General features: G+C 58.4%; 105 protein-coding genes, 2 tRNA genes, 2 rRNA genes, 3 pseudogenes and 1 riboswitch (2 of these 113 running past the window's edge). Of the genes and pseudogenes, 63 read left to right on the top strand and 49 right to left on the bottom strand.

Annotation, left to right across the window (positions count from 1 at the left end):
• On the top strand, positions 1-748 hold the 3' end of the coding sequence (locus tag ACP8KU_RS05365) for an ABC-F family ATP-binding cassette domain-containing protein (RefSeq protein WP_284610212.1). The gene continues 884 nt to the left of window position 1, outside the view; 748 of the gene's 1,632 nt are visible here — the last part of the coding sequence; the start codon falls outside the window, past its left edge; it ends in the stop codon at positions 746-748.
• 5 nt (positions 749-753) lie between these two features.
• A complete protein-coding gene (locus ACP8KU_RS05370) occupies positions 754-2,082 on the top strand; it encodes a DUF2254 domain-containing protein (protein ID WP_484484112.1) in 1,329 nt (442 codons plus the stop codon).
• Between the two features lie 61 nt (positions 2,083-2,143).
• Here the strand turns inward: ACP8KU_RS05370 and ACP8KU_RS05375 are convergent, their stop codons facing one another.
• Both ACP8KU_RS05375 and ACP8KU_RS05380 read right to left on the bottom strand, forming a co-directional pair.
• Complete coding sequence (locus tag ACP8KU_RS05375; protein ID WP_023017471.1) at positions 2,144-3,508, bottom strand: PFL family protein; 1,365 nt, start codon at positions 3,506-3,508, stop codon at positions 2,144-2,146.
• A gap of 1 nt (position 3,509) precedes the next feature.
• Positions 3,510-3,779, bottom strand: a complete 270-nt coding sequence (locus ACP8KU_RS05380; protein ID WP_034654051.1) for an ACT domain-containing protein — start codon at positions 3,777-3,779, stop codon at positions 3,510-3,512.
• A 115-nt stretch (positions 3,780-3,894) separates the two neighbouring features.
• On the opposite strand from ACP8KU_RS05380, the gene ACP8KU_RS05385 reads away from it, so the two are divergent.
• The 5 genes from ACP8KU_RS05385 to ACP8KU_RS05405 all read left to right on the top strand — a co-directional run bounded on the left by ACP8KU_RS05385 (position 3,895) and on the right by ACP8KU_RS05405 (position 8,264).
• Entirely contained in the window at positions 3,895-4,563 is a 669-nt protein-coding gene (locus ACP8KU_RS05385) for an SDR family oxidoreductase (RefSeq protein ID WP_023017472.1), read from the top strand.
• A gap of 18 nt (positions 4,564-4,581) precedes the next feature.
• Positions 4,582-5,559, top strand: coding sequence for a nucleoside hydrolase (locus ACP8KU_RS05390; protein ID WP_023017473.1), 978 nt, complete (start codon positions 4,582-4,584; stop codon positions 5,557-5,559).
• 121 nt (positions 5,560-5,680) lie between these two features.
• Entirely contained in the window at positions 5,681-6,427 is a 747-nt protein-coding gene (locus tag ACP8KU_RS05395) for an ECF transporter S component (RefSeq protein WP_005283022.1), read from the top strand.
• Positions 6,427-7,119, top strand: coding sequence for an energy-coupling factor transporter transmembrane component T family protein (locus ACP8KU_RS05400; protein WP_284901927.1), 693 nt, complete (start codon positions 6,427-6,429; stop codon positions 7,117-7,119). The genes ACP8KU_RS05395 and ACP8KU_RS05400 overlap by 1 nt, the downstream gene beginning before the upstream one ends.
• On the top strand, positions 7,110-8,264 hold the full coding sequence (locus tag ACP8KU_RS05405; RefSeq protein ID WP_237800835.1) for an ATP-binding cassette domain-containing protein: 1,155 nt from the start codon (positions 7,110-7,112) through the stop codon (positions 8,262-8,264). Before ACP8KU_RS05400 ends, ACP8KU_RS05405 begins: the two co-directional genes overlap by 10 nt.
• A 205-nt stretch (positions 8,265-8,469) precedes the next feature.
• Here ACP8KU_RS05405 and ACP8KU_RS05410 read toward each other — a convergent pair.
• The 3 genes and pseudogenes from ACP8KU_RS05410 to can all read right to left on the bottom strand — a co-directional run.
• Positions 8,470-8,607: pseudogene (locus tag ACP8KU_RS05410) on the bottom strand (IS110 family transposase); the annotation flags it as partial.
• An 80-nt stretch (positions 8,608-8,687) separates the two neighbouring features.
• A complete protein-coding gene (locus tag ACP8KU_RS05415) occupies positions 8,688-9,263 on the bottom strand; it encodes a TetR/AcrR family transcriptional regulator (protein WP_005279159.1) in 576 nt (191 codons plus the stop codon).
• Positions 9,264-9,457: 194 nt separating this feature from the next.
• Positions 9,458-12,274 carry an aconitate hydratase gene (gene can, locus ACP8KU_RS05420; protein WP_023017477.1) on the bottom strand — a complete coding sequence of 939 codons (2,817 nt, stop codon included), beginning with the start codon at positions 12,272-12,274 and terminating at the stop codon, positions 9,458-9,460.
• 374 nt (positions 12,275-12,648) lie between these two features.
• Between can and ACP8KU_RS05425 the strand changes: the two genes are divergently transcribed.
• The 3 genes from ACP8KU_RS05425 (at position 12,649) to ACP8KU_RS05435 (ending at position 17,263) form a co-directional block, all read left to right on the top strand.
• On the top strand, positions 12,649-13,122 hold the full coding sequence (locus ACP8KU_RS05425) for an Rv1476 family membrane protein (RefSeq protein WP_284901926.1): 474 nt from the start codon (positions 12,649-12,651) through the stop codon (positions 13,120-13,122).
• Positions 13,123-14,801: 1,679 nt separating this feature from the next.
• Positions 14,802-16,157, top strand: a complete 1,356-nt coding sequence (locus ACP8KU_RS05430; protein WP_484484113.1) for an NlpC/P60 family protein — start codon at positions 14,802-14,804, stop codon at positions 16,155-16,157.
• Between the two features lie 32 nt (positions 16,158-16,189).
• Positions 16,190-17,263 (top strand): ferrochelatase, encoded by a 1,074-nt coding sequence (locus ACP8KU_RS05435; protein WP_484484114.1) that lies wholly within the window; start codon positions 16,190-16,192, stop codon positions 17,261-17,263.
• A gap of 19 nt (positions 17,264-17,282) precedes the next feature.
• Here the strand turns inward: ACP8KU_RS05435 and ACP8KU_RS05440 are convergent, their stop codons facing one another.
• Positions 17,283-18,056 carry a hypothetical protein gene (locus ACP8KU_RS05440; RefSeq protein ID WP_484484115.1) on the bottom strand — a complete coding sequence of 258 codons (774 nt, stop codon included), beginning with the start codon at positions 18,054-18,056 and terminating at the stop codon, positions 17,283-17,285.
• 33 nt (positions 18,057-18,089) lie between these two features.
• On the opposite strand from ACP8KU_RS05440, the gene ACP8KU_RS05445 reads away from it, so the two are divergent.
• Complete coding sequence (locus ACP8KU_RS05445; protein WP_484484116.1) at positions 18,090-18,929, top strand: DUF3097 domain-containing protein; 840 nt, start codon at positions 18,090-18,092, stop codon at positions 18,927-18,929.
• A gap of 26 nt (positions 18,930-18,955) precedes the next feature.
• On the opposite strand, the gene ACP8KU_RS05450 is transcribed toward ACP8KU_RS05445, so the two are convergent.
• The 3 genes from ACP8KU_RS05450 to ACP8KU_RS05460 form a co-directional block, all read right to left on the bottom strand.
• Complete coding sequence (locus tag ACP8KU_RS05450) at positions 18,956-19,528, bottom strand: hypothetical protein (protein ID WP_005282991.1); 573 nt, start codon at positions 19,526-19,528, stop codon at positions 18,956-18,958.
• Positions 19,529-19,557: 29 nt separating this feature from the next.
• Entirely contained in the window at positions 19,558-20,298 is a 741-nt protein-coding gene (locus ACP8KU_RS05455) for a TVP38/TMEM64 family protein (protein ID WP_278724014.1), read from the bottom strand.
• A 102-nt stretch (positions 20,299-20,400) separates the two neighbouring features.
• Positions 20,401-20,486, bottom strand: a tRNA-Leu gene (locus tag ACP8KU_RS05460).
• Between the two features lie 238 nt (positions 20,487-20,724).
• On the opposite strand from ACP8KU_RS05460, the gene ACP8KU_RS05465 reads away from it, so the two are divergent.
• Both ACP8KU_RS05465 and ACP8KU_RS05470 read left to right on the top strand, forming a co-directional pair.
• Positions 20,725-21,264, top strand: a complete 540-nt coding sequence (locus ACP8KU_RS05465) for a YbhB/YbcL family Raf kinase inhibitor-like protein (protein ID WP_023028824.1) — start codon at positions 20,725-20,727, stop codon at positions 21,262-21,264.
• Complete coding sequence (locus ACP8KU_RS05470) at positions 21,264-21,656, top strand: hypothetical protein (RefSeq protein ID WP_284643262.1); 393 nt, start codon at positions 21,264-21,266, stop codon at positions 21,654-21,656. Before ACP8KU_RS05465 ends, ACP8KU_RS05470 begins: the two co-directional genes overlap by 1 nt.
• 64 nt (positions 21,657-21,720) lie before the next feature.
• On the opposite strand, the gene ACP8KU_RS05475 is transcribed toward ACP8KU_RS05470, so the two are convergent.
• Positions 21,721-22,836 carry a quinone-dependent dihydroorotate dehydrogenase gene (locus ACP8KU_RS05475; protein ID WP_337886842.1) on the bottom strand — a complete coding sequence of 372 codons (1,116 nt, stop codon included), beginning with the start codon at positions 22,834-22,836 and terminating at the stop codon, positions 21,721-21,723.
• Positions 22,837-22,839: 3 nt separating this feature from the next.
• The gene (locus ACP8KU_RS05480; RefSeq protein ID WP_337886841.1) at positions 22,840-23,892 is read right to left on the bottom strand and encodes an NHL repeat-containing protein; all 1,053 of its coding nucleotides are present in this window, start codon (positions 23,890-23,892) and stop codon (positions 22,840-22,842) included.
• Between the two features lie 66 nt (positions 23,893-23,958).
• On the opposite strand from ACP8KU_RS05480, the gene ACP8KU_RS05485 reads away from it, so the two are divergent.
• The 9 genes from ACP8KU_RS05485 (at position 23,959) to ACP8KU_RS05525 (ending at position 33,652) form a co-directional block, all read left to right on the top strand.
• Positions 23,959-24,813, top strand: a complete 855-nt coding sequence (locus ACP8KU_RS05485) for an undecaprenyl-diphosphate phosphatase (protein ID WP_005279182.1) — start codon at positions 23,959-23,961, stop codon at positions 24,811-24,813.
• A 33-nt stretch (positions 24,814-24,846) separates the two neighbouring features.
• The gene (mshC, locus tag ACP8KU_RS05490; protein ID WP_484484117.1) at positions 24,847-26,085 is read left to right on the top strand and encodes a cysteine--1-D-myo-inosityl 2-amino-2-deoxy-alpha-D-glucopyranoside ligase; all 1,239 of its coding nucleotides are present in this window, start codon (positions 24,847-24,849) and stop codon (positions 26,083-26,085) included.
• A gap of 24 nt (positions 26,086-26,109) precedes the next feature.
• Positions 26,110-26,493: a hypothetical protein gene (locus ACP8KU_RS05495; protein WP_005279186.1), complete on the top strand. Its 384-nt coding sequence runs from the start codon at positions 26,110-26,112 to the stop codon at positions 26,491-26,493.
• Positions 26,494-26,615: 122 nt separating this feature from the next.
• Positions 26,616-27,338, top strand: a complete 723-nt coding sequence (locus ACP8KU_RS05500; RefSeq protein ID WP_484484118.1) for an HAD family hydrolase — start codon at positions 26,616-26,618, stop codon at positions 27,336-27,338.
• Positions 27,339-27,381: 43 nt separating this feature from the next.
• Positions 27,382-27,645, top strand: coding sequence for a phosphoribosyl-ATP diphosphatase (locus tag ACP8KU_RS05505; protein WP_284643266.1), 264 nt, complete (start codon positions 27,382-27,384; stop codon positions 27,643-27,645).
• 42 nt (positions 27,646-27,687) lie between these two features.
• Complete coding sequence (hisG, locus tag ACP8KU_RS05510; RefSeq protein ID WP_005279189.1) at positions 27,688-28,533, top strand: ATP phosphoribosyltransferase; 846 nt, start codon at positions 27,688-27,690, stop codon at positions 28,531-28,533.
• Between the two features lie 111 nt (positions 28,534-28,644).
• A complete protein-coding gene (aspA, locus tag ACP8KU_RS05515) occupies positions 28,645-30,204 on the top strand; it encodes an aspartate ammonia-lyase (RefSeq protein WP_484484119.1) in 1,560 nt (519 codons plus the stop codon).
• A 325-nt stretch (positions 30,205-30,529) separates the two neighbouring features.
• Positions 30,530-31,837, top strand: a complete 1,308-nt coding sequence (locus ACP8KU_RS05520) for an anaerobic C4-dicarboxylate transporter (protein ID WP_005279191.1) — start codon at positions 30,530-30,532, stop codon at positions 31,835-31,837.
• Positions 31,838-31,984: 147 nt separating this feature from the next.
• Positions 31,985-33,652 (top strand): formate--tetrahydrofolate ligase, encoded by a 1,668-nt coding sequence (locus tag ACP8KU_RS05525; RefSeq protein ID WP_484484120.1) that lies wholly within the window; start codon positions 31,985-31,987, stop codon positions 33,650-33,652.
• Positions 33,653-33,658: 6 nt separating this feature from the next.
• On the opposite strand, the gene ACP8KU_RS05530 is transcribed toward ACP8KU_RS05525, so the two are convergent.
• A complete protein-coding gene (locus ACP8KU_RS05530; protein ID WP_023030737.1) occupies positions 33,659-34,498 on the bottom strand; it encodes a RecB family exonuclease in 840 nt (279 codons plus the stop codon).
• A 46-nt stretch (positions 34,499-34,544) separates the two neighbouring features.
• Here ACP8KU_RS05530 and ACP8KU_RS05535 point away from each other — a divergent pair, with 46 nt between their 5' ends.
• From ACP8KU_RS05535 to ACP8KU_RS05595, 13 genes are all read left to right on the top strand, one after another.
• Positions 34,545-35,798, top strand: a complete 1,254-nt coding sequence (locus ACP8KU_RS05535; protein WP_484484121.1) for a M18 family aminopeptidase — start codon at positions 34,545-34,547, stop codon at positions 35,796-35,798.
• A 28-nt stretch (positions 35,799-35,826) separates the two neighbouring features.
• Complete coding sequence (locus tag ACP8KU_RS05540; RefSeq protein WP_005282956.1) at positions 35,827-36,663, top strand: tRNA (adenine-N1)-methyltransferase; 837 nt, start codon at positions 35,827-35,829, stop codon at positions 36,661-36,663.
• A gap of 82 nt (positions 36,664-36,745) precedes the next feature.
• Entirely contained in the window at positions 36,746-38,326 is a 1,581-nt protein-coding gene (arc, locus tag ACP8KU_RS05545) for a proteasome ATPase (protein ID WP_484484122.1), read from the top strand.
• On the top strand, positions 38,311-39,855 hold the full coding sequence (gene dop / locus ACP8KU_RS05550) for a depupylase/deamidase Dop (protein WP_484484123.1): 1,545 nt from the start codon (positions 38,311-38,313) through the stop codon (positions 39,853-39,855). Before arc ends, dop begins: the two co-directional genes overlap by 16 nt.
• A 31-nt stretch (positions 39,856-39,886) precedes the next feature.
• Positions 39,887-40,078 (top strand): ubiquitin-like protein Pup, encoded by a 192-nt coding sequence (locus ACP8KU_RS05555; protein WP_005279201.1) that lies wholly within the window; start codon positions 39,887-39,889, stop codon positions 40,076-40,078.
• A gap of 38 nt (positions 40,079-40,116) precedes the next feature.
• Positions 40,117-41,496 (top strand): Pup--protein ligase, encoded by a 1,380-nt coding sequence (gene pafA, locus ACP8KU_RS05560; RefSeq protein ID WP_484484156.1) that lies wholly within the window; start codon positions 40,117-40,119, stop codon positions 41,494-41,496.
• 35 nt (positions 41,497-41,531) lie between these two features.
• Entirely contained in the window at positions 41,532-42,518 is a 987-nt protein-coding gene (locus tag ACP8KU_RS05565; protein ID WP_237800803.1) for a helix-turn-helix transcriptional regulator, read from the top strand.
• 4 nt (positions 42,519-42,522) lie between these two features.
• Positions 42,523-43,476 (top strand): helix-turn-helix transcriptional regulator, encoded by a 954-nt coding sequence (locus ACP8KU_RS05570; RefSeq protein WP_023017499.1) that lies wholly within the window; start codon positions 42,523-42,525, stop codon positions 43,474-43,476.
• 114 nt (positions 43,477-43,590) lie between these two features.
• Complete coding sequence (gene tatA, locus ACP8KU_RS05575; protein WP_005279210.1) at positions 43,591-43,860, top strand: Sec-independent protein translocase subunit TatA; 270 nt, start codon at positions 43,591-43,593, stop codon at positions 43,858-43,860.
• 124 nt (positions 43,861-43,984) lie between these two features.
• The gene (tatC, locus tag ACP8KU_RS05580; RefSeq protein ID WP_369707511.1) at positions 43,985-45,094 is read left to right on the top strand and encodes a twin-arginine translocase subunit TatC; all 1,110 of its coding nucleotides are present in this window, start codon (positions 43,985-43,987) and stop codon (positions 45,092-45,094) included.
• Positions 45,095-45,115: 21 nt separating this feature from the next.
• Positions 45,116-47,932 (top strand): DEAD/DEAH box helicase, encoded by a 2,817-nt coding sequence (locus ACP8KU_RS05585; RefSeq protein ID WP_484484124.1) that lies wholly within the window; start codon positions 45,116-45,118, stop codon positions 47,930-47,932.
• A 34-nt stretch (positions 47,933-47,966) separates the two neighbouring features.
• Positions 47,967-49,088, top strand: a complete 1,122-nt coding sequence (locus ACP8KU_RS05590; protein WP_023017502.1) for a M24 family metallopeptidase — start codon at positions 47,967-47,969, stop codon at positions 49,086-49,088.
• Positions 49,089-49,835, top strand: a complete 747-nt coding sequence (locus ACP8KU_RS05595) for an SDR family oxidoreductase (RefSeq protein WP_023028812.1) — start codon at positions 49,089-49,091, stop codon at positions 49,833-49,835.
• Here the strand turns inward: ACP8KU_RS05595 and ACP8KU_RS05600 are convergent.
• Positions 49,832-50,644, bottom strand: a complete 813-nt coding sequence (locus ACP8KU_RS05600) for a precorrin-3B synthase (RefSeq protein ID WP_284610978.1) — start codon at positions 50,642-50,644, stop codon at positions 49,832-49,834. The genes ACP8KU_RS05595 and ACP8KU_RS05600 overlap by 4 nt on opposite strands.
• A gap of 64 nt (positions 50,645-50,708) precedes the next feature.
• Here ACP8KU_RS05600 and ACP8KU_RS05605 point away from each other — a divergent pair, with 64 nt between their 5' ends.
• From ACP8KU_RS05605 to ACP8KU_RS05615, 3 genes are read left to right on the top strand one after another with little or no spacing between them, the layout of a single operon-like run.
• Positions 50,709-51,311 carry an FxsA family protein gene (locus tag ACP8KU_RS05605; protein WP_023028810.1) on the top strand — a complete coding sequence of 201 codons (603 nt, stop codon included), beginning with the start codon at positions 50,709-50,711 and terminating at the stop codon, positions 51,309-51,311.
• The gene (gene lnt, locus ACP8KU_RS05610) at positions 51,312-52,829 is read left to right on the top strand and encodes an apolipoprotein N-acyltransferase (protein WP_023028809.1); all 1,518 of its coding nucleotides are present in this window, start codon (positions 51,312-51,314) and stop codon (positions 52,827-52,829) included.
• A gap of 14 nt (positions 52,830-52,843) precedes the next feature.
• A complete protein-coding gene (locus ACP8KU_RS05615; RefSeq protein WP_484484125.1) occupies positions 52,844-53,743 on the top strand; it encodes a polyprenol monophosphomannose synthase in 900 nt (299 codons plus the stop codon).
• 78 nt (positions 53,744-53,821) lie between these two features.
• Here ACP8KU_RS05615 and ACP8KU_RS05620 read toward each other — a convergent pair whose 3' ends face one another.
• Positions 53,822-54,199 (bottom strand): RNA polymerase-binding protein RbpA, encoded by a 378-nt coding sequence (locus tag ACP8KU_RS05620; RefSeq protein WP_005279221.1) that lies wholly within the window; start codon positions 54,197-54,199, stop codon positions 53,822-53,824.
• Positions 54,200-54,326: 127 nt separating this feature from the next.
• Here ACP8KU_RS05620 and ACP8KU_RS05625 point away from each other — a divergent pair, with 127 nt between their 5' ends.
• From ACP8KU_RS05625 to ACP8KU_RS05640, 4 genes are all read left to right on the top strand, one after another.
• A complete protein-coding gene (locus ACP8KU_RS05625; RefSeq protein ID WP_081443662.1) occupies positions 54,327-54,668 on the top strand; it encodes a hypothetical protein in 342 nt (113 codons plus the stop codon).
• Between the two features lie 3 nt (positions 54,669-54,671).
• Entirely contained in the window at positions 54,672-55,373 is a 702-nt protein-coding gene (locus ACP8KU_RS05630; protein WP_484484126.1) for a YceI family protein, read from the top strand.
• 3 nt (positions 55,374-55,376) lie between these two features.
• Positions 55,377-55,541 (top strand): hypothetical protein, encoded by a 165-nt coding sequence (locus ACP8KU_RS05635; RefSeq protein ID WP_023030753.1) that lies wholly within the window; start codon positions 55,377-55,379, stop codon positions 55,539-55,541.
• 634 nt (positions 55,542-56,175) lie between these two features.
• Entirely contained in the window at positions 56,176-57,081 is a 906-nt protein-coding gene (locus ACP8KU_RS05640) for a Dyp-type peroxidase (protein WP_023028805.1), read from the top strand.
• 15 nt (positions 57,082-57,096) lie between these two features.
• Here the strand turns inward: ACP8KU_RS05640 and ACP8KU_RS05645 are convergent, their stop codons facing one another.
• The gene (locus tag ACP8KU_RS05645) at positions 57,097-58,410 is read right to left on the bottom strand and encodes a class I SAM-dependent methyltransferase (RefSeq protein WP_484484127.1); all 1,314 of its coding nucleotides are present in this window, start codon (positions 58,408-58,410) and stop codon (positions 57,097-57,099) included.
• Between the two features lie 204 nt (positions 58,411-58,614).
• Between ACP8KU_RS05645 and ACP8KU_RS05650 the strand changes: the two genes are divergently transcribed.
• The 4 genes from ACP8KU_RS05650 to ACP8KU_RS05665 all read left to right on the top strand — a co-directional run bounded on the left by ACP8KU_RS05650 (position 58,615) and on the right by ACP8KU_RS05665 (position 63,133).
• Entirely contained in the window at positions 58,615-59,967 is a 1,353-nt protein-coding gene (locus ACP8KU_RS05650; RefSeq protein ID WP_023030756.1) for an NAD(P)/FAD-dependent oxidoreductase, read from the top strand.
• A gap of 104 nt (positions 59,968-60,071) precedes the next feature.
• A riboswitch (TPP riboswitch) is annotated at positions 60,072-60,167 on the top strand.
• On the top strand, positions 60,155-60,979 hold the full coding sequence (thiM, locus tag ACP8KU_RS05655) for a hydroxyethylthiazole kinase (RefSeq protein WP_484484128.1): 825 nt from the start codon (positions 60,155-60,157) through the stop codon (positions 60,977-60,979). Its footprint overlaps the riboswitch before it by 13 nt.
• Positions 60,976-61,605, top strand: coding sequence for a thiamine phosphate synthase (thiE, locus tag ACP8KU_RS05660; RefSeq protein WP_484484129.1), 630 nt, complete (start codon positions 60,976-60,978; stop codon positions 61,603-61,605). Before thiM ends, thiE begins: the two co-directional genes overlap by 4 nt.
• Positions 61,598-63,133 carry a bifunctional hydroxymethylpyrimidine kinase/phosphomethylpyrimidine kinase gene (locus ACP8KU_RS05665; protein WP_484484130.1) on the top strand — a complete coding sequence of 512 codons (1,536 nt, stop codon included), beginning with the start codon at positions 61,598-61,600 and terminating at the stop codon, positions 63,131-63,133. The genes thiE and ACP8KU_RS05665 overlap by 8 nt, the downstream gene beginning before the upstream one ends.
• A gap of 4 nt (positions 63,134-63,137) precedes the next feature.
• Here ACP8KU_RS05665 and ACP8KU_RS05670 read toward each other — a convergent pair whose 3' ends face one another.
• Positions 63,138-63,740, bottom strand: coding sequence for a class I SAM-dependent methyltransferase (locus tag ACP8KU_RS05670; protein WP_484484131.1), 603 nt, complete (start codon positions 63,738-63,740; stop codon positions 63,138-63,140).
• 116 nt (positions 63,741-63,856) lie between these two features.
• On the opposite strand from ACP8KU_RS05670, the gene corA reads away from it, so the two are divergent.
• Entirely contained in the window at positions 63,857-64,930 is a 1,074-nt protein-coding gene (gene corA, locus ACP8KU_RS05675; protein WP_005279244.1) for a magnesium/cobalt transporter CorA, read from the top strand.
• Here the strand turns inward: corA and ACP8KU_RS05680 are convergent.
• Positions 64,927-65,382, bottom strand: coding sequence for a PaaI family thioesterase (locus ACP8KU_RS05680; RefSeq protein ID WP_284622880.1), 456 nt, complete (start codon positions 65,380-65,382; stop codon positions 64,927-64,929). The genes corA and ACP8KU_RS05680 overlap by 4 nt on opposite strands.
• Before the next feature lie 59 nt (positions 65,383-65,441).
• Between ACP8KU_RS05680 and gndA the strand changes: the two genes are divergently transcribed.
• Entirely contained in the window at positions 65,442-66,893 is a 1,452-nt protein-coding gene (gndA, locus tag ACP8KU_RS05685; protein WP_484484132.1) for an NADP-dependent phosphogluconate dehydrogenase, read from the top strand.
• Positions 66,894-66,955: 62 nt separating this feature from the next.
• Here the strand turns inward: gndA and ACP8KU_RS05690 are convergent, their stop codons facing one another.
• Positions 66,956-68,485 carry an SLC13 family permease gene (locus tag ACP8KU_RS05690; protein WP_023017520.1) on the bottom strand — a complete coding sequence of 510 codons (1,530 nt, stop codon included), beginning with the start codon at positions 68,483-68,485 and terminating at the stop codon, positions 66,956-66,958.
• Between the two features lie 227 nt (positions 68,486-68,712).
• Here ACP8KU_RS05690 and ACP8KU_RS05695 point away from each other — a divergent pair, with 227 nt between their 5' ends.
• The 3 genes from ACP8KU_RS05695 to ACP8KU_RS05705 all read left to right on the top strand — a co-directional run bounded on the left by ACP8KU_RS05695 (position 68,713) and on the right by ACP8KU_RS05705 (position 71,780).
• Positions 68,713-70,020, top strand: a complete 1,308-nt coding sequence (locus ACP8KU_RS05695; protein WP_484484133.1) for a DEAD/DEAH box helicase — start codon at positions 68,713-68,715, stop codon at positions 70,018-70,020.
• A 67-nt stretch (positions 70,021-70,087) separates the two neighbouring features.
• Positions 70,088-70,900: a 3-methyladenine DNA glycosylase gene (locus ACP8KU_RS05700; protein WP_484484157.1), complete on the top strand. Its 813-nt coding sequence runs from the start codon at positions 70,088-70,090 to the stop codon at positions 70,898-70,900.
• A gap of 49 nt (positions 70,901-70,949) precedes the next feature.
• Positions 70,950-71,780, top strand: a complete 831-nt coding sequence (locus ACP8KU_RS05705; protein ID WP_023028795.1) for a vWA domain-containing protein — start codon at positions 70,950-70,952, stop codon at positions 71,778-71,780.
• A gap of 62 nt (positions 71,781-71,842) precedes the next feature.
• Here ACP8KU_RS05705 and ACP8KU_RS05710 read toward each other — a convergent pair whose 3' ends face one another.
• The 5 genes from ACP8KU_RS05710 to secA2 form a co-directional block, all read right to left on the bottom strand.
• Positions 71,843-72,406 (bottom strand): MerR family transcriptional regulator, encoded by a 564-nt coding sequence (locus ACP8KU_RS05710; protein ID WP_484484134.1) that lies wholly within the window; start codon positions 72,404-72,406, stop codon positions 71,843-71,845.
• A gap of 146 nt (positions 72,407-72,552) precedes the next feature.
• Positions 72,553-73,146, bottom strand: a complete 594-nt coding sequence (locus ACP8KU_RS05715; RefSeq protein ID WP_005282879.1) for a bifunctional nuclease family protein — start codon at positions 73,144-73,146, stop codon at positions 72,553-72,555.
• 38 nt (positions 73,147-73,184) lie between these two features.
• Entirely contained in the window at positions 73,185-73,931 is a 747-nt protein-coding gene (gene ftsR, locus ACP8KU_RS05720) for a transcriptional regulator FtsR (RefSeq protein WP_023017530.1), read from the bottom strand.
• A gap of 100 nt (positions 73,932-74,031) precedes the next feature.
• A complete protein-coding gene (gene odhI / locus ACP8KU_RS05725; RefSeq protein ID WP_484484135.1) occupies positions 74,032-74,466 on the bottom strand; it encodes an oxoglutarate dehydrogenase inhibitor Odhl in 435 nt (144 codons plus the stop codon).
• 85 nt (positions 74,467-74,551) lie between these two features.
• A complete protein-coding gene (secA2, locus tag ACP8KU_RS05730; protein WP_484484136.1) occupies positions 74,552-76,843 on the bottom strand; it encodes an accessory Sec system translocase SecA2 in 2,292 nt (763 codons plus the stop codon).
• Between the two features lie 87 nt (positions 76,844-76,930).
• Here secA2 and ACP8KU_RS05735 point away from each other — a divergent pair, with 87 nt between their 5' ends.
• The 3 genes from ACP8KU_RS05735 (at position 76,931) to ACP8KU_RS05745 (ending at position 78,639) form a co-directional block, all read left to right on the top strand.
• Complete coding sequence (locus ACP8KU_RS05735; protein ID WP_484484137.1) at positions 76,931-78,091, top strand: bifunctional alpha/beta hydrolase/OsmC family protein; 1,161 nt, start codon at positions 76,931-76,933, stop codon at positions 78,089-78,091.
• Entirely contained in the window at positions 78,091-78,489 is a 399-nt protein-coding gene (locus tag ACP8KU_RS05740; protein ID WP_023017534.1) for a YchJ family protein, read from the top strand. The genes ACP8KU_RS05735 and ACP8KU_RS05740 overlap by 1 nt, the downstream gene beginning before the upstream one ends.
• A gap of 76 nt (positions 78,490-78,565) precedes the next feature.
• Positions 78,566-78,639: transfer RNA gene (locus ACP8KU_RS05745), tRNA-Pro, on the top strand.
• Between the two features lie 53 nt (positions 78,640-78,692).
• Here ACP8KU_RS05745 and ACP8KU_RS05750 read toward each other — a convergent pair.
• Positions 78,693-79,262 (bottom strand): cadmium resistance transporter, encoded by a 570-nt coding sequence (locus ACP8KU_RS05750; protein ID WP_126318999.1) that lies wholly within the window; start codon positions 79,260-79,262, stop codon positions 78,693-78,695.
• Between the two features lie 96 nt (positions 79,263-79,358).
• On the opposite strand from ACP8KU_RS05750, the gene ACP8KU_RS05755 reads away from it, so the two are divergent.
• From ACP8KU_RS05755 to ACP8KU_RS05770, 4 genes are all read left to right on the top strand, one after another.
• Positions 79,359-80,285, top strand: coding sequence for an ABC transporter ATP-binding protein (locus ACP8KU_RS05755; RefSeq protein ID WP_023028790.1), 927 nt, complete (start codon positions 79,359-79,361; stop codon positions 80,283-80,285).
• Positions 80,286-80,367: 82 nt separating this feature from the next.
• The gene (locus tag ACP8KU_RS05760; protein WP_084539259.1) at positions 80,368-81,123 is read left to right on the top strand and encodes an ABC transporter permease; all 756 of its coding nucleotides are present in this window, start codon (positions 80,368-80,370) and stop codon (positions 81,121-81,123) included.
• Positions 81,123-82,259 carry a sensor histidine kinase gene (locus ACP8KU_RS05765; protein ID WP_284609494.1) on the top strand — a complete coding sequence of 379 codons (1,137 nt, stop codon included), beginning with the start codon at positions 81,123-81,125 and terminating at the stop codon, positions 82,257-82,259. Before ACP8KU_RS05760 ends, ACP8KU_RS05765 begins: the two co-directional genes overlap by 1 nt.
• Positions 82,252-82,869 (top strand): response regulator transcription factor, encoded by a 618-nt coding sequence (locus tag ACP8KU_RS05770; RefSeq protein WP_005282866.1) that lies wholly within the window; start codon positions 82,252-82,254, stop codon positions 82,867-82,869. The genes ACP8KU_RS05765 and ACP8KU_RS05770 overlap by 8 nt, the downstream gene beginning before the upstream one ends.
• 128 nt (positions 82,870-82,997) lie before the next feature.
• Here the strand turns inward: ACP8KU_RS05770 and ACP8KU_RS05775 are convergent, their stop codons facing one another.
• Entirely contained in the window at positions 82,998-83,195 is a 198-nt protein-coding gene (locus tag ACP8KU_RS05775) for an antitoxin (protein ID WP_023028787.1), read from the bottom strand.
• A 161-nt stretch (positions 83,196-83,356) separates the two neighbouring features.
• Here ACP8KU_RS05775 and ACP8KU_RS05780 point away from each other — a divergent pair, with 161 nt between their 5' ends.
• A complete protein-coding gene (locus ACP8KU_RS05780) occupies positions 83,357-84,607 on the top strand; it encodes a site-specific DNA-methyltransferase (protein WP_484484138.1) in 1,251 nt (416 codons plus the stop codon).
• Here ACP8KU_RS05780 and ACP8KU_RS05785 read toward each other — a convergent pair.
• Genes ACP8KU_RS05785 through ACP8KU_RS05795 form a run of 3 tightly spaced genes read right to left on the bottom strand, consistent with a single transcriptional unit; the run spans position 84,604 to position 88,756 of the window.
• Complete coding sequence (locus ACP8KU_RS05785; RefSeq protein WP_484484139.1) at positions 84,604-85,584, bottom strand: CE1 family esterase; 981 nt, start codon at positions 85,582-85,584, stop codon at positions 84,604-84,606. The genes ACP8KU_RS05780 and ACP8KU_RS05785 overlap by 4 nt on opposite strands.
• Positions 85,581-87,323: an ABC transporter ATP-binding protein gene (locus tag ACP8KU_RS05790; protein WP_484484140.1), complete on the bottom strand. Its 1,743-nt coding sequence runs from the start codon at positions 87,321-87,323 to the stop codon at positions 85,581-85,583. The genes ACP8KU_RS05785 and ACP8KU_RS05790 overlap by 4 nt, the downstream gene beginning before the upstream one ends.
• On the bottom strand, positions 87,323-88,756 hold the full coding sequence (locus ACP8KU_RS05795) for an ABC transporter transmembrane domain-containing protein (RefSeq protein ID WP_484484141.1): 1,434 nt from the start codon (positions 88,754-88,756) through the stop codon (positions 87,323-87,325). Before ACP8KU_RS05795 ends, ACP8KU_RS05790 begins: the two co-directional genes overlap by 1 nt.
• A gap of 37 nt (positions 88,757-88,793) precedes the next feature.
• On the opposite strand from ACP8KU_RS05795, the gene ACP8KU_RS05800 reads away from it, so the two are divergent.
• A complete protein-coding gene (locus ACP8KU_RS05800) occupies positions 88,794-89,609 on the top strand; it encodes a class I SAM-dependent methyltransferase (protein ID WP_484484142.1) in 816 nt (271 codons plus the stop codon).
• Here ACP8KU_RS05800 and ACP8KU_RS05805 read toward each other — a convergent pair whose 3' ends face one another.
• The 18 genes and pseudogenes from ACP8KU_RS05805 to ACP8KU_RS05890 form a co-directional block, all read right to left on the bottom strand.
• Positions 89,610-90,995 (bottom strand): anaerobic C4-dicarboxylate transporter, encoded by a 1,386-nt coding sequence (locus ACP8KU_RS05805; protein ID WP_284641759.1) that lies wholly within the window; start codon positions 90,993-90,995, stop codon positions 89,610-89,612.
• Between the two features lie 279 nt (positions 90,996-91,274).
• Complete coding sequence (locus ACP8KU_RS05810) at positions 91,275-92,009, bottom strand: GNAT family N-acetyltransferase (RefSeq protein WP_284636470.1); 735 nt, start codon at positions 92,007-92,009, stop codon at positions 91,275-91,277.
• A gap of 15 nt (positions 92,010-92,024) precedes the next feature.
• A complete protein-coding gene (der, locus tag ACP8KU_RS05815; RefSeq protein ID WP_023030784.1) occupies positions 92,025-93,608 on the bottom strand; it encodes a ribosome biogenesis GTPase Der in 1,584 nt (527 codons plus the stop codon).
• A complete protein-coding gene (gene cmk / locus ACP8KU_RS05820; RefSeq protein WP_023017546.1) occupies positions 93,605-94,297 on the bottom strand; it encodes a (d)CMP kinase in 693 nt (230 codons plus the stop codon). Before cmk ends, der begins: the two co-directional genes overlap by 4 nt.
• A complete protein-coding gene (locus tag ACP8KU_RS05825) occupies positions 94,297-95,208 on the bottom strand; it encodes a pseudouridine synthase (protein WP_005279286.1) in 912 nt (303 codons plus the stop codon). Before ACP8KU_RS05825 ends, cmk begins: the two co-directional genes overlap by 1 nt.
• A gap of 55 nt (positions 95,209-95,263) precedes the next feature.
• Positions 95,264-95,818, bottom strand: a complete 555-nt coding sequence (gene scpB, locus ACP8KU_RS05830) for an SMC-Scp complex subunit ScpB (RefSeq protein WP_484484143.1) — start codon at positions 95,816-95,818, stop codon at positions 95,264-95,266.
• 37 nt (positions 95,819-95,855) lie between these two features.
• Complete coding sequence (locus tag ACP8KU_RS05835; protein WP_023017549.1) at positions 95,856-96,653, bottom strand: segregation and condensation protein A; 798 nt, start codon at positions 96,651-96,653, stop codon at positions 95,856-95,858.
• 6 nt (positions 96,654-96,659) lie between these two features.
• The gene (locus tag ACP8KU_RS05840; RefSeq protein ID WP_023022236.1) at positions 96,660-97,532 is read right to left on the bottom strand and encodes a ParA family protein; all 873 of its coding nucleotides are present in this window, start codon (positions 97,530-97,532) and stop codon (positions 96,660-96,662) included.
• A gap of 152 nt (positions 97,533-97,684) precedes the next feature.
• Complete coding sequence (gene xerD, locus ACP8KU_RS05845; RefSeq protein WP_023017551.1) at positions 97,685-98,575, bottom strand: site-specific tyrosine recombinase XerD; 891 nt, start codon at positions 98,573-98,575, stop codon at positions 97,685-97,687.
• Positions 98,572-99,210, bottom strand: a complete 639-nt coding sequence (locus tag ACP8KU_RS05850) for an NUDIX domain-containing protein (RefSeq protein WP_484484144.1) — start codon at positions 99,208-99,210, stop codon at positions 98,572-98,574. The genes xerD and ACP8KU_RS05850 overlap by 4 nt, the downstream gene beginning before the upstream one ends.
• Complete coding sequence (locus ACP8KU_RS05855; RefSeq protein WP_023017553.1) at positions 99,210-100,121, bottom strand: copper transporter; 912 nt, start codon at positions 100,119-100,121, stop codon at positions 99,210-99,212. The genes ACP8KU_RS05850 and ACP8KU_RS05855 overlap by 1 nt, the downstream gene beginning before the upstream one ends.
• Positions 100,122-100,135: 14 nt before the next feature.
• The gene (gene steA / locus ACP8KU_RS05860; protein ID WP_198010361.1) at positions 100,136-101,296 is read right to left on the bottom strand and encodes a putative cytokinetic ring protein SteA; all 1,161 of its coding nucleotides are present in this window, start codon (positions 101,294-101,296) and stop codon (positions 100,136-100,138) included.
• 10 nt (positions 101,297-101,306) lie between these two features.
• Positions 101,307-102,977, bottom strand: a complete 1,671-nt coding sequence (gene recN, locus ACP8KU_RS05865; protein ID WP_484483436.1) for a DNA repair protein RecN — start codon at positions 102,975-102,977, stop codon at positions 101,307-101,309.
• Positions 102,977-103,858: an NAD kinase gene (locus tag ACP8KU_RS05870; protein ID WP_005279304.1), complete on the bottom strand. Its 882-nt coding sequence runs from the start codon at positions 103,856-103,858 to the stop codon at positions 102,977-102,979. Before ACP8KU_RS05870 ends, recN begins: the two co-directional genes overlap by 1 nt.
• Complete coding sequence (locus ACP8KU_RS05875) at positions 103,858-104,664, bottom strand: TlyA family RNA methyltransferase (protein WP_023017556.1); 807 nt, start codon at positions 104,662-104,664, stop codon at positions 103,858-103,860. Before ACP8KU_RS05875 ends, ACP8KU_RS05870 begins: the two co-directional genes overlap by 1 nt.
• Positions 104,664-104,825, bottom strand: a complete 162-nt coding sequence (locus ACP8KU_RS05880) for a hypothetical protein (RefSeq protein ID WP_005279308.1) — start codon at positions 104,823-104,825, stop codon at positions 104,664-104,666. Before ACP8KU_RS05880 ends, ACP8KU_RS05875 begins: the two co-directional genes overlap by 1 nt.
• A complete protein-coding gene (locus tag ACP8KU_RS05885) occupies positions 104,816-105,799 on the bottom strand; it encodes an HAD-IIA family hydrolase (protein ID WP_023017557.1) in 984 nt (327 codons plus the stop codon). Before ACP8KU_RS05885 ends, ACP8KU_RS05880 begins: the two co-directional genes overlap by 10 nt.
• A pseudogene (locus ACP8KU_RS05890) lies at positions 105,799-106,596 on the bottom strand (tetratricopeptide repeat protein); the annotation flags it as partial. The gene ACP8KU_RS05885 and the pseudogene ACP8KU_RS05890, both read right to left, overlap by 1 nt.
• A gap of 572 nt (positions 106,597-107,168) precedes the next feature.
• Between ACP8KU_RS05890 and ACP8KU_RS05895 the strand changes: the two are divergent.
• The 3 genes and pseudogenes from ACP8KU_RS05895 (at position 107,169) to ACP8KU_RS05905 (ending at position 110,481) form a co-directional block, all read left to right on the top strand.
• Positions 107,169-107,840 (top strand): phage holin family protein, encoded by a 672-nt coding sequence (locus ACP8KU_RS05895; protein ID WP_023017559.1) that lies wholly within the window; start codon positions 107,169-107,171, stop codon positions 107,838-107,840.
• Between the two features lie 82 nt (positions 107,841-107,922).
• A protein-coding gene (locus tag ACP8KU_RS05900; protein WP_484483437.1) for an IS3 family transposase occupies positions 107,923-109,136 on the top strand; the annotation gives its coding sequence in 2 pieces (ribosomal slippage) (positions 107,923-108,196 and positions 108,196-109,136; 1,215 coding nt in all).
• Between the two features lie 126 nt (positions 109,137-109,262).
• Positions 109,263-110,481 (top strand): annotated as a pseudogene (locus tag ACP8KU_RS05905) (IS3 family transposase).
• A gap of 69 nt (positions 110,482-110,550) precedes the next feature.
• Here the strand turns inward: ACP8KU_RS05905 and ACP8KU_RS05910 are convergent.
• The 3 genes from ACP8KU_RS05910 to ACP8KU_RS05920 form a co-directional block, all read right to left on the bottom strand.
• Entirely contained in the window at positions 110,551-110,925 is a 375-nt protein-coding gene (locus ACP8KU_RS05910; RefSeq protein ID WP_484483438.1) for a hypothetical protein, read from the bottom strand.
• A gap of 272 nt (positions 110,926-111,197) precedes the next feature.
• Positions 111,198-111,315, bottom strand: a 5S ribosomal RNA gene (gene rrf, locus ACP8KU_RS05915).
• Between the two features lie 149 nt (positions 111,316-111,464).
• A 23S ribosomal RNA gene (locus tag ACP8KU_RS05920) occupies positions 111,465-114,384 on the bottom strand (it continues 160 nt past the right edge of the window).

Consider the following 114,384-nt stretch of genomic DNA (forward strand, 5'->3'; position numbering starts at 1 on the left):
AGCGGCGAAGCAGATGCTGAACCGCGCCGAGCGCATGATGAATGACCTCGATGAGGTGCGCGTTGCGGATAAGGTAGCCAATATTAAATTCCCCGAGCCCGCCCCGTGCGGCAAGACACCCATGAATGCCAAAGGCTTGACTAAGATGTACGGTTCGTTGGAGGTGTTCGCTGGCGTGGACCTGGCCATTGATAAGGGCTCCCGCGTCGTTGTCCTGGGGTATAACGGTGCCGGTAAGACCACTTTGCTCAAGCTCTTGGCGGGGGAGGAGCGCACCGATGGCGAGGGTGGCATCGTCAGTGGCCACGGTTTGCGCATTGGCTACTTTGCGCAGGAGCACGACAATATCCATCCGGAGAAGAGCGTCTGGGAAAACACCATCGAGGCCTGCCCCGATGCGGACCAGCAAGAGCTGCGCGGGCTGCTGGGAGCGTTCATGTTTTCCGGCGATAAACTGCAACAGCCTGCCGGAACGCTGTCTGGAGGTGAGAAAACCCGCCTGTCGCTGGCTACGTTGGTCTCCAGCCGCGCGAACGTGCTGCTTCTCGATGAGCCGACCAATAACCTCGACCCCATCTCTCGCGAGCAGGTGCTCGACGCGCTCAATACGTACACGGGTGCCGTCGTCTTGGTAACCCACGATCCGGGCGCAGTGAAGGCGCTCGACCCTGAGCGGGTGATCATCATGCCGGATGGCGATGAAGACCTGTGGTCCGATGAGTACATGGAAATCGTCGAGCTGGCTTAAGCCTGATGAAGACGCTGATCGAGAGGATGCCCGCCTGGCGGGATAAGTTTTGGGTCATTCCCGCCGTAGCGGTAGCGGTAGCCGTCGTGGCGGCCGAAGGCATGTTGGCGCTCGACCGCAACTTCGATCTGGCGTTCTCTCGACTCTACGACGGTAGTGCGGAAAGTGCCCAGGGCCTGCTCACCGCCGTAGCAACCGCCACGCTGTCTCTGGCCGGCACCCTGTTCTTTATCACCCTGACCGCGCTTTCCGGCGTGGTGACGGTGATGGGCCCGCGCCTATTGCACGAGTTTTTAAAGGACCGTTCCATCCAGTCCACGCTGGGGATCTACCTGGCGACTTTTACCTACTCGCTGCTCTCTCTGCGTGCCGTGCGCGCCGGCGGCGAGGGCAAGCAAGAACACGTTCCCTCGCTGAATGTCGCTGTCGACATCGCCTTGGCGCTGATATGCGTGGTCTTTTTGATTTATTTCATCGTCCATATCGCGCAGTCCATTAGCATGTCTCATGTAGTGCACGTGGTGGCCCAGGATGTGGAAGAGCACATGCGGCGCCTCATTGAGCGCGGCGAAGAAGAAAAGGTTGCCAAGGCACCAGGTTCGGATTTCTATGAATCCGCCGATGCAACCCGCAGCTCCCAAACGGGCTACCTGAAATTCGTGGACTACGAGTCTATTGCCCAAGCGGCCGCCGAAGAAGAGTGCGCGGTTCACCTGGGTGTTGCCCCGGGCGATCTCGTGCTAGAAAGCGAGGTCATTGCTCACGGCGTGCCGCACATGCCGGAAAACATTGAAAAGCACATCGTGGTCACGCAGCACCGCGAGGATGCCTCTGCGCACGACCCTCGGTTTACTGCCCGGCACCTCGCAGAGATTGCTGCTCGCGCTCTCAGTACCGGCGTCAATGATCCTTATACGGTCATCGACATCATTGACCGCTTCACGCAAATCTTGGTGGTCATTGGGGACAAGCGCTTGCCGCAGGGGATTATGCATATCGATGGCGAGTTCCGCTTGGACTATCAAACCTTTAGCTACGAACAGATCATTGAGGCGATGTTCACCCAAATCCGCCGCGATGCGGCCGATAACGCCGAAATCTACCTCAGCCTGCTCAACAACCTAGCCAAGGTGGTCGCGCTGCTTCGCACCGTGGAACGCCGCAATGTCCTAGATGAAGCAGCGGAGGCCATCTACTCCGATGCGGGCCGCCAGGTCGGCGGCGAGGTGGAATTGCGCCAGCTAGAAGATTCTTTTCAGCACTTCAAAGCAAACCTCGCCCGGTGGGAAGAATCCGAAAAGCCGGGCGAGGAGAATGAAGACTCCGAGTCCTAAGGGGAGCTTGTTGCGCTTGTCCTAGGCGCGCTTCTCCCCCTAGGTGTGGATTACTCCGCGCCTAGTTGCGGAATCCGTGCACCGGTGCGGGGATAAAGCCACCGCGGTTGATGAACTGCGAATTGCCCACCTGATTGACCGGGATGATCGGTGCGTAGCCCAAAAGCCCACCGAAGCTGACCTCGTCGCCCACCTTGGCGCCAGGTACCGGAATGACGCGCACGGCGGTGGTCTTATGATTCATCACGCCGATCGCGGCTTCATCCGCAATCATGCCGGAAATCGTGGCCGCAGAGGTATCGCCAGGCAGTGCGATCATGTCGAACCCGACCGAGCAGATGGAGGTCATGGCCTCCAACTTGTCCATGGAAATGGAGCCGGACTTTACGGCATCGATCATGCCCCTGTCCTCAGAGACCGGAATGAAGGAACCGGACAATCCGCCCACGCGCGAGCATGCCATCATGCCGCCCTTCTTGACGGCATCGTTAAGCAGCGCCAATGCCGCCGTCGTGCCGTGCGTGCCCACCTGATCGAGGCCCATGTGCTCGAGGATATGTGCCACGGAGTCGCCGAGTTCTGCCGTGGGGGCCAAGGAAAGGTCAATGATGCCGAAGGGAACGCCGAGGCGCTCGGAGGCCATATTGCCCACGAGCTGCCCGGCGCGGGTGATCTTGAAGGCCGCCTTCTTTACTTCCTCAGCCACCTGATCCAGGCTTGCGCCTTCCAAGGAGCCGAGGGCGCGGTCCACCACGCCGGGGCCGGAGACGCCAACGGAGACGACGCAGTCAGGCTCCTCGATGCCGTGGAAGGCGCCGGCCATAAACGGATTATCGCCCACGGAGTTGGCAAAGACGACGAGCTTGGCGCAGGCAATCGCGGAATTATCCTTGGTCAGCTCAGCGGCTTCCTTGATGACCTCGCCCATCTGCTTCGTCGCATCCATGTTGATGCCGGCGCGAGAGCTGGCGATATTGACCGAGGAGCACACTACGTCCGTCTCGGCCAAGGCTTCGGGGATGGAGGAAATGAGCTTTTGCTCTGCGCTCGTCGCACCCTTTTCTACCAGCGCGGAGTAGCCGCCGACGAAGTTAACGCCCACTTCCTTCGCGGCCTTATCCAGCGCCCGCGCGGCATCGACGGGGTTGCCGTCCAAGCCTGCGACAACGAGGGAAATGGGGGTGACGGAGATGCGCTTGTTGACGATCGGGATGCCGAGCTCACCTTCGATGCCCTCGCATACCTCAACCAAGCGGCCCGCTTGCTGCGTTACGCGGTCATAGATGGCCTGGCAGGTTGACTCCATGGTCGAGCGCGTGCATCCCAGCAGGGAAATGCCCATCGTCACGGTGCGGATATCGAGACGATAGTTTTCAATCATCTCGATGGTGTCCAAGATATTGGTGGTATTAAAACGCGTGCTCATGTTAAATCTCGTTCATGGCGGTAAAGAGGTCTTCGGACTGAATGCGGATGGATTGCTGCTTTTCCTCCGCAACCGGGCGCATCCGCTCCTTGATGGTCTGGATGGATACGGCATCCGCATCGAATTCAACGCGGAGGATCATGGTGAAATAGTCACCCATAATGGTCTGCGAGACATCAATGACGTTGATGTCCAGATCAGCAAGAGTCGTGGTCACTGCGGCAATGATTCCGGTGCTATCGGCACCGGTGACGGTCATAATGGCATACATAACCAGTATTCTATCTGGTTCGGTGGGCAACGCTCGCACCACGGTCGCGGCATGTTCTGGCACTGCTGAAAAGAACCGCTGCAGCATAAAAATCGCGCTGTTACCATGGGGCGCTATGGCTGATACCAAGAAAAAGGTTTTGTACATCGGTGGACACGGCAAGGTTGGCCTGCTGGCGGCTCCAAAATTAGCGGAAGCTGGCCACGAGGTTCACTCGCTTATCCGTAACCCAGACCAGAAGGCCGATATTGAGCAGGCCAACGCTACGCCGGTTATTGCAGATATTACCGAGCAGTCCGTTGACCAATGGGCCGAGCTATTCGCAGATTATGACGCAGTTGTATGGGGTGCCGGAAACGGCGGCCGTGGCGGCGCGGAACTGACGTGGGCCGTCGACCGCGACGGCGCATTGGCCGCCATCGAGGCCCTGGAAAAGCTGGGCAAAGACGTTCCTCAGTTCGTCATGATTTCTTATGTCGGCTCCCAGGTTGCGACGACGGACCCAGCCGATGAAAAGTGGTACGCCTATGTGGAGTCCAAGAAGGAAGTGGACAACCGCTTGGCCGATAGCTCTATCCCGCACATCATCCTGAAACCCGCTGGCCTGACGGAGGAGCCTGCGCAGGGGCTGGAATTTGTTGAGGACAAGATGCTGCAGGAGGGCCAGACCTCTTCCCGCGACTTGGTGGCAGACGTCATCGTAGAGGTACTGGGCCGCGAGGAGCTTCCAACGTCTCCAGTCGTATTCGTTGACGGCGACAAGCCAGTCAGCTCGATTAAGTAATAGTTAGCCAGGCTAGCTATGAGTCTCTCGCGCCCAGCCGTCCTGCTCGACTGCGATCCAGGCATTGATGACTGCCTCGCCCTGATGTACCTGGCGGGGCTGCATCACGCAGGCGAGATCGAGTTGGTGGGCGTGAGTACCACTGCTGGTAACGTCGCGGTCCAGCAGACAGCCGCCAATGCACGGTGGATTTTGGATCTTTGTGGATTACCGGAGGTCCCCGTCGCCCCAGGGCGGTCGGCCCCGCTCGAAGTAGAGCTGACCACGACACCTGAAACCCACGGTGCGTCCGGCTTGGGTTATCTTTCCGCGCCCGATCACGATTTCGGCGATATGCAGTGGCTGGAGTTGTGGTCTACCGCCATTGCCCGCAACCCAGGTCTGCACCTCATCATTACTGGGCCGGTAACTAATTTGGCGGACTTCGAGCGGGAGCACGGCGATGCCGTCGCGCGGTGCGGCTCGATTACCATCATGGGCGGTGCCGTTAATTACCGCGGTAATACGACGCCGACCGCGGAGTGGAATTTCTGGGTAGATCCCCACGCGGCAGCACGTCATTTTTCAGCCTCAGCAGAATTGGACAGTACGCTGTGCTCGCTCGAGGTCACCGAGCAATTTCTCATCACTCCAGAGCGCTTGGCAGAAATTCAAGGGCTTCTTGGTACACACCCAATGGCGGAAAAGCTGCCGGAGCTACTGCGGTTCTACTTCGAATTCCATCAAGCGCAAGAAGAAGGCTACCAAGCCCAGATCCATGACCTGCTGACCTGCATCATCGCGCTAAAGAAGGTGCCGTTCGAGGCGGTAGAAACGACTATTGACGTGGAAGCGGACTCTGCGCTGATGCGCGGGACCAGCGTCGCAGACCTCCGCAATCACTGGCGCCGGCCGGCTAATGCCTCGCTGGTGACCAGCGCGGATATTCCAGCCGCCCACCGTGAATTCGATAGGGCGTTGCGCGCATTGAGCGCGCGTGTTGCTCTAGGCGAATAAATCTTTTACCCTAATCCGCAGCGCATACGCCACATTTTTCCTACGCTGAGGTGACATAGGCTGGAACTAAAAGCAGTGTGCCCCGATCTCTTTTACACATTGATGGATTAGGAATACCTCTATGCCTCAGCTTTCTCTTACCCCTGCCCGCCGGGGGATGGTCATCGCGGGCGCCGCGCTAGTCGTCGCCACGTGGATCTACTTGGTGCTTTTCCGCCCCACCGATTGGGAGTCCGTAGCGGGCTCTGCCGAAGCGTTGATCACCTTGGCCGGCTACCTCATTGGCGCAGCGCTGCTGCTTGCCGGCACCGTGCCATCCCTTCCAGCTCGTACCATCGCCATTATTCCCATCGCGTTGGTGCTCAACATCGTGGTGGGCCAAATCATCGGATCGAGCGGCATTCCGCTGTATATCGACTCCGTGGGAACCATCCTGGTGGCGGCACTGGCAGGCCCCATTGCCGGGCTTGCTACCGGTACGCTGTCTTCAGTGGTCTGGGGATTGCTCAACCCGATGGCGCTCCCATTCGCCGCGGTGTCCGCTGCTACCGGCTTCCTTTCCGGCTGGGCCATCCAAAAGGGCGCGTTTACCAAGATCTGGAAGGTCATCGTCAGCGGTGCCATCATCGGCATCATCTGCGGCATGCTCGCCGCACCCGTGGCCGCATTCGTCTACGGCGGTACGGCTGGTGTCGGTACCGGCGCGCTCACGTCCCTCTTCCGCGAACTCGGCAACTCCTTGATTGCGTCCGTGACGATGCAATCACTTATCTCTGACCCATTGGATAAGGCCGTTGTCTTCCTCATCGTGTGGGCTGCCGTGAAATCCTTGCCTAAGCGCACCCGGGAATCCTTGCAGCCTCGCTAATGTATCGCCTTCACCCGTCGACGGTCCTCACCATTGCTGCGTGCGGTTGGCTACTTATCCTCGCTCTCAATACCCCACTAGCCTCTGCAGTGGTAGCTGGCGCAATGCTTGCCTACGGCGTGTGGGCCACGAGATCCCTTGCGATCGTCTTGGCCTCTGCAGCGCTATGTGTTCCGGTGGCCTTATCGATGTTGGTGATCCACGCCCCCTATGGCGATAACCAACTGATTCCGCTTATTACAAGCGATGGCCTGCTCATCGCCGCCACACTAGCCCTGCGCTTTTTCGCACTCATGGTGTGCTTCATCGTGGCGATGTCCGTACTGCGAATCTCCGATATTGCGAAATGGCTACAAGTCTCGCGCGCGGGGCACAAAATCGCCTACATCGTTGGTGCATCATTGCAGTCCTTACCGCAAGGTGCGCAAGCCTGGCAGACCGTCCGCGATGCCAACCAGCTGGCGGGAATCAAGGTGACGTGGCGCAATACCATTTCCCGGGTGGTCATCCCAGTAATTTCGCGCCTCCTGATCCAAGGCACCGAGCGCGGCCACGCCCTTGCCGCCGTGGGCTTTGATGAAGAGGGGACCAGGACCCTTTTGCGGCCGGTGCCGGATTCAGCAGTGTCCCGCGTGCTGCGCTACATCATTCCCATTGGAACCATAGGAGTCATGGTCTTTGTATGGATATAGACGATATTCAGCCGAGTAAGGGACGCATCGTCCAAGTACTTGTTCCTTCGGATGCCATCGCCGAAAACGTGGCGCAAGAGCTGGGCGAAAAATTCTCATCATCCGCCATCATTGGTACTGACTCTTCCGCGCAGATGAGCTACCTGCGCGATACCTGCATCGAAGAAGTGGTCCTAGGATTAGAAAACCAGGGTGAGGACCCAGCCCGCATGCAGGTACGCGGAGAGGAAATGCTCGCGGCGGTGGGCCTAAGCGATTACGCGGAGAAGAATCCCACCCAGCTTTCTGGCGGTCAGACGCGGAGGCTCGCTGCTGCGTGCGTTGCGATCCGCGAACCCGAGGTGCTCATTACGTGCGAGCCGAGCGCGGGGCTTGACCCCACATCGTCGGCGATGATGGTGCAGCTATTGCATTCGCTGAGCAATACCTGCGTTCTTGCCGTGTCATCCATGCACTGGCCCGAATTGGGCGGGGAGGTCGTAGGAGAGATCCCACAACCTGCCCCTATACACCTGCAGTCGATCCCGGCTTATGGGGCGCAAGAGTACCTCGGGCCGCTTACTGCGCGCCGCGGACAAGAAAAGAAGCGCTGGTGGCAATCGGCGAAGCCTTCCGGCACTACCTTTAGCGTCGGACCGGTAACCATCCCCATTCGCGGCGGGGGCGTGACCTGGTTGCGCGGGGCAAACGGAACCGGAAAAACGTCGCTCCTGCGCGCCGCCGCCGGCCTTGATGGGGCACAGCGCCCAGCAGAGCCTCTGGGATTGGTCCTACAATCTCCTTATGACCAGGTAATATTTTCCACTTTGGGGGATTTTGTTCCCGATATCGCGTTACGGCAGCTGCTGGAACTTGATGCCGATGAGCACCCATTGGATCTATCCGCTTCCCGGCTAAGGCTGGCCCAAACGGCACATGTGGTGGGGATGGGCCACGCCATCTTGCTCATGGATGAGCCGGATAGCTTGCTGTCCCTAACGGATCGAGCGCTGATGCATCAACTGATTCATAAGACGCTGGACTCAGGAACGGCAATCGTCCTTACGTGCCACGATCCAGGGTTCGTTGCAGAGATAGCGCAGTATGTCAGCGTCCAGGAAGTGGAGCTTTCCACTGCCGGCGGCTTGGCAGAGGGCACCGACTAACCAAGTCTGTGTTCAGCTGGCGCCTTCTCCTCCCAGTGAGAAAAGCGGAGTGACGAAAGCAGGGGTATTCCTATATAGTTTGTCAGTCTCGCGGATGGGGTTGACGGGGGTGGATCCTCAACTCGGGATTTTTAGGTGTGTTGTTTTGCACGCGACTGGTAGCCGACTGGGATTTTTCCCAGTCGGCTTGTTTCGTTGTTAGGGGTTAGGCTGCTGCGGCTTCCTTTGCTGGGGCGGGGTCGCGGTAATACTCGTGGTTGCGCATCATGGCGTAGAGGACGTTGATTCGTCTGCGGGCGAGTGCTACGACTGCGGCGTTGTGACGCTTGCCTTCCTTGCGCTTTCGTTCAAAGAATTGCGGGCCTAACCCCCGACGTGTCCACTTTCCGGGGTCAGGCCCCAAGAGCAACGTAATGGGCTCGGTTAGCGCTGTGGAGACCTAGAACTCCGAATGGATTGCTCCACCAGATCGAGGACACGCTCTAGGCCATCCGTATCCCCTAAGGCGAGCCTATTAATGAACCCATCCATGAAGGTTTCCAAATAGCACACCAGGGTATCTATATCGACATCGTCTCGCAGACGGCCTTGTTCCGCGTTGGAAGCGAGGCGGGCGCGGATAGCCTCGTCACGAATGGACTGGTGTTCTTTCCACCGAGCAGCAAACGATGGGTCCGTGCGCAAGAGGGAAGTGATCTCCAGACGCGTGGCAAGCCAATCGTGGCGTTCTGGGTGACGCAACATCTCCCGCATAACCTCGACGAGGCCGTTATTGGCCACTACTTCTGCCTGGCGTGCGGCATCCTCGCGGGCTAAAGAGAGGAATAAGGACTCCTTGTCCCCAAAGTGGTGGAATATGGCGCCGCGTGATTTCCCCGTGGCTTGTTCTAAGAGGCGGACAGTCGCGCCCTCATAGCCATGTTCGGCAAAGCACCGGCGAGCTCCGACGAGAATTTCGTGCCTGCGCCGATTTAACTCAGATTCACTCACGATTGGCATGGTGAGGTCGTCTCCTTTTAGGAATGTTTAATGCTTCAAGTTAAGTATGTTCTAAAACGAACATAGAACGACAACGAAGAAACGCGGGGCCGCAGAGCCCTCTACGGGAGAGAGCGGTGCGACCCCGCGTCTTCAAGCTCAGCGACGAGTACTAAGCCCAAGGGACTTAGTACTTTGTCGTCGCATCAAATGGCTTAGTTCTTCACCATCTGGCGCAGCACGTACTGCAGGATGCCGCCGTGGCGGAAGTACTCTGCCTCACCCGGGGTGTCGATACGTACGTTAGCGTCGAACTCGACGGCGTCGTCGGAGTCCTGCTTGGTAGCGGTGACGTGAACAGTCTTCGGGATGGAGCCGTCGTTGAATCCGGTGATGCCTTCGATGTCGAAGGTCTCCGTGCCGTCCAGACCCAGGGACTCGTGGGACTCGCCCTCAGGGAACTGCAGCGGGATAACGCCCATACCGATGAGGTTCGAGCGGTGGATGCGCTCGAAAGACTCGGTAATAACTGCCTTAACGCCCAGAAGGTTGGTGCCCTTTGCAGCCCAGTCACGGGAAGAACCGGTGCCGTATTCCTTACCAGCGATAACGACCAGTGGGATACCGGCTTCCTTGTAGTTCTCGCATGCATCGTAGATGTATGCCTGAGGTGCGCCCTCTTGGGTGAAGTCGCGGGTGTAACCACCGGTCTCATCCACCAGCTGGTTAGCCAGGCGGATGTTGGCGAAGGTACCGCGCATCATGACCTCGTGGTTACCGCGGCGGGAACCCAAGGAGTTGTAGTCAGAGCGGGACACGCCGTTCTCATCCAAGTACTGCGCGGCCGGGGTGCCCGGCTTGATGGCAGAAGCAGGGGAGATGTGGTCGGTGGTGACGGAATCGCCCAGCTTCGCAAGAACGCGAGCGCCCTTGATGTCCTCAACTGGGTCCGGTTCGGTCGGCATGCCCTCGAAGTACGGAGCCTTGCGGATGTAGGTGGAGTCCTCATCCCACTCGAAGGTCTCGCCCTCTGGAACATCCAAGTTGCGCCATGCGTCGTCGCCCTTGAAGACGTCGGCGTAGTCGGCCTCGTACATCTCGCGGGAGATGGCGGACTGGATGGTGTCCTCGATCTCCTGCGGGGTTGGCCAGATGTCCTTCAGGAAGACATCGTTGCCGTCTTCGTCCTGACCCAGCGGCTGGTTGTCGAAGTCGAAGTCCATGGTGCCGGCGATAGCGTAGGCGATAACCATGATTGGGGATGCCAAGTAGTTCATCTTGACGTCCGGGGAGATACGACCCTCGAAGTTGCGGTTACCGGACAGAACTGCGGTAGCTGCCAAGTCGTTCTCGTTGATAGCTGCAGAAACTTCCTCTGGCAGCGGGCCGGAGTTACCAATGCAGGTGGTGCAGCCGAAGCCGGACAGGTAGAAGCCCATAGCCTCGAGGTCCTTCCAGAGGTCTGCACGCTGGAAGTAGCCATCGACAACCTGGGAACCAGGTGCACAAATGGTCTTGACCCATGGCTTGGAGCGCAGGCCCTTTTCAGCGGCCTTACGTGCAATCAAACCTGCACCCACCATGACGGATGGGTTGGAGGTGTTGGTGCACGAGGTGATGGAGGCAATGGCCACCATGCCGTGGTCAAGGGTGTACTCACCGCCGTTGTCAGGTTCAACGGTGATCGGGTTGGAGTGACGTCCCTTAGCGCCAACCGCGGCGGATTCGCCGTGGCCCTCGCGAGACTTGTTCAAGCCACCGGTGACATCATCGTCGCCAGGCGCGCCGCCTTCACCGGACATGCGCTTAGCCTCAACGGAGGAGTCGTCGACGCATACTTCGTCGGTGGTGTAGTTGGACAGATCCTTACGGAACTGCTCCTTGGCCTCCGAAAGAAGGATGCGGTCCTGCGGGCGCTTCGGGCCGGCGATGGACGGCTCAACGGTGGACAGGTCGAGCTCGATGTACTCGGAGTACTCCGGCTCCGGAGTGTCCTCTGCCAGCCACATGCCCTGGGCCTTGGCGTACTGCTCCACGCGGTCGATCTGCTCTTGCGGGCGACCGGTGAGCTCGAGGTACTTGGTGGTCTCTTCGTCGATGGGGAAGATGGCCGCGGTGGAACCGAATTCAGGCGACATGTTGCCGATGGTGGCGCGGTTAGCCAGCGGGACGGACTTAACGCCGTTGCCATAGAACTCTACGAACTTCTGGACAACGCCGTGCTCACGCAGCATCTCCGTAATGGTCAAGACGACGTCGGTTGCGGTAACGCCGGTCGGGATTTCGCCGGTCAGCTTGAAGCCGACGACCTTCGGGATGAGCATAGATACCGGCTGGCCGAGCATGGCAGCCTCTGCCTCGATGCCGCCAACGCCCCAACCCAGGATGCCCAGGCCGTTTTCCATGGTGGTGTGGGAATCGGTACCGATACAGGTATCCGGGTATGCAAGGCCCTCGTTGTCAAAGACAACGCGGGACAGGTACTCGATGTTGACCTGGTGGACAATACCGGTTCCCGGAGGAACAACGCGGAAGTTGGAGAAGTTCTCAGCACCCCAACGCAGGAACTGGTAGCGCTCTTCGTTGCGCTGGTACTCGATTTCGACGTTCTTCTCAAGAGCGTCGGTGGAACCAAAGGCCTCAACGATAACGGAGTGGTCAATAACCATCTCGGCAGGGTTCAGCGGGTTCACCTGGTCTGGCGTGCCGCCAAGAGCGGACACGGCCTCACGCATGGTTGCGAGGTCGACGACACAGGGAACGCCGGTGAAGTCCTGCATGAGGACGCGGGCCGGGGTGAACTGGATTTCAGTATCCGGCTCGGACTTTGGGTCCCAATTGGCAAGGGCCTTGATGTGGTCCTCGTTTACATTCTTGCCATCCTCATTGCGCAGCAGGTTTTCTGCCAGCACCTTGAGGGAGTACGGCAACTTCTCCATGCCAGGAACCGTGTTGATGTCGAAGTAGTCGTAAGACTTACCGTTGACATCAAGGGTCTTCTTGGCGTCGAAGGAGTTCAAGCTTTCAGTCACAGGGAGCTCCATTCCTTGTTGATAAACAGTTTGTTCTGTTTTGTACTCGCCGCCTACTGGGGTTGCGGGATAAGCAAAAGGCGTGTGACCACATAGTGATCGAAACGAAGCCATGGGGCCCGCAGTGCCAAAGACGGCAAAGAACGCGATGGTTCACCTATTTATTGTAGAGGTAAAAACCTTCCGTTGCTCTCATTGTAACGGGACAAGCGTTCTGTTTAAAACATTTCCTTGCACTCGGCGCGTTAACCGTGTGTGCGATGGCAGTAACCTTTATCTTTAACGAAGAAAGGCCCAGGCACAAGCGCAGTGCATAACCCCCGATCTCGGGTGCACAAGCCCCCGTAATAGGGAAGAAGAGGGAAGGGGATTGAATGGTTCCAGATGAAGTGGACGTTCCACAGTTGGCCCAGCAGCTCAAGGAGGATGGCGTTGCTTATTCCGCGCCCTCATTGGAATCGGACGCTCAGCTGAATGCGGACGTCGCCAAGCAGCTGCGCGAGGGTGACGGGCTTGCCGTCGTCGACGTTTCTGTCTCCAAGGCTGCGGACGTGCGCGATATTGCACAAGAGCTTTATGACGCTACGGATCTGCAGACCGTCATCGTGCAGACCCCACGCCATGTTTCCTCGGTCAGCGAGAACTATAGCCGCGCGGATATTGAATCCACCCAAGCTCAGTTAACGCCGGGGCTCAATCAGGTCGATCTCCTAGAGCGGTACTACGCGGGGCTTGAGCACAGCAGCTTTCCGATGATCGCGATCGTCGCCGCCGTCTTAATTCTCGCCCTAGTTTTTGGCGGCCTAAGTTACCGGCGCGCCTCCCAGCATCGCGAGACGCGAGGGTAAGTAGCACCCCTCAGGGGAGGCAGGAGTAGGAAGAAAAGCGGCCTTAAAACTAGCCAGCTTCCGAATACGTTTGTTCGAAAAAATAGTGGACATTTTCCGTTCTTTGAGCCTCTAGTGCGGCCCAAAATCTTCCGCCGATGCGGGCCCGAAGCTTCAAGGGTGAGTGAGTTCCCGTGGCCCGTCGCACCGAAAGGCGTGGAGAAGCCGCACCGAGATTTATGGAAAATGATCGTCAAGCGGCGGCGTCGTAGTTGGGGCATCTATAGGCCTCCGCCGGGTGGCACCGGGCGCCCGCGAATGAAGAAAACTCCACACGCCTAAAGGAGGCCAGGGGGGCGGGGGAGGGGTCGAAGTAAAGGCTTAGTGGTTGACTTCGGCCGGGGGAGTGGTTCTCGGGCGGTGAATCGGCCCTGATTTTGGCCACACCTATGGCTGGAGGGTCGTGAAATCTAGAACTTGAAGTGATGAACATCACAATAACGGGATGGTAACAAAATCATTGCAGGTTAGGTACGCCTGTTGTGTCATGTGGTTTAACTTGACTCCACGTAATTAAGTGGAATGTGTGCGAAAAGGGCGTGTCGTGACGTATGGTTCGAGTGTCGACTCAAGGGACATGAATATCTTCTTGAGTTCATGGGCTTAGCCTTGACGGTCAATTGAAGATTCACACGGGTATGTGGGGAAGCACGCCTCGCGGGAATCGAGGAATTGGCGGTACTTGGAAGTCAATGAACCAGAGGGACCTCTCGAACGGGAGGGTAGAAAAACTTTTCACTTGAGCGATGACAATGTTCGAAAAAATAAACATCAACCCACCTTCCTTAAAAGTGGTGAGACGAGTTCGCTAGAGCTCCATCGTGTGGGTATGCGGATGTGGTTCTCCCTGAACCCTTCAACGTTGGACTCCCGGTGAAGTGGGACCCGGTCGCAAGGTTCGCGGAGGAGCGCAGTCGGGTACGCGCAGAATGAGAGAAAGAGGGAACCGAAATCACACTAGGGCCAGCATCGTGTGGCCTGTTCATGGTTTGTGGCCGCTTGCCCTCGCAGGGATGAGCTCAGATTTGGAGCTGTACTTTCACTGCGCCGCGGCGAGTTGAGCCAAGGATCATAGGGCAGTTCTCACTATGCCTAGCGCAGCGTGCGAGGGGGCCTGGACTCTGTCAGCTACCCAAACTCACCGCACGCCATAAGCGAAGCTCGATGAAGATGCGCCAATCCCGGATCTCCCGGATTGGCACTGCGATGGGAGCATAGATGCTTCCCGCAAGGCTAGGGCGCTCACGCTCACAATAAACCGCGTAGGAAACGTAGGAGAAGTGCACCATATACATCGCTGGTATGGGGAAATAGTAGCGAGTGATGGGCATTGAGCCGTGAGGCAGCACAGTTAAGCATCAGTGCATCGGGCTTTAGACATGCGCACTCCCTAAGTGAAGTCTCTAGATTTTCGGGCACATGTTCCGTTTACCTCCTGGAGCCGAGTGCTGCCAGGGCGATGACGCCTACCCATAATCCTCCGGGTAGGTAGCAATTGGATGTGGAATATTCCACTAAAGACTCTGGGCTTGCTGCTGTGCGAAATGCGCAAGCTAAGGGTCTCGGGCATTCCTATGTCCATTTACGGCTCATTGTGTCCCAGTCTTAAAAAGGAAGGTGGTCCAACAAGGAGAATTCCAGTGGCCACCATTCGTTTACCGCGCATTCGACACGTTCGCGCAATCATTGCTGCAGTCGCAGGTACCGCAGCGCTAGCACCCCTGACCGCCGTCGCTCCCGCGGGAGCAGAAGAATACCCCGATCCCGCCCAGGCCGATGCCGATGCCTCCATCGCCCGCGCTGTATCCAATGTTGATGCTCAGCAGCGGGAAGTAGATCAGCTACGGCAGCTGCTCGACCAGGCAGAGGAACAAGCAGCGGCCGCGACGGATCGCATCGCCGAGCTTTCGGCCGATCCTGAGGTTGCAGACGATGCGACAGAGCTTGACCAGGCGTATGCCGAGAAGCGCGCAGCTGAGTCGGCATTGGTCGAGCACCGCCGCAACTTGGCCCAGCGGGAAGCGCAAATGAATGCCACGCGCAACTTCGCCGAGGCCTCCTTTGCTCACCAGCAGCAGTCACGGGAAGTGACCCACCAGGGTGACCTTCCAAGTGCGCAAAATCAAGATAATAACCTTGATTTTAAGGTAGATGCGGATGCGCTTGCCGATGATCCCGTCAAGACCCAAGACTTGAATAGCGACAAGGGTGAAGGCTTTACCGACGAAATCGTTCCGGATGAATCTCCACTACCTGAGGCGGCCAACGATGGCGCCGCTGTAGAGGGGCAGGCTCACTTGACTACCCCGAAGGCAGAGTTCGGCACCGCGCTTAACCAGGGGGCAACCCCGTCTTATAATACGGTGGACTACGGCACCGGATCCTCGGCATCGGACGTTATGGATATTGCCGGCGAGCTCGCCGCAGCCGTCGATCAGGACGATGTGCGGGCGCTGATGGCGGGTTCTGCGGACCTGTTGGGGATTGGCAGCCCGGATACGGCGCCATCGGCAATCACTGATCCTTCCGCCTTCGGTCAGGGATCGGGAACCCCATCCAGCGCTGCCCCGGGCAACAGCAGCCAGATTGAGGCGGTCATCGCTCGCGCAGAATCTGTGATCGGAACCCCATACGTGTGGGGCGGTGGCGACAATAATGGCCCCACCGGTGGCCTCCGGGACGGCGGCATTGCCGATAGCTTTGGCGACTACGCCCGAACCGGCTTTGATTGCTCTGGATTGACTAAGTACGCGTTCGCCGCGGCCGGCCTAGACCTTCCACACTATTCTGGTGCGCAGTACCAAATGGGCAATAAGGTCTCGCGCGATAACATGCAACGCGGTGACCTCATCTTCTACGGTGCCGGCGGCAGCCAGCACGTGGCAATCTACTTGGGCAATGACCAAATGATTGAAGCCCCGCAGTCTGGGCAGAACGTACAGGTCTCCCCTGTGCGCTGGGCTGGTGCGACCCCGGATGTCGTGCGCCTTCTCTAATTCTTAGCCTTGTGGTTGCTACTATTTAGGGCATGACTGACGCACAGCATCCTGCCCAAAAATTCGACGCCCTCCTCGTTCTTTCTTTCGGTGGCCCGGAAGGAAACGAGGAGGTCGTTCCGTTTTTAGAGAACGTTACGCGGGGGAGAGGCATTCCGCGCGAGCGCTTAGAAGTAGTGGGCAAGCACTATTACCACTTTGATGGGGTAAGCCCGATCAACGGGTTGAATCGGGAAATTATCCATAACGTCGAAGGCGAGCTGAAAAAACGCGGACATAATCTACCGGTTTATTTCGGCAACCGAAACTGGCACCCCTTTGGTACGGCTACCGCAGAGAAAATGGCGGAAGAGGGGATCCGCAACGTGGCCGTCTTTGCCACCTCGGCTTGGGGCGGTTACTCCGCGTGCCGGCAATACGATGAGGACATTGCGGCGATGCGCCAGCACCTTGCAGATAAGGGGCTGCCAGAAATCGAGTTCACCAAGATTCGGCAATTTTATGATCACCCCAAGTTCATCGCGGAGATGGTCGATGCCGTCGCCGAGGCCTGGCAGCGTATCCCCGCCGAGAAGATGGACAGCGCGCGCATGCTGTTTACGGCGCACTCCGTGCCGAATGCACACGATAATGTCGGTGGCGCCGATGGAGACAAGAACCTCTACTCCCGGCAAGTAGCCGAAGCCTCCCGCTTGGTGGCTGAGCGCGCCGGAATCTCGGATTACGATTTGGTCTGGCAATCGCGCTCCGGCAATCCAAAGACGCCGTGGCTAGAACCTGACATCGTTGACCACACCACCGCAATCCATGACCGCGACGGGGTAGACGCCGTCGTGGTGTGCCCCATCGGTTTTATCTCCGATCACATGGAGGTCATCTGGGACTTGGATTCGGAGCTGCAAGCCGCCGCCGATGAAATGGGCGTACAGGTCGAACGCGCCCGTACCGCTGGCCCCTCCCAGCGTTTTGCCGGCATGATCGTGGATCTGGTGGAAGAACTCGAGCAGAGGCAACCGTGGGAGACCAGCGGGAATGTCACCGTCCAGGGGTGTACCACCAACGGCGCGCCCTGCGCTGCGGGCTGCTGCGATATCCGCGCCCACTAAGGGGCCGGCGAGCCCCGCTCTAGCGGGCGAATTCCGCTGCCGAATAAGCCACTCCCGTCATCCGCGCCTGCCGGATATGGCGCCACAGCCGGAGAAGCTCCGGGTCGAGGCTGTGATCGTTGATCCTATCCGTAACGGTTTCGATGATCGCGGCAACGCGATCCGCGCGCGCAAAGAGCTTCGCGGCCCGGGGCGGGGTGGCCGGTGGCAGGCCGGGCGTGTCATAAAAATCGCTCAGGGTCCCCACCGTGAGCCGGGGATTATTAAGAGCGGTGGACTGGTAGCCGCTGGCCGTAATGAGATCGGCGGATTCATCCGTTGCCTTAGTCAACAATGCGTCCGCCTTGCCGGGGCTTAGCCAGGCCGGTGAGGGCAGCGGTTGATCCTCGCGGATCACCTGCCATGCCGTGTGGGATCGGCGGGGATGGGGGATGAGAACGAGCGAGGCTTCCGGATCATTGGTGCGCACCACAATGGCGCCCGCTGAACTTTGCGCGGCCGCACGGGCAGACTCTGAGCCCGCAGGAAGCGTCGGCGCTTCACCCGGGCCAGATAAAATAAGCCGGAGGAGGGGCTCCCCGCCCGCGCCTGGCTGAGAGGTGAGCTCTTGTGTTTCGGCGCGCAGCAGGGCGAGCAAATCGATGAAGGGGGATTCATCGAAGCATTCGGGGCGCCCGCCCAGTTCCGTCAGGGCATCGAGCAGCTCATCTGTTGTCTCATGTCCCCACAACCACGCAGCGAGCCAGATGGCGGAGTTTTGGAGAGGGGACCACACTTCGGCGCGCATATCCATGGCGAGCAAGTGTAGTAGATAGACTATCGGGCCATGAGTTTAGATCCTTATGGCGGAGATATTTTTGCTGGGCACCGGCGCAGCAAGCCCACCCAGTATCCAGAAGTGCCGGCAGAGCCGGGCATGGTGGTAGAAGTGCGCGGTGATGATTTCGTGGGCGCCGTTTTAGGCGTAGATAAGACCGTCTTTGGTGAGGTCGTACGGCTAGAGGACCGCCACGGTGTCGAGCGAGTATTTAACCTCATTAAAGGCGGATTCTTAGTAGAAGGTCAGCCGGTGACGCTGACGAGGTACGTGCCCAAGCAAGCACCCTGCAAATCAAACTCGGGCTCTAGGCGTGTAGAAAACGTAGAGGCCAAGGTGGCAGCGCCATCGCGCATTTGGGTCGAAGGCGTCCACGATGCCGCCATCGTGGAAAAGGTGTGGGGGCACGATCTGCGCGTCGAAGGCGTGGTCGTGGAATACCTAGAAGGCTTGGACAACCTCGAAGAAAGGCTGGCCGAGTTTCAGCCTCGCCCTGGCCGCCGGGTCGGCGTGCTCGCGGACCACCTGGTCAAGGGGTCGAAAGAAACGCGAATGACCGAGTCTGTGGGGGAGCACGTTCTAGTCACCGGCCATCCCTTTGTCGATATTTGGGCGGCAGTAAAACCGCAACGGATAGGCCTGCAAGCATGGCCGGAGGTACCGCGCGGTGAAGATTGGAAGACCGGAATCTGCCGCCGCGTGGGATGGTCTGATCCCTCCGATGGGTGGCGCCACGTTTATAACGCGGTGCATTCGTTCCGGGATTTGGACTCGAGCCTTATCGGGGCGGTCGAGCGGCTGGTGGATTTTGTGACCACGCCGGAGCTGCACAAATCAGACCTTGTCTAAGCCGCCGCGGGCCGAGTTTTCTGGGCCTAGGCTAGATTGGCGCGTTCAATGAGGTTGACCGCCAATTGCCACCCGGCCATCTCGGCGCTCCAGCCCGCAGCCTGTAGCCTTTGGGACATCGCCTGTTTGGAAATGCCCAATTCTTCCGCGGCCTCATTTTGATTGAGCCCCGCCCGTACCAGCGAGGTTGCCTCGCGGCCCTCGATGGTGCGCTTATTCAGCACGTATCCAATGAGCGCGAAGGCGGCAGCGATATCGCTTGCCTCCGCGGAACGGCCGCGCTTATTGAGCTTGGTGTAGACCTGCCCCATGCGGGCGGAGTTTTTCAGCGCCGCGGTGGCCACGTGGCGCGCGCTGTCCTCGTCTGCCTGGTTGCCGGGGCTGATGCCGATGCCGATGGCCCAGTCGCCATCGGCAAGCAAGGCCATGACGACCTCACACACCGCGGTGGCGGAATCGACAACGGCGCAAATATCCTCCACGCCAAGGACGTGAAACTCGCCGACGCCCTCGAGGGTGGATAGCGCGGCGGCCGAGCGCTGCACGAGCTCAGCGCGGCGCACGGAACGCCCACGGTAGCGGGCATGGACAGCGAGCACGAGGATCCTCCTTTATCGCGAGCAGTTCGTTACAGTCTACCGCTTAACCTTGACTGGACGGGAGTCGGCAGGCGCGAATCGAGTACAAGCCCGCCGATGCCGGCGAGGGCAAAGACGATAAAGGCAGCGATGATCCCAGGGCTGGCCGTGCCCGTAAGCGCATCGCCGAAAAAGACGCCGATGACCGTAGTGGGAATCGAGCCGACAAACGTAGCGACCGTAAAGTGCGAAACGCTGATGGGGGTAAGCGCAGCGACGTAGTTGAGGAGGCTGAAGGGTACCCCCGCGACCATGCGCAGGGAAGCGATGGCCAGCCAACCGCGCCGATCCAAGTGGGCATTGATGGTATAAACCGCGGGGTGGGCAAGGTGCGGCCTGATCCATTCTCCGAGCAGGCTGCGCACAATCAGCAGCGATAATACGGCCGAGATGGTGAGCGCGAATAGCGAAATGGCAAGACCCTGCCAGGGGCCAAAAAGGATGCCTGCTGCAACCGTCCAGATGGTCCGAGGCAGGGGAAATTGCGTAAATATGACATAACCTAGCGTGAAGGTAACCGGAAACCACGCGCCAAGGCGGGTAGCGGCGGCCCGCATCTGGGAGAGATCGGGAATGTCGAGCCAGACAAAAAGCGCAACTCCAGCAAGCGTGAGCGCGATGATGAGTACCCAACGTTGCGGTGACCACGCGCGGACTGAGCCCCACGCAGAGTGGGCGAGTTGAACGCAGAAGCTACCAAAGCTGCGTATCCAATCCCGGAAAGTGGTCATGCGTTCGTATCGTAGTCGGCGCGGCCGTGCTTTTAGAAAAGAGCAGTACTTATAGAAAAATCTCGAGGCACCGTAGGAACGATGTCTCGAGACTTCACAGTGTGCCCGGAGGGGGACTTGAACCCCCACGTCCGTTAATAGGACACTAGCACCTCAAGCTAGCGCGTCTGCCATTCCGCCACCCGGGCAGGGTGTTTGCAACCTCTCGGTTGGGCACTTCGAAACTTTATCGTGTCCGTCCTTTGGAATACAAATCGCCAGGTAGACGCTCATAAACCGGACGATCGCAAGGCGGGTAAATACATCCTTGTAACTTGGGTGGCCGTAGCGACTAGGTAGGAGCACGGTAGGAAGGCGTCCGCAGAGTGGTGGGGTGAGTGGGAGGGGCATCGACAAGCGCGTGTGATCTGCGGTACAAAGGGGTACATGACTTCTTATGCAGATGACACTCGATTCCCCGGACCTGACCCGTACGCCCCGCTGCGCGATCTCCCCAGCTTTGGGCTGTCTTCTACCGACTTGGTAGAAGGCGATGAGATTCCAGAAAAGCACCGCGCGCCGGAAAGCGTGTCCCCACAGCTGGCATGGTCCGGACTGCCGGAGGGAACCAAGTCTTTAGCGGTTACCTGCTTTGACCCGGATGCACCGACCGCCTCCGGTTTCTGGCACTGGGCCGCCTTTAATATCCCCACTGATGTCTCCGAGCTGCCCACCAACGCCGGCGCGGCAGAGGACCTTGGCATCGACGGTGTTATCAGCCTGCGCAATGACTCCGGCAACCGCACCCACTTTGGTGCCAACCCGCCGGCCGGCCACGCTCCGCACCGCTACCTCTACGCAGTCCACGCCGTAGACATCGAAAAACTTGATATCGATCCGGATTCTTCCCCCACCGTCCTCGGCTTCAACTTGCACTTCCATGCACTGGGCCGGGCAATCCTCTGGGGTTGGTACGAGGCCAAATAATGGCGAGTTCCGCTTCTAAAGATCCCGTGACCCCACCCGCAGCGCTGCGGGTGGGCGGCGCTTTTTTGGTCGTCGCTTTTGTGTTGGTCCTGTTCGCCCTCATTTCCGTTTTTAGTGATGGGTGGGGCGCACCCTTTGTCTGGACCTACAGCAACCTCGCGATCATTATCGCGGCGGTGATGGTGGGTGCCTTCAGCACGATGAGCAAAGAGCATGCCGGAAGCCGCGCGCAGATCATCGCCCTAGCGGTGGCGGTGGCCTTGATTATTGCTAGCCGCTTTCTGCCGCAGCACGATCTCCTGATTCAACAGCAGTATTGGCTGCTCTTTTATGCCGGCATGTCCGCCATCTGTGCCTTAATTTTGCGGCGCAGCGTTATGGCGACCTCCTAAGCGGGCCTATAAATAAGCAATGCCACGTGTAGAAACACGTGGCATTGTGCTATCTAATGAGCTGCTAGTTTATTGCCTTCCACGGCAGGTTGGAGCCTACTACCTCAGAGATATTGCTTAGGCCATGGGCGCGAATCTGCTTGGCGATGCCCCTGTGAATGTCCCGAATCCAGTCCGGCCCGCCGTAAATGAGCCCGGTATAGCCCTGGAGGAGGCTGGCACCGGCGGCAATCCGCTCCCACGCCTGTTCCGGGGTGGAAATTCCACCAACGGAAATAAGGACAAGCTGCGAGCCAACGCGCGCGTGCAGGCGGCGGAGGACCTCTAAGGAGCGCTCGGCCACGGGTGGGCCGGAAATACCACCGGCGCCAAGGGCCTCTACGTCCGCGCGGGGAGTATTAAGGCCCTCGCGGGAGATGGTGGTATTGGTAGCGACGATGCCGGCGAGGCCTAGCTCCACGGCGAGATCGGCGACGGCATCGACATCGGCATCCGAAAGGTCCGGCGCGATTTTGACCATGACGGGGACATCGGTGGATTCTTGCACGGCGCGCAGGATGGGGCGCAGCGATTCGACCGCCTGCAGGTCCCGCAAGCCGGGAGTATTGGGGGAAGAGACATTGACCACCAGGTAGTCCGCCAGACCGCCTAACACGGAAGCGGAGCGGCGGTAATCATCCACGGCGCGTTCGGCTGGGGTGACCTTGGTTTTGCCGATATTAATCCCGATGACGTCGTTGTACCGGCGCTTGCGCAGATTCTCTGCCACGGCCGCCGCACCCTCATTATTAAAACCCATCCGGTTTAAGATGGCGGCATCTTGTTTGAGGCGGAAGAGGCGGGGAGTCGGGTTGCCCGGCTGCGCCTGCGCCGTGACGGTGCCCAGCTCGGCATAGCCGAAACCAAGCGGCGACCAGGCATCGGCGGCAGCGGCGTTTTTATCAAACCCAGCCGCCAGGCCAAGCGGGCGCGGGAAGGTGATCCCGCATACTTCCTGTGTCAAGACCGGATCGTTGACCGGCAGGACGCGGCCGAGCGCGCGATTGGCGGGACCTGCCGCGTGCAGGCTGTGCAGCCCAGAATTGATAATGCCGTGGATGCGCTCGGGGCTTAAGCGAAACATCCCGCGCAGCGCCAGCTGATAGGCGCCTTTGCGCAGCGAATCGAAGGTCGAAACCATGGATTAAGACTCCTTTGCCTTTGTCAGGTGTGGATCCGCCACGAACTGCAGCCCCTGGCCGGATGCGGAGGCAACCACGATGGTGCCATTGGAAAGAGCGGAAATATTTTGGGCATCGGCAAGCGTGGCAAAATCGCCGCGGGATTCGGGAACGCCCTTGTCAATGGAATAGGCGTGCGCGATGTTGTTATCGGTGGTGGTAACCCACGCGAGCTCGCGCGAGTCATCCCAGGCCACCGCCCAGGGGGTGCCGTCCACCACGCCGTATTGGTGCAGGCGGACGACGTCATCGGAGGTATAGACCGCGATCCGGCCGCCCTCGGTATCGGAGGCGAGCACGACGCCGTTGCTACCCACCGCAATTTGGCCGACACCCTGGCCAGCGCGCAACCGGCCGCCGGCGCGGTCATTGGGCCAATCGATATTTTGGATGGTGGAATCCGAACGCTGAATGCGCACAATCCCGTCATCGCCGTCCGCATTGGGAACGGCGAGCATCTGGTCCGAGCCGGCCTCGACGGAGATTTCGCCGTCCCGCGTGCCATCCTTGTACCGGCCCACCACAGCGGAGTCGCCGGCGGTGACAAAGACTTCGCCGGTGGAAAGTTGGGTCGCAGCGGTGACCTGGAAGTCTTCCTCCATCTTGATTTCTTCCGGTGACTCCGGCGCAGAAGGATCAATGAGTAGGACCTTATCCGGGCAAGCCAAGACGAATCCAGATTCGGAGGAGCTCAAATCGCCGCAGGTGGAATCGACATCGATGCTCTTGGCCTTCTTGGCGGCAAAGTCATCCTGGCTGCCAATGCGCACCTGGTCCGCGGTGCGAACGGCAATCGTATCTTTGACCGCGGCCAGATCCGTGATGTCTTCATCGAAATCGATGACCGTACCGGCAGGATCGGTGTCGCTCGGAGAAGCGGCTGGGGTGGCGTTGCCCTTCACTGCGGTTTCGGGATCACCGCCTACGCCCACGGTGGAATCGCAGGCGGCCAGCGCAGCAGTGGAGAGTGCTAGCAAGCTGGATAGTACGAGTGTGGAGCGGGATCGTGATTTCACGGATACTTATCCTAACAGCGCGCGTTGCGATTTCCCGAAGCCGTGCGCGGCGGTAGTGTATGGCGGGTGATTTCTGATACCGCGACCGAAGCAGTTTCTTGGGCACAAGTTATCGTTTTATCCATTGTGCAGGGGCTTACGGAGTTTCTCCCGGTAAGCTCCTCGGGGCACCTGCGCATTGTTTCCGAGCTCTTTTGGGGCAACGATGCCGGTGCTTCCTTTACAGCCGTCATCCAGCTCGGCACCGAGCTTGCCGTGCTGGTTTATTTCGCCCCGATGATCTGGCAAATCCTCTCCGGATGGCTGCGTGGGTGGACCAACCCCGCCTCGCGCGGACAGGACTGGCGCATGGGCTGGATGGTCATCGCCGGATCCATTCCCATCGGCGTTATCGGGTTGGTTTTTGAAGATGCCATCCGCGGTGCGCTGCGCAACCTGTGGATCACCGCCGCGATGCTGATCCTTTTCTCCTTCGTCTTCATCGCCGCAGAGCGCGTGGGCTCCAAAAAGCGCGGTTATGACGAGCTCACGATGAAGGATGCCATCATCATGGGCTTGTGCCAGTGCTTGGCGCTGATTCCTGGCGTTTCGCGTTCGGGCGGCACTATTTCCGGTGGTCTTTTCTTGGGCCTCGACCGCGAGGTGGCCACGCGCTTTAGCTTCCTCTTGGCCATTCCGGCGGTGCTGGCGTCGGGGCTTTTTTCGCTTCCCGATGCCTTCGCGCCAGAGGCCGGTCAAGCCGCGTCCGGTATGCAGCTGCTCGTCGGCACCGGCATTGCCTTTGCCTTGGGCTACGCGTCGATTGCCTGGTTGCTGAACTTCGTGGGCAACCACTCCTTTGCATGGTTTGCGGCCTACCGCATCCCAGTAGGCATCCTCGTGATGATTCTGCTGGCCTTGGGAGTCCTACAGCCCATTTAAAGCACCCCATAAGTTCGCGTTAGGATAGGTGCCATGCATTCTTGGCCAACACCTTCTTATAGTCGCGTCCCAGGCGATGCGGCGCAGCTCTATCTCTACGATTCCGCGAATCAAACCAAGGCCCCCGTGCAGGTAAAGGGGGATACCGCCACCATGTACGTGTGCGGCATTACCCCGTATGATTCGACCCACTTAGGCCACGCAGCCACCTATCTCACCTTCGATCTGATTTACCGGCAGTTCCTGGACGCTGGCAAGAAGGTCAATTACGCGCAAAATATCACCGACGTCGATGACCCACTCTTTGAGCGCGCGGAGCGCGACGGCGTTGATTGGCGCGAACTCGGCACCTCCCAGATCGACCTTTTCCGCTCCGATATGGAGCTTTTATCGGTCATCCCGCCGCAGCACTTTATCGGCGCCATGGAAGCGGTCGATGAGATCGTGGATATGGTGCAAAAGTTGCTGGATAACGGCGCCGCTTACGTAGTCGATGACCCTGAGTACCCGGATGTATATGCCTCCATCGATGCCACCGAGGAATTTGGCTACGAATCCAATTACTCGATGGAACAGATGCAGGAATTTTTTGCCGAGCGCGGCGGCGACCCCGACCGCCCAGGCAAGAAGCACCCCATGGACGCCCTGATTTGGCGCGCCCACCGCGAAGGCGAACCGGCGTGGAAGTCTCCCTTCGGTCCCGGCCGCCCCGGTTGGCACATCGAGTGCTCTGCCATCGCCACCAATTACTTGGGCAGCACCTTTGATATCCAAGGCGGCGGCAGCGATCTGAAGTTCCCGCACCACGAATTTTCCGCCGCGCATGCAGAGGCCGCATTGGGCGTAGACCGCATGGCGCAGTTCTATGTCCACACCGGAATGATCGGCCTCGACGGCGTGAAAATGTCTAAGTCCCTGGGCAACCTGGTCTTCGTCCACAAGCTCGTGGAACAGGGCGAGGACCCCTCCGCCATTCGCCTTGGCGTATTCTCCGGCCACTACCGCGCCGAGCGGGATTGGTCCGATGAGGTGCTCGACCAGGCCAAGGCCCGCCTGGCCACCTGGCGGACCGCCCTGGAGGCCCCTGGGTCCCTGTCTGCTGCGGAGGATGCGGTAGCGGGGCTTCGCCAAGCGCTTGCCGATGACCTCGATACCCCCACCGCCCTGCGCGCCATCGACGATTGGGCAGGCAGCGACCGGGGCGAAGACGAGGAAGGGGCTGCGCAGTTGGTGCGTACCGCACTTGATTCGCTGCTCGGCGTGCGGGCCTAGTCAACTTAGGGCAATATCGACAGCATGAGCATTCGCGCAGATTTCCAACCCACCGTTGATGAGTTCATTGCTGATCTGAAGTCCTTTGCCACCGGCGATTACCTCAAGGATGAGGAAAAAGAATTCTGGGAGGCGCCGTTTAACGCTGCGGTGCTCCCAGAGCTCAAGGGCCACCTCGAGCAGATGCTGGACGGGCTAGACGGGCTGCCGGATGATCCTGATGGCGGCCAGCTCGCCGCGGTGCTGAATAAGACCGTTAAAAAACTCGCCACCTTTAATCGCAAGCAACACGATGCCGTGGTGGAGCCGGAGGAAAAAGAAGAAATCGCCGAGCTTATGTATAACGCATCTGCGGCTACCGGCGCCGATGATGAGGCGCTGTCACAGATCCCAGAGTTGGACTTCTAAGCCTCTTTACGGCGCCAGCCCGCTGTGGGGTAGATTCCTAAGGTGAAGTTGATCGATCACCGCGCAGCGCGAATATCCTCGTTGAGCCTTAGTTCTATGCCGGAAAAGCCGGTGGAGTGTATATGACCACAGTGAGTAATTCCCAGCTTTTGTCCCGTCCCGCGGCGATTTTCTGGGACATGGACGGCACCTTAACCAACTCGGAGCCCCTGTGGGGCGAGGCGACGTACTACCTCTCAGAAGTGTTGGGAAAACGCCTTACCCCGAGTCAACGGATGGATACGGTGGGGGCTACTTTTACGACGACGTTGCGCATTTGCGCCGACAACGCTGGGGTCGTCTTGGGCGAAGGCGATGTCGAGGCCTACCGGCACAAGATGTTTGATCATATGAAGACTCTTTTTGCTGGCCGCCTCGAAATCTTTCCCGGCATTCCTGAGCTTTTAACTTCGCTGCACCACGACGGCATGCCGATGATGGTGACGACGAATACGGACCGCGACGTTGCGGACGCCGCCATTGCGGTCATCGGCAGCGAGTATTTCGTAGACACTATTTGCGGCGATGAAGTTCCCACCGGCAAGCCTGCCCCAGACATGTACTTGGAAGCGGCTCGGCGCCTGCAGCTTGATCCAACTCAGTGCCTCGTATTTGAGGATTCCCCGGCTGGTATGCGCGCTGCCGTGGCCGCGGGATGCACCGTTATCGGTCTGCCAGAAGATGAAGGAGTGGAAGTACCGGACGGGGTAGTAGAAATCTCTCGGCTGCGCGATTCGCGTCACCTCGCGGGCGCGCTCCACTCGGATGTCTACGAGTGGTTCCAGGCTATCCAGGAAATGAACTAAAACCCTTCGCATTGTCTGCTTACCTGTGGAACAATAGGTAGCCGTGAAGGATTTTGAGACACTTTTTGCTGAGCTACTACACAAAGCAGACCAGAAGCCTGAGGGCTCTGGGACCGTCCAGGCGCTGGAAGAAGGCGCCCATCATATTGGCAAAAAGATCATCGAAGAGGCAGGCGAGGTATGGATCGCGGCCGAATACCAGTCCGATGAGGAACTGGCGGAAGAAATGTCGCAGCTTATCTATTGGACGCAGGTCATGATGATCAGGCGCGGCCTGCGCCCTGAAGATATTTATAAATACCTATAACTTGTTGCCACCTGCGGTGGAGCAAAATTCCTGGAGAACAGCATGATCAAAATTGCAGTACCAAATAAAGGGTCCTTATCGGAGGCGGCTTTAGAAATCCTTGGTGAGGCCGGATACAAGGGGCGCGGCCACTCCAAAACCCTGAACGTGGTGGATCTGGATAACGGGGTGGAGTTCTTCTTCCTCCGCCCGAAGGACATCGCGATCTATGTTGCCCGCGGCGTGCTCGATCTAGGGATTACCGGGCGCGATTTGGCGCTCGATTCCAATGCCCAATTTAAAGAGGTCCTCTCGCTCGGCTTCGGCGACTCGACATTCCGCTACGCCGCACCCCAAGGAGAGGGGTGGGATATCTCTCACCTGGAGGGCAAGCGTGTGGCTACGTCGTACCCGAATTTGGTCCGACAGGACCTGGCGGAGAAAGGGATTTCCGCGGATGTCATCCGCCTAGACGGCGCGGTGGAAATCTCCATCCACTTGGGCGTGGCCGATGTCATTGCTGATGTCGTGTCAACTGGTACTACGCTGCGGCAACAGGGCTTGGCACCGTTTGGCGAGCCCATCGTGACCTCAGAAGCCGTGGTTATCAAACGCCACGATGCAGAGGTGACGCCGGAAGAGCAGGTTGTCTTGGGCCGCATCCAAGGAATTTTGCACGCCCGCACCTACCTCATGATCGACTACAACATCGCGGAAGAAAATCTGGACAAAGCAGCTGGTGTTACTCCGGGCCTGACTGGACCAACGGTCTCACCGTTGGCGCGGCAAGACTGGGTGGCGGTGCGTGCGATGGTTCCGCAGAAGGAAGCCAACCAGATTATGGATCGACTTTCCCAACTCGGTGCGGAGGCAATTTTGGCTTCCGATCTCCGCATTGCCCGCTTTTAGGGGGAGTATTAAATTCTTGGTCGTCCCAACTGGGGAGAAACGTGGCTACCATTGGCGCTTGAGAACATTTACTCGGACATCATTCTCGACAGGCAAAGGAGCCGCGCCATCATGGCAAAGTCGTCTAAGAAAGAAGAAAAAGACACTAAGTCTGCCGCAAAGGAAGGGCAGGAAAAGCAGGAGGATAAGACCACCCATTCTGCACAGAAAAAGGTAGCTGAGCAGAAGCAGCCAAAGACGTCGAGCAAAAACACTCGTACGGAGACCGACCTGATCGGTGACTTGGAAATTCCTGCTGATGCCTACTTTGGTGTCCACACCGTCCGCGCGATGGATAACTTCCAGATTTCCTACGTGACCATTAACACCATTCCGCACTTCATTCGCGGCATGGTGCAGGTCAAGAAGGCCGCCGCGATGGCCAACCGTCGCCTGCACGTGCTTCCAAAGAAGAAGGCAGAGGCCATCATCTGGGCTTGTGACCAGATCTTGGACGAAGGCCGCTGCATGGACCAGTTCCCGCTCGATGTATTCCAAGGCGGCGCCGGCACCTCGTTGAACATGAACACCAATGAGGTCGTTGCCAACCTCGCCCTTGAGCACTTGGGGGAGGAGAAGGGCTCCTACGACATCATCAACCCCAACGATGACGTCAACATGTCCCAGTCCACCAACGATGCGTACCCTACTGGCTTCCGTCTGGGCCTGTACGCTGCCATCGATGACCTCGTCGTGCGCATCGACAGCCTGCGTTCCGCATTCCAGGACAAGGGCAATGAGTTCCAAGACATCCTGAAGATGGGCCGCACCCAGCTACAGGATGCAGTCCCCATGACCTTGGGCGATGAATTCAAGGGCTTTGCCAATAACCTGAATGAGGAGCAGGCCGTTCTGCGCGACGCACAGAGCCGCTTGCTGCAGATCAACCTCGGCGCCACCGCCATCGGCACCGGCGTTAACACCCCAGCCGGCTACCGCCACCAGGTAACCGCCGCTCTGTCTGAAGTCACCGGCCTGGAGATGAAGACTGCAAGCGACCTGATCGAGGCCACCTCTGACTGCGGTGCCTACGTATTCTTGCACTCCGCCATCAAGCGCGCCGCCATGAAGCTGTCCAAGATCTGTAACGACCTGCGCCTGCTGTCCTCTGGTCCGCGCGCTGGCCTTGGCGAAATCAATCTGCCGGCCCGCCAGGCTGGTTCCTCCATCATGCCGGGTAAGGTCAACCCGGTTATCCCTGAGGTGGTCAACCAGACCTGCTTCAAGGTCTTCGGCAACGACCACGTCGTGACCATGGCCGCAGAGGCAGGTCAGCTGCAGCTCAACGTGATGGAGCCGGTCATCGGTGAGGCGCTGTTCCAGTCCATCCGCATTATGGGCAACGCGGTTGATGCGCTGCGCGAAAAGTGCGTCACCGGTATTACCGCTAACGCCGATGTGTGCCGCCACTACGTGGAGAACTCCATCGGTATCGTCACCTACCTGAACCCATTCATTGGCCACCACAACGGTGACGAGATTGCTAAGGAATCCCTCAAGACCGGCAAGGGCGTCAAGGAACTCGTCCTGGAGAAGGGCCTTCTTGATGAGGCAACGCTGAACAAGGTGCTGTCGGTAGAAAACCTCATGCACCCAGAATTCCGCGGCCAGCTTTTCTTGGACGAAAACTAAGTAAAGCCCGCGAGCCATAGCGCAACATTCCGCACACACCGTGCTCCCTCTTCCCGTGGAAATCGGGAGGGGAGTACTCCATGGTGTGTGCGGCCTCTTTCGTCTATGCCCGAATTGGTGTCTCCCGCTTCCATAGCGCAGTGGCATGGAAATATACCGAACGGTTTATAACGGGAGGTAGAACACATGTGGGAACCGACACAAACGGGCATATTGTGTCAATAAAACAACACATTCAGGGCAAAATAGAAGTGTAAGGGTGGTCCACGACCGGCAGGTCAAGGCGGGTCCACTACGTGTAGTTGAGAACGTGTGGAGTGTATCCATGGTTATTGTTCATATTGTCATCGTTCTCGCGGCCATTATCTTGGGTGCGAGAATTGGGTCCATAGGTATCGGCATGGCCGGTGGCCTGGGCGTTCTCCTTTTGGGTGTTGCGGGAGTTCCCGTAACTAGGGAAGACATTCCGTTCGATGTCATCGCCATCATCATGACGGTGATTGCGGCCATCGCCGCCATGCAAAAAGCCGGTGGCATGGACTATTTGGTTCACGTGGCCGAGAAGTTCCTGCGCAAAAACCCTAAGAAAATTACGTACTACGCACCCATCGTGACGTGGCTGATGACGGTCCTTGCCGGTACCGGCCACACCTCCTTTTCTACGCTGCCGGTGATCGTCGAGGTGGCCAAGGAGGGCAAGGTCCGCCCGTCGCGCCCGCTGTCTATCGCGGTCGTCGCCGCGCAGATGGGTATCTGTGCCTCGCCAATTTCGGCCGCGGTGGTCATCCTGGCTGGCCTGCTTGAGCCCATGGGCGTGGGGTACCTCCAGGTACTCGGCGTGCTGATTCCAGCTACCTTCCTTTCCATCTTCCCCGCAGCGTGGCTGGCAAATAGGTTTGGCAAGGAACTGGAAGATGACCCCGTCTACCAAGAGCGCAAGGCGCAGGGCCTGGTCAAAGAGCCGATTGGTGCTAGCAAATATGAGCCAAAGGAAGGCGCTAAGTCTTCCGTCGTTATCTTCCTTATCGCCATCGTCATCGTCATGGCGTGGGCTACCATTTCTTCCGAGCAGGTTGGTCTCATTACGGATCCCACGTTGCCGCGCAATGAGGCGATTATGACCGTCATGCTTTCGGCCGCAACGATCATCGTGCTCAAGACCAAGATTCCGGCAGCTGACGTCCTCAACACCCCGGTATTTAAATCGGGCATGTCCGCCTGCATCTGTGTGCTGGGTGTCGCGTGGTTGGGAACCACCCTCATCAACCACTACTTGGACGATATTCAGGCCTTGGCCGGAGACGTCATCGAAGCCTCGCCATGGTTGCTGGCAGTGGTGCTCTTCTTCGCCGCAGCCCTGCTGTACTCGCAGGCGGCTACCACCAAGGCACTCATGCCCGCCGCCTTGGCGCTGGGAGTAAGCCCGGTTACCGCCGTGGCCGCATTCCCGGCAGTATCTGCCTTGTTCATCCTGCCTACCTACCCAACGTTGCTGGCAGCTGTCGAAATGGATGATACGGGCACGACCAAGATCGGCAAGGCCGTATTCAACCACCCATTCCTTATCCCCGGCGTGGTTAGCATCGTCGGTTCCGTGCTCCTTGGCTACGCACTCGGCGCGGTAATCATCTAGGGAGTCCTTCAATTCGCATTCCCAGTGGCGTCTTCTCCGCAGAGAGGGCGCCACTTTTATGTGGCAACCCCACCCAAAGAATGTTGTGTCTCACACTTCTTACCCCATGCGACTTGGCTTATGCCAGAAATCGGTAGGGTAGGTGCTATGACTACGCAGCCATCCGATGTTGAAATCGCACAAGCCCATAACCTGCAGCCGATTGCGGAGATCGCAGCCAAAGCAGGTATCCCTGAAGAGGCAGTAATTCCCTTTGGTTCCACGAAGGCCAAGGTGGATATCACCAAGGTGGACTACGCCAAGGATAAGCGCGGCAAGCTCGTGCTGGTGACAGGAGTCTCCCCAACACCTGCCGGCGAGGGAAAATCCACGGTGCTTATCGGCTTGACCGATGCCCTGGACCAGATTGGGAAGAAGGCCATCGTGGCCCTGCGCGAGCCATCCCAAGGCCCGGTCATGGGCATCAAAGGAGGTGCCGCGGGCGGCGGTTACGCCCAGATTGTGCCGATGGAGGATATCAACCTGCACTTCACCGGTGACTTCCACGCCATTGCCGCGGCAACGAATACGCTCGCGGCCATCATCGACAATCACATCCACCAGGGCAATCAGCTGGGCATCGACCCGCGCCGCGTGACGTGGCAGCGCTGCGTCGATGTGAACGACCGCGCACTGCGCAATGTGGTCACCGGGCTCGGCGGCTCTGCGCACGGCGTGCCGGCAGAAACCGGCTTTACCATTACAGCCGCCTCCGAGATCATGGCCATTTTGTGCTTGGCGACGAGCCTCGATGACCTCAAGCAGCGCTTGGGTGATATCACCGTCGGCTTTACCTATGACCAGCGCCCGGTGACCGCGCGCGAGCTCGATGCGGAAGGCGCGCTGACCGCGCTGATGCGCGATGCGTTGAACCCGAACCTCGTACAAACCCTCGGCGGGGTTCCCGCACTCGTGCACGGTGGTCCTTTCGCCAATATCGCGCACGGCTGCAACTCCTTGCTGGCGACGCAGACCGCGCTGCAGTTCGGCGATATCGTGCTGTCTGAAGCTGGCTTCGGCGCGGATCTTGGCGGCGAGAAGTTTATGGATATCAAGTCCCGGTTTGGTGACCTGGACGTGGCCGGCGCGGTGGTCGTGGCGACGATCCGCTCGCAGAAGTACAACGGGGGCGTTGCCAAGGACAAGCTCACCGAGGAAAACCTTGAGGCGCTGCAGAAGGGCATCGTCAACCTTGAGCGCCACGTAGAAAACCTGCGCAAATTTGGGATCAAGCCCGTCGTCGCGCTGAACCTCTTCTGGTCTGATACGGAGGCGGAGCGCCAGTTCATGCGCGATTGGGCCAACGACTTCGGCGTGGCCTTGGAAGAGGCTAACGTCTGGGCCGAAGGCGGCGCGGGAGCGACGAAGCTGGCCGAGACCCTGTTGGAGAACCTCGAGGGCGGCGCGCAGCAGCTCTACGATCCGGAAGAAGGCATCGAGGCCTCCATCAAGACCATCGCCCGCGAGATCTACCGCGCGGACCGCGTGGAATACGGCTCCAAGGCTGTGAAGGACCTGCAGTACATCAAGGACAATGGCTGGGATAAACTGCCCGTAGTCATTTCCAAGACGCAGTATTCCTTCTCCGATGAAGCAACGGCATTGGGCGCACCGGAAGGCCACACGCTGCACGTGCGCGAGCTACTGCCGCGCACCGGTTCCGGGTTCATTGTGGTGCTGACCGGTAACGTGATGACTATGCCAGGCCTGCCTAAGAAGCCGGCGGCTAATAATATCGACGTCGCCGCCGATGGCACGGTATCCGGACTGTTCTAAAAGGTTTTAATCCGCCGCGGAGCCCGGCCACCCCGGGTACTCCGGCGGCGTGCCGCCAAATTCGGGGCATATTGCCTGATGCGCGCACCAATCACAGAGCTTGGAGCGCTTCGGGCGAAAGTCCCCGGCGCGCCCATCGGCTTCAATCTTGGCCCACAGCTGGCCTAGATCGCGCTCGAAGTATTCGAGCTCTTCCTGGCTAGGAGCTAAAAACATCGAGTCCAGTACCTTGAGATACATCAGCCGCAGTTGGTGGGGGATGATACCCAGCAGGCGCCAGTACACCAGGGCGTAAAAGCGCATCTGGAATTGGGCGCTCTGAGAAAACCGCGGTGCTGGTTTCTTTCCCGTCTTATAATCCACGACGCGCACCTCGCCGGTGGGGGCGCGGTCCACGCGGTCAATAAACCCGCGCACGGGTACGCCATTGGGCAGGACCGTATTGACATACATCTCGGTTTCTTGGCAGTCGAAGCCCTGCGGGTTTTCCATCTGGAAATATCCCTTGAGCAGTTCGCGGGCGGCGACGAAGAAGTCATACGTTTCTTCTTCGGGCACGAGCTCGAGCAGTTCAGCGTCCTTTTCTGTCATCGCGGCCCAGCTTGGTTTAATCATCTTTACCGCTGCCGGGTAGGTGCGCTCTTCGCGCGGGAGTTTATGCGTTTCTTCTAAAACCGCGTGGACCAGGGTTCCCTTAACTTGGGCGATGGTCTTGGGCTCGGGAATCTTGTCGATGGCCCGGAAACGATAGAGCAGCGGGCACTGCTGGTAGTCGGAGGCTCGCGAAGGCGACAGCGCAAGGGGACGGGGCCGGGGGCGGGAACGGGGAGTAGATGAAGTAGCCATGGTGTATCTAGCCTATCGCCGTTAGTTTCGTGGCAAGCTAGAAGGTATGAGTTATACCGATAAGTTCCTTGATTTTCTGGCGGCCTCGCCGTCGTCGTACCACGCCGCGCATGAGGTAGCGCGCCAGCTGCAAGAATCTGGCTTCCAGGTTCAGGATGAGCGCGAGGATTGGTCGGCCGCACCGGGCGGGCACGTCATGGTCCGCGGCGGCGCGGTTGCCGCGTGGTACGTGCCGGAAGGCGCCGATAAGAACTCCGGTTTTCGCATCGTTGGCTCGCATACCGATTCGCCGGGCCTGGCGCTTAAACCAACGCCCGATTTTTCCGCTGCGGGCTGGCAGCAGGTAGCGGTGGAAATCTACGGCGGCGCCTTGCTGCATACCTGGTTCGATCGCGAACTTACCGTCGCCGGCCAGGTCGTGACCACGGATGGGCGCCAGCACCTCGTGAATACGGGCCCAGTCCTGCGCCTTCCTTCGCTGGCTATTCACTTGTACCGCAAGGATGAGTTCAAGCCGGACCGCCAAAAGCACATGCAGCCGGTGCTGACGGTTGGCGATGAAGAGGCGTCGATCCTGCAGGTGGTGGGGGAGCAGGCGGGCATCGCCAAGCAGGATATTGCTTCCTTCAACCTGATTACCGCTGATGCCGCCCGGGGTGCCGTCTTTGGCGCGGGCGAGAAATTCATCGCGGCTGGCCGCATGGATAACCTGACATCGGTGTACGCCTCGCTCGAGGCCATGCAGAGCGCTGCGCAGGACTATGACGGTTCCGATATTTTGGTCATGATGGCCTTTGACCACGAGGAAGTGGGCTCGAGCTCCCGCTATGGTGCCGCCGGGCCGATCCTGCAGGACGTGCTGACTCGCACCGCCCGCGCGCTGGGGGCCAATGAGGAAGAGCGATTCCAGATGTTTGCGCGTTCTAGCTGCGTGTCTGCCGATGCCGCGCACTCGGTGCACCCCAATTACGCGGATAAGCACGACCCCACCCACCAGCCGATCATTGGGCAGGGCCCAGTGACCAAGATCAACGGTAACCAGCGCTACGCCTCCGATGCGCAGACGATTGCGCTGTGGGAGACCGCGTGTGCCAAGGCTGGGGTTCCGGTGCAGCGCTTCGTGGGCAATAACGATGTGCCGTGTGGCTCGACCATCGGCCCGATTACCGCAACGCGGCTGGGCATCGACACCGTCGATGTGGGCGTGCCGATGCTTTCGATGCACTCCGCGCGCGAGATGGTGGGCGAGCAGGACCAAATATGGCTCTCGCGGGCTCTTGAGGCATACTTGAAGGGTTAGTACCCACAACCTCGAGGAGTTTTGCGGCATGGCTTATTCTGGCCCCTTTTCCTATGGCGACCGCGTGCAGCTGACGGACGCCAAGCGGCGCCACTACACGGTCATTTTGAAAGAAGGAGGCCAGTTCCATTCCCATAAAGGCATAATCAACCACGATGACATCGTGGGGATGGATGAAGGTTCCGTCATCGAGTCCACCTTGGGCTCGTCCTTCCTGCTCTTCCGCCACCTCATGGTGGATCACGTCCTCTCGATGCCGCGGGGCGCCGCCGTTATTTATCCCAAGGACGCCGCGCAAATCTTGGTCGAGGGCGATATTTTCATGGGCGCCCGCGTGCTGGAGGCCGGTGCGGGCTCCGGCGCCTTGTCGATGTCCCTCCTGCGCGCCGTGGGCCCTGAAGGCCACGTCTATTCCTACGAGATCCGCGACGATCACTTGGAGTACGCGGTCGATAACGTCGAGGAATACTTTGGATCCCGCCCCGAGTGGTGGTCGCCGCGCCTAGGCGATCTCGGCGATGTCACCGCTGAGGACCTCGGCGGCCCCGTCGACCGCATCATCTTGGACATGCTGGAACCCTGGGAGAACCTGGAGACCGTGCGGGATCTGCTGATCCCCGGCGGCGTATTCATGACCTATGTGGCAACCGTTCCACAGCTGATGAAGGTCATGGAGGGCATCCGGGAGCTGCAATGCTTTACTGAGCCGAAGGCGTGGGAATCCCTGGTGCGCGAGTGGAAGGTAGAAGGCCTAGCCACCCGCCCGGAGCACCGCATGAACGCGCACACCGCATTCCTTATTTGGACCAGGCGGCTTGCCGATGGCGTCACCCCGCCGCGCCCCCAGCGCCGCGCCCGCAAATAAGGTGCACAGTTTTAAGTACACGGGTGTAATTAATTACTAAAGTGGCCTCGCTCATAGCTGCTCGCACGTTAAAGTGGTGTGCATGGATGAAGCCACGGATAATAAGCGGCAACTCAGCCAGCTTGCTGCGCGCAACCAAAAGCTGGTGGAGCTATTACAGAAATCGCGCGCCGAGCTCGAGCAGTTATTTGCTGAGGTTAATGCGCTTGCAGAGCCCGCCTCTACATATGGGGTCTTTTTGGCCTACTCGCCGCACCAAAGCGAGGTAGGTACCACCGCGGAGGTCTATACCAACGGCCGCGTCATGCAGCTCAAGGTCTCTCCCAACGTGGAGCCGGGCAGCCTGCAGGTGGGCCAACAGGTCCGGCTGGGAGATGGCTTCGTGGTCGTCGAAGGCTGCGCTCCTACGAGCACTGGCGAGCTTGCCACCGTGGTCGAGCGCTTGGACCAGCGCCGCGCCGTCGTGGCTAATTCTGCGGGGGATAACCGCGTTGTTCTGCTCGCACAGGCGCTGCAAGAAAGCGTGCGCGCGGGCGAGGTGGTGCTGTTAGATACAAAGGCTTCCGTGGCCGTGGAAAAGGTGGATCAAGCAGAGGTTTCCCAGCTTTCGCTGGAAGAGGTACCCGATGTGCGCTACGAGGACATCGGTGGCTTGGACGAGCAGATTTCCCAGATCCGCGATTCCGTCGAGTTGCCCTTTATCCATCCCGAGCTCTACCGGCAGTATGGCTTGCAGCCGCCCAAGGGTGTGTTGCTTTATGGCCCACCCGGCTGCGGAAAGACGCTCATTGCTAAGGCCGTGGCGAACTCCCTGTCTACCCAGATGGGGGGAGACGGATCCAGCTACTTCCTCAATGTTAAGGGCCCAGAGCTGCTGAATAAGTACGTCGGTGAGACCGAGCGCCGCATCCGGCTTATCTTTGAGCGCGCCCGCGAGCTCGCCCAGGCCAGCGCGGATCGCCCCGTGGTCATCTTCTTTGATGAGATGGAATCCATTTTCCGCACCCGCGGATCCGGGGTCTCGTCCGATATGGAAACCACCGTCGTTCCCCAGCTGCTGACTGAGCTCGATGGCGTGGAGGGCCTCAGCAATGTGGTCATCATCGGCGCCACCAACCGGGAAGAGCTCATTGACCCCGCCATTATGCGCCCGGGCCGGCTGGATATGAAGGTGCGCATCAATCGGCCTACCAAGCGCGGCGCGCGCGAGATTTTCGCCCGCCATTTCGATCCGTCCATTCCACACGAGGGCGATATCGACGAGCTCATCGTCGATGCCGTGGACGAGCTATATAGCGATAGGCCGTTTGCGCAGCTGCACTTTAGCAATGGGCAGCGCCAGGTCCTGCACTACCGCGATTTCGTCTCTGGCGCGATGATCGCCAATATCCTAGCCCGGGCAAAGAAGCTGGCCATCAAGGAGGCGTTATCGCACCACGGTGCGCAGCGCGCCGCGGAGGAAGGCGATGGGGGCGTTAAAGGGGGCATCGGCAAGCAGCACCTGCGCACCGCCATCGCCGCTGAGCAGGAAGAATCGGAATACATGCCAACCTCGACCAACCCCGAGGAATGGAGCAAGATCGTTTCCGCGGATCACGGCGGATCGCGTGTGACCAGTGTGGAACTTTTGAGTGGAAGGAGCTGTACGTGGCCCGTGTGCTAGGAACGGAAACGGAATACGGTATTTCTACTCCGGATTCGCCGGAGCATTCCCCAATCATTACCTCGACCCATGCGGTGGTGGCCTATGCTGCGCTGTATACGGGCGCGCGTTCGCGCTGGGATTTTGCGGAAGAGCACCCCTTGCGGGACTCGCGCGGTTTTGATCTCAAGCGCTACGATACGGTGCCCGTGGTAGACCCCAATGCGGTTGGTGTGGCCAATGTTGTCACCCCGAGCGGGGCGCGGTTCTATGTGGACCACGCCCACCCCGAGTATTCGGCTCCGGAGTGCACGAATGCGTGGGACGCGACGCTCTATGACGCCGCCGGCGATCACACGTTGCTGCAGGCCCGGGATGCTGTGGCGGAGCTGACGGCACAGGGAAACTCCGTCTTGGCGGACCGGCAGCCGTGCCCGCCGCTGCGGTTGTACAAGAATAACGTCGATGGCAAGGGCGCCAGCTACGGTTCGCATGAGAACTATCAGTATGCCCGCAGCACCGATTTTTCGGTCATGGCCCAGGCGCTGATTCCCTTCTTCGTGGCCCGGCAGGTCGTCATTGGTGCTGGGCGCATGGGGCGCGGGGAGTTTGGCGAGGAACCGGGGTTCCAGATTTCCCAGCGCGCGGATTATATTGAGCAGGAAATCTCCCTGGAAACCACCCTCAACCGTGGCATTATCAATACCCGCGACGAGCCCCATGCCATCCACGATGATTTTGGCCGCCTGCACGTCATCATCGGCGATGCGAATATGTCGCAGACCTCGACGCTGCTGAAATTGGGCATGACCTCGCTGGTGCTCGATGCGATTGAAGGCGGCACGGACTTTAGCGATCTGCGCCTTGCCGATGCCGTCGCGGAGGTCCCCCTGGTAAGCCGCGACCTCGAATTGTGCCACCGGCTCACGCTTGCCGATGGCCGCACGCTCACCGCCCTCGAGCTGCTCGCCGAATACCGTCGCCGCCTGCAGCCGGAGACTTCCGCCGACCACAAGGTGCTGGCGGCCTGGGACGAGGCAGTAGAGCTGCTTGCCGATGACCCCCTCAAGGCCGCCCACCTCCTAGATTGGGTGGCCAAGTACCGGTTGATCAAGAGCTACCTCGACCGCGGCATCGCCCCAGATGATCCCAAGCTGCGCCTGATCGACCTGCAATACGCGGAAATCGATCCCGAGAAGTCGCTGCACCATGCGCTGGTGCGCAAGGGGCAGATGCGCCAGCTCTTTACCGCTGAAGACCTACACCACGCTGCGGCCGAGCCGCCCGCCGACACCCGAGCATATTTCCGCGGGCGCATAACGCAGAAATTCGGCGAAGACATCATCGCCGCCAGTTGGCAAAGCCTCACCCTGCGCCGTGGTGCTACGGACGGGCGCTCCCGCAATGGCGTCTGGGCCACCGTGGCCATGGATGATACCCGCGGCCTTACCCGCGCGGACTGCGAAGGCATTATCGAGGGCGCCAGCAGCGTAGAGGAGTTACTTGAAGGGCTTGCTGCCATCGGCATCCAGCCCGAGTATCGTAAGTAATGATCACCTAATATGACGAAAGGATGACACCGTGTCCACTTCGAATCGCCAGGTTTCTAGCAATAATGGGGGAAATGGCCCCGAGTCAGAGGAAGAATTTACCGCTACCCAGCTCAATATCAACACCTCCGGCACCGATGATCTCTTGGATGAGATCGATGGCCTGCTAGAAAATAACGCGGAAGAATTCGTCCGCTCGTACGTCCAAAAGGGCGGACAGTAGGCGTGGAATCCACCCGTCCCGTGTTTGCCCGGCGGATCATGGGCATCGAAACCGAGTATGGTCTGTCCACCGCGACGCCGAAGAGCCAGCGGGCATTAAGTCCGGATGAGGTTGCGCGCGTGCTCTTTCGGCCGATCGTGGAAAAGTACGCCTCGTCCAATATCTTTGCCACCAATGCCAGCCGCCTGTACCTCGACGTCGGCTCGCACCCTGAGGTAGCCACCGCCGAATGCGATAGCCTCAGCCAGCTCATCGCCCATGAATGCGCCGGTGACCGCGTGATGAACCGCCTGGCCCTGCAGGCAGAAGACGCTTTGGCCGAAGAAGGAAACGAGCGCTCGGTCTACCTTTTTAAGAACAACGTCGATTCCGCCGGGCACTCCTTTGGCTGCCACGAGAATTACCTCATTAGCCGGCACATGGTGCTCAAAGACCTGGGCGTGGCGCTCTTGCCGTTCTTGATTACCCGCCAACTTATCTGCGGGGCGGGAATGGTACAGCCTGCCAAGGGCGATCACCCCGCGCAATTCCTTTTATCCCAGCGCGCCGATCAGGTATGGGAGGGCGTATCGTCCGCGACCACCCGTTCCCGGCCCATCATCAATACCCGCGATGAGCCGCATGGGGATTCCAAGCGCTTCCGCCGCATGCACATCATCGTGGGCGATTCCAATATGGCAGAGCCCACCATCGCACTAAAGGTCGGCTCCACCCTGCTCATGTTAGAGATGCTGGAGGCAGGCTTCGAGCTACCCGAGCTCGAGATCGCAGATCCAATCCACCACATTCGCTCCATTGCGCGCGATGTGACCGGCTCAACGCCGTTGCCGCTTGTTAGCGGGGGAACCATTACAGCCTTGGAGGTCCAGCAGCAGCTTTGCGCGCGGGCCCGCGATTGGCTTGCTCACCGCGAAGACGCCGGCACGCCCACGGCGGAATTGGAGCGCGTCGTTGACCTGTGGGAGCGCATCCTGCGCGCCATCGAGACCGGAGATTTCTCCGGCGTGAACCGCGAGATTGATTGGGTGATCAAGCTCGAGCTGCTCGAGCGCTACCGCTCCCGTTTGGGCGGTGACTGGGCGCATCCGAAGCTGACGCAGGTTGATATGACCTATCACGATATCCGGCCCGGGCGAGGCTTATACGATGTCCTGCTGCGCCGCGGGATGGTCGAGCGCTGGATCGATGATGAGTCCATCGAGCGTGCGGTATCTGCTGCGCCGCCGACCACGCGCGCGGCGCTGCGCGGAAAGTTCCTTGCTGCGGCCGAAGAATGCGGCGCGCACGTGACCGTGGATTGGACGCGGCTGAAGGTCAACCGCCCAGAACCGCGCACCGAGGAACTGCTCGATCCCTTCGCGTCCACAGATCCGCGCGTTGAGGCATTGCTAGACTATATGCACGATAATCACGCCTAGGGCGTGCACATTGAGCACTGGGGAGAGTAGACAACGTGGTGGCATCACGATCCACGCCGAGCCGGCAGGATGCGGCGGTAGAAAGGCTCACCAACCTGTCCTTTGCGCTGCAAGGAGCGGCGAATTCGGGTGGTTCACCGGACCGCTCCGCGGCCTGGATCCGCAGCCACGTCGCAGGTTATAGCGATAAATCCGACGAGGCTTTTACCAAGGCGCTGGCTCGCGATATCGCCACCTTGCAACGCGCCGGAGTCCCCATCGTGCACACCGGTGGGGAAGACGGCGCCTCGTACCGCCTCGACCAAAGCAATTACCAGCTCCCGCCGGTGGAATTTTCACCGGAAGAAGCGATGGTGCTTGGCATCGCAGGGGGAGTGGGAACCCCTGGTGGATTGAGCGATTTCTCCCTGTCCGGGTGGACCAAGATCGCCGCCTCGGGCGCTTCTCGCAACCTGGAGGGCGCGCCCGTCTATACCGCGGTCAATGACATCACCCGCCTCGCACCCGAGGTCATCACCTTCGTCCTGGCCGCCGTGCGTAATAAAGTCCGCATTACCTTTGCCTACCGCCCCCATCCGGCAGCAGAGACAGTGCGCCGCACCATGGATCCCTGGGGAGTGGTCAACCACCAAAGCCGCATCTATATCGTTGGCTTCGATGTTGACCGCGCCGCCCCGCGCGTCTTCCGAGCCTTAAGGCTTTCCGATATCAAGCGGTCCCACCAGCCGGCTGAGCACATCGAGCCGACGGTGGACATCGACAAGCTCGTCAAAGAAGCACTACAACGCGGCGAAAAGGTAGATGCGACCCTGCATATCCCTGAAGGTCAAGCCCAAGAGCTAGAAAGCGCGGGGGAGCGCACCGCCGAAGGCACCGTAGTGCTGACCGGGGTCCAAAAAGATTGGTTGGTGCGCACCGCAGCGGGCTATGCCCCAGAAGTAAAAGTGCTCGATCCCCCTGAGGTGCGCACTGACATCATTAACCTTTTGCGCACAGCCGCCAACCACAACGGAGCTGAGTAAACCAATGGCCGATGGATCTCATAAACTGCAGGCGCTCGTCCGGTCGCTCAACCTCATCCCATATTTTCAAAACCATCCGGATAAAACCCCGATGGAGGCAGCCGCGGATTTGGGGATGGACCCAGGAGAGCTCAAAGATGCCGTGGACCGGCTATTTTGCTCTGGGACCGGCCGCAATACCGAGGAGCTCATCGATCTCTCTTTCAGTTACCGCGATGGGGTCACCATCTACAACGACCAAGGTCTCGGACAAGCATTGCGGCTTACCCCAACCGAGGCCGGCGCACTCCTGCTTACCCTAGAATCCCTCGAGGCTATGCCCGGGCTGCTGGATGCCAGAGCGATTAAGTCGGCCGCGGAAAAATTGCGCTCCATTATGGATGAGCGCACGCTGAGCATTTATGACACATTATCGACGGTGGACCCGCAAGAATTCGATATCCAGGCAACCTTAAACCGCGGGCTCAATGAAAAACGGCGCATCCGGATGCGCTATTGGAGTGCTTCATCTAATAAGGAAACCGAGCGCCTAGTTGATCCGGCCCGGATCTTCATCGTGGATGCGGAGCCTTATCTCGCGGCGTGGGAGGAAGAAAAGCAGGGGCACAGGACCTTCCGCATCGACCGCATCAAGCATGCCGAATTGACCGAGGAAACCGCTCATCCGCGTCTCAAGGAGTTGGATTTCGACGCTGCGGCACCCTTTAATTTAGGTACGGCGGATTCCGTGGAATTAGCCATCCGCGAAGAATTCACCTGGTTGGCAGAATACTACGACATGCAACTAGGAAAACGCCTAGAAAACGGCACCATAGCTGCGACAATGCAGGTGGGTTCGGTAGATTGGGTGGTTCGTTTCGCCCTCGGTCAGGCAGATAGGTTACGCGTTATAGCCCCGCAATCTATCGTGAATCTCATTGCGGAACGCGGGAATGCCGCGTTGAAGGGCTATACTTAATTTTCAGTTACTGCACGCACATGCGTCTTACACGTGCCCCGCGACTATTCCCCGCGAAGGGAGCGCCCGCGGCGGCTACCCGGCGCAGGCAAAGAAGAACCGAAAGAGGATCTTATGACCTTAGGACCATTGGAAATCGGCCTGATTGTTCTTGTCATCATCTTGCTATTTGGCGCGAAGAAATTGCCCGATCTTGCTCGTTCCATGGGCCGTTCGATGCGCATTTTCAAATCCGAGGTCAATGAAATGCAATCGGAGGACTCCAAGCGCTCTGAGGCGCAAGCTCAATTGAGCCAGAAGCGCCAGCAGTCCGATGAGGAGTTCTGGAACCGCCCGGATATGCAACCTGGCCACCAGCAGGGAAACTCTTCCTCTCAGAATTAACGCCTGCCAGCTAAAAAGGCGAACACGCTCTGCCTATGCACTCGTCGGCCGTGTCGGAGACCGGCCCTCAGAAATCGAGTGGGCAGGGTAGTGTTCGCTCTTGTGCGTTGAAAGAGCCAAATTGATGTCCTCACAGTCCCACCCTGCCGGCGAACCAGGAACCCGCGTGCGCCGCAAGCGGCGAGGTTTTTCACGCAAGCCCAAGAACCCTACGGGCGAGATGACCTTGGTGCAGCACCTGCAAGAGCTGCGGCGAAGGATCATCATCTCCTTGCTGGCCTTGGTCATCGGCGCGATCATCGGTTTCATTTGGTACCAGCAGGCGCCCTTCCGGATTCCGCCGCTGGGAGAAATCCTGCGCGAACCGTATTGCTCTTTGCCGGAAGATAAGCGGGCCAATTTCAATAACGACGGCGAGTGTCGGTTGCTTGCCACCAGCCCCTTCGAGATGCTGATTTTGCGCCTGAAGGTCGGCACCTTGGCAGGCACGGTGCTTTCATCCCCGGTCTGGCTCTACCAGGTGTGGGCATTCATCGTCCCTGGGCTGCATAAGAATGAGCGCCGCTATACCTTAAGCTTCGTCGCTGTGGCCGTCTTCCTGTTCTTGGTGGGCGCCATCTTGGCCTACTTCATCTTGTCCGTGGGCCTAGAATTCCTCATCGGCATCGGCGCCGAGTATCAAACAGCAGCATTAACCGGTGAGCGATACTTCTACTTCCTCTTGGCGCTCTTGCTCATCTTCGGCATCAGCTTCGAGATTCCGCTGTTGATCGTCTCGCTCAACCTTATTGGCGTCTTGGAATATAACCACGTCAAGGACAAGCGCCGCATTATCATCGTCGCCGTGATGATCTTCGCCGCCTTCGTGACTCCGGGCCAAGATCCCTTCACGATGGTGGTCTTGTCCGCCTGCCTCTTATTGCTTATTGAGATTGCATTCCAGTTCTGCCGCGTTCACGATAAACGTCAGAACCGTGAGCGCCCTGCATGGATGGATCTCGATGATGAATCCGCGTCCGCGCTTGATGAGGGCCCCACGGGCGTAGGCGGGCCCGCGCCTGTCGATGCCCCCTCGGGAGTGTATGCCTCGCCAAAGCCCGCGGCACCTAGTGCGTCATCGCAGATGGTCCGCGGGGAAAAGGGGGCATCGGATAGCGCTTCGCAACAGGCTGAGTATCGCAAGGGGCCGCACCGGCCTACCGATGCAGGCGGCTTTTTCGACGATGTGCTTTAAGCACGGGTAGCCTTGTGAGATATGACTGAAACTCACCTGGATACCTTCGCCGCCGGCCTCCCATACCCCTTGGATGAGTTCCAGGTGCAGGGGTGTGAGGCGGTAGAAAATGGCCAAGGGGTGCTCGTTTGCGCCCCTACCGGCGCAGGTAAAACCGTCGTTGGCGAGTTCGCCGTGTCTTTGGCACTAAGCCGCGGCACGAAGTGCTTTTATACCACCCCGATTAAGGCGCTGAGCAACCAGAAATACCACGACCTCGTTGCTGAGCACGGCGATGATGCCGTTGGTCTGCTCACTGGCGATGTCTCTATCAACGCCGATGCCGAAATCGTCGTCATGACCACCGAGGTGCTGCGGAATATGATCTACGCGGATTCTCCCGCGCTGGATAGGCTTACCCACGTGGTCATGGATGAAATCCACTTCCTTGCAGATGCCTCCCGCGGTGCGGTCTGGGAGGAAGTCATCTTGAACTTGGCGGACCACGTATCCATCATTGGACTATCTGCCACCGTGTCCAATTCCGAGGAATTCGGTGAATGGCTCGCTACGGTCCGGGGTGATACCTCGGTCATTGTGACCGAACACCGTCCCGTTCCGCTCGATCAATGGATGATGTTGGGCCGCAAGATTTATCCGCTCTTTGAGCCGGAATCCGGCGGCCAGGTCAATTCTGAGTTAGAGCGCCGCATTCAGCGCTTGGAGGCAGGCGATAGCGATGATGGACGCGCGGACTATAAATCCGGCAAGGGTTTTCGCGCGAGGGCGCGCCACAAGGGCGGAGGGCGCAGCGAATTTCATGGTAAAGCGGGCGGGCGTTCTGGTTCCTCCCGGCCGCAAGATCGCTACCGCCCCTTAGGGCGCCCTGAGGTGCTGAAGGTGCTGCAATCGCAAGATATGCTGCCCGCGATTACCTTCATCTTTTCCCGCGCCGGTTGCGATGGCGCCCTCTATCAGTGCCTGCGCAGCAGGATGGTGCTGACGACGCAAGAGGAAGCAGAAGAGATCAAGGCCATCGTCGATGCCGGCGTCGAAGGCATCCCAGAGGAGGACTTGCAGGTCTTGGATTTCCGTCGGTGGCGCGAGGCGCTTTCGCGCGGTTTTGCCGCCCACCACGCAGGGATGCTCCCGGCGTTTCGCCACATCGTAGAAGATCTCTTCGTCCGCGGTTTGGTGCGCGCCGTATTCGCTACCGAAACCCTTGCCCTGGGCATTAATATGCCCGCTCGCACGGTGGTGCTTGAGAAGTTGATTAAGTTCAATGGCGAAGCGCACGTGGATCTCACGCCGGGCCAATACACGCAGCTAACCGGGCGTGCCGGCCGGCGCGGAATCGATACCCTGGGCAACGCGGTCGTGCAGTGGGCTCCTGCTATGGATCCGCGTTTTGTCGCCGGTTTGGCATCGACGCGCACGTATCCGCTCATTTCCACGTTTGCGCCGGGCTATAACATGGCCATTAACCTGCTGGGCATGCTCGGTTTTGAAGACTCGCTGCGGCTGCTAGAAAAGTCTTTTGCACAGTTCCAAGCCGATGGCTCCGTGGTGGAAGAAACTCGTGAACTTGAACGGGCGGAGCATCGCGTGCGCGAGTTGCGGGAGCAGCTTGACGATGCCGTCGCTGCCCTCGCACCACCAGCCAAGGACGGCGAGGATCCCGCCGAGGTGCTCATGGATTATATCCGGCTGCGCCGCGAGCTGACGGCAGAAGAAAAGCAATCCAAGGTTGATAAGGAACACCAACGCACCCAGGAAGTGGTCGCAGTGCTAGCCCGCCTGCAATTAGGTGACGTCATCGCGCTTGCCGGGAAGAAACGGCCCACCCTTGCCGCAGTGGTCACCCCGGCCAACCAGACTGAAGATCCACGCCCGTGGGTCACCACGGAATCCGGCTGGTCAGGGCGCATCGATGCCACCGGGATTAGCAATCCACCGATTCAGCTGGGCCGCATTAAGATCCCGAAGCCGGTACGGAAGAATCCGCGGCGCAATACCAAGTACATCCAGGATCTCTTCCGCCGCGAAAAGTTTGACCGCCCGAAGCGGATGAAGTCGAAGCCGCGCCTGCGGCCAAATAAGCGGGTAGGCGAGTTGCGCGATGCCATTCGCGAGCACCCTGCACACGAGTGGCCCGCCACCGATAGGGAGCAACTGGCTGGCGTGGCGCAGAAGTTGGCACGGCGCGAGCGCGACCTCGAAAAGCTGCAGGCCAAGGTGAATAAGGCGACCGATACGCTGGGCCGCACCTTTGAACGCATCGTGGATCTGCTCGCGGAGATGGACTATGTCGAGTCCTCTGGCGCGGGCAGCGATCGCACGCCGGTCATCACTGAGGAAGGCGAGCGCCTGGCCAAGATTCATAGCGAATCCGATCTGCTCGTTGCCCAGTGCTTGAAGCGCGGCATTTGGGATGAGCTGGATCCGGCGGAATTGGCCGGCGTTGCTTCCCTGTGCTGCTTTGAAAATAGGAAGGCCACTGGTGGCCAGCCGGAGGCAGCTACGGACCGCATGGCCGATGCCATGAATGCGACCTGGCGCATCTATACCGAGCTCAGCGCGGATGAACGGCGCCACCGCCTGCCCCCAACGCGCGAGCCGGAAGCCGGATTTGCGCTGGCGATTCACCTGTGGTCAGCGGGTGCGCCCTTGGGCTATTGCATGGCGGCGGCCAATGAAGCGGGCGCGGAGCTTACCCCCGGTGATTTCGTGCGGTGGTGCCGCCAAGTTGTGGACCTCCTGCAGCAAATCGCCAAAACTGGCTACGATGGCCAGATCCAGCGCAACGCGCGCCGCGCAATCGATGCCATCCAACGCGGGGTCGTCGCGATCGGGGCTTAAGCTAGCTCGTCCTACTGACTAGTAGACTGAGGGCATGACTACTCAGGCTTTTTCTCCCGAAGTATATTCCCGCCGGCTCGCGGCCGCACAAGAAGCGGCCGCCCAGCAGGGCATTGACCTTTTGCTGATTGGCACCGGCCCCGATTTCGCCTACTTGACCGGTTCGTGGGTATCGTCCCACGAGCGCCTGACGGTGCTGGCCGTTCCCCAAAGCGGCACGCCGTGGATCGTCTCGCCGAATACGGATATTACGGATATTAAATCGGCGCCCGTCGGCAAGCTCGATGTGGAGCTGCGCGGGTGGAATGACGGCGATAATCCCTACGAACTCGCCCTCCAGGGTGCTGCGTCGATCAAGAAGGTCGCGCTGGGCCAATCCCTGACGGCGGATCATATTTTGCAGTTCCAGGGGCTCGTATCTGATGCAGACTACGTTCTTGCCACCTACGCGCTCGCGGAGCTGTTTACCCGCAAGGACGAGGCGGAAATCGCGGAGCTGCGCAAGGCCGGCCAGGCCATCGACGCCGTGCATGCGCAGGTTCCCGAGCTCCTGCAGCCCGGCCGCACCGAGGCCGAGGTGGCCCATGAACTGGAAAAGCTCATCCTCAAAGAGCATTCCATCATTGACTTCGTCATCGTGGGTTCCGGCCCGAATGGCGCCAATCCGCACCACAGTTTCTCCGACCGGAAGCTGGCTGCGGGCGAGCCCGTCGTCGTGGATCTCGGAGGCACCTTGCCCTCCGGCTACCACTCCGATTGCACCCGCACCTACGTCGTAGGCAGCGATCTCAGCCAGGCGCCGCAGGACTTCCAGGATGCCTATGCGGTGCTTTACGATGCCCAAGCGGCCGCCCGTGCCGCCGCCAAGCCCGGCAGCACGGCCGAAGAAATCGACGGTGTTGCGAGGAAGGCTATTGCCGATGCCGGCTGGGGCGATAAATTCGTTCACCGCACCGGCCACGGAATTGGCCTTTCGACCCACGAGGAGCCCTTCATCATGGAGGGCAATGACCTGACGCTGGAAGAGGGCATGGCCTTTTCCATCGAGCCGGGCATTTACCTGGAGGGCCAGTGGGGCATGCGCCTCGAGGACATCGTGGTACTTACCAAGGATGGCTACGAGTCCCTCAACGTCGTTGAACGCGAAGTGCGCTAAGTGGCTGGCGTACTGATCTTGGGCGGGCGCAGCGATATCGGCGGCGAAATCGCCCAGCGCGTGGCCCGTGGCAACGACATCGTCCTCGCCGCGCGCGGGACGCATGGGCTTGAGGAGATTACCTCCCAGCTAAAGGCCGCTGGTGCGCGCAGCGTCCACCAGCTGTCCTTTGACGCGGAGGACTTTTCCCAGCACCGCCAAATCTTTGCCGAGGCCAAGGAACGCGTCGGCGCCATTGAACTTACCGTGGTCGCCTTTGGCATCCTGGGGGATCAAGATAGGGCGGACACCGATCCTGCCCACGCGGCACAGATCGCCACCATTGACTACACCGCCCAGGTCTCCGTGCTCACGGTGGCGGCGCAATCGATGCCGCGCGGCCATATCGTGGCCTTTTCCTCCATCGCTGGGTGGCGGGCCCGCCGCGCCAATTATGTCTACGGTTCCACCAAGGCTGGCCTGGATGCTTTTTGCCAGGGCCTCGCGGACAGGTTGCACGGCAGCGGGCTCGGGCTGATTACCGCGCGGCCCGGGTTCGTCATTGGATCCATGACCCAAGGAATGAAACCGGCCCCACTATCGGTGCGGCCAGGCGATGTCGCCGATGCCGTCGTCGCCTGCATAGATACCGATGACCGCCGCGGTCAGGCGCGCAGCCACACCCTGTGGATCCCAAAGGCGCTGCAAGCATTGGCATGGGTTATGCGGTTGGTGCCCCGACCCGTGTGGCGGCACATGCCGCGTTAGTCGGCCTCGCCGTCCCGCAACAGGGGCGAGTTGATGTCGAAGATGAAACCGCGCGGGGCGAGCACGCGGAGGACGACCTCGGCATCGCCCTCCGCGATGTCGTGAAAGACTAAGCCACCCCACGGGGTGACGGTGATGGCCACCTCGAGCTGGCCGATAAGCTGCGCGAACTGCGCCGGGATGGCGCCTTGGTGGACGCCCGCGCCAAGGTCGACCACGCCATCTGCCTGGTGCTCGTCCAGCCAGCCAATCGGCCCTGGTTCCGCGTTAAGCTCCGCGCCACTTGCCCCAGTGCCCTTCGTCTCGGTGCTTTGCGCACCGAGGCGTTGGAGGTGGGCTGCGGCATCGGCAAGCGAGAGGCCTGCGGAAGGGCTGTTGGTGGCGGGGGACTGGATGATATCCAAGGTGGCATCGTCAAGCAGCCGCATGCTGACCTGCGTGGCAGAAGCCGGGAGATCGTCGTCGGTAGTGGTAATCGCGAGCGACTCCAAGCCGGGCTGTTCGGTATACAGGTGCGTGGCCAGCTCGCGCGCGGCCTGCTTCGCCGCGGCAGAAAGGGGAGAGGCCAGCACGGGAATGTGGAAGCTCTGCAACTCTAATTTATCCAGCTCCGCCGCAAGCTGGGCCTTGTCTGTAACTCCCCGCAACTCGATGGCGGAATTGGGGCGAATGTAGACGCTGCCATCGGCCCAGTGCGCCGCGCAATAACCCAAATGGATCCAATCATTGGGGCTGGTAAATCCGCCCACAACGTGCAGGCGCAGGCAAGTGCCGGACTCGGGGTGCTGGAAAAATTCGGGGTAATGCATAGCTTGCCAGTGTAGCCTGAGTGTTGCCAGCATATCGTCAGCAATGCTCGTTAAACTGGAAGCTATGCCGATTTTATATCTCGTCCTCTATATGCTGGCGGAAACCTTAGCGTTCTGGGCCGTCGCCGAGTGGATTGGCGTCTTTTGGGCGCTCATTGCCCTGTTCATCACGATGTTCTTTGGCATGTCCATCGCCGGCATTGAGGTGCGCCGGCTGATGGGTAAACAGGTAGAGCAGGCCGGTGACGGGACCTACTACGTGCGCGATGACAACGTAGGAAAAACCGCCGGCAACGTGGGCTTGACCTTGGCCGGTGGCATGTTGCTGTCCCTGCCTGGGTTCTTGACCAGTTTTCTGGGGATTCTGCTCATCTTCGCCCCAACGCGGTCGCTGTTTCGAAAGTTTATGGCCGTATCCATCTACCGCAAGGTGGAGAGGATGGGTGTGCGCATTTACGAGGCATCGCCCATGGCGCAACAGCACGATAGCTATGGCAACTTTGGTTCCTTTGGGCAAGCAGCGGGGCAATCCTTTGGCCAGTCCTCTGGTCAGAGCGACTCCCACGAGGTAATCGATGAGGAAGAGCTGCGCAACTGGTCCGAGAACCTGGATCCTGATGACTTCGGTCCCCGCGGAGGCGACGATAACTCACAGGGTGGAAAATAAGTGGCGGTATTTTTCGCCCGCCTCGTCATAGCGGGCATGTCTGGTGCGCTGACCTTTACCGCCGTTGAGCCGCGTGGCTGGTGGTGGGGCGCGATTATTGGCATCGCCCTGCTGTATGTGAGCCTGATGCCGTGGCGTGAGCGACAGGTTCGCGGGTCTACAAGTTCCCTTTTGGCGGTAACGCACGGCCTGGTCTTGTACCTGCTGAGCCTGCCCTGGATTGGCGAGTTGGTTGGGACCGTGCCCTATGCGGCGCTTGCTATCTGGCTTTCGGTATATGCGGTCCTTTTAGGTATCTTCGGGGCCGCTGTGGCGCGGTGGCGATACGGATTTTTGGTCTTTCCCTTCGTATACCTCGCCGTTGAGGTCCTGCGTTCCTCGGTGCCCTTTGGCGGTTTCCCTTGGGTCAAACTGGCGTGGGGACAAATTGAAGGGCCCCTAGCCAACCTCGCCCCGTGGGGTGGGACCTCGCTGATTACGGTGGCAACGGCATTGAGCGCTTGCGGCCTGGCCGGCTTGTTGCTGCGCGGCGGGCGGGTAAAGGTGGCCGCTGGCGCCGCACTTATCCTCCCGCTCATTGCGGGACTCGCGACTGGGCACGGCATCGATCCCTCAGATACCAAGGTTGGCGATACCAAGGTGGCGGCTATCCAAGGTAACGTGCCACGCAGCGGTTTAGATTTCGCCGGGCAACGGCGGGCGGTGCTGAATAACCACGTCCAGGAAACGGAGAAGCTAGCCCGCCGCGAAGACGATATAGATCTGGTGATCTGGCCGGAAAATTCTTCCGATATCGATCCTTTCCGCGACGGCGAGGCGGCCCAAGCCATTAGCGGGGCCGTCGATGCCATTGACGCGCCAGTGCTGGTTGGCACCGCCACCCGCGATGAGGTGGGCGCGCGCAATACCATGCAAGTCTTTACCCCTGGCCATGGTGTGGGCGATCACCACCATAAGAAGTATCTGCAGCCGTTTGGTGAGACAATGCCCATGCGGGATTTCTTTGCGCATTTCTCGGACTACGTCGACCTCGCCGGGGATTTCAAGGCAGGGGACGGGCCCGGTGTGGTCTCCATGAATTCCGTCGCGGTAGGTGTGGCGACCTGCTACGAGGTCTCCTTCGATAACGCCTTCCACGAGTCAGTCAAAAACGGTGCGAAGATTCTGACGACGCCAACCAATAACGCAACGTTTGGCTTTTCCGATATGACGTACCAGCAGCTGGCCATGAGTAGGCTGCGCGCTCTTGAAACCGACCGCGCCGTCGTGGTTGCAGCCACCTCCGGGGTCTCGGCACTCGTTCACCCGGACGGCAGCGTAAGCCAATCCACGGAGCTCTTTGAGCCCGCGGCACTGGTAGAAAGCCTGCCGCTGAAATCCGGTGAAACGTTTTCGGTGCGCTACGGTTCGCTCATGCAGTGGCTGATGGTTATTATTGGTACCGTCTGCGCACTCATTGCCGTGCGTACCAACCGATTGGGTCGTACACCTCGCGGTGTCGGCGCTAAAGAAAAGTAGGAGCATTAATTACTGTGAGCACTCTTGATTCTGCGACGCTGGTTATCATCCCAACGTATAACGAGATTGAAAACCTTCCCTTGATTACCGGCCGCCTCCGCGAGGCGCTGCCAGAGGTTCACATCCTCGTTGTGGATGATAATTCCCCTGACGGCACCGGCGAGAAGGCCGATGCTTTCGCAGCAGAAGATGACCACATTCACGTGCTGCACCGCGAGGGCAAGGGCGGCCTTTTGGGCGCTTATATCGCCGGCTTCGAGTGGGGCTTGGAGCGCGATTACCAGGTCCTTTGTGAGATGGATGCTGATGGCTCCCACGCCCCAGAGCAGCTGCACTTGCTGCTGGAGGAGATTGACAAGGGCGCGGACCTCGTCATCGGTTCCCGCTACGTGCCAGGCGGCGAGACCGTTAACTGGCCGGCATCCCGCGAGTACCTGTCCCGCTTGGGCAACCTCTACATCTCCTTCGCGCTCGGCACCGACCTGTCCGATATGACTGCAGGCTACCGCGCCTTCCGCCGCGAGCTCTTGGAAGACATCGACTTTGATGAGCTCTCCAAGGCCGGCTACATCTTCCAGGTGGACTTGGCCTTCCGCGCGGTCAAGGCTGGATACGATATCCGCGAGGTGCCCATCACCTTCACCGAGCGCGAGTACGGCGAATCCAAGCTGGATGGTTCCTTTGTCAAGGACTCCCTCTTCGAGGTAACCAAGTGGGGAGTGGCCCACCGTGCGGAGCAGGTGAAGGATTTCGCCGGCGAGGTGTCCAAGCTGGCGGACCACGAGGTCAAATACGGCTCCGTGCACAATGCCGGCCAGAAGGCCCGCAACGGTGTGGGCTGGGCCACCAATTTGGCCAATGAGTTGGGATACTTGGTCAAGCACCAGGTGGGCCAGCTGACTAAGAAGAAATAATCTAGGCAGAATTTAAGCCCGTACCCCGTGCCAATATGGCAGTCAGGGTACGGGCTTAAATTAATTCCGCTTGAGCCCTTAAGACTTCTTCTGCTGTTCCTGCTCCTTGAGGAGGCGAGCAGCGGTCCGACGGCGGGAGCGCAGGTGGTTAATGCGCTCTTCCAAAAGCTCATCGAGCTCCTCGATGGAGCGACGCTCCCGCAGCATATCCCAGTGGGTGCGAGGTGGCTTGATGGGCTTAGCTTCCACGCCTTCACCCTCTACGAGGTGGCCCAGTTTGCCATTCTTGCACATCCATTCTTCAGGGATTTCTGCCTCATGTGCAAAGGGCACCTCATAAATCTCACCATCATCCGTGCGGTATTTCACCATCTGGCGCGGTGCGAGGTCGTGGTCGCGGTCAGTTTCGTAGCTGACTGCGCCCATACGGCTGCCACGGAGTACGCGATCTGCCATGCAACATCATCCTTTTCAAAGAGATCCCTGATTGACGGCGATAGTTTCGCCTAAGAGCTATTTATTATAACGAACACCCACGCGGTATTGTTCCCAGCCCACCGTTTAATGGACTAAAGTGTATCGAGTGATCCGTACAGCTAGTCGTGAAAGCAATGTCGGTTCCTGCCAATGGTGTGGAAAGGATATTGACCAAGGCGGTAGGGGACGACCACGTAAGTTTTGCAGCGCCTCGTGCAAACAGCGTGCTTATGAACAAAGAAACAATGTCAGTGGCACGGATATTCCTGCCGATGCAGTAATCTTAAGCCCAGATAAAGTGCAAGGTTTGCGCGACGGCCTTTTTGAATTGCGGTGTTCCGCAGAAGACATTCATACCGCCGCAGAAGAAGGCGCGAGCGCGGAAGAGCTTTCCAGTCTGTGTGAGGAGCTTATTTCGCTGGCTCGGCGTTTAGAAGGACTTCGATAGTAGATGAAAAATCTTTTTTATAACCGGAAACTCGTCGTTTCCATCTTCGTGGTTTTAATCCTCGTGCTTACCGCCGTAGCGATCGGCCCGATTGTGTACTCGCTGTTCAAAAGCGGCGGTGTCAAGACGGAGCCCGTGACTGCCGATGGCGCCAAGGCAGCCTCAACGCCGCTCGACGGTTCCTGGTCCGTGGCCAAGGGTCGCGCCGATAACCACACCTCGGTGGGCTTTACCTTCGACGAGGTTCTGCCCGCGGAGAGGACGTCCACCTCCGGATCGACCACGGAGGTCACCGGCCAGGCGGAGATTTCCGATTCCACGCTGGAATCCGCCACCATCACGGTGAATATGGATGCGCTCTCCACGGACAAGAAGGTCCGCGACCAAAACATGAAGTCCAAGCTCTTTAAGACCTCAGACTTCCCAGAGTCTTCCTTCACTCTTGCGAAGCCCGCCTCGCTTGCCGATGTCCCCGAAGACGGCACCATCGGCTCCGTCAAGCTCACCGGTGACCTCACGATCAAGGACAAGACGCAGGAAATCACCCACGAGTTCGATGTCTTGCGTGACGGTGACGATATCGTCATTGGCGGCGACGTTCCGATTAACCGCCTGGACTACAACGTGGAGACGCCTGACATGCTGGCGGCCAAGGTCGCTGAAGATGGCGAGATCAACCTGCGCATCTCCCTGAACAAGGACTAGACCATGAATTCTCGACGCTTAATTTCCGCACTGTGGTTCCGCCTCATAGTCGTCATAGCTTTCTCGATTTTCGTCGCGGTCCAGCAGATGTGGATTGTCACTGCGGTTGCAGCATTGCTGGCGGTATTAACCATCTGGCAGCTATGGAGCGCCTATAAAAACCAATAGAGGACCAAGGCTTCACCCCTTTAATTAACGTCACTGTGACTAAATGTCGAGGTATAAGTGGCCCTGACCTAGCGGCAGGAAAGTCCCGCTATCGGCGCCCGTACGCACAATCGGGCGTTTGGGCCGTGAACTCGTTCGCCGGACACCCCAGACAAGCCCAAACGGATTCGCAATGCTGGCTCGCTTCAGACATTCAAAGGCTGCTCGGCAAAGTCTGGGCCAACTTAACCACGGAACCTGCAAGCCTTAGCGCGCCGCATCCAAAACAAAGAGGGTGATCAAAGCTCCGGGCCGAACTGCGGACACGACAGGCGGGATCGCACGCAACCCAAACACGCTCAAGCCGCCCTCAGCTTAACCTGCAGATCCCCATAATTGTCCGATAATGTACATTATGTCATTTTAGATCCGTGGAAGTCCCTCCCATCGTGCCGAGGCCCGTCAGTCAAGAATGTTCAAGCCACTCACAGCGCAGTATGTTCCAAATTGACAAATAGTGCCCTCCAAAAGCCCTAAATTGGCCCACTATTTGTCAAAACGCATCAAATCCTCCACATAAAACCCGAACCCAAGCACCACAGCACCACATACACCAAACGTGCAACGCCCAAGGCCAACACATATGCTGGAGCTCATGACTATTCAACGCGTTGTTAAAAAGCCTTCCCGCGCCGCCCTGTTCCTGGTCTTGGATATTGCGGAAGGCGGCGAGCAAGCCACTCGGGACATGCTCTCCGCATTTGGCGATACCTTCAAGTCCGTCAATTTCCGCCACAACGAGGGCGAGCTTTATACGGTCGTCGGCATCGGCGCGTCCATGTGGCCACGCCTCACTAGCGCTCCCCGCCCGGACAAGCTCAAGGAGTTCGAGCCGCTGGAGGGTACGTACAAGGCTCCCTCTACGCCCGGCGATATCCTGCTGCATTTCCGCGCGAATACGTATGACCTTTGCCACGAGATGGCGCGCCAGGTCCTGCGCCAGCTGGGCGATGCCGCCACCGTGGTCGATGAGACCCAGGGATTCAAGTATCTGGACCAGCGCGATCTCCTGGGCTTTGTGGATGGCACCGCCAATCCCCTCCCCGAGGAAGCTTTAGAGACGGTACTGCTTTCCGATGACGCCGATTATCCCCGCGGCTCCTACGTCACCGTGCAAAAGTACACCCATGACCTAGATAAGTGGAGCGGCATCAGCACCGAAGAGCAAGAACGCGTTATCGGGCGCACCAAGGCCGATGACGTGGAGCTCGATGAGGATGCGCAGCCCTCCAATTCCCACGTGGCCCTCAATGACCTTGAGGAGGATATCTACCGCGAGAACATGGTCTTCGGTTCCTTTGCCGCAGGTGAGATGGGCACGTACTTCATTGGATATGCCAAAGACCCAGAAGATATCAACGAACGTTTGCGCAATATGTTTATCGGCGATCCTGAGGGAAATTACGACCGGATCCTGGACTTCTCCACGGCCCTGACCGGTACGAACTTTTTCGTCCCGAGCGTTGACCTGCTAGACGAATTCGACGAGCTTCCGCACTAAAAAGCAATAAAAATCCTAACGGCGCCCGCCGCGATTGCGGTGGGTTAGGCCAAATTGGACGGAATCGATCATCCCGAGCGTCATGAGCGCCTCGCGAAGTGCGAATTGGAAGGTCCATAACCTGCGGAAAACCGGATCAAAGCCGGCAGCGGCGGCCTCGCGAAGGTGCCCATCAAAAAAGGATCGCTGCTGCCGCAGGGACTCAATATAGTGGCTGCCCACGTGCGTTTCGGACACGATGCGCAGGTGATAGTTCTTATCCACGAGCCGGTGCACATCCATAGTCAGCGGGTAGTCGAGGCCTGGCCAGATATAGGCCCGCATGGCCTGCAACGATGCTCGGGCCGCGTCCGACATGGATTCGGTGGCCACGATGGATTGAAAAGCCGCCCGCCCGTTTGCGGTAAGGAAGCGATCGAGGACTCGGATATAGGCCTTGCGCTCGCGCGGGCTTAATTGCTCGAATTTTTCCACGCTGATGATCGCGTCGTAGTGCCCGCGCCACTGCTTGGGGCTCGGAACAGAATCCGGAATCCGCTCTACGTGGATAGAATCTTCCGTTCCGGCAAAGACAAGCGCCTCGCGCATCTGGGTGATTTGTTCGACATCGCTGGTCAGGACGTCGACTGTGGCGCGGCGTTTGGTAGCGCGTATCGCGGCCTGCATCCCGGCAGCGGGATAGACCAGAAGGTGGGTACCGGCGCCGGTGCGGGTGGCATCGAGGAGCCAATCTGCCGCCCTGCGCTGCGCCTCACCCAAGTCATCCCGGTCCACGTTGGTGGGCTCGCTGACCGTGGTGACATCGACAAAGTGGCTCTTCGGCTCCCTGCCGCCGGCCTTTGGGCTAAAGCTTTCGACCGTTTCCCGGATCGTCGTCGGCACGCCGCTGGAGAAAATCCCGCCAACGTGGCTGAGGCCATCGCCGGCATAGAGGCGCACCAAGTCGAGTGGCAGCTCCCCTGGCTCGGAATCGCGGACGCTTACTCCCTGCGGCTTGGGGAGGTATCCCACCTGCAGGAGCTTGCCCAAAACCTTTACCAATTGGGCGGAGGATTCGACGGTCCACTCGCCTGCCATGTAGCTTTCGGCAAAACCTAACCATCCGGTAGCGGCGATTCGCTCGAAGAGCGCATCGTGGCCCACCTTTAAATCGGGACCGCCCGCTGCATCGAGTTCGAGCTCCAAGCCGGCATTATCGCAGGCCTTGGCAAATTCCGCCTCGGCCCGGCGGGATTTTAGCGTCGCCCAGCGCTGCGATGGCACGGTCGCGATATTGGGCCATGCCTCCGCGTCGATGGAGCGTAAATGCTCGGGGGTGGAAAAACTCATGGTTTGAGGAGCGCTCCTGGGTGCAAGGGGTCACGGTGTGGGCTTATTTTAGCCAGTTTCTGAGCGGTTTCGGTCAAGACGCTCCGCAGGAAAGTAAACCCGAAACGCATGTAAATGGGTATCAAGTATGCACGTTATGTGACGAGCGTTTACACTATACGGGTACTTAAATTAAGCTTTCTCGAGGAAGGTCGCATTAATTCCATGACTGATACCCCTTATCGTCCAAACGGAAGCCGTCACCACGTTGTCGTGGTTGGCGGTGGATTCGGCGGTCTTAACACTGTGAAGAAGTTGAAGAACGCCGATGTTGAGATCACCCTCATCGATAAGAAGAACCACCACCTGTTCCAGCCGATGCTCTACCAGGTGGCAACCGGCATGATTTCCGCAGGTGAGGTTGCTCCCTCGACCCGCCAGCTGCTGCGCAACCAGGATAATGTGGACTTTGTCAACGGCAACGTGACCGACATTAACCTGGAGGACCAGACGGTTACGGCCGAGCTCGATGACTTTTCGCGCACCTACTCCTATGACTCCCTCGTCGTCGCCGCTGGTTCCAGCCAGTCGTACTTTGGCAATGACCACTTTGCGGAGTTTGCCCCAGGCATGAAGACCCTGGATGATGCCTTGGAGCTGCGTTCCCGCATCATTTCGGCCTTCGAAAAGGCTGAGCTTACCGATGACCCCGCAGAGCGCGAGCGCCTCCTCACCTTCATCATCGTTGGCGCCGGCCCGACCGGTGTGGAGCTCACCGGCCAGATCGCGGAGTTGGCTAACCGCACGCTTAGCGATGTCTACTCCACCTACGGCACCTCCGCCGCTAAGATTTACCTGCTTGATGGCGCGCCACAGGTACTCCCGCCGTTCGGCAAGCGCCTGGGCCGCCGCGCCCAGCGCACCCTGGAGAAGGAAGGCGTCAATGTTCGCCTGAACGCCATGGTGACCGATGTCAACGAAGACTCCGTGACCTACAAGAACATGAAGACCGATGAAGAGGTCACCCTCGAGGGCGCAACCAAGATCTGGTCCGCCGGTGTTGCCGCTTCCCCGCTGGGCAAGATGGTCGCTGACCAGGCCGGCGTCGAGGCTGACCGCGCCGGCCGCGTCTCCGTCAACGATGACATGACCGTTGGTGACTTCAACAACGTCTACATCATCGGTGACATGATGTCCCTGAACCGCCTGCCGGGCTTGGCACAGGTGGCCATCCAGGGCGGCGAGCACGTCGCCAAACTCATCGAGACCAAGGTGGACGAGGAGTCCACGGCCGATGAAAAGGAACCTTTCGAGTACTTCGACAAGGGCTCCATGGCCATCGTGACTCGGTTCAATGCCGTCGTAAAGCTGGGCAAGACCGAGTTCTCCGGCTTCCCAGGCTGGTTGGCGTGGTTGGCCCTGCACCTGACCTACGTCATTGGCCTGCGCAGCCGCTTGGCCGTATTGGTCAACTGGGCAGCTAATATCCTCTCCCGCAACCGCGGTAACCTGGAGATTACTACCCAGCAGCGCATCGCCCGCAACCTCATCGACGAGGCAGAAGAAGAAAAGAACTAAACTTTCTTCGGCACCAGCCGCCGTCCTGCTACCCCACCTTCGGGGCTGTGGGCGGCGGCTTTTGTGGTTTTCGTTCCTATTTTCCCATTTTTGTTAGGCTTGGACATTACAACATGGGGTGCCACGTACCGTGGCTGAGAAAAACCCATCGAACCTGCACTTAGTTAGAACTAGCGAAGGGATTGTTGTGGACTTATCATTTCTGCGTGCCCACGATGCGGTGCGCGATACCGCTCCACTTATTCAGTGCTTGACCAATAAGGTCGTCAGCAATATTTCTGCCAATGCGCTATTGGCCATCGGCGCCAGCCCAGCAATGGTAGATACTCCAGATGAGTCGCAAGATTTTGCGAAGATCGCCAGCGGCGTGCTCATCAATTGCGGAACCCCGAATTCCGAGCAATACGCCGGCATGCGCGAGGCCATCGCCGGTGCGACCGCGGCAGGAACCCCGTGGGTCCTTGACCCCGTCGGTGCGGGTGGGCTGGAAAAGCGCACCGAATTTATGCATGAAGTCTTGCCGCAGCGCCCGACGGCGATTCGCGGCAATGCTTCCGAGATCATAGCCTTGGCCGGAACCGGAGCCGGCGGTCGCGGAGTGGAATCCACCGATGGCGTGGAGGCGGCGCTGGAACCTGCACTCAAACTTTCCCGCGAGACTGGGGCCGTTATTGGCGTATCTGGCCCCACGGATCTCATCGTTCAGGCAGGCGAAAGGCCGCGTGCGGTAAGCCTCGAGTCTGGGCACCCGATGCTGCAAAACGTCATCGGCACTGGGTGTTCGCTTGGCGCTATCTGCGCGGCTTACCTAGCAGCGTGGGAGGATCCATTCGCGGCTATCGTCGCCGCGCATGCGCATGTAGGGGCCGCGGGCAGCGTTGCCGCTGAGAAATCCACGTCACCTGGCTCCTTTGCGGTTGCCTGGCTCGATGCGCTGCATGAGCTCACCACTGACGCCATCGAAGAGCGCATCTCTGCCTCCGAGGTCGCGGACGTTGCGGGGCTAGCATGAAGATCGATTGGACGCTGTATCTCATCACCGATCCTAAGCTCGCCGGCGGGCGGGACAACGTAGTCCCCATCGTGCAAGAGGCGGTGCGTGGTGGGGCTACCGTCGTGCAATTGCGCGATAAGGAGGCCAGCGACGAGGAAGTCGAGGCTACCGCCCGCGAGCTCATGAAGGTCTTGGGCGACGTACCGCTCTTTATCAATGACCGCGTCGAGGTAGCGGCCAAGGTGGGCTGCCACCTGCACATTGGCCAAGACGATATGGACTTCTCCCAGGCCCGCGCGCTGCTCGGCCCTGATAAGTTCATCGGGCTTTCGGTGGGCACGCGGGAAGAGCTGGACGCCATTGACCCGCAGGAGGCCCCCGATGTCATTGGCATCGGCCCAGTTCACTCGACGGCGACCAAGAAGAATGCACCCGCGGGAATCGGCGCCGAGGCCGCTAGGCACCTTGCCACCGCGGCGCGCGAACGCGGCATCGAGTCCGTTGCCATCGGTGGCATCAAAGCACACAATGCCCACGAACTATCAGGAAGCGATTTCGCAGGGATCTGCGTGGTCAGCGACATCATGGCTGCCGATGACCCGGCAGCTGCCGCACACAATCTAAAGGAGGCCTACCGTGGCTAAAGGAACCTATCCCCGAATTCTCTCGATTGCTGGAACCGACCCTACGGGCGGAGCCGGCATCCAGGCTGATTTGAAGTCCATCGCCGCCGCGGGCGGATATGGAATGAACGTGGTCACCGCGCTGGTGGCCCAAAACACCCAGGGTGTGCGCAGCGTCCACGTCCCGCCGCTGGACTTCCTCCAGGAGCAGCTGGACTCCGTCCGCGAGGACGTAGACATCGACGCCATCAAAATCGGCATGCTTGCCGATGCCGACATCACCGACCTCGTAGCCGCGTTCCTCGACCGCATCGACCCGTCCGTCCCCGTGGTCTTGGATCCGGTCATGGTGGCCACCAGCGGCGACCGGCTTTTGGCCCCCGAGGCAGAAAAGGCGGTGCGCGAGCTATGCTCCCGCGCTGATGTCATCACACCCAACCTCAAGGAGCTGGCCGTACTGACACAGACGGAGGAAGCCACGGATTTGGACCGTGCCATCGAGGTGGCTACGGCGTGGGCCGCTGAGGCGGATACGGCGGTCATCGTCAAGGGCGGGCACCTTGACTCGCCGATTGCCGATAACGCCGTGGTCACCGGCGATGGCACGGTTCACCGCGTGGAATCGGCCCGAGTGCAGACCAAAAACACCCACGGAACTGGATGCTCCCTCTCCTCTGCCCTAGCAACGAGGTTAGGCGCAGGCGATGATGCCGCCACCGCCCTAGAGTGGTCGACAGATTGGCTGCATGAGGCGATTGCTCATGCGGATGCGCTGGCCGTTGGTAAAGGCAGCGGGCCAGTAGATCACCTACATCGCTCGCAACGTATGATGCGGGCTGCGTCCTCAGTACCGCTTCCTCACTTGGCCGGAGCCTTAGAAGAAGTAGAAAATCCAGAACAACCGCGCGTTGCGGCCGCAGGCCCGTACACGCAGCGCCTGTGGAATATCGCAGCGGAGCACTGGGAGCAGATAAAGGCACTGCCTTTTATTCAGAAGCTGGGTTCCGGTGCGCTCGCTAATGATGCTTTTAGTTTCTACCTTGATCAGGATTCGCAGTACCTAGCGTCTTATTCGAAGGCCTTGGCTCGCCTGGCCAGCCAAGCGCCCGATACCGCACAGCAATTGCACTGGGCGCAGGGCGCCTACGAGTGCCTCGCGGAGGAAGCTGAACTGCACCGCGGGTGGCTGAAGGATTCGGCTACTACGGCGCCGTCGCGGGTAACCAGTGCCTACACGGATTTTCTCATCCGCAGCACGCACACCGATGATTATGCCGTGGGCATCGCCGCAGTACTTCCCTGCTACTGGCTGTATGCAGAGGTGGGTTTGCACTTGGCGGAATTCGACTCGCCCGATCACCCCTACCATGCCTGGTTGGAGGTGTACGGCGGCGAAGATTTCCTCGCCGGGGTGCGCGAGAGCATCAAGATTGTAGAGGCCAACCTGAAAACGGCGGATGAGGCCACTCGGACCCGCGCCGAGCGCGCCTTTATCAGCGCCAGCATCCACGAGGTCGATTTCTTCGACCAAGCAGACCGGCGCTTTTAAGGCCTTAAGCCAATAAGTCCGCGCCTGGTCGAGATAGCACGGCAACCAAGAAGGTGGAGTGCTCCGAAAATAGCTTCATGTCCCAGGAAGAAAACGTGAAGTCAACGCGGTAGCCCACCTTTTGCGCCATATCGAGGAAGTCCTGGAAGTCCCAGCCGCGGCCTTCCCCAAAGCCGGTGACGAAGCGTCCGCCAGGGGCGAGCGAGTTAAAAATATTCTGCAGGGCTTCCTCGCGGCCGTCTACGGCCAAAAAGCCCATGACGTTTCCCGCAGAAACCGCAAGGTCGAAGGGGCCTTCAGGAACTTCTTCCGTGCACAGGTCCCCGACGAACCACTCGCCGTCGGGGAAGTCATGTTCAGCGTGCTCGATCAAAATGGGGTCCACGTCAATGCCCACCACGCTGTGACCACGGCGTAGCAATTCCCCGCCGACGCGGCCGGTTCCGCAGCCGGCGTCGAGGATGGTGGAATTGCGCTCCACCATGGCATCGACAAGCCGGGCCTCCCCATGAATGTCTTTGCCCTGCGCCTCAAGCATCTTCCATTTGCGGGCGAAATTATGGGAGTGGGCGGGATTGGCTTCGGTAACTTCTTTCCACGTAGGCATAGATTCGATTATATTACCCACCGTCGGTGTAAGCTTTACCCGCTGCGTAAAACGTGGCGCGTTTTACTACTTGATTGCGTTACTATCCGCACTACCGTGCAAAGGAGGCTGAAACGATGCCGTCCGTACCCACGCCCTTTAGGGGCCGAAAGAAATCCACGCCTCCTAGTCAGCCCTCCTTCCCGCCGGTTCCCGCGGAGCGCGCCATTGAGCACTGCCGCGTCTTCGTCGATGGTGAGGCCCTGCCCGGCGAGTATTCCGCGCATTCCGCCTTGGAAACCGTGGCGGAATACGGCCGCGGGTTCGTCTGGGTGGGCCTGCATGAGCCCTATGAATCCCAGATGACGAAGATCGCTTCGCAATTTGGCATCCACGAGCTCATCGTGGAAGACGCCGTCATGGCCCACCAGCGTCCGAAGCTGGAGCGCTACGATGACCAGCTCTTTGTGGTGGCCCGCTCGGTGAATTACCGCGACCACGATGAGGTGAAAGATAAGCGCCAGATCATTTCCACGGGCGAAATCCAGATGATTATGGGCTCTAACTTCATCATTACCGTTCGCCACGGTGCGAAGCTGCCCAATCTGGCCTACACGGTCGAAGACGAGCAGGACCTGGTGGAGCTCGGGCCCGTCGCCATGGCTTGGAAGATCCTGGACATGATGGTGGACCGCTACTCCGAGGTCGCCCGCCTGATTAGCGATGAAGTCGATGAACTCGAAGAGGAAATCTTTACCCCGAACCTGAAATTCGATGTTGACCGCATTTATATGTTCAAGCGCGAAGTCTTGGAGATGAAGCACGCCATTTATCCGCTTTCTGCGGCGCTAAAGGCGATGGTCTCGGATCACAAGGATCTCATCTCTAAGCAGATCCGGTCCTACCTGCGCGATGTCTATGACCACGAGCTCGTGGTCAATGACTTGGTCGCCAGCTTCGATGAACGCCTGACCTCGCTTATCGATGCCTCGGTGGCCAAGGTCACCATGCAGCAAAACTCGGATATGCGCACCATCTCCGCGGTCGTCGGCATGTGGGCCGCGCCGACCCTCGTCGCCGGTATTTACGGCATGAACTTCGATATCATGCCGGAGCTTCACTGGGCCTTTGGCTATCCCATGGCAATCATCATCATGGTCGCTGTCGTTGGCGGCCTGTGGGCGTGGTTCCGGAAGAACCACTGGCTCTAGCTGCGCTTATCCATAATCATCGTGCGCAGCGTGGTGCGTGCAACCAGGGTGTCTCCCTGGCGCATTTCTACGCTCCATACGTGGGTCCGCGTGCCCAATTGAATGGGGGTGGCCACCGCTTCCAGTTCGCCCTTACCTGTCGCCTTGATGAAGTCCGTGGAGTTATTGACCCCCATCGCTGGGGCATCCGCGGCGGCCACGCTGGCGATGGAGGCGACCGATTCCGCGATGGTGCAATAAAGACCGCCATTGGCCACGCCCCACGGCTGGTGATGCTGAGGAGTCACGGTAAGGCGCGCGCGGGCCTCGGTTGGGCCAACGCGGTCGAAGGTAAGGCCGATGAACTCGGCAAGCCCGCCGTTGACGGAATTTAGTTTCTCCAGCTCTTCCTCGTTGAGCAGGCGCGTGTGCGCGGTATGAAGCAAGTCATTGAGTATCTGGGTATCTGACATAGTCTTCAAGCTTAACCGCCAGCGCGGCGAAAGTGAGGCGGTGACGTAGGATAGGCACCATGACTGAAAAGAACGAACTTGCGCACATTGGTGTTGTCGGCCTAGCGGTAATGGGCTCCAACTTAGCTCGCAACTTTGCCCGCAATGGCAATACCGTCGCCGTCTATAATCGCAGCCCGGAAAAGACCCACGCCCTCATTGAGGCCCACGGTAACGAAGGAAACTTTATTCCTTCCGAGTCCATCGCGGATTTCGTCGCTTCCTTGGAGCGCCCCCGCAAGGCCATCATCATGGTGCAGGCGGGCAAGGCCACCGATGCGGTCATCGATCAGCTTGCCGATGCCATGGATGACGGCGATATCATCATCGATGGCGGCAATGCGCTGTTTACGGATACCATTCGCCGCGAAAAGGAAGTGGCCGAGCGCGGTAAGCACTTCGTGGGTGCGGGCATTTCCGGCGGTGAGGAAGGCGCCTTGAACGGCCCGTCCATCATGCCTGGTGGTCCGGCCGAGTCCTGGGAGACCTTGGGCCCCATCCTGGAGTCCATCGCCGCCGAGGTGGATGGCACCCCGTGCGTGACCCACATTGGACCGGATGGCGCCGGCCACTTCGTCAAAATGGTTCACAACGGCATCGAATACGCCGATATGCAGGTCATCGGCGAGGCCTACCAGCTGCTGCGCTACGGCGCGGGCATGGAGCCGGCCGAAATCGCGGAGATTTTCAAGGAATGGAACTCCGGCGACTTGGATTCTTATCTCATTGAGATCACCGCCGAGGTACTCGCCCAGAAGGATCCGGATACGGGCGCCCCGCTTGTCGATGTCATCCTGGACGCCGCCGGCCAGAAAGGCACCGGCCGCTGGACCGCCATCAACGGCCTCGAATTGGGCGTGCCAATTACCGGCATTGCCGAGTCCGTCTTTGCCCGCGCACTGTCTTCTTCGAGCCAGCAGCGCGCCGCCGCACAGGAGGGCCAGCTTCCGGCAGGCACGAACGCGAACTTCGACATCGATAAGGATGCCTTCATCGAAGACGTTCGCCGGGCCCTTTACGCAGCCAAGCTCATCGCCTACTCCCAGGGCTTCGATGAGATCAAGGCCGGTTCCGCCGAATTCGGTTGGGATGTCGATCCGCGTGACCTAGCCACCATCTGGCGCGGCGGCTGCATCATCCGCGCTAAGTTCTTGGACCGCATCCGCGAGGCATTTGATAACAACCCAGAGCTGCCCGCCCTCATCTTGGATCCCTACTTCAAGGGCGAGCTGGAAGATCTCATCGAACCGTGGCGCCGCGTCGTCGTCGCCGCAACCCAGATGGGCCTGCCCGCTCCGGTCTTTGCCTCTTCGCTGTCCTACTACGACAGCCTGCGCGCCACGCGCCTGCCCGCCGCCCTGATCCAGGGCCAGCGCGATTTCTTTGGTGCACACACCTTTAAGCGCACCGATAAGCCGGGCACCTTCCACGTCGAGTGGTCCGGCGACCGCAGCCTGACGCAGACGGACTAAGTACTGCAAATAAAAGGGGAGGACCTGCACGGTGCAGGCCCTCCCCTTTTTCGTCTCTGGATTTAGACCAAGCCCAGCCACGACCAGTAGGTGGCAGACAGCAGCAGGATGAGCAGGTACCCGACAATGGTCAGCGGGATACCGGAGCGCAGGAATTGCTTGGTGCTAAAGGCACCGGTGCCATAGGCCAGCATGTTCTGCGGCGCCGAGACAGGCAGCAAGAATCCGAAGCAGATGACGAACTGTTGGATGACCACGAAGCCGATGCCGCCGTTGGGCACATCCAGCGTGGAGGCCAAGGCAATAAAGACCGGGATGAGTGCGGAGGCCAGCGACGTCGCTGAGGCAAAGCCCAAGTGGATGAGGATATTAAATAGCGATACCAGCGCAATCGTTGCCAGAATCGGCAGCGAATCCAGCCCCATCAATCCGAAGGTCTTTTCTGATAGCCACGTGGCAGCGCCAGTATCCAGCAGGAAGGAGCCAAGGGAAATACCAATGGCAAAGACGATGAGGGTACCCCAGCTCACGGACTTCTGCGCCTCTGGCCAGGTAAATACGCCGATCTTGGGCAGCAGCATCAAGGCGACGGCCACCGCGGTAATGACGGCCGAGCTAATCGGGTGCAGAAGCCCCTCCGTGGCCCAGAAAAAGAGCAGGAGGAGGGAAAACCCGATGAGCCTTTTCTCTTCCGGTGAGGTGGGCCCAAGGTCCTCTAGCTGCTTGGCGATGAGCTCCTTTCCTCCCTCAATGCGCTCCGTTTCCGGTTTGATGACGGCGCGCATGATGAAGTACAACGCGACGGACATCAGGATGGACCAGGGCGCGGCCCAAATAAACCACTGCCCCCAGGAGACCGACTGCCCCATTTGATCCTCAATAAATCCCACCGCCACGAGGTTTTGTGCGGCTGCGGTTTTAATACCTACATTCCAGATCGAGACGGCCTGCGCTGCGGTAATGACGAGTAGGGCACCCAGCTTCGACTCATAGGACAAGCCGAAGGCGGCTACCATACCGAGCAAGATAGGCACCACGGCGCCCGCACGCGCGGTGGCAGAGGGAACGAAGAAGGCCAAGATGATGGCGATCGCGATGGCGCCGATAACGATGTGGGAGGTCTTCTCCCCCGCGATCTTCAGCACGTACAGCGCAATCCGCTTGTGCAGGCCCGTAGCCTGCATCGCTCCGGCCAAGATCAGCGCCGCGGCCACAAGCGCTACCGCAGACGAGGAAAATCCTGCCATCGCGACCTTGAGGGCATTAGAGGTGCCATAGATACCATCGGATTCTGGATCCGGCCCGAGCCCCAAAAGTAGGGAGATAAGGCCGACGATCAACAGTGCGCTCACCGGATAGCTCACGGCCTCGGTCACCCACATGATCACCGCGAAGGCCAGCATGCCTAGGGCCACTTTAGCGGGCCAGTCGAGTCCCGGGATCGGGATAAGTAAGACGGCCGCGAGGGCCAGGAAGGCCAGCGCGAACCACACGGCATCAAGGTGAAATTTCTCCTTTTTCGTGGGTTCGGTAGATTCCTGCGGCGAGGAGTGGGAAGAAGAACTGGCTGTGGATGCTTGTGCTTGAGCCATGGAGACGACTCCTTAACAGTTCGTTGTGGCCCTGGGATGGGCCGGTGAGTGGAGGAATAAATCGTGTGTGCTTCCCAGCACCACCTTCCACGTTAGGTAATAACCAGTGAAATACCTAAAGTAGAGCCCTATTTTTGCTATGGCATTTCTCACTCATAAAGAGGGTGCCTAATCGTGCGCTGGCCGATGCGGAATTTTGCGCACCCACCAGTTAGAATTGCCCAACGATGACTACTTTTGCCGAACTCGGCTTACCTCAGCGCGTGGTTCACGTTTTGAACGACCAAGGAATCACGGAAGCATTTCCCATCCAAGCCGCAGCCATCCCGGATGTACTTGCGGGCAAGGACGTACTCGGCCGCGGGCCTACCGGATCCGGAAAGACCTTTACCTTCGGGCTTCCCACGCTGGCCCGATTGGCTGGCTCGGGTGCCTCGACCCCCGGCCACCCCCGTGCGGTCGTCCTCGCCCCCACCCGCGAGTTGGCGACGCAGATCCAACAACGCCTCGATGAGCCCGCCGCCGCATTAGGGCTGCGCGTCCTCGCGGTGGTTGGCGGCGTCAATATCAACCACCACATCCGGTCTTTGGCGCGCCCAGTGGATCTCTTGGTCGCTACACCTGGTCGCGCCCAGGATCTCATCGCCCAAGGCAAGTTGTCCTTTGACAAGGTGCAGATCACCACTTTGGACGAGGCGGACCAGATGGCCGATATGGGGTTTCTTCCCCAAGTGCGCAAGCTCTTAAACTACACCCCGCCCACCGGTCAGCGGTTGCTGTTTTCGGCGACCCTCGACGGGGACGTCAATAAGCTGGTCGAGCAATTCCTGCACGATCCCGTAGTCCATTCCACCGCACCGGTGACCGCGGCGGTGGAATCGATGTCGCACCACCTGTTTTTCGTCGGCGATCGCCCCGCCCGCAACGAGGTGGTTATGCGCATCGCCGCACGCGCGGGCAAGACCATTATGTTCATGCGAACCAAGCACGGCGTGGATAGGCAGGTGAAAAAGCTAAGGCGCATCGGCATCAACGCCTATCCACTCCACGGGGATAAGGGCCAAGGCGCGCGCACCCGCGCCATTTCCGGCTTTGCCGATGGCTCCATTCCCGTCCTCGTTGCCACCGATATCGCAGCACGCGGCATCGATATCGCAGACGTCTCCCTCGTCGTCCACGTGGATCCACCGGCAGAACACAAGGCCTACCTGCACCGCGCCGGACGAACGGCGCGCGGCGGCGCAACAGGCACGGTGGTTACCCTGGTCACCGATGAACAGCGCTCAGAAGTAGCTGCGCTCATCAAAAAGGCCGGTGTGGACGCAACCGAACACGATATTTCCCACCGCGATAACCCGGCCGGCGCTCCCGAGCTGCGCACGGTCACCGGTGCCCGCAAACCGCACGGACCGGCCCTTCCACCGCCGGGCCAAGACGGTTCGCACGGCTCGGGCCAGCAACAAAAGAAACAACCCCCACGCCAGCAGAAGAAACCGGTTGGTGGTGCCAGGAGGGGTAAGGGGCGGCGTCGTTAAGCGCTGGCGCAATAGAAAGGAGGATAGGCCCGTGCAGGTTTTATCTACCGCTGACTGGACCGCCCGCATGGATGAGCACGAGCGGCGGGCAACGGACCGCCTGGAGCGGTTTCGCCATCCCGGCACTTATCATCCCGTATTTGATTTCCTCTTTGAGTACTACCCTGTCCGCCCGTCGCATCTGAAGCGTTGGCACCCGGGCATCGACACGGCGCTCGCGGGAAACGCGCCGCAGGCTAACTGGCGCGATTACCACGAAACCGCGGATGGCATCACCGTGGACGTGGAGTCCTACATGAAACGGCGCGGCAGCTCCGTCGACTATATTCTGGACTTACTGCGGCGCTCTTCTACCAACCCGGCGCACTTTGATTGCTTTGGCCTGCATGAATGGGCGATGGTCTACCACACCGATTCCCCGCGCCACGATCTCCCGCTGCGCTTAGGCGCCGAAGGGACCAACCACGTCGTGGATACTCACTCCCTCAAGTGCTCGCATTATGATGCCTTCCGTTTCTTTACTCCGCCGGCGCGCCCGCTCAATCTGACGGTGCTCCACCGCGAGGATCAACCAGCCAACGACCAGGCAGGCTGCGTGCACGTGAGCATGGATCTTTATAAATGGGCATGGAAGCTGGGGCCCTTGGTCCCAGGTGATCTCTTCCTCGATTGCCTGGATCTGGCTATCGATGCCCGCATCCTTGACATGGAGGCCTCCCCGTACGATTGCCGCGACTGGGGCCTTGGGGTAGTGCCCATTGAAACGCCGGAGGGAAAGGCAATATACGTCAATCGTCAACGCGGCTTGGCCCAGCGCGCCAAACCGCTGCGCGAGCGGCTTGTCGCAGTAATGGAAACGGCTTACTCCCAGATACACTAGATTAAGCGCATCACGCGCTGGCTCGGGAGACTTCGGAGAAAGGCATTACATGGCACGGCACTCAAACGGGGAAAACAAATTCGCGATCGCCGGATGGGTTGTCGCGGTTGCCATCATCGCGATCCTTGCCGTCATTGCACTGGTGGTTTTCTTAATGCGTGGAGGCGATGACTCCAACGACACTACGGCCGCCGAGACCACCTCCGAATCCGCTGTAGAAAGCAGTACCGCGGTCCCCTCCTCTACTCCTGCTACGACGAGCACCGATGCTGCGAAGCCTTCAGAGGAGAACGGCGCCAAAGATTCTAGCTCCCCGGCTGCCTCTTCCACCGTGGAAATGGCGCCCAATACCCTCCTTCTTGTTGATACTTCCGCGAATATGACCGCGATGTTTGATGCAACGCAACAAGCGCTTTCGGGCACCGCAGGAAAGCTGAGCCAGAATAATAGCCAGGTTGCCCTCTGGAACTATTCGTCTCCTATCTCGGAAGCCGCCACGGTGGGCTACCGCGATAACCTCGGATTCGGCAATGGCGCTGCGGTTCCGGATACGCTCGCGGCATTCGGCACCGGTGGGGTGCCGCAATCGCGCAGCGCCACAATTGCCGCGCTGAACACCGCTGCGGATCAGGCCGCCGGTACCAATCGGAAGGCACGGGTGCTCCTCGTGACAACGGGCACCGAGCTCGATATGGACGATGCTCAGTTTTCTGCCGCTCTTGACGGCGCGAAGTCAGACAACGTAGAGCTATCCGTCGTCCACGTGGGCCCAGGGGCAATCGATGAAGAGCTAAAGAACGCCGCTGACAACTTCACCAGTGTCGATGCAGGCACGCAGGAAGACCTCAACGCGGCAATGGACAAGGCTGCCGGGGTTTAATCAAAAAATTCTCCCTCCACCCCCGTGAGCTGGGGTCTGGAGGGAGAACCTATTAAGAGGACTTAGGAGCTCTTGCGATTGCGGCGAGCGGCGAGCTCATCCAAGCCAACCACGTTGTCATCGGGCAATTCCTCGGCGCGCTCTGCGGGGAAGGACGTAATCGTGCCGGACAGTTCCTTCAAGATTCCCGGCACTGCGATGCCAAAGACGCCCTGGCCGCCGGCGAGAAGGTCAATGACCTCATCATTGGAGCGGCACTCGTACACGGTAGTGCCATCAGAGACGAGGGTGAGTTCCGCCAAGTCATTGACACCGCGGTCGTGCAGCGATTCCACGGCCAAGCGGATGTTCTGCAGGGAGATTCCGGTATCGAGCAAGCGCTTGACAATCTTGAGGACCAAGACGTCCTTGAAAGAATATAGGCGCTGCGAGCCCGAGCCGCGGGCGGTGCGAATGGAGGGGTTGACCAGGTTGGTGCGTGCCCAGTAGTCCAACTGGCGGTAGGTGATGCCAGCAACCTGGCAAGCGATGGGCACGCGGTACCCCACTTCTTCGTCCGGTCCCACATCAAAAAGGGATTCTTGGACGTACTGGGACTCGGACTGAGTGTCCTCGGTGATGCTCACGTAATTACTCCAATGGGGTTTGTTGGAAGCTCTAAAGATCAATTAAATGCCAAGCGCACACCCTCGTCAAGCGGTGCTTGCTTAACCTTCGAGTACAACTTTAGACTTTAAAAACCACATTGTCACCATTAGTCACACGCGTGTCATTAATTTTTTTCGTCTTCTTCCCCCGTGTGGAAATCGGATTCATCCATGCCAAGGCTGCGCATCATCTCTTCGAAATCGGCATCGGCCTGCGCGTTTCCGGATGCAGAGGTGCTTTCCTCGGCGGAGGAGGCATCGCTGTCTTCCCAGTCCTGCGTGGGGGTAGGAAGCTCGAGGTCGAAGTATTCCTTGATGTCGTCCTCGCTGGCGAAGACGGATACCTGCGCCAAGAGCGCAGATTCGGCAACGATGGGCACCTTAAAGTACTCGGCTACCGCCAAGGCATCGCTTACACGCGCATCAAAAACTTCACCTTGCGCGGTCTGAATATCCACCATGAAGGTGCCTTGATGATGGTTGACAATCTCGATGGCTTCGACGCCACCTGCAGCCTCCAAGACCTCGCACAGAAGATCGTGGGTCGTGGGGCGGTTCGGGCGCTGGTCAGCAAAAACGGCGGCCAATTGGATTCCGTCTACGGCCGAAAGCCAGACGGGAATGAGGCGATTTTCTTCGGGCCAACGCAGCAGTGCGCAGACATCATCTTCTGGCCCAAGCTGGTGAATGCCGTGAAATTCAAGGGTTACATCACTCATAGCTACCACTCTCCCACACGGGAGGCGGCCATGGTGAGTTAGGCGTTAAATTCGTGGCGCAAATCCGTCTTTACCAAGGTGGCATGCAAGGAAACCACTAGCGCCGTCATCTGCTGGGATAGTTCTTCTGCCTGCTGGTGTGCGGTATCGGAATTCGAGTGCGCTACGGGGGCTGCGACTTGGGAGATTAAATCCGCCTGGCGGCGGGCGCTATTGCGCAGGGACTTCAGCTGGCTAGAGCTAAAGCCAAAAGCCTGCAGTGCAACTGCGGCAGAGGCAATGGCCACGTCATCGGTATTGAAAAATCCTGCGGCATCCGGCTTAATCAGCTTGTCCTTGATAAAAGAGGCAATATCCGCCTCCGATGCCCCCGCCTGCTCTGCTACCTCGGCATCGGTCAGGCGCGTTACCGCGGGTGCTTTGAACTGCTGCGGGGACAGCAAGGTCTCCGCATTGCCAGCAGAAACAATGGCGGTGACCTGGCCGGAATCCATTGCTTCCAGCTGCTCGCGAATGACCTTGAGCGGGGTGTAGTTATCCCGCTGTGTGGTCAAGATATAGCGCAGCCTATCCACGTCTTCCTGCGTGAACCGGCGGTAGCCGGAGGCAGTGCGCTGGGGAGAAATCAGCCCCTCTGATTCGAGGAAGCGGATTTTAGACACAGTGACATCAGGGAATTGCTGATTCAGCGTTTCTAAGACCACGCCAATGGACATGGTCTTAGCCTTCTTCGTGTTCGGGCTCTTGCGGCGAGCTGATGCCGCCGCGGATTCTGCTGCGCTCACTGTGTCTATCTCTTTAAAAGTGTCTCAGTAGTCGTTGGATATAAAAAGGAGACTAAACCGCTTTAACCAAGGACGGCAAAACGGTTTGTCTGCTGCAGTTTTAGTCCTGCTTGGTGATGAATACGAGGCGGAATTTACCGATTTGAATCTCATCTCCAACCTCGAGCGACTGCGAATTGCGCGGCTCGCGGTTGACGTAGGTGCCGTTCAAGGATCCCACGTCTACAACCTCGAATTGGCCTTCATCATTCTTGCGGAATTCAGCGTGGCGGCGGGAAACGGTGACATCATCCAGGAAGATATCTGCCTCCGGGTGGCGCCCCGCCGTGGTGGTGTCCTGGTCAAGCAAGAAGCGGGCACCGGCGTTGGAGCCGCGCTTGACGACGAGCAACGCCTGGCCATCTTCCAAGTTTTCCGTACCTACCGCAGAGGTATCGGTTCCCTTGGTGCCATTTTCCATTTCCTTGAGCAGGTCAGCGCGGAATACAGAGGTGGTCTCCACCTGTGGTTCCGGGGTTCCGGTGTTCTCGCTCATTGTTACCTCCGGGGATTAGTTTTGAGTTACTTATACCAATAATAGCGACTCTTCCGAGTCTGTGATCTCTCAGTGGGCAATTATTTCACCGGAAAATGTTTCCGATGCCGCTCAACACGGAATTTCCCTGCCCCGCAAGGGGGTTATCAGAGACCATATAGGTCCACGTTGCGCTTGGACGGTTCAATCCTGAGTCTGCAAGGTGTGCCCCCTCAGAGTCAATAGGCACCTGTCTGAAGGTCTCTACTGACTGATCCACCGCCCGCTGCGCCAAGTCCTTAAACTCGCGCACCGCAATGCGGTGATATTCATCGATCGGGGTCTCGCGCGCGATGGCGCGCAGGTGAATGGATTCGCGCACATCATCGAGCAGCTCGAGGTGATCGGCCCAGCCCATGTCTAGGTGATACAGCATGATTTCGCGCGCCGCCTGGATGCGCGCCGCCTCCGGGATATCCGCAAGCTCGCTCGCCCGCTCTGGGGCGCGCTCGGCTAGTTCCTGCCAGGCTTGGTCCGTATCCAATAGCGTTGCACGGCGCTTATCGATGATGATGCGCTGGTCCGCCAAGAGCTGGTTATATTTCCAGGTTTGCGCGTGAATCTCTAGCAATTGGCCCTCTGTTACCCGCTGGCAATGGGCCACAAAGTCCTGCACCCGTTTGGATTCGATGAGCCCGCCAGGGCCAGGTTGCGCACTGACCTTTTCCCCAGCGCCGCCTTGTTGCACCACATCATCTTCCAGCGAGACGAAAAACAGGGCCAAGCCTGGGTCCCCTTGCCGCCCTGCACGCCCACGCAGCTGGTTATCGAGCCGCGCGGTGCGGTGCCGAGAGGTTCCGATCACGGCAAGGCCGCCGCGCTCGGCCACCTCATCGTGGTCGGCCTCATCGGCACCACCGAGCTTGATGTCGGTACCGCGGCCGGCCATTTGTGTGGAGACAGTTACCCGCCCAATATCGCCTGCTTCGGCAACAATCTGTGCTTCTTCGCGGTCATTTTTGGCGTTGAGCACGTTGACTTCGATATCGCGTTCGCGCAAGGCCTCAGCCAAATTTTCTGATTCCGCCACGTCTTGGGTTCCCACGAGCACCGGTTGACCAGCCTCGTGCAGGCGGGCAATTTCTTCGACGATGGCCGCCGACTTCTCCCCTATGGTGGCAAAAATACGGTCCTGCTCATCGAAGCGCCGCAAGGGCTTGTTCCGGTCGATGACGGAGACGTGCAGGTCATAAAATTGCCGCAGCTGGTCGGTGGCCTCTACCGCAGTACCCGTCATTCCACAGACCAGCGGGTACCGGCGCATGAGTTCTTGCAGGGTAATCGTATCGAGGATGCGCCCGCCCTCTGAGACTTCCAAGCCCTCTTTGGCCTCTACCGCGGCCTGCAGCCCGTCGGGCCAGCGTTGCAGATCGGCGACGCGGCCACGGGAGGCATCGATAAGCTGCAGCTTGCCGTCCACCACGATGTAGTGAATATCGCGGATCAACAGCGCCTTTGCGTGCAGCGCCAAGTTGACCTTGACTAGGACGGTACCGATAGTGTCCTCGGAATAAAGGGAATCGATGCCAAGCTCTCGCTCTACGCGGGCTGCGCCGACATCGGTAAGCTGCACCGTGCGCCCATCATCCGAGATAACGTACTCGTGGTTCTCCCGCAGTCGGGAGACCACATTGGTAATTTGCCCCGTGGGCGCCTCACCTGGGCGATTTCCGGCGAGCACCAGCGGCACGAGGGCCTCGTCCACCAAGACAGAATCGGCCTCGTCCACCAAGGCGACATCGCCAGGAGCCTGCACCGTCTGTGCGCGTTCGGTGATCTGATTATCGCGCAATAGGTCAAAGCCCAATTCATTGACGGGGGCGTAAATAATATTCTGCGAATAAGCCGCGCGGCGCTCATCCGCGCTCATGCCCTCCGTCACAGAAGCTACCTGAAGGCCAAAAAATTCCACGACGGGCCGCATCCATTCGGCATCGCGGCTGGCTAGGTAGTCATTGACCGTCACGACGTGAACGCGCTTTCCGGTCAGCGCGAAACCCGTTGCGGCCATCGCGCCGACGAGAGTCTTGCCCTCACCGGTAGCCATTTGAATCACATCACCGGTAAGCAGGCGCAGTACCGCCTGCGATTGCACGGTAAATGGGTGCAGGCCCAAGGTGCGTTCGCACGCTACAGCCAAGGCGCCGAGGAATTGCGCCTTGTCTGCGACCTCGCCGCCGCGCACCGCATCGCGGGCGGCTTGAGCCACGGCAGCATCGTCGCTCTGTGCGAGTTTCTCCGCGGCGGAGCGAGCTTCATCCACGATGGCCTTGGATTTCTTATCGTTTCGCTCGCTTTGCGAGCCCATCGCTTTCCAGAACCAATCGAATGCTCCCACGACAATTCCTCCTTTAGGGGCTGGCTGCCTACGACTCTAGTCAACCTCATCTGGCTTGGAACTTATGGGGCCGTTATTGTAGGTGCCATGCAATCCGTCAATGTTAAGCTGCCGTCCAGCCGAGGAACCGAGATGGCAGGAACCATCGACTTTCCTGATGCTCCCCCTCTCGCCTTCGCCGTCTTCGCGCATTGCTTTGCCGGCTCGCGCCATACCCCTGGCGCGGCCCGCACCTCGAAGCAATTAACGGAATTCGGTATCGCCACCTTGCGCTTTGATTTTCCCGGTTTGGGGCAATCAGAAGGCGAGTTCGCGGACACCACGTTTAACCAGAATGTCGACGATATCCGCGCCGCCGCGGACTGGCTAGAAGAACACTATTCCGCACCACAGATGCTCGTTGGTCACTCCTTGGGCGGCGCAGCGGTGCTCAAGGCCGCCACGGCAATGAAAAAGATTCGCGCCGTGGCCACCATCGGCGCCCCCTTCGATCCCGCGCACTCCGTGCTACACTACGCGGATAAGATCGGTGAGGTAGACGCTAATGGTGAGGTCGAGGTCGTCTTGGGCGGCAGGGCCCTGACCATTTCGCGCAAATTCCTGGAGGATTTGGCAGAAACCAATCCGGAAGAATATCTACCGCGGTTGCGCAAGCCCCTCTTGTCCCTGCATTCCCCCATCGACCAAACGGTGGGCATCGACAATGCGCAAAATATCTTCCGCATGACCCGCTACCCCAAGTCCCTCGTCTCGTTGGATAAGGCCGATCACCTGCTCACGAAACAGGGTACGGCGGCCCGCGCCGCTGATCTGATCGGTGCTTGGTCGCGGCAGTTTATCGTTCCCGACTATGAACCTGAGGAAGTGGGCACGGATGCCGCCGTTGCACGTCCAGCTACCGGCACCAAATTTGGCGTCGTGGTGCGCCACAATGATCACTCCGTGACCGCGGACCGCACCAAAAAGGAAGGCGGCAAGGGCAAGGGCTTTACTGCAACGGGTCTGCTCATGTCGGCCCTGGCCGCCGCCTCCACCCAGGCCATCAAGGAGGCTGGCAAGAAGCTTGCGCTTGATGATGTCCACGTGACCATCACCCAAACCGGTACCACCTCCTTCGAGCGCCGCATCGAACTAAAAGGCTCCTTGAGCTCTGCCGATGTCGATGCACTGCGCGCAGCCGCGCGTGATACCGATGTCGAGCGCATGGCCGCCGGCGCCACCATCACCGATGTCGTGGACGCCAACTAATGGTGGCCCTCAACCCCATCGCCGGTTCCCGCCGCTGCCCCTGCACGAGCGGGCTGAGCTTTGGCGAATGCTGCGGCAAGTACCATGCCGGTGCCAAAGCTCCCACCGCCGAGGCCTTGATGCGTTCGCGGTTTAGCGCCTTCGTCAGCGGCGATGAGGACTACCTCCTGCGCACCTGGGATCCGGTGACTCGGCCGGGCTCATTGGACTTGGCTGACTCCCCCATCAGGTTCTACCGCCTCGATATCCTCGATACCGAGCGAGGTGGTCTTGTAGACGATGAAGGCATCGTGGAATTTGAGGCCTTCTACAAGGGCGAGGCAGTGGGCTCCCAGCGGGAGCGATCATCTTTCCGGCGCCTTAATGGCGCTTGGGTCTATTCCACCGGCGAGCTTTAATGCAGGTCACGGCCTAGATTTCACTGTGGAATTATCCTGATGTAATCTAGGGCAGTCGCAACAAATAATGCGACGCCGGGCTATGGCGCAGTTTGGTAGCGCACTACACTGGGGGTGTAGGGGTCGCAGGTTCAAATCCTGTTAGCCCGACAAATTGTCCCTCGGCTATGGAATCACCTCCACGGCCGTGGGATTTTCTGTATCTACACCGCAAATAGGATGGCGAGACCAAGCAGGATAAGCACCGTGGGGAATAAAACGCTCTCCCACTTCTCTAGTGCTTCTGCTACGGCTGGCCGGGTGGCCACGAACTTCGCGGCCGCTACAAGGCCGGCGACCAAAACGAGGAATACGATGCAGTACACCGCGATGTCTGCCGGCGCAGACGTGGTAAATACCGGCAGGTACACACCGATATTATCGCCGCCGTTGGCAAACGTGACCCCGGCTACCGCAGCGACACTGAGCTTCTTTCCAGAAACGTCATCGTCGTCTTCCCCGCGAAAAGCCTCCCAGGCTGCCCAGAGGCCAATGGCCAGGGGAATAAGCCCGAAAAAGCGAATCCAGTTTTCCGGAAGGATGGCGCTAAGTCCCAGACCAAGTGCCACGGAGACCGCGAGGATCCCCAAAAATCCCAGGTACTGGCCCAAAAGGATGGTTTTAGTCGTGCCCTTCCTGCCCGCGCCACGGGCAAAGAATAGCGAGAGAACAACGATATCGTCGATATTGGTGACGATGAATAAGACGATTGCGGATGCGAGAGTAGTAAGCACCCAGCTAGCTTAACGCATCCACCGATGACAATTGTCATGGAAACCTAGTGACACAGTTCCTGCTATTACGAACACAAGCCTGGTTAAGTGCAAAACATGAAAACGACACGCACCCCAAGCTCAATTTCCTCACCAGCGATTAAAGTACGCGACGTAGAAAAAGTCTTCGCAGCAAATTCCTCGCATTCAGTGCGAGCACTTAATGACGTATCAGTCTCCATCGCCCCCGGGGAAATCGTAGCGTTGCTAGGTACCAACGGCGCTGGAAAGTCCACACTCATTGACCTCATCTTGGGGCTTACCGAACCATCTTCCGGCACTGTCACAGTCCTAGGCAAAAGCCCCCAGGAAGCGATCAACAACGCACAGCTAGCAGCGGTGCTTCAATCCGGAGGTCTTCTCCCTGACCTCACCGTAAGCGATACTTTAAAAATGATTTCCGCTACCTTTGCCCAGCCCCTAGACATTGGCGAGGTTGCACATCACACCAACTTAGAACCGATATTGTCTCGACGGGTAGGCAAGTGCTCTGGTGGCGAGCAACAACGTCTTCGATTCGCGCTGGCGCTCCTAGGTGACCCGCAGATTCTCATCCTTGACGAGCCGACTGCCGGTATGGATCCAGGCGCTCGCCGGGACTTTTGGGCGTCTATGCAGCACCAGGCTGAGCTCGGGCGCACCATCTTCTTCGCGACTCACTATCTCGAAGAAGCAGACAATTTTGCTGAAAGGATAGTGCTTTTGCACAAAGGGGAAGTTGTGGCCGATGACAAGGTAATTGACATACGTAGCCGTGGCGGGGTCCGAAGAATTACGGCCCAATTTGACGGCAGTATTCCTCCAGTCAGTTCGCTACCGGACGTAACTGATGTCACCCGCACTGGAGATCACCTTCAAATGACTACCTCAGATTCGGATTCGCTGGCCCGCCATCTTCTTAACCACACAGGCGCCTATGACCTCACCATTAGAGCTCATAGTCTGGAAAATACTTTCCTCGCGCTCACCGATGAGCACAGCTAACCCAATTCTCCTCCCGCTAGCCCCCAAACGAAAGATTCCAACCATGTCTAATAGTTCCACCGCGCCTGGGTTTAGTAACACAATGCGTTTTGCTGGGTACAATTTCCTCCGGCTACGCCGCAACCTCGCCCCGCTATTTTTCACCACCATTTTGCCGGTATTTTTCTATTTACTTTTCGGCACACTAATGGACTTTGGCAACCTTCCCATTCACAACGGTAACTTTGCAGCTCTCCAAATGATCAGCATGGCCCTGTACGGCGGCGTCGCCGGTGCGGTGGGAGCCGCTGCTGCTTCAGTCACTGATGCTCGATCCGGTTGGAGACGCCAACTAGCGCTTACTCCGCTGCGCCCTCACCAGATCTTCTGGGCGAATATCACCTCCATAGCATTGCAAGCTCTGCTCCCCATTGCAGCAGTGTTTCTCACTGGTGCGTTAACTAAAGCTGACATGGAGCCCCACCAATGGGTTCTGTCCTTTCTTGCGTGCGTTGTTGTCTCTATTCCCTTTGGCTTATATGGGATGATATGGGCACTTGCTTTACCGACGGATAACTCCGTGGCCATTGCTTCTTCCTCTATTGTCCTCCTGCTGTTCGCCGCCAATGTCTTTATCCCCCTATCTTCCTCACTTATGGCGTTTGCCCGCTTTACACCCCTTTTTGGCCCAGTAGTGCTGGCTCAATGGCCGTTGGCAGAAGGGATGCAACTGCTCAATGATGCCGATGGCACGGTTAACCATTCCTTGTGGAGCGCGGGACTAAACTTCGCCGTATGGACCGCAATTTTCGTCGGAGCCTGCGCAATGCTGCTCCACCGCGACAAATCACGAATGTAATGGATTCATTCCATTCGCCCTTCAAGGGATTCGCTACAAATAATGCGGTGTTTGCTAGCGTTTGGCTTATATTTCTGCTCTTCGGCTTAATTCTCAGTTTCGCTCAGCCTGGTGTGGACGCTACGCAGCGCCTAGGTTCCACTGCCTGTGTTATCGCTTTCAGCGCCCTATATTTCTTCAGCTTTGGTTCAGTGACTTACTACCCGCGGGGCTGGAACTTACGTTATCGCTTGGCCGCTCGGTGGTCTGCCTTAGCGCTCATAGCACTTATCTCCATACCCTTCTTCGGAGTTTATGCTACGACGTTTGTGCCCTATCTAGCTGCTTTCCTCGGGTTTCAATTACCGTTGCGTCGGGCATTATTATGGGTACTTCTTACCGGACTCGTAGTCACAGGTGCCTTATGGAGCGTCGATTCGCAGGACCTCTTAGGGACATTCATTGTGATATTCGGCTGGCCAATTTTGCTGGTGTTGCTAGGCACAATGTCTCAAAGAGAAGACTCGCGCACGGATTTAGAGCATCAACTCGATCTCGCTCGCCAACGTGAAGACATTGCCACAGACGTCCATGATTTGCTCGGTCACTCGCTTACCGTCATCAATTTAAAATCTGAGTTGGCACAGCGGCTAGTAGACGTAGATCCAACTCGAACTCGAAACGAGCTTCAAGAAATAAGTGACCTTTCCCGTAAGAGTTTGGCAGAAGTCCGCTCCACAGTTACCCGGATGCGTATGCCGACCTTCGAAGGAGAAGTTCAGGCAGCACGACGAGCATTCGATACTACAGGGATTCAAGCGCATCTTCCTGCCAACGTCCAAGCCGTAGGACTTTATGACGCCGCCTTTTCCTGGGCATTACGTGAGCTCACCACTAACGTTATTCGCCACTCAGGAGCACAGAACTGCTGGGTTAGCATAACCCAAAATAAGCTCCAAGTCGTAGACGACGGTTGCGGCTTCGATCCGAAAAAGCAGTACCAAAGTGGCGGGCTACACGGGCTGCACAAGCGAATGAAGGACAGCGGCGGAAAGTTGATTATTATGAGGAAGGACGACCGCACCGTAGCGCTGATTACTATGAATGGTGATACTGAGTTACTACCCTTAGACAGTGAAGTGGAGTCCGATGGCTGATACATCTCCACCCATCCGCATCCTCATCGCGGAGGATCAATCATTGGTTCGCGGTGCCCTTGTCGCTCTCCTAGCTACCGAACCAGATATCGAGGTAGTTGCTCAATGCGCAACGGGCAACGAGGTTGCAGGGCTCGTTGCCAAGCACAATGTGGAGGTAGCTCTACTCGATATTGAGATGCCTGGAAAGAGCGGTCTAGACGTAGCTGAAGAGCTCTCCGGCGGTCCATGCAAATGCCTCATCGTTACTACTTTTGGCCGTGGCGGCTATGTAAAACGTGCTATTGATGCTGACATCGCTGGATTCATAGTCAAAGACACTCCCCCAGAACAACTCGCGGAGGCAATTCGCCGAGTAAAGGCTGGGCTGCGGGTGATCGATCCTGCCTTAGCACGAGAAAGTCTTTTTACCCCGGACAACCCGCTCACACCCCGGGAACGAGAAATCGCGCGGCTTTTATTATCTGGGGTGACTTCCTCAGAACTGGCGCGCAAAGTGCATCTTAGTCCAGGCAGTGTACGCAACGTCGTCTCCAGTATCATGACAAAAACCGATGCAAATAATCGCTATGAGGCTGCGACGAAAGCCCAAACTCAGGGTTGGATTTAAAAAGCGCATTTTTCACCAGTCCAATCGGACCGCGTATTCCAGAAAAATCGGCCATAGACATAGGCTTAAGCCCCGCTCCTGTCTGGAACGGGGCTTAAGCGATATTTAATTAGAAACTAGGGCGAGAACTACTTGTTCTCGTCGTCACCGTCGTCATTGGTGCCGAGCTTGTCATCAATGGCATCGCGGGCCTTGTCCACCTGGTCTGCCTTGTCCTCGCCCAGCTTGTCCTTGGCAAAGTCCTCGGCCTTGTCCAAGCCTTCCTTGGTAACTTCCTCGCCCTTTTCGGAGTTCAGTGCTTCCTTTGCCTTGTCAAAGATACCCATTGCTAATCCTTTCGCTGTTTACTTCATCTAACCATTGCCCTAACCGGCAACACTGCCCACGATAACGACACTGCCCGTGCTTCGCCACCAAAGCTAGCCAGAGGCCCTAAAGTGATAGCGTTAATGAGACCAATGACCAGCTCGCACGGAAAAGGCAACAAATGACCCACACTAGCCCTAGTGCAGATGGCAATGCCGGAGAATTCTTTGGGCTGGTATGGCCTGGCAAGCAAGCCGCGCGCGCGGCGGCGGAGGCTCCCCTATCTTCCGAGTTCGAGCTCGATGCTGCGTTAAGCACCTCTCCTACCTCGCCCAATAGCATCCACCTGGCCGATAACCTGCCGGTTCTACAGCACTGGGTTACCTCTGGCGAAACCTTTGACGTCATCTACATCGACCCGCCGTATAACACCGGCCGAGACTTTGTCTACCGCGATAATTACCGCGCGCGGCGCGAGGTAAATTCCGGCAGCTATGCCCAGTGGCACGCCGAATGGCTGTCCATGATGCTCCCGCGGCTCATCTTGGCGCGGCGCGTTTTGGCGGAGAACGGCTTTATATTCGTCTCCATCGGAGAGGACGAGGCTGCTAATACCCGCAAGGTCTTGGACGAGGTCTTTGGTGAGGGCTGCTATGCCGGGCAATTCATTTGGAAAAAGGCCGGCACTGGGAAAAACGATTCCAAGTATGCGGTGGTAGAACACGAATACATCCTCTGCTATGCCAAGAACCCGGATAACCCTGGATTTAACCTGGATGCAGAGGGCTACACCAGCACCAAATATAACCACGAGGATGAACGCGGCAAATACTCCTTGGTGCGCCTTGATTCTAAGACCCTGGGGTACCTGCCATCGCTGGATTTTCCCATTGCCTCACCCGATGGCACGCAACACTGGCCGGACCAACCGGCTGGACACAGCCAGGTAGCGCGCTGGCGATGGGGCAAGGACATGGTGGAAAAACGCTACGATGAGTTGGTCTTTCGGCGCGGATTCGTCTACACCAAGAACTATCAAAAGGCAGGGGCGCGGCCGCGATCCATCCTCGATGGGCAAAGGTTTGGCGTAACGCGCACTGGGCGCCGCGACGCAGAAGAGGTCATGGGCGTAGAGGGAATCTTTGATTTCCCCAAGCCAGTGCGCCTTATCAAGCATCTCATCGCCATTGGCGGCGGGGACGATGCCCGGGTGCTCGACTTTTTCGCAGGCTCTGGCACCACGGCGCAGGCGGTCATGGAACTCAACCGGGAAGACAATGGCGCGCGCAGCTTTCACCTGGTGCAAATTCCAGAGCCCACTGCCCCGAACAGTGCGGCGCACCGGGCAGGCTTTTTTAGCGTCGCGGATATTTGCGTAGAGCGCGTGCGATCCGTGCCTGGATCCTCTTTCCGGGCCTACCGCGCAAACTAGGTTTCGCGGGTGCCGTCGGGCCTGCCCGGAATACCGAAGAAGTCCAAGACTCGGTCAGTGGCGAAGAACTTTCCTACTTCATTATTTTTGTCTCCAAGACCACCCGGCCACACGTGGGAGCCGCCGCCGATTCGGATATGCTCCAGCGGTGCAGAGCATCCCCGCCAATGCATGTCGAGGGCATTATTAACCAAGCGGTTGGTGTCTACCTTCTCCGAGCATTCATTGCGCTTGCGGTCCTGCTCTAGGACGGATTCGACCGAGAAATATTTGGTCTTGTGCCGGGTTCCGCCATAATAGCCCACGACAGGGTCATCGGTGCCGTGCATATCGAGGCGCCCTACGGGTTCATGGGCGCAATCTTTCAGAATATCTTCGTAATATGCAGCGGAAATGGTCGCGACCGAGTGGAAGATGCCGGGCATCTGGCAGGCCAGGTAGGCAGCAAAACCGCCGCCATTGGACATTCCGGTGGCAAAAAGCCGCGAATCATCAACGTTATAGGTCGCGCGGAGGGAATCGAGGATATCGAGCACGAATTTCTTGTCCTCGCTCCCGCTCGTTTCCGCATATGGGGCTGGACTCCACGCCTTTTTCTTGCCCGTGGGAAAGACGGTAATGGCTTGTGCCGCATCGAGGCGGGAATAGCCGCGCAGGTTTTCCGCTGACTGCCCCCACCCGTGAAATGCCATGACCACTGGCCACTGTTTTTGGGACGTGTACTTTTCCGGCACGCTGAGGATAAATGAGCGCCCGGACGGCAGATTGATCGTCGTATGCGATCCCGGTTCTGGGCCACTAAGCGGCGCAGAGGTAGGAATCCTGAGCTGCGAGGCAGCCGAACCGTGCGATTGCGTGCTTTCGCTGCGTGCCGCCGAGCCTGATTCTTCCTCGTTATTTGCGCATGACACGCCCAGCGCCGCCACGCAGCACAAGACTGCGGTGCTCAACGCAGCGCGCACCGGCCTCCGTCTCATGATGTTCGTCCCTTCTGCCAAGCGGCCCATAATTGTTTATAACGGCCCCCATAATTTAGCAGTTCTGCATGGCTCCCCTGTTCTACCACCCGGCCATTGTCCATGACCACGATGGCATCGGCGCGCGAAGCCTGATCCAGGCGGTGCGCAACTACCAAGGCGGTCCGACCCTCCATCACAGTCTCTGCGGCGTCCTCTAAGGATTCAGCGCCCACCGAGCCTGCTTCCGCCGTGGCTTCGTCCAAGATAATAATGCGGGGATCCAGCAGCACGATTCGGGCAAGTGCCAATTGCTGCGCAGCCACCGGGTCCAACGGCATGCCTTGCGCGCCCACGATGGTATCGAGGCCCGCTTCCAGATCGAAAAACCAGTCAGCCTGCACTTGGCGTAGGGTCTGCACCATTTCCTCATCGGTGGCCTGTGGCGCTGCGAGTGCAAGATCCTCGCGCAAACTCCCAGAAAAGACGTGCACCTCCTGGGAGACGAGGGCAAGGCGCTGGATACGCTCGGCATCGGAAAGCAGGGCAACCTCGACGCCATCGACAAGCACGGTGCCCTGATCTGGGATGCGCAAGCCCGCGAGCAACGCAGCCACGGTGGATTTCCCGGCGCCAGACGCCCCGACGAGGGCAACCGTTTCGCCGGGCTTAATCGCAAGGTTGAGTCCCTCGACGGCCCAAGAGTTATCGCTATAGCGGAAGGAAATATCCCGCATATCAACGCTGCCATCGCCCCTCGGTGCACCGCTATCCGGTACCGGCGCGGGCGGATCGATGACCACGCCCACGATACGCGCCAATGAGGCATACCCAGATTGCACCGTATCTAGCACGCGCATCAGCCCCATCAGCGGCCCGCGCAGGCGTATGAGCAATAACATCGCCGCGGTGACCGCTCCAACAGTAAGCGCATTGGCCTGCACCACCCAAAAGCTCACCGCCAAACCGCTGGCCAATAAGACCAGTTCAATGCCGGTGAGGTGGGCCTGGAGCACCATCATCGTCCGGCGCGCGTTATACCCTTCTTCCACCACACGCGTTGAAGCCGCGCCGATCCGGTCGTGCATCGTATTTTCCATGCGGAACGCGCGCACCGTGTCCCTGCCGTGGATCGCCTCCAAAAGCCGGCGGGCGCGGTCCGCCATGGCGGCGCGTTCTGCGGCATACCGGTCAGGGGCGCGCCGCAAGTAATACCGGCCGGCTAAGAAATACAGCGGGGTCACGGCAAGGATAACCACGAGGTATTGCCAATCCACCGTAAGCAGCGCCACCCCCGTTGAGGCAATGGCAAAAATGGACTTCGCCAGCACGGGGACCGTCTCTGTGACCGCGGCGGATAGCTCTGCCACGTCATCAGTAGAGCGCGATACCAAGTCCCCGGTTCCGGCGTCCTCGACGCGGTGTGTGGGAAGGCCGAGTGCCGTAGAGACCATATCCTCGCGCAGAGAAGCGATGACTCGCTCGGTGAGCTGGGATAGGACGTAGAACCCCGCCGCTGATAATGCGGCAGACGCGGCGGCAACCCCGATAAGCACGACGCCAAGGAGGGCGATGCTGGCGCCCGTCGTAACGGCATCAACAATTTTGCCAAGCAGGATCGGGATGGTGACATTGGCCGCTGCTCCGGCGATCAAAAACACCACGGCGATAAGGGCGCGGCGACGCGCGTTCGGGATAACTGCTAGTTGCTGCGCCACAACCTCTCGCACCTGTGACCACGTAGCGGTGGGAAAACGCATTAGGACTCCACCCCCACGGCATGCCAAGCAGGCGCCGACGTATAGACGATGGTGGGTTTGTCCTTCCGGTAGCCCGCAACGCGATGAGCTACGTCTTGCTCGGTAACTGAATCGACCGCTGTGGTGGGATCAGAAAGGATCAGCACCTCTGGATCCGCGGCTATAGCACGCGCAAGCGCGACTCGTTGCTGCTGGCCGCCGGACAAATTGTTTCCGCGCTCACCCACCGCGCGGTCCAGCCCACCGGGAATATCCTCGCCCGCGGCCACCTCTAAAGCCCGTGCGGCCGTATCCGCATCCGGATGAATATTGTCTTGTACGGTCCCGTCAAACAGCATGACCTCATGTGGCACGACGATGAATTTTTCCCGGGGTAGGTCTCGCAGTTCTTCCGGAGCATGTCCATCGATGGCGGTCACCCCTGGCCGCAGCGCAGGAACCTGTGGTGCGGCGTCCTCGGGAAGTCCAGGAGCGCCCAGCAGGCCCACGATTCGCTGCGCACTCGCCTGCGCCGCGGCCCACCGGGAGGCAATATTCCTTCCCAGCATGGTCATCGGGGTAATGATGAATTGGGTAAGGCCAATGATCATAATGAGCTCACCAATGCTCATCTGCCCATCCAGCGCCAGGTAGCCGGCGGCAACGGCGACGGCGATGACATAAATCGAGCCCAGCGCCTCCGTAGAAGCATTCAATCCTGCCTGCGCCGCATTGGCTTCAACGGTTCGCTCGTAGGCGGCATCGGAATCGCCCGCATACCGCTTGCGCACCGTGCCAATCGCTCCGATCCCTTTAATAATGCGCAGGCCATGGACAATATCCGTCGCCGTCGCGCTCGCCCGGCCCAATGCTTCTTGCCGGATACCAGAGCGCTTGCGCAATGGTCCTGCCGAGCGCAGCGATCCCCACACCACGATGGGGCCGCCGCATAAAATGGCCACGCCTAGCGGCAGATTCACCCGGCTGATCATCACCGCGACATAAATGATCGACGTAATCTCCGCCACCGGGAACACCGTCATCATCACCGCGTTCTGCACACGGGTCGCATCGGTCGAGGCAATGGCCAATAACTCCCCTGGCGTGCGTTTCGGCCCGCCCATCCCTTTGGGATCCATAATCCGATCCGTAATGGCCATGCGCACGTCGTGGCCAATAACGAGCATGCTGCGCGCATTGAGCCCGCGGCCACACCACCCGGTAATGGCATTAACCGCGAAAGCCAGGATCAGGAGTGCAAGCCACCACCACAGTCGCGCTATCGATCCTTCCACCACCGCTTCATCGATGGCATAGCCCACGATGACCGGCGTTGTGCCGTTGAGTACGAAGGAGATAGCCATGCACACGGCCGCTGGGATGGTCATCCCAGGCCGGGAGAAGACAGTCTTCAGCAACCACCGCCGATCTGATGGTTCTGGAAGTGTTGCCATAACAAGCCATTCTAATTCCCGGTAGGTTAGATAGCCTATGTCGACTCGCCACCCCAACCCCCAGCACTTCCCCAGCTACCGCAATCCCTCTGCGAAGCAGAAGCCTACCTTTGGCACCGATCCCCAGCGCACCCAGGCAGCGCGCGCCTTCCACCGCGGCGCCCACACCTATCAGGATGTTCGCCCCCATTACCCGCCCGAGGTTGCTGAGCTCATTGCCGGCGCCCACCGCGTTGCCGATATCGGCGCCGGCACCGGCAAGCTCACTGAGTCCCTCACCAATCCCACCGTGCTCGCGGTCGAGCCATCTCCAGACATGGCCCGCGTGCTCCACCGCCGCCTGGATATTCCCATCATCCGCGCCACGGCCGAGCACACCGCGCTTGCCGATGCCTCCCTCAACGCCGCCTGCCTCGCCCAAACCTGGCACTGGGTCGACGTTGCCGCCGCTTCCGCCGAGCTGGACCGCATCCTCGCGCCGGGCGGGCGCGTCCTTTTAGTGTGGAATACCCTCGACGTACACGCGGATCCCTGGATCCTTCGGTTAAGCCGCATTATGCACTCCGGCGACGTGCATAAGCCAGGCTTCTATCCCGAATACAAAGCACCCTGGACCTTAGACCGCGAGGTCCGTCTAAGCTGGACCCACGAACTCACCCCAGAACAGCTCCACCAACTCATGCACACCCGCTCATACTGGCTCAGAAATAACGAGGCCATCCACGAGCGCATGACCCACAACCTGAACTGGTACCTCTACGAACACATGGGCTTTTCCGCCGGCCAAAAACTGCACATCCCGTACCGCACGGATGCTTTCGTGCTGGTACGGGAGGCGAAGTCTCGCGACTGATTACAGGAGAACCTGGGCCAAGAGGGAGCCGACCACACAGGAGGTAAATACGGAGATCGCTCCGGGGATAAGGAACGAGTGGTTGATGACGTATTTGCCAATCCGCGTCGTACCCGTGCGATCGAAGCCGATGCAGGCCAAGTCGGAAGGATACGTGGGCAAGATGAAGTAACCATAAGCCGCACCGTAGAAACCAACGATGACAGCCGGGTCAATGCCCAATTGCAAACCAATGGGAGCAATCGCTACCAGTGCAGCGGCCTGCGAATTGACCAATTTGGACACAACTACCAACACGACGGCGTAGGTCCAAGGGGCCGCCTCGACGACAGAACCCAAGTTCGTTTCCAGGGCATCGATATGGGATTGGAAGAACGTATCTGCCATCCATGCAACACCGAAGACCGAAAATACAGCGGTCATGCCGGCCTTGAATACTGGAGTAGACGCAATCTTTTTGGTATCCACCTTGCAGCTAAGAAGGATGATGGCACCGGCAACGAGCATGACCATCTGGATCACTAGGTTCATCGATACCGGGCTCAGCTCGCCATCATCACCAGGAACCAGCGGGCGCAGGAACTCGAAAGCACCGAGGAGGACCACGCAGGCAATAGCGACGAGGAAGACGACGACCGAGCGCTTAGCCTCGCGGGAAAATTCTTTACCGATGAGCGAATCGGCGCTTTCATTGATGCTGGCGGCAAACTCCGGGTCTTTCATCCGCTCTTGGAAAGCCGGATCCTTGTCCAGGTCCTTGCCTCGACGCAGCGACCATAACGCAGCGAGGAGCACACCACATAATGATGCGGGTAGCGCTACCGTAAGAATCTGCGGAATCGAATAAGCCTTGTCGATAGCTCCAGCATTTTCCGCAAGGATCGACGCAAGAGAAACGGTAGCCACAGACACCGGTGAAGCGGTAATACCCATCTGCGCCGAGGTCGAGGCCACTGCCATAGGACGCTCAGGACGGATTCCCTTTTTGAGCGCGATGTCTTCAATGATCGGAAACATGGTGTAGACCACGTGGCCAGTGCCGCACAGTACGGTAAGGAACCAAGTAGTCAGTGGTGCCAAAATGGTGATGCGCTCTGGATGAGCACGCAAGAACTTCTCCGCATGCTGCATCATCACTTCCAAACCTTGTGCTTGTTGCAATGTGGCTGCACAGCCGATAACGGCAATGATTGTGAGCATGACCGACACGGGGGGCTCGCCCGGTGCCAAGCCAAATACGAAGACCATCAGCATCAAGCCGATGCCAGAAATTAATCCGAGGCCGATCCCGCCATAGCGGGTGCCCAAAAGCAAAGCACTTAAAATGATTATGACTTGAAGCACGATAGCCAGGACTGAATCCGGGGCAATCACATTCGCTAACATGTCATGCCTTTCAAACAGAAAGTAAATGGTTGACAAGTTTTATCCTATCGGCGCCATAGTGCTTTCACCGAAGCGAAAAGGAGAGCGAAGTGTCACACCATTGTTGGTGACACTTTTGCTCTCCTAAGTGGTAAAATACCGGGTTAACCGGCGAAATTATGTAGTTTTGAGGCCCCCTGATGCTTCTGCAGTGAGCTCCGGCTTTGCTGGCGAGACAAGCTCAACTACACCTCACGTGCCAACCCCGAAAGATGTTGTGCACTATTAGTTGTCGATTCCTCAGGCCTTGTCCTTCCCAGACTTCTGGTCAATCTTATAGTGCAAGTGATTTTTCACTGCGGGCCACTCATGCCGCAGTACGCTATACACGCAGGTATCTCTGACTAACCCGTTATCTAGTATCTGGTGGCCGCGAAGGATTCCATCAAGATGTGCCCCGAGGGATTCCAGCGCGCGGCGGCTTTCGCGGTTAAAGGAGTTGGTGGTGAAGAACACGGATAAGCAATCAAGTTGCTCAAATGCATAGCCCATGAGGGCAAGTTTGCAGTCTGCATTAACCGCAGTATTCTGCGCCGATTGCCTGTACCAAGTGTATCCGATTTGTGCGCGCCTGTTATCTAAGTCTAGGGCCTGATAGCCAGTCATCCCCACCGTAGTGCCAGCAGAATCAAATACCGTAAAAAGCTGCGATCCGTGGGAGTCATACCAAGAAATGCGTTCTTCCACGGCTTTTTCCATCTCACTCGGTGATGGGACCTTGGTATACCACCGCTTCCATAATTCCCCGTCCTGCACCGCCTCAGCCAGTCCAGGGGTATGGTCTACGCTCAACGCCTTGAGAGTTATTTTTTGCCCGCGCAAGATCTCGATTTTCTGTGACACCGTATTTACCTTCTTGCTTTCTGGGCCTAAGCCAATGATCTGATGTCTTTCAAGCTTAGCTGCCAATGACACCGAGCGTAATGAGATAGATAAAAACGAGCGAAGCCCCACGGTTGTGAAGGCTTCGCTCATTTCCGCAGTGAACTCTTATTTCCGCTTTTTACCTCGGCGTTCGCGCACGCGCACGGCGATCCGGATGGGAGTGCCGTGGAAACCAAATCGCTCGCGGAACTTGCGCTCAAGGTAACGCCGATAAGAAGCGTCGAGGAACCCAGTGGTAAATAGAACAATCGTCGGCGGCTGGGTCGATGCTTGCGTAGCAAACAGCACGCGTGGCAAACGATTATTCTTCATCGGCGGCGGGTTGGCAGCAATCGCCTCACGCATCCAGTTATTGAGCTGGCCGGTGGACACGCGCTGATCCCAGCTTTCTAGGGCCTCAATCATGGCAGGCTCCAGCTTTTGCAAGGCGCGGCCGGTCTCAGCCGAAATATTAACGCGGGTTACCCACGGCAAGTGCCGCAGCTGCTCGTCAATCTCGCGGTCGAGGTAATAGCGGCGGTCCTCGTCCATAAGGTCCCACTTATTGAACGCGATGACCAGCGCTTTGCCGGATTCCAGCACCATATTGAGCACGCGCTGGTCCTGCTCGGAGATCTCCTCGGAGGCATCGATAAGCATGATGCATACCTCGGCCGCATCGATCACGCCACGGGTGCGCAAGGACGCATAATACTCGTGGCCCTGCGCGTTCTTGACCTTCTTGCGCAGGCCCGCGGTATCAATAAACTTCCACAACTGCTCATCTAACTGCACCAGCGAGTCCACGGGATCCACCGTGGTGCCGGCGACATTATCTACCACCGAGCGCTCCTCGCTGGTGAGCTTATTGAGCAACGAGGACTTGCCCACATTAGGCCTGCCGACGAGCGCGACGCGGCGAGGGCCCGATGTAATCGAAGTCTCGCGCGGTTCTTCGGGGAAGCTGCGCAGGATCTCATCCAGCACGTCCGCGCCACCGCGCCCGTGCTGTGCAGACACCGGCCACGGGTCCCCGAGGCCCAAGGCGTAAAACTGCGCCATATCCGCATACTGGTTATCGGAATCAAACTTATTCGATACCACGATCACCGGAACCGGGGACTTTTGCAGGCGGCGCGCCATGACCTCATCGGTTTCGGTAATGCCTACCTTGGTGTCTACCACCATTACGATGACATCGGCGGTATCCATCGCCATTTCCGCCTGGCGGGCGATATCGGCGTGCATGCCTTTGACGTTGGGATCCCAACCGCCGGTATCCTGCACGATAAAGCGCTGCCCATTCCAGTCCGCCACGTAGGACACGCGGTCACGGGTAACGCCAGGGTGGTCTTCTACGACGGCCTCGCGGCGGCCGAGGAAGCGATTAACCAGCGAAGACTTGCCCACATTCGGCCGGCCCACAATAGCGACGGTGCACAGGGCTTCTTCGGTGGCATCGGCAAAGCCGAGCGACTCCGAGAGCTGCTCCCATTCGTCCTCACTGAGGGGCTGCTCGAGGTCGTCCTCGTCCCCGTAGTCGGCCTCGCCGAACTCTGACTCATCAAAGTCGTAGTCAAATTCTTCGGCATCAAAATCGTCCGTAGCCCACCCCGGCGAGGTCTCTACCGTTTCCTCGTCGAACTTACCCGCAGGGTAATGGAACTGCGTGACTTCTTCCTCTGGGGACTCAAAATCTTTATTGCTCATGAGCGGGACTCCTTAACCACGTTGATAAGAGCCTGCACGACATCCTCCGGGCTCATGTCAGAGGTATCGACGATAGTGGCGTCGTCGGCTGGGCGAAGCGGCGAGGTGGCGCGGGAAGAATCCGCGGCATCGCGGCGCTGCACATCTGCCAGTACCGATTCAAAATCGGAGGCGATGCCGGCCTTTTCGTTTTGATCGTGCCGGCGCTGCGCGCGAACTTCCGCGGAAGCCGTCATAAAGGCCTTCGCCGGGGCATCGGCAAGCACCACGGTGCCGATATCGCGGCCCTCTACGATGGCGCGGTGGGCGCGCTGTGCCAGCGTGCGCTGCAATGCCACCAAGTTCTCCCGCACCTCCGGGATGGCAGATACCGCGGAGACATTCTGGGTGACCTCGTCTTCCCTGATGACGCGGGAGACATCGGCGCCATCGAAAAGCACCTGCGTGGAATCCGGATCATCGGAAACCTCCAAGGGCAGGTTGGCCGTCGCGGAAATCACCGCCTGCTTGTCCGCGGGGTCCACGCCTTGGCGCAATACCGCAAGGGTTGCCACGCGGTACATGGCGCCGGTATCGATGTACTTTGCATCCAATTGCTTGGCTAGGGCCCGGCATGTCGTGGACTTCCCCGTTCCGGAGGGCCCATCGACCGCGAGGATCAGGCCTTCATCAGGCATATTCGAAATCATTACATCCCCACCGCCTTGTACAAGCTCGTCAACTCGTTGGAATTTAGCGCGCGCAACCCACCGGGCTTCATATCGCCCAATTGGACCGTGTGCAGCTTGGTGCGCACCAGGCGCTGTACGGGATAGCCGGCTTCCTTCAGCAGGCGGCGCACGATGTGCTTGCGGCCTTCGTGCAACTCGACTCGGACCAGAGAGAACCCCTGATTCTTGTCCACTACCTGCACAAAATCGGCCTTGGCTAGGCCATCTTCTAACTCGATGCCCTCTTTAAGCTGGCGCACCAACTTATTATCGGCCTCGCCCAATACCGTGGCTAGGTAGGTTTTCTTCACCTCATACTTGGGGTGCATCAGGCGGTTGGCCAATTCCCCATCGTTGGTGAGGATGAGCAGGCCTTCCGTATCCGCATCCAAGCGGCCCACGTGGAATAGGCGCTGGCCCGAGGCAACCTTTTCAGAAACCACGTCACCCACGCAGGGACGGCCGAGATCATCTGACATCGTCGACTGCATTCCGCGGGGTTTATTGAGGATGAAATATTCTTGGTCCTCGTTGACGTTGACGCGAACGCCATCAACGCGGATGACGTCCACGGCGGGATTGACCTTAACGCCCTGCTTGAGGATGACATTGCCGTTTACTTCAACGCGTCCGGCATCAATGAGGATTTCCGCGTGGCGGCGCGATGCTACACCCGCCTTGGCCAAGACCTTTTGCAGGCGCTCACCCTTGGGCTTGTCGTCATCGACCAGCCAGTCAGCGCCCAAATCGCGCGCCACCGATTCAGCGGTGGCCTTCTGCTTTTTCTTGGAAACGTGTTGATTACGAGCCGGTTTGGCATTGGAGACAACGATATCGCTGTCTCGCTGCTTCTTATCCGGTGTGCCGTCACGGCGAGCGGGAGGAGTCACTTAAGTGTCCTTTTCTCTCGAAGATATGAAATTACCTGCGTGAGTCTACCCCACCTCAGTACTCTTCGTCGATTGCATCGACGTCTGGAAGCAGCGGCGCCAGATCCGGAAGGCGTTCCAGCGAGTCTATGCCTAGGAGTTCAAGGAAAAGCTCGGTGGTTTCATACCGGTGCGACGCCCCTTCGAACTCGTCCTGCGGGAGCTCACGGATGAGCCCGCGCAGGTTAAGGGTGCGCATCACGCCGTCCACGTTGACCCCGCGGACCGCAGAGACCTGCTGGCGCGTGACCGGTTGGCGATAGGCCACGACGGCGAGGGTTTCCAAGGCCGCGCGCGAGAGCTTCGTTTGCGCCCCATCCAATAAAAACTCCTCCACCGCGCTGGCATTTTCCTGGCGGGTATAAAACCGCCAACCTTCTGGCGTTTCGCGCAGCTCAATTCCAGAGCCGCGGCTATCGAATTCACGTTGGATGGCCCGCAAGCAGTCACTAATAACCGCGGATTCTACGCTAAGCGCCCGCGCCAAGGACTCTACGGATGCCGGCGAATCGAGCACCAGCAAGATCGATTCAAGCCGGGATCGCAATTGCGAAATGAGCGGAAGATCCATGCCCCTTAGATTACAACCACCGACGGCGGTGCTAGCACTAGTCCCAATTTGCTGCGGCAACGACCGCAGGATCTACGTCCAAGCCGGTCCAGGAAAGGTCCAGCTGGCCCAACGCCTCCTCCTGCTGGGCATCAACCGCCTTGGCCTTAAACAGTTCCAAGAGCGCCAAGAACCTGCCGACGATATGCATGGTTGTGGTGCAATCCCGGGTAAGCGAGGAAAAACTTGTCCACTGCCCTGCGCCCATGAGTTTGAGCGTTTCGAGGATCTTTCCAGCCTGCTCGGGCACGGAGACGGCGACGCCATGAATATGGCCCGTTGCCACTTCTTCCGGCGGCTTGGGGCGAAAGACGCCCGCCGCCATTTCCGCAAAGCTCGCTGGAGTATGCCCCAACGTCACGGGAGGTAGAAGCTCCGCAAATTGCTCCTCGATGCTCACGGCGCGCGGGTAACTGCGCTGTGCCTCCCGTTGCCAACGGGCAAATTGATCCGCCGCCTGTTTATAGGCCTTGTACTGCAAAAGGCGGGCAAAGAGCAGGTCGCGCGATTCCAGCAGCTCCAGGTCCTCTAGGTCATCGACTTCGCCCCGCGGCAATAGCCGTGCGGCCTTTAAGTCCAACAGCGTTGCCGCCACGACCAAGAAATCAGTCGTCTCATCCAAATCCGCGTTCTCGCCCAATTGGCGGGTGTAGCCAACGAATTCATCCGTCACCTCAGACAAGGCCACATCCGTGATATCCATCTTTTTGGCCTGGATGAGCTGCAAAAGCAGATCAAATGGGCCCTCGAAATTCCGCAGCGCAATGCGGAAGCCCGTAATCTCTGGCTGCGTCACGGTAGTTTAAACGGTCGAGCGTTCGATGACTTCCTTCGCCAGATCGCGGTATTGCTGCGCGGCCTGCGAATTGGGCGCCCACGAGGTGATGGGCTCGCCGGCCACGGAGGTTTCTGGGAAGCGCACGGTACGGGTAATGACGGTATCGAATACTTGATCCCCAAAGTATTCCACCACGCGGGACATCACCTCACGGGCATGCTTGGTGCGCCGATCAAACATGGTGACCAGAATGCCCATTACTTCCAGATCGAAGTTGATGCGGTCAGAGACCTTTTCCACCGTGTCCGTGAGCAAGGCAAGCCCGCGCAGCGAGAAGAACTCGCATTCCATCGGGATGATGACGCCCTGGGAACAAGCTAGGGCGTTGACCGTAAGCAGACCCAAAGAAGGCTGGCAATCAATGATGATGAAGTCATAGTCGCGGCGCACCGGACGCAGGGCGCGGGCCAAGGTGTGCTCGCGGCCTACTTCATTGACCATCTGAATCTCTGCTGCGGAAAGGTCAATATTGGCCGGAACGAGGTCCATGCCGGACACGCTGGTGTGGTGAATGGCGGAGTGGATAGAGGTATGGCTATCCAGCATCACGTCATAAATCGAGTCCTCGATGTCATCATGGTTTAATCCCAGCCCAGCCGAAAGAGCACCCTGCGGGTCCAAGTCAACCAAGAGGACCTTGCGCCCATACTCTGCGAGGCAGGCCCCCATATTGATGGTGGACGTGGTCTTGCCCACGCCGCCCTTTTGGTTACACATCGAAATGATGGTCGCGGGCCCATGTTTTTCCAAGGGGGCGGGTTCCGGCAGCTCGCGGACAGGGCGGCCAGTTAGCCCCGTCTCTACATCGGAGGCTGAAAAGAGACCCTCTTCGCTCACAGTCAAACCTTCTTCCTTGACGCCAAGTCATGGACCATGACATTTGGCATAGGGTTGCTTACAACGTTGTAACTATAGCGTACCCGCTCCCCTTTATGACTACCGAGACTTTGCAAATATCAAGCCTCTAACTTTGACTTAAACGCTGAAAGCTACGCCCGCGGATGCGCTGTCCGCCACACCTCCCGCAAGGAATCAGCAGTCACGTGCGTATAGATCTGCGTGGTAGTCACGGAGGAATGCCCTAAAAGCTCCTGCACGGTGCGCACATCGGCACCGCCTTCGAGAAGGTGCGTGGCAAAGGAATGACGCAGCGTGTGCGGGGAAATGGACTTATCCAACTGGCTGCGCTGCGCGGCGGTCTTAATGATGGACCACGCGCTTTGCCGCGATAGCGCGCCACCGCGGGTATTCAAAAACAGCGCAGCCGTTTTGCCCTTTCCCAGCACGGGACGGGCGCGCACCAGATAGGCATCGATGGCCTGGCGAGCATGCGAGCCAAGGGGTACGAGCCGCTCCTTATCACCTTTGCCGTGCAGGACTAGGACGTCATCGCCAGTAGCTACGTCATCGACGTTGAGCGAAATTACCTCAGAAATGCGCGCCCCAGTGCCATAGAGTACTTCCAATAGCGCCCTATCGCGAAGGTCGACCGGCGTTTCCGTCGGCGTCGCTTCGATAAGCTGCGTCACCTCATCAACGCTCAAGGTCTCTGGCAGGTGTTGCCCCGTGGAAGGCGGGCTCACCTCGGCGGCAACATCGCTATCGACTTCACCTTCCGCAACGGCGAATTTGTGCAACCCGCGCGCCACGATGAGGGCACGGTTGGCAGAAGACACCGCCATCTTTTCGCGCAGGTCCTTCAAATAGGCCTCCACCATCGGCCGGGTTACCTGCCGCAGGTCCTGGACCCCATTGTCCGCCAGCCAATCCACGTACCGGCGAATATCCCGCCGGTAGTTGCTCAGGGTATTAGCTGACACCCCGCGTTCGACGGCGAGGTGATTCAACCAAGTCTGAGCGACATCCTCCGCAGCAGTCACTGCTTTTTCAGGTCCGGTCCGCTGCGGCGGGCAGCCATATGGGTCGGGCGCAAATCGAACGGCGCATCCACCGAACGCGTCGGCTTCCCACCAATCACCGTGGCATATGCGGCTAAAATACCCGCGCATGCGACGGAATTAACTATCTCACCGGCCAGCACCTTATTTACTGCCCTGTCTAAATCCACCCAGGCAAAATCCATATCGGCTTCTTCATCGCCGGTATCGTGCAGCGCTGGGACCTCACTAAGGTCGCGGGCAAGGAAAATCCGCACGGCTTCCTCACAAAACCCCGGTGAAGTCACCATATCCGTGAGAGTTTCCCAGTCCTTCGCGGCAAGGCCCGCTTCCTCCTGCAACTCGCGCCGCGCGCCGGAAAGCTCATCCTCGCCCTTTACATCTAACAGTCCTGCAGGCAGCTCCCAGAGCCGCTTGCCGACGCTATGCCGGTACTGATGCACCATCGCGATGCGCCGATCCGCATCTAGGGCCACCACCGCGACGGCGCCCAGGTGCTCAATGATCTCCCTATCCGCGGTGTTTCCTCCCGGCATGGACAACGTATCGCGGCGTACGGCGACGATCGGGGCATCAAAAATTAACTCTGAATCCAAGACTCGAAAATCGTGGGCCACTATTCTTTCTCCTCTTCAGGTAGGGCGGAATCCGCGCTTTCTGCAGAACCGTAGTCTCCCCTGCCCCCATTGAGCTGTTCCTCGGTGGCGGAAATGACGGCGATGCGCTCTACTGCTCGCTCGATGCCATCTACGGTAGAAAGATCCACGTCTTTGGTGCGCAGCTGCTCTATTGTCTTTTCATCTTGGGTCTGTTTGGCCCGCGCGCTAAGGACCACGCTGCCATTGACCTCGTCCAAGGCGGTGGCGAACTCTGCCAAGGTATCCGAATAATATCCGCGCACCCCGCTGCCGGAGACGATGATGATGGACTGGGCGGGAAGGATGGTCCCGTCTTCATAATCAATAAATTCCTTGTCGCGCAAAGCACGCAGCAGCTCAGATCGCTCCTTCACGCTTGCGAGCGGCTCCGTGCTTTCTTGGTCCATGGAGAGGGCCGCGCCCAAAGCCTCGCCGCCATAGCTTCCCACGGTTTTATCGAGCCCCTTGAGATCTGCCTTTTTCGGGGCCTTATCTTTAAGGATCGATACGATATCGTCTTTGCTTTCCCCGCGCAGGAAGTCTTTGCTCAGCTTGATTTCTCCTGCCTTGGTGGCCCCGGAGGCTTCTAAGAGCTTCGTGATATCAGACAGGTCCCTGCTATTTGCATCATCGGTGGAAATGACCAGCACTGGCCGCTGCGATAACGTCCCAGATACCAAGTCCGGTGCCACGTTCTTGACTATGTCATCGCTCGCCTCATTTTGGTTCTGCAAGATCTTGTTTTCTTGCACCACCTTGCGGTGTTCCGCACGGATCGGGTCATCATCGGCCACGCTGGTAGTCAGGTTGGGCGCGATCACCAAGGCTCCGAGGGCTACACCGACCGCTGCGCCGAGTCCAAGGCCCGTAATTAGTTGCGTTTTCGCCATACTGCTACCCCCGCTCAGAATAGGCTCGACCACGTTTGGCTCAAATTACTCAAGAAATCCTGGCTCCCGCCAAAGCCCACGATCAAGATGATCGCTGCAATCGCGACCAAGATGCTGAGGAGGGCCCATAGCCAGCCAAGGTGTGAAGATGGAACAGAATACAGGTTGATCACAGCCTCCGCATCAACCGCCTTGGTTCCAGCCTTCAGCCGAGACAAGACGGCAGACGGTGCCACCCGGTTGGCAAAAACATCATCGAGGTCAAAGCCGCCGCCTGCCTGCACGATGAGGCCCGCACCGTGGTAATCAGCAAAGAGCAGCGCTAAATCCGTGGCCGATTCCGATGCCGCCGGGAACGTCATGGCCCCAATACCCAGCTCTTGGATGCGGTCAAGGCCTTCCACGCTGCCTTCTGGATCCGCGGGTACGACGATGCGCGCGCCGCAGCGCAGCGCCTCATCGCTTACCTTGGCCGGATCCCCAATAACGAAGTCAGGCTTATATCCCTGCTCCAGCAAGGAATCCGCGGCTTCCTCAACCGCAACGAGCAGCGGCTCATATTCCCGGATGAAATTCCGCAAGTCTTTCAGCAGGGCTCGGTGGTCTTCGGTGGGAGATAAAACAATGACCTTCCTGCCAGCTATCTCGGCACCGGATGCGGGGACACCGAGGCCATCGATAAGCAGCGGGCCTTCAGAGTTAATGAAATCAATGGAACGCGCAAAATAGGACTCCATGTGGTCAATGAGTGCGCTTTGTGCCGCCTTGAAGTTCTTGTCTGCGCGCTCCCGGGAAATCTTCTGCCCCGTCCCGATTACTTTATCGCCAACGTAGACCTTTCCATCCTCGCCGATATGCGCCTTTTTGCCGTCTTTAAACTCCGAGATAAATTCCTCGCCGAGGCCCTCGAGGAGGTCAATATCGGCATCGAGAAGCATGTGCGGACCGCAATTAGGGATGGAACCGGTAGAAAACCTGGCGACATTGACCACCGCGGAGGGCTGCAAGTCCACAAGCGTTTGTGCCTCGGGCCGGGAAATATTCGCCGCATCGATAACGGCGATATCACCTGCAGAAAACTTCTTAAGACCTTTCGCGCCCGGGGTGCAATCGCGCAATGCGGCAGACTCACCGGGTTGCTCAGGGGTACGGGAAAACAGAGCCATGTGCCCCATTCTTCCTTGCTTAGTCCGCCAGCTGGGTAAGGCGCGCGGAAGCTTCCTTTTGTGCGCGGTCAAAAAGCTCTTGGGCGTGGGCGCGCCCAGTGTCCGTGTCATCCAAACCGGCCAGCATGCGCGCCAATTCCTCAACGCGCTCCTGCTCCGATAACTCGGCTACCCCAGAGGTAAACTTATCCTTCGAAACATGCAAATGCGCATCTGCATACGCGGCTACCTGCGGCAAGTGGGTGACAACGATAACCTGGTTATGCGCAGCCAGCCGCGCTAGCCGACGCCCAATTTCCACCGCCGCACGCCCGCCCACGCCAGCATCGACCTCATCAAAGACCAAGGTCGCACCATCTTCGCTGGCGAGCACAACCTCAAGGGCAAGCATGACGCGAGACAGCTCACCACCGGAGGCCGCGGTGGCCAACGGCTTCCCATTGAGTTGCAACTCCGCGGCATCGGCACCCGTCTTCGAATACTTGGCTGTGGAAAGCTCAACCGACAAAGTGGAATTGGGCATGGCCAATCCATGCAACTCCTCAGTCACCAGCTTGCCCAGCGCTTCCGCGGCTTTCTGCCGACCCTTCGTAAGCTCCGCAGCCTTTTGCTTCATCTCCTGCTCGGCCTCTTTGACCTGCGCCTTAAGCTCCTCGAGGACCTCCGTCGAGGTATCCATCGACTGCAGTTTGGCCTCCGCTTCATCGCGCCACGCCAAAACGCCATCGATATCGCTAGCGTATTTCCGGGTCAATGCTCGAAGATCCTGCTGGCGCTGCAGCGATTTTTCCAACAGATTCGGATCCGCCGGTAGCCCCGCGAGGTATCCACCGAGCTCGGCCGAGATATCGCCTAGCTGCGAGGTGAGCTCAGAGATGCGCTCGCCCAAATCCGCCAACTGTTTATCCGAGGATCCCACCAGCGCCGAGCCCGCGCGCCCGAGCAGCGAAGAAGCAGCCTCATCAAGCTCTTCCGTTCCATCTATCGCTGCCAAGGCAGTGTGCGCGGATTCGCGCAGGCCGTCGACGTCTTGCAGGCGCTGCACCAACTGCACCAGCTCCGCGTCTTCGCCAAGCTCGGGTGCCACGCCGTTGATTTCCTCTAAGGCATATTGCAGGCGGTCAGCTTCCTGGGCAAGTTCCCTACGGGACTCCGTGCGCCGGCGATAATCCTTAGCCAAGCTGCGCCACTTTTTGAAGGCCTCCGCATAGTCTTCCCGAATGCCAGCCAGTTGCGGTTCCGCACGATCTACCGCCGCGAGCTGCTCTTCTGGAGCCAAGAGGCGCAATTGATCGTTCTGGCCATGCACGGTAATTATCTCCCGCGCGAAATCTCCCAACGTGGCGGCCGGTACGGCTCGCCCTCCCAGATACGCCCGCGATCGCCCTGCTGCCGAAACTGTGCGCGAGACGATAAATTCACCATTTTCATCTGGCTCGCCGCCCACCGAGTCCACCAGTTGGCTAATGCTCTCCTTCGCGGAACTAAAGTGGCCTTCTACGGCTGCTTTTTTAGCGCCTTCGCGCACCCTCGAGGCATCCGCACGCCCGCCTGCCAACAGTCGAAGCCCCGTGACCACCATGGTTTTACCCGCACCGGTCTCACCGGTCAATACGGTCAAGCCCTCCGACAATTCCGCAGAGCTATGGCGAATGACTCCTAAATCATTAATAGAAATATCGACAAGCACTATTTCTCCTTCGGTCCGCGCCAGCCTTCCACGGGCAACCGCAGCTTAGAGACCAATCGATCCGTAAAGGGCTGATCATCTAACCGCACCCAGCGTACGGGGCGCTTACCGCGCACCACCTCGACGCGGGCACCCGGCGGCATAATAAGTTCCCTGCACCCATCCAAGATAACCACGGCCGGTGTGGTTTGCATGGTTGATTCCACCGCCACCAAAGAGTTCGGGGAAACCACTAATGGTTTGGTAAAGAGCGCATGGGCATTATTCGGCACGACCAAGATTGCATCCAGGGATGGCCACAGCACTGGGCCTCCAGCTGAAAACGCATACGCCGTAGAACCCGTTGGGGTAGAAATCAGTACGCCATCACAACCGAACGACGAAACGGGGCGCCGGTCGATCTCCAAAATCGCATCCAGCACGCCCGACCTGTTCTGGTTTTCAACCGAGGCCTCATTCAAAGCCCAACTGCTAGCCAGTTGGTGACCGTTGGCATCCGAAATAGAGACATCCACCGTCAACCTGTCCTCTACCCGGTAGCTTTTCTCAATCACGCGAGCGACGGCACGGTCTAATGACTCCACTTCCCATTCCGCGAGGAAGCCTACGTGGCCCAGATTCACTCCGAGGACCGGGATATCTACCGCCCGCGCCATATCGGCGGCGCGCAGGAAGGTGCCATCACCGCCTAAAACAAGGACCAGTTCGCATCCCGCCGCAGCAGCATCAGAATGCGACACATGTTGGAGTCCCGGCAAGACGGTTTCGTCCGCGCACACGCGCACCGTTATCCCCGCTTCCTGCAATAATTCGGCTGCACGGGAGGTAGCCTGCAGGTTCTCTGCACGATTGGCATGCGGAACCAACAATATCTCTCGCATTATTGCGGACCTTCTTCAACGGCAGTATCAATCATCTGTTTCATTGTAGCTGCGTCCGTTGACATACCGTCCTTTTTCAGCCAAAGGAAATATTCCACGTTTCCACTCGGGCCAGGCAATGGTGAAGCCACAACACCGTGCAGGCTAAGGCCTAAAGACACGGCAAACTCGGCGACATCCTGTGTAACCTCTTTCCGCATCTCGGGAGAGCGGACCACCCCGCCGCTGCCAATGCGATCCTTGCCCACCTCAAACTGCGGCTTAACCATCGGCAGCAGCCACGCTCCGTCCTTCATACACTCCACAATTGCTGGCAGTACCAGCTTTAAGGAAATGAAGGATAAATCCCCGACCATGCCATCACACAGGCCATTGGTCATTTCTGGATTAATAGTGCGGATATTGGTCCTATCCAAGACGGTTACGCGGTCGTCATTTTGCAGCCGCCACAGTAATTGCCCATACCCAACGTCAACAGAAAGCACTTCCCTCGCACCAGAGGCCAGGCACACATCCGTAAAGCCTCCCGTCGATGCCCCTGCATCTAAGATGCGACCGTCCATGTCGACGTCGAATGCGGCAAGCGCGCCCAAGAGCTTATGTGCGCCGCGGGACGCCCACTTGTCTTCCTCGGACTCCTCGACCTTGATGGAGACTTCAGGATCCACAACTGTTGCAGGCTTTTCTGCTTTAAACCCGCCGACCGTCACACGGCCAGACTTGATCATCTCGCGGGCTTGCTCACGAGATCGCGCAATCTTTCGGCGCACAAGTTCTGCATCCAGCCTGCGGCGTTGTGGTGGCATTAGTTCTCCTGCAAAGCATTCCGCAATACGGAATGCGCCCTGTCCAGTTGATCGACTTCTTCTGCAAGTGATGGCGCATCTTCGCCAAGAATTGTCGAAATCTCCGAATCTACTGCTTCAGGCTCTTTCACGGCCCGAAAATCGTGTGGCTTTACCGCCATTTCGACACAACCTTTTCCGCAAATTCGCTACGCGGCTGAATATACCGAGGTGGTGCCGGCATTGACCACGCCACTTCCAATACGGTCCGCAATGCTTGCACCGAGGTAGAGGACTCATTTCCGCCCTGCAAAAGAACGTCATACCCATCGCACCGCGCGGTAAAGTCTCCTTGCGGCCCCGGTCGCACCTGCGAAATAGGCAATGAAAGCTCGTGCATGCCCGCACCAATAAAGTTGGGCCGCGCCTCCACGGGGGCCTCGATAAGCTCAAGCTCGCCCGAGACACCGGTCAATACATGGAAAGTATTCATCGCTGCGGTGTTACCCCCAACGATATCCGTATCTAGCCTGTCGCCCACCGCCAATGGCTTTTTCGACCCGACCTTTTTCGCTGCGAGGAAGAACATCGCTGGTTCAGGTTTGCCGGCAGAAACGGGCTCTACTCCCGTCGCCTTCTGGACAGCAGCAACAAGGGAACCATTGCCAACGCCTAGTCCTCGCTCGATTGGAAGGGACGTATCCAAGTTCGACGCAAAATATTTCGCGCCTGCCCGGATAGCCAGAGCCCCCTCCGTTAACTGTTCCCAACCAACGGACTTATCAAAACCTTGCAGGACGGCGGCTGGTTTATCATCGGCACTCGAGACCACGGAAAAACCCCTGTCTTTAGCCAAATCGCGGAAAGAATCCGCGCCAATAATTAGTACCTTGGCACCCGAAGGAATTTCCTCGGCAGCCAATTGCAATACCGCTTGGGCGGAGGTGACGATGTCACCTGAATCAGCCGTCAAGCCGATATCCGTTAGCATCGTCGCAACGGCTTCAGGGCTGCGCGACGCATTATTTGTTACATATACTGCGGGAACACCGCACGTATTAATAACGTCTACGACGTTGCTGAGCGGACGACCGCCTTCCCAGACGGTTCCATCCAAGTCCAACAATAAGGCATCATGTTTGCTTAAAACACTCATTACTTACATTCCGCCAATCGGTCAACGGCATCGGTCCAATCACCCTCATCAATGGCGATGGTGTGCCCGAACCACTCTCGGGCTTCGTCCTTGCGCCCTGCGGCAAGCAGAGCATTTGCATAGGCATACGACAACCTACAAGCACTTACTCCACGATCGCTGCGGTCCGGTTGTGCCCGCTGAATTGTAACCACCGCTGATTCAGGTTGATCGAGGTCAAGGCGAGCACCCGCCAGCACGATCGCTAATTCAATGGCGGATTCTTTGTCTAGTTCCTTCGCCTCTTCGCTGCGCCCCAGCTCTAATGCCCTTTCCGGCCGACCCAACCCACGTTCACAGTCGGCCATAACCGCGAGCATCCCCGGGCCGCCAGAAATACGACGGGCAGCACGAAGCTCAGCGAGCGCCTCTTTCCACTCGCCGGCGCGGTATGCAGCGATACCGTTAACTTCCCGAGCGATAGCCACACGTCCTGCACGATCCTTAGCCGCACGCGCATGCCGCAGCGCCAGTTTAGGATCATCGTCCATCCAGGTTGCTGCCATGATCATGTGCTTAGCGACGGCCTCCGAGTTCTCTTTAGAGAGAGACTTCAGGTCTTGGAGCACCAATGGGTCCAAGTCATTGATATCGACCTCTTCAGGAATATCCGGATCGGTCATACGACGGTTGATTCGCTCTTCCCGATACCCAGAGCGCTGTGGAGAGAAAGACTTCTTCTTTCCCCCGCCGCGAGAATCGCGGTCCCCCGAGTTGCGTGGATTTCGACCCCGACGGTCTTGTCCGCGGCCATTACGGCCGTGCTGGTTGCGCTCCGACATTCAGTCCTACCCTTTCTTGGTTGGAACTCGCACAGAAATACCGCACCCATTCTACAGTGCCAAACGACATTCAAAGAATCTAGAATATCCTCGTCGATTGCCCGTAGTTTGATGAACCCGGCCACTGCTTTTGGGCGAACTGGTGTGGTGGTGTTGGGTTGGTGGGCTTTTATTTTTGTTGTTGTGTTTGTTTCTTTTGTGGTTGAGGAATTGTGTCCAGGTGTAGTGCCAGTGTGTGTTTGTGGTGGCTAATGGTCCTTGGGGGTGGTCTATGTGGTAGGTGCCGTCGGTGTGTAGCCAGGCGATGGTGCCAGTGACCGGGTCAATGATGTAGTGGACGCGTTTGTCGGTTTTGATGTTGTGGTGGTGTTGGCAGAGGGTGACGAGGTTGCTAATCAGTGGATTGGTGTAAACCCTTGTGGGGGTAAGTCGATTAGTGACACTGCCACCGCCTTGGGTTGCAAACATGCAGGTGGGAAACGCGATTTAAGGCGTTGAACGGGCGTCGGTGGGGTCTGGGTAGGGGCCAACGCCTCTATGCTTGTCTCATGGAAGCTTTCTTTTCGTGGTTCACCTCTCAAAGTGGCGTGTCGTTGTTGGTTGCCCTCGTTGCCCTTGTAGGTGTCCTTGTCACGACGTGGTGGAACAACCGCGCGGCTGATAAGCGGCGTCGTGCCGACCAAGCGGCGGCCGACCAACGGCGCAAAGACGACCAAGCGGCCGAGGACGCTAGGCGTAAGGCCGACGACGACCGACGGGAACGGGAACGGCGCGAACAACTACGGCGTGAGGATTGGACACGGCAACGCCGGGCAGTGGCCGACTGCATATCTGTTGTCAAGGAAGAATTTCCCCCGCTTGGTAACTTACGAGTGGGTATACCAACCGACCAAGATGTTTCTGAATTGGACATTTACATTGATAAAGGCACAGAACTACTATCCTTTTACCGCGCAATTGTACGTGCGCTTAATGTTGCAGAACTTGAGGTTTCCAACGCGCAAGTAAAGATGGCGATTCGCCACTTAATGGACAGCACTAACGAGGAGTACAGGGAATTATTAGACGCTGAACGTAGGGGTCAAGGGGAAGTTGGGGTGGTCGCTATGGAAATGAATGCGATAGGCCCGAAGATGGAGGATTCACTTAGAAAGTTGGTAAACGTTGCCTCGCATGAGTTCCTAGATATTCCTCGTGACAAGAACGATAAAGACAACTAAAGACAAAGACCACCGCCCCGACTGAGGTTACCCTCGTTTAGTGGACACCCGATTAGTGCGGATCTTGTGTCCGTAGGAGAGGATGTTCATTGTGAGTTCGTCAAGGAAGAAGTACACCCCGGAGTACCGGCAGGAGGCCGCCAGACTGGTCATTGAGTCTGGGCGCCCAATCGCTCATGTGGCTAAGGAAATTAGCGTATCAGCCACAATTTTAGGCAGGTGGGTCAAACTTGAGCGGGAACGCCAAGGCTCGGTAGATGGCCGCAGTGATGCCGATATACGAGCCGAAAACGCTCGCCTGCGTCGTGAGTTAGCTGAGGCCAAGATGGATAATGAGTTCTTGTCAAAAGCCACCGCCTTCTTCGCTGCGAAGCAACGCGATCGGAAAAATTTGAGCTAATGCAGCAGGAGAAGGCGAACTACAGCATCAAACGAATGAGCAGGTTATTAGAGGTTTCTCGTTCTGGCTACTATAAATGGCAAAAGGCTCAAGCAGTACGGCTTCGTGGTGAAAATCAGCGTCAGAGATTCCTCGACCAGTTAGACAGGAAAATTCATGACATCTGGGAAGATTCTGACGAAGTCTACGGTGCCCCACGGATTACTGCAGAACTCGCCGAGGGTGGGGTCTATGTGAATCGCAAAACCGTGGCCAAACGCATGCGGATGATGGGTATTGAAGGCATCTCACCCAGGGCGTTTGTTCCCGTAACGACGATTCAATCCAAGCGGAAGTCAACGCTTCCAGACCTAGTGAAACGCCTATTTGATCAAGGGCAGCTTAATCGAGTGTGGATGTCGGATATTACCTATCTACGCACGAATGAGGGCTGGCTGTACCTATGCGTTATCCGCGATGGACACTCCCGCCGAGTCCTAGGCTGGTCCATGGATAGTGTGCAGGATTCTTACCTAGTTGAACGTGCACTGCGCATGGCTTACACCCTGCGTGGTGAAGTACCCGACGGCGTGGTCTTCCACGCCGATCGTGGTACCCAGTTCACCAGCGAACAGCTGTGGCAGGTCTGTCAAGAACTAGGGATTGCACAATCGGTCGGCCGTACTGGTGTCTGCTTTGACAATGCGATGGCCGAGTCGTTCTGGTCGACATTGAAGACCGAATTTTACGATCGGAAGAAATGGCGAACCCGCAACGAAGCCCGGAAGGCGGTGGCTCGCTGGATTGAGATTGTCTACAACCGGCGCCGTCGCCACTCGTCCATCGGGATGGTAAGCCCCGTCGATTTCGAAGCCCAGCTCGCTGATCAAAATGGTAATAAGAAGGCCGCTGCTTAACCCCTAAGCAGCTTAACTACGTGTCCACGATTTGCGGGCAACCCCACGACGCTCTAGATGTGAGCGTGAGGTTACCCTCGTTTAGTGGACACCCGATTAGTGCGGATCTTGTGTCCGTAAGAGAGGATGTTCATTGTGAGTCAACAACGCCAGAAATACACGCCGGAGTACCGGCGTGAAGCCGCAAACCTAGTAATCGAGTCAGAACGCCCGATTGCTCATGTAGCGAAAGAAATTGGTGTCGCACCTGGCCTTTTAGGTCGGTGGGTGAAAAATGAGCGTGAGCGTCGAGGATCCTCTGATGGGCTAAGCGAGGCTGATCTTCGTGCTGAAAATGCTCGTCTGCGCCGTGAATTAGCAGAAGCCAAGATGGATAACGAGTTTTTGTCAAAAGCGACAGCCTTCTTCGCTTTAAGGCAACGCGATCAGAAAAGTTCGAATTAATGCAGCCAGAGCAAGGCGAATTTCAGTATCAAGCGCATGGCACGCTTGTTGAAGGTATCTCGGTCTGGATACTACAAATGGGCCCATATGCAGCAGCAACGCTTATCCGGTAAGGATGATCGTGCAGCATTTTACGATGATGTTGATCGCAAGATTCATCAGATCTGGAAAGACTCCAACGAGGTCTACGGTGCCCCGCGAATCACCGCAGAACTAGGTGAGCGCTACCAGATTGTTCTTAACCGCAAGACTGTGGCTAAGCGGATGCGCCTGATGGGGATTGAAGGAATTTCACCGCGTGCTTTCGTCCCAGCGACAACGATTCAATCTAAACGTAAGTCGAGTCTTCCTGACCTGGTAAAGCGCATGTTTGATACCGGCGAGCTCAATCGAGTATGGATGTCAGACATTACCTACCTGCGAACCGGCGAGGGTTGGTTGTACTTATGCGCAGTTTGCGATGGTCATTCCCGCAGGGTGCTGGGCTGGGCTATGGATAGCGTGCAAGATACATTCCTGGTCGAACGAGCACTGCGGATGGCACATACACTTCCGTGGTGACGTTCCTGACGGGCTGGTGTTTCACGCCGACCGGGGAACACAATTTACCAGCGAGCAGCTCTGGGAGGTGTGCCGCAACCTAGGTGTTGCTCAGTCTGTGGGGCGTACTGGGGTGTGTTTCGATAATGCGATGGCTGAGTCGTTCTGGTCGACGCTTAAGACCGAGTTCTACGACCGGAAGCGCTGGCCAACCCGCGATGCTGCGCGTCAGGCCGTTGCCTACTGGATTGAAGCCGTCTACAACCGTCGGCGCCGGCACTCCGCACTCGGGATGGTCAGCCCCGTCGACTTCGAGAACCAGATTGGTTTAACCACCAGCAGAAAAGAAATAGCTGCCTAACCACTAGGTAGCTCCACTACGTGTCCACGATTTGCGGGCAACCCCAGTGGCTGGCACTAGCGGTAGTTCTTACATGCGGAAGTGTGCGCGAATAATCCCCGACAGGGTGCTGTAGGTTAAGCCTAAATCTTTAGCCAGGCTGGTCAGTGTCAAGTCAACGTCGTCGTCGAGGTCTGGCAACAGTGACTGATAGAAAAACCAGGAGTTCTTCCGGGCGTGTGCTCCAACTGCGGCAATAGGATTGCCGGGTGTGTTGGTGGCGTAAAAGACTACCGGTACCTCCCCCACAGCCTCACCATCAGAGTCGTAATCAGGATCAGTGTTGGTATCAGGATCAGTGTTGGTGTCGTAGTCCAGTGGCTCGCCGGCTTTACGGGTATTCCCCAGCGTGGTGTCGCCAACTGGCTCGTGCCTGGTGGTAGCTGGTGGTGTGCTACTTGTCATCGTAACCGTATCCCCCGGGGTGTACTACACCCTTAAAAGTGTCGAATGTGTTTTCGTCTAACACGGATTCACCCTATCCACCACACCTGACAGTAGGGGGTAACACCACGACACCTACCACGCATTCCCCCAGCTCGACAGAGTACACGTCGCAAATACCAACGGGGGTAAAACACCAAGTAGTCCCCGAAACACCAACCACCCCAACGAATCAGGGTGATGGTCTTTCGGGGACTACCGTATAAACACTATTTTGTTGTTTTGTTGTTTGGTGTCGGCGGTGACTTACTCTCCCACAACCTCCCGGTTGCAGTACCATCAGCGCGTACAGGCTTAGCTTCCGGGTTCGGAATGGGACCGGGCGTTTCCCTGTAGCTATGAACCACCGACAAACCTATCAGAACACTACCCACCACTGTGTGGGTGTTGTGTCAGATACTGCATAGTGGACGCGACACACACGATAATGTGTTTTCTTGTTTGTTTACTCGCTAGAACAAGTCCACCCAACATAACCAAACAGTGTTTGGGTTGTTGTGGTGTGTTTGTTTTGGTCAATTAGTACCAGTAGCCTTCACACCTTACAGTGCTTCCAAGTCTGGCCTATCTACCCCATAGTCTTTAGGGGACCTCAAAAGAAACCTCATCTTAAAACAGGCTTCCCGCTTAGATGCTTTCAGCGGTTATCCCTTCCGTACGTAGCCAACCAGCGATACCCCTGGCGGGATAACTGGCACACTAGAGGTACGTCCGTCCCGGTCCTCTCGTACTAGGGACAGCCTTCTTCAAGTTTCAACGCGCGCGGCGGATAGAGACCGAACTGTCTCACGACGTTCTGAACCCAGCTCGCGTGCCGCTTTAATGGGCGAACAGCCCAACCCTTGGGACCTACTCCAGCCCCAGGATGCGACGAGCCGACATCGAGGTGCCAAACCATCCCGTCGATATGGACTCTTGGGGAAGATCAGCCTGTTATCCCCGGGGTACCTTTTATCCGTTGAGCGACACCACATCCACAAGTAGGTGCCGGATCACTAGTCCCGACTTTCGTCCCTGCTCGACATGTCTGTCTCACAGTCAAGCTCCCTTGTGCACTTACACTCACCACCTGATTGCCAACCAGGCTGAGGGAACCTTTGGGCGCCTCCGTTACATTTTGGGAGGCAACCGCCCCAGTTAAACTACCCACCAGGCACTGTCCCCAACCCAGATCATGGGCCAAGGTTAGATGCTCAATCCGATCAGAGTGGTATTTCAACAACGACTCCACCACCACTAGCGTGACGGTTTCACAGTCTCCCACCTATCCTACACAAACCGAACCAAACACCAATACCAAGCTATAGTGAAGGTCCCGGGGTCTTTTCGTCCTGCCGCGCGTAACGAGCATCTTTACTCGTAATGCAATTTCACCGGGCCTGTGGTCGAGACAGCAGAGAAGTCGTTACGCCATTCGTGCAGGTCGGAACTTACCCGACAAGGAATTTCGCTACCTTAGGATGGTTATAGTTACCACCGCCGTTTACTGGGGCTTAAATTCTCAGCTTCGCTAACAAACGTTAACTAACCGGTCCTCTTAACCTTCCAGCACCGGGCAGGCGTCAGTCCATATACATCAACTTAACGTCTTCGCATGGACCTGTGTTTTTGATAAACAGTCGCTTCCCTCTATTCTCTGCGACCCCACAACACTCCAACCGCACAGGGTCTTCACGTCACAGGGCCCCCCTTCTCCCGAAGTTACGGGGGCATTTTGCCGAATTCCTTAACCACAGTTCACCCGAACGCCTTAGTATCTTCAACCTGACCACCTGTGTCGGTTTAGGGTACGGGCCATACACACACTCGCTAGAGGCTTTTCTCGACAGTACAGGATCACCACCATCAACCCTTTTGGGTCTACGCATCACGCCTCAACCACAATGTGTGGCGGATTTACCTACCACACGGCCTACACGCTTACACCACCAATCCACTAAGTGGCGCGGCTACCTCACTGCGTCACCCCATCACTTGAACCACACATCAGGCCCCACGACATCAACACCACCAACACTCAAAGAGTGCAAAGGTAGCGTATCCGCAGTGGTTAGTATCCGTGCTTTATCATGGGCGCACATGTACGGGTACCAGAATATCAACTGGTTATCCATCGACTACGCCTGTCGGCCTCGCCTTAGGTCCCGACTCACCCTGGGAAGACGAACTTGACCCAGGAACCCTTAGTCATCCGGCGGTAAGGATTCTCACCTTACAATTCGTTACTCATGCCTGCATTCTCACTCGCACACAGTCCACGCCTCCTCACGGTAACGCTTCCACCCATGCACGACGCTCCCCTACCCAAACAACAAAAAATTGTTGCTTGCCGCGGCTTCGGCGGTGTACTTGAGCCCCACTACATTGTCGGCGCAGAACCACTCGACCAGTGAGCTATTACGCACTCTTTCAAGGATGGCTGCTTCTAAGCCAACCTCCTGGCTGTCTTCGCGATCCCACATCCTTTTCCACTTAGTACACCCTTAGGGGCCTTAACCGGCGATCTGGGCTGTTTCCCTCTCGACTATGAAGCTTATCCCCCACAGTCTCACTGCCGCACAACACAATTGATGGCATTCGGAGTTTGGCTGACATTGCTAAGATTGTAGTCCCGCTCAACCAACCAGTCGCTCTACCTCCACCAAGCTAAATGCGACGCTGCACCTAAATGCATTTCGGGGAGAACCAGCTATCACGGAGTTTGATTGGCCTTTCACCCCTACCCACAGCTCATCCCCGCAGTTTTCAACCTACGTGGGTTCGCGCCTCCACAACCTCTTACAGCTGCTTCACACTGGCCATGGGTAGATCACCCCGCTTCGGGTCCAGGACATGCCACTAAACACCCCATTAGGATTCGGTTTCCCTACGGCTACCCCACACGGGTTAACCTCGCGACATGCCGCTGACTCGCAGGCTCATTCTTCAAAAGGCACGCCATCACACACAAACAGGTGCTCTGACGGATTGTAAGCACATGGTTTCAGGAACTATTTCACTCCCCTCCCGGGGTACTTTTCACCATTCCCTCACGGTACTATCCACTATCGGTCACACTGAGTATTTAGGCTTACCGGGTGGTCCCGGCAGATTCACAACAGATTCCACGAGCCCGTTGCTACTCGGGCACCCAACAACCCCCACATCATCATCTTCAGCTACAGGACTCTCACCTACTCCGGCAGATCATTCCAAACCACTTCACCTAACAACAATGCAAAAAGGGCGTGCCACTGGTAGATGACACAAAATCAGGCCCCACAACACCGCACACACAACCCCTACCAGGTATCACATGCACACGGTTTAGCCTCATCCACGTTCGTTCGCCACTACTAGCAGAATCATTATTATTTTCTCCTCCTACGGGTACTGAGATGTTTCACTTCCCCGCGTAACCCCCACAACAGCTATGAATTC

Source organism: Corynebacterium sp. LaCa_282, assembly GCF_057198125.1.

Excerpts from the sequence above, each read along its gene's own strand:
- ACP8KU_RS05370 (WP_484484112.1), top strand. The coding sequence starts at position 754 with ATGAAGACGCTGATCGAGAGGATGCCCGCCTGGCGGGATAAGTTTTGG.
- ACP8KU_RS05375 (WP_023017471.1), bottom strand. The coding sequence starts at position 3,508 with ATGAGCACGCGTTTTAATACCACCAATATCTTGGACACCATCGAGATG.
- ACP8KU_RS05380 (WP_034654051.1), bottom strand. The coding sequence starts at position 3,779 with ATGTATGCCATTATGACCGTCACCGGTGCCGATAGCACCGGAATCATT.
- ACP8KU_RS05385 (WP_023017472.1), top strand. The coding sequence starts at position 3,895 with ATGGCTGATACCAAGAAAAAGGTTTTGTACATCGGTGGACACGGCAAG.
- ACP8KU_RS05390 (WP_023017473.1), top strand. The coding sequence starts at position 4,582 with ATGAGTCTCTCGCGCCCAGCCGTCCTGCTCGACTGCGATCCAGGCATT.
- ACP8KU_RS05395 (WP_005283022.1), top strand. The coding sequence starts at position 5,681 with ATGCCTCAGCTTTCTCTTACCCCTGCCCGCCGGGGGATGGTCATCGCG.
- ACP8KU_RS05400 (WP_284901927.1), top strand. The coding sequence starts at position 6,427 with ATGTATCGCCTTCACCCGTCGACGGTCCTCACCATTGCTGCGTGCGGT.
- ACP8KU_RS05405 (WP_237800835.1), top strand. The coding sequence starts at position 7,110 with ATGGATATAGACGATATTCAGCCGAGTAAGGGACGCATCGTCCAAGTA.
- ACP8KU_RS05415 (WP_005279159.1), bottom strand. The coding sequence starts at position 9,263 with ATGCCAATCGTGAGTGAATCTGAGTTAAATCGGCGCAGGCACGAAATT.
- ACP8KU_RS05425 (WP_284901926.1), top strand. The coding sequence starts at position 12,649 with ATGGTTCCAGATGAAGTGGACGTTCCACAGTTGGCCCAGCAGCTCAAG.
- ACP8KU_RS05435 (WP_484484114.1), top strand. The coding sequence starts at position 16,190 with ATGACTGACGCACAGCATCCTGCCCAAAAATTCGACGCCCTCCTCGTT.
- ACP8KU_RS05440 (WP_484484115.1), bottom strand. The coding sequence starts at position 18,056 with ATGGATATGCGCGCCGAAGTGTGGTCCCCTCTCCAAAACTCCGCCATC.
- ACP8KU_RS05445 (WP_484484116.1), top strand. The coding sequence starts at position 18,090 with ATGAGTTTAGATCCTTATGGCGGAGATATTTTTGCTGGGCACCGGCGC.
- ACP8KU_RS05455 (WP_278724014.1), bottom strand. The coding sequence starts at position 20,298 with ATGACCACTTTCCGGGATTGGATACGCAGCTTTGGTAGCTTCTGCGTT.
- ACP8KU_RS05465 (WP_023028824.1), top strand. The coding sequence starts at position 20,725 with ATGACTTCTTATGCAGATGACACTCGATTCCCCGGACCTGACCCGTAC.
- ACP8KU_RS05470 (WP_284643262.1), top strand. The coding sequence starts at position 21,264 with ATGGCGAGTTCCGCTTCTAAAGATCCCGTGACCCCACCCGCAGCGCTG.
- ACP8KU_RS05475 (WP_337886842.1), bottom strand. The coding sequence starts at position 22,836 with ATGGTTTCGACCTTCGATTCGCTGCGCAAAGGCGCCTATCAGCTGGCG.
- mshC (WP_484484117.1), top strand. The coding sequence starts at position 24,847 with ATGCATTCTTGGCCAACACCTTCTTATAGTCGCGTCCCAGGCGATGCG.
- ACP8KU_RS05495 (WP_005279186.1), top strand. The coding sequence starts at position 26,110 with ATGAGCATTCGCGCAGATTTCCAACCCACCGTTGATGAGTTCATTGCT.
- ACP8KU_RS05500 (WP_484484118.1), top strand. The coding sequence starts at position 26,616 with ATGACCACAGTGAGTAATTCCCAGCTTTTGTCCCGTCCCGCGGCGATT.
- hisG (WP_005279189.1), top strand. The coding sequence starts at position 27,688 with ATGATCAAAATTGCAGTACCAAATAAAGGGTCCTTATCGGAGGCGGCT.
- aspA (WP_484484119.1), top strand. The coding sequence starts at position 28,645 with ATGGCAAAGTCGTCTAAGAAAGAAGAAAAAGACACTAAGTCTGCCGCA.
- ACP8KU_RS05520 (WP_005279191.1), top strand. The coding sequence starts at position 30,530 with ATGGTTATTGTTCATATTGTCATCGTTCTCGCGGCCATTATCTTGGGT.
- ACP8KU_RS05525 (WP_484484120.1), top strand. The coding sequence starts at position 31,985 with ATGACTACGCAGCCATCCGATGTTGAAATCGCACAAGCCCATAACCTG.
- ACP8KU_RS05530 (WP_023030737.1), bottom strand. The coding sequence starts at position 34,498 with ATGGCTACTTCATCTACTCCCCGTTCCCGCCCCCGGCCCCGTCCCCTT.
- ACP8KU_RS05535 (WP_484484121.1), top strand. The coding sequence starts at position 34,545 with ATGAGTTATACCGATAAGTTCCTTGATTTTCTGGCGGCCTCGCCGTCG.
- ACP8KU_RS05540 (WP_005282956.1), top strand. The coding sequence starts at position 35,827 with ATGGCTTATTCTGGCCCCTTTTCCTATGGCGACCGCGTGCAGCTGACG.
- arc (WP_484484122.1), top strand. The coding sequence starts at position 36,746 with ATGGATGAAGCCACGGATAATAAGCGGCAACTCAGCCAGCTTGCTGCG.
- pafA (WP_484484156.1), top strand. The coding sequence starts at position 40,117 with ATGGGCATCGAAACCGAGTATGGTCTGTCCACCGCGACGCCGAAGAGC.
- ACP8KU_RS05570 (WP_023017499.1), top strand. The coding sequence starts at position 42,523 with ATGGCCGATGGATCTCATAAACTGCAGGCGCTCGTCCGGTCGCTCAAC.
- tatA (WP_005279210.1), top strand. The coding sequence starts at position 43,591 with ATGACCTTAGGACCATTGGAAATCGGCCTGATTGTTCTTGTCATCATC.
- tatC (WP_369707511.1), top strand. The coding sequence starts at position 43,985 with ATGTCCTCACAGTCCCACCCTGCCGGCGAACCAGGAACCCGCGTGCGC.
- ACP8KU_RS05585 (WP_484484124.1), top strand. The coding sequence starts at position 45,116 with ATGACTGAAACTCACCTGGATACCTTCGCCGCCGGCCTCCCATACCCC.
- ACP8KU_RS05590 (WP_023017502.1), top strand. The coding sequence starts at position 47,967 with ATGACTACTCAGGCTTTTTCTCCCGAAGTATATTCCCGCCGGCTCGCG.
- ACP8KU_RS05600 (WP_284610978.1), bottom strand. The coding sequence starts at position 50,644 with ATGCATTACCCCGAATTTTTCCAGCACCCCGAGTCCGGCACTTGCCTG.
- ACP8KU_RS05605 (WP_023028810.1), top strand. The coding sequence starts at position 50,709 with ATGCCGATTTTATATCTCGTCCTCTATATGCTGGCGGAAACCTTAGCG.
- ACP8KU_RS05620 (WP_005279221.1), bottom strand. The coding sequence starts at position 54,199 with ATGGCAGATCGCGTACTCCGTGGCAGCCGTATGGGCGCAGTCAGCTAC.
- ACP8KU_RS05630 (WP_484484126.1), top strand. The coding sequence starts at position 54,672 with ATGAAAAATCTTTTTTATAACCGGAAACTCGTCGTTTCCATCTTCGTG.
- ACP8KU_RS05635 (WP_023030753.1), top strand. The coding sequence starts at position 55,377 with ATGAATTCTCGACGCTTAATTTCCGCACTGTGGTTCCGCCTCATAGTC.
- ACP8KU_RS05640 (WP_023028805.1), top strand. The coding sequence starts at position 56,176 with ATGACTATTCAACGCGTTGTTAAAAAGCCTTCCCGCGCCGCCCTGTTC.
- ACP8KU_RS05645 (WP_484484127.1), bottom strand. The coding sequence starts at position 58,410 with ATGAGTTTTTCCACCCCCGAGCATTTACGCTCCATCGACGCGGAGGCA.
- ACP8KU_RS05650 (WP_023030756.1), top strand. The coding sequence starts at position 58,615 with ATGACTGATACCCCTTATCGTCCAAACGGAAGCCGTCACCACGTTGTC.
- thiE (WP_484484129.1), top strand. The coding sequence starts at position 60,976 with ATGAAGATCGATTGGACGCTGTATCTCATCACCGATCCTAAGCTCGCC.
- ACP8KU_RS05670 (WP_484484131.1), bottom strand. The coding sequence starts at position 63,740 with ATGCCTACGTGGAAAGAAGTTACCGAAGCCAATCCCGCCCACTCCCAT.
- corA (WP_005279244.1), top strand. The coding sequence starts at position 63,857 with ATGCCGTCCGTACCCACGCCCTTTAGGGGCCGAAAGAAATCCACGCCT.
- ACP8KU_RS05680 (WP_284622880.1), bottom strand. The coding sequence starts at position 65,382 with ATGTCAGATACCCAGATACTCAATGACTTGCTTCATACCGCGCACACG.
- gndA (WP_484484132.1), top strand. The coding sequence starts at position 65,442 with ATGACTGAAAAGAACGAACTTGCGCACATTGGTGTTGTCGGCCTAGCG.
- ACP8KU_RS05690 (WP_023017520.1), bottom strand. The coding sequence starts at position 68,485 with ATGGCTCAAGCACAAGCATCCACAGCCAGTTCTTCTTCCCACTCCTCG.
- ACP8KU_RS05695 (WP_484484133.1), top strand. The coding sequence starts at position 68,713 with ATGACTACTTTTGCCGAACTCGGCTTACCTCAGCGCGTGGTTCACGTT.
- ACP8KU_RS05700 (WP_484484157.1), top strand. The coding sequence starts at position 70,088 with ATGGATGAGCACGAGCGGCGGGCAACGGACCGCCTGGAGCGGTTTCGC.
- ACP8KU_RS05705 (WP_023028795.1), top strand. The coding sequence starts at position 70,950 with ATGGCACGGCACTCAAACGGGGAAAACAAATTCGCGATCGCCGGATGG.
- ACP8KU_RS05715 (WP_005282879.1), bottom strand. The coding sequence starts at position 73,146 with ATGAGTGATGTAACCCTTGAATTTCACGGCATTCACCAGCTTGGGCCA.
- odhI (WP_484484135.1), bottom strand. The coding sequence starts at position 74,466 with ATGAGCGAGAACACCGGAACCCCGGAACCACAGGTGGAGACCACCTCT.
- ACP8KU_RS05735 (WP_484484137.1), top strand. The coding sequence starts at position 76,931 with ATGCAATCCGTCAATGTTAAGCTGCCGTCCAGCCGAGGAACCGAGATG.
- ACP8KU_RS05740 (WP_023017534.1), top strand. The coding sequence starts at position 78,091 with ATGGTGGCCCTCAACCCCATCGCCGGTTCCCGCCGCTGCCCCTGCACG.
- ACP8KU_RS05755 (WP_023028790.1), top strand. The coding sequence starts at position 79,359 with ATGAAAACGACACGCACCCCAAGCTCAATTTCCTCACCAGCGATTAAA.
- ACP8KU_RS05760 (WP_084539259.1), top strand. The coding sequence starts at position 80,368 with ATGCGTTTTGCTGGGTACAATTTCCTCCGGCTACGCCGCAACCTCGCC.
- ACP8KU_RS05765 (WP_284609494.1), top strand. The coding sequence starts at position 81,123 with ATGGATTCATTCCATTCGCCCTTCAAGGGATTCGCTACAAATAATGCG.
- ACP8KU_RS05770 (WP_005282866.1), top strand. The coding sequence starts at position 82,252 with ATGGCTGATACATCTCCACCCATCCGCATCCTCATCGCGGAGGATCAA.
- ACP8KU_RS05775 (WP_023028787.1), bottom strand. The coding sequence starts at position 83,195 with ATGGGTATCTTTGACAAGGCAAAGGAAGCACTGAACTCCGAAAAGGGC.
- ACP8KU_RS05780 (WP_484484138.1), top strand. The coding sequence starts at position 83,357 with ATGACCCACACTAGCCCTAGTGCAGATGGCAATGCCGGAGAATTCTTT.
- ACP8KU_RS05785 (WP_484484139.1), bottom strand. The coding sequence starts at position 85,584 with ATGAGACGGAGGCCGGTGCGCGCTGCGTTGAGCACCGCAGTCTTGTGC.
- ACP8KU_RS05790 (WP_484484140.1), bottom strand. The coding sequence starts at position 87,323 with ATGCGTTTTCCCACCGCTACGTGGTCACAGGTGCGAGAGGTTGTGGCG.
- ACP8KU_RS05795 (WP_484484141.1), bottom strand. The coding sequence starts at position 88,756 with ATGGCAACACTTCCAGAACCATCAGATCGGCGGTGGTTGCTGAAGACT.
- ACP8KU_RS05800 (WP_484484142.1), top strand. The coding sequence starts at position 88,794 with ATGTCGACTCGCCACCCCAACCCCCAGCACTTCCCCAGCTACCGCAAT.
- ACP8KU_RS05805 (WP_284641759.1), bottom strand. The coding sequence starts at position 90,995 with ATGTTAGCGAATGTGATTGCCCCGGATTCAGTCCTGGCTATCGTGCTT.
- ACP8KU_RS05810 (WP_284636470.1), bottom strand. The coding sequence starts at position 92,009 with ATGAGCGAAGCCTTCACAACCGTGGGGCTTCGCTCGTTTTTATCTATC.
- der (WP_023030784.1), bottom strand. The coding sequence starts at position 93,608 with ATGAGCAATAAAGATTTTGAGTCCCCAGAGGAAGAAGTCACGCAGTTC.
- cmk (WP_023017546.1), bottom strand. The coding sequence starts at position 94,297 with ATGATTTCGAATATGCCTGATGAAGGCCTGATCCTCGCGGTCGATGGG.
- scpB (WP_484484143.1), bottom strand. The coding sequence starts at position 95,818 with ATGGATCTTCCGCTCATTTCGCAATTGCGATCCCGGCTTGAATCGATC.
- ACP8KU_RS05855 (WP_023017553.1), bottom strand. The coding sequence starts at position 100,121 with ATGGCGAAAACGCAACTAATTACGGGCCTTGGACTCGGCGCAGCGGTC.
- steA (WP_198010361.1), bottom strand. The coding sequence starts at position 101,296 with ATGGGGCACATGGCTCTGTTTTCCCGTACCCCTGAGCAACCCGGTGAG.
- ACP8KU_RS05870 (WP_005279304.1), bottom strand. The coding sequence starts at position 103,858 with ATGCGAGAGATATTGTTGGTTCCGCATGCCAATCGTGCAGAGAACCTG.
- ACP8KU_RS05875 (WP_023017556.1), bottom strand. The coding sequence starts at position 104,664 with ATGCCACCACAACGCCGCAGGCTGGATGCAGAACTTGTGCGCCGAAAG.
- ACP8KU_RS05880 (WP_005279308.1), bottom strand. The coding sequence starts at position 104,825 with ATGGCGGTAAAGCCACACGATTTTCGGGCCGTGAAAGAGCCTGAAGCA.
- ACP8KU_RS05885 (WP_023017557.1), bottom strand. The coding sequence starts at position 105,799 with ATGAGTGTTTTAAGCAAACATGATGCCTTATTGTTGGACTTGGATGGA.
- ACP8KU_RS05895 (WP_023017559.1), top strand. The coding sequence starts at position 107,169 with ATGGAAGCTTTCTTTTCGTGGTTCACCTCTCAAAGTGGCGTGTCGTTG.
- ACP8KU_RS05910 (WP_484483438.1), bottom strand. The coding sequence starts at position 110,925 with ATGACAAGTAGCACACCACCAGCTACCACCAGGCACGAGCCAGTTGGC.